Annotated in this window: 104 protein-coding genes and 2 pseudogenes; 17 read left to right on the top strand and 89 right to left on the bottom strand. The window is 72.4% G+C overall.

Going from position 1 to position 115,343, the window contains the following annotated elements:
* Positions 1 to 329 precede the first annotated feature (329 nt).
* The 6 genes from ACERM0_RS05785 to ACERM0_RS05760 all read right to left on the bottom strand — a co-directional run bounded on the left by ACERM0_RS05785 (position 330) and on the right by ACERM0_RS05760 (position 7,260).
* Positions 330 to 2,045, bottom strand: coding sequence for a sugar transferase (locus ACERM0_RS05785; protein ID WP_373677595.1), 1,716 nt, complete (start codon positions 2,043 to 2,045; stop codon positions 330 to 332).
* Positions 2,008 to 3,033: a glycosyltransferase family 2 protein gene (locus ACERM0_RS05780; protein ID WP_373677594.1), complete on the bottom strand. Its 1,026-nt coding sequence runs from the start codon at positions 3,031 to 3,033 to the stop codon at positions 2,008 to 2,010. The genes ACERM0_RS05785 and ACERM0_RS05780 overlap by 38 nt, the downstream gene beginning before the upstream one ends.
* Positions 3,030 to 4,148 carry a glycosyltransferase gene (locus tag ACERM0_RS05775; protein ID WP_373677593.1) on the bottom strand — a complete coding sequence of 373 codons (1,119 nt, stop codon included), beginning with the start codon at positions 4,146 to 4,148 and terminating at the stop codon, positions 3,030 to 3,032. Before ACERM0_RS05775 ends, ACERM0_RS05780 begins: the two co-directional genes overlap by 4 nt.
* 27 nt (positions 4,149 to 4,175) lie before the next feature.
* Positions 4,176 to 5,471 carry a nucleotide sugar dehydrogenase gene (locus ACERM0_RS05770; RefSeq protein ID WP_373677592.1) on the bottom strand — a complete coding sequence of 432 codons (1,296 nt, stop codon included), beginning with the start codon at positions 5,469 to 5,471 and terminating at the stop codon, positions 4,176 to 4,178.
* A 105-nt stretch (positions 5,472 to 5,576) separates the two neighbouring features.
* Positions 5,577 to 6,404, bottom strand: coding sequence for an ABC transporter ATP-binding protein (locus ACERM0_RS05765; RefSeq protein ID WP_373677591.1), 828 nt, complete (start codon positions 6,402 to 6,404; stop codon positions 5,577 to 5,579).
* Positions 6,397 to 7,260 (bottom strand): ABC transporter permease, encoded by an 864-nt coding sequence (locus ACERM0_RS05760; RefSeq protein WP_373677590.1) that lies wholly within the window; start codon positions 7,258 to 7,260, stop codon positions 6,397 to 6,399. Before ACERM0_RS05760 ends, ACERM0_RS05765 begins: the two co-directional genes overlap by 8 nt.
* A 185-nt stretch (positions 7,261 to 7,445) precedes the next feature.
* Between ACERM0_RS05760 and ACERM0_RS05755 the strand changes: the two genes are divergently transcribed.
* Positions 7,446 to 9,068, top strand: a complete 1,623-nt coding sequence (locus ACERM0_RS05755; RefSeq protein ID WP_373677589.1) for a hypothetical protein — start codon at positions 7,446 to 7,448, stop codon at positions 9,066 to 9,068.
* A gap of 195 nt (positions 9,069 to 9,263) precedes the next feature.
* Positions 9,264 to 12,599 (top strand): hypothetical protein, encoded by a 3,336-nt coding sequence (locus ACERM0_RS05750; protein WP_373677588.1) that lies wholly within the window; start codon positions 9,264 to 9,266, stop codon positions 12,597 to 12,599.
* Between the two features lie 48 nt (positions 12,600 to 12,647).
* Here ACERM0_RS05750 and ACERM0_RS05745 read toward each other — a convergent pair whose 3' ends face one another.
* On the bottom strand, positions 12,648 to 14,591 hold the full coding sequence (locus tag ACERM0_RS05745) for a glycosyltransferase (protein WP_373677587.1): 1,944 nt from the start codon (positions 14,589 to 14,591) through the stop codon (positions 12,648 to 12,650).
* 160 nt (positions 14,592 to 14,751) lie between these two features.
* Between ACERM0_RS05745 and ACERM0_RS05740 the strand changes: the two genes are divergently transcribed.
* The 4 genes from ACERM0_RS05740 (at position 14,752) to ACERM0_RS05725 (ending at position 21,802) form a co-directional block, all read left to right on the top strand.
* A complete protein-coding gene (locus ACERM0_RS05740) occupies positions 14,752 to 16,185 on the top strand; it encodes a hypothetical protein (protein ID WP_373677586.1) in 1,434 nt (477 codons plus the stop codon).
* A gap of 222 nt (positions 16,186 to 16,407) precedes the next feature.
* The gene (locus tag ACERM0_RS05735; protein ID WP_373677584.1) at positions 16,408 to 19,179 is read left to right on the top strand and encodes an S-layer homology domain-containing protein; all 2,772 of its coding nucleotides are present in this window, start codon (positions 16,408 to 16,410) and stop codon (positions 19,177 to 19,179) included.
* A gap of 106 nt (positions 19,180 to 19,285) precedes the next feature.
* Positions 19,286 to 20,689: an MBOAT family protein gene (locus tag ACERM0_RS05730; RefSeq protein WP_373677583.1), complete on the top strand. Its 1,404-nt coding sequence runs from the start codon at positions 19,286 to 19,288 to the stop codon at positions 20,687 to 20,689.
* Between the two features lie 24 nt (positions 20,690 to 20,713).
* On the top strand, positions 20,714 to 21,802 hold the full coding sequence (locus ACERM0_RS05725) for a hypothetical protein (RefSeq protein WP_373677582.1): 1,089 nt from the start codon (positions 20,714 to 20,716) through the stop codon (positions 21,800 to 21,802).
* Positions 21,803 to 21,809: 7 nt separating this feature from the next.
* Here the strand turns inward: ACERM0_RS05725 and ACERM0_RS05720 are convergent, their stop codons facing one another.
* The 5 genes from ACERM0_RS05720 to ACERM0_RS05700 form a co-directional block, all read right to left on the bottom strand.
* On the bottom strand, positions 21,810 to 23,588 hold the full coding sequence (locus tag ACERM0_RS05720; protein ID WP_373677581.1) for an SLC13 family permease: 1,779 nt from the start codon (positions 23,586 to 23,588) through the stop codon (positions 21,810 to 21,812).
* A complete protein-coding gene (gene cysN, locus ACERM0_RS05715; protein ID WP_373677580.1) occupies positions 23,585 to 25,507 on the bottom strand; it encodes a sulfate adenylyltransferase subunit CysN in 1,923 nt (640 codons plus the stop codon). Before cysN ends, ACERM0_RS05720 begins: the two co-directional genes overlap by 4 nt.
* On the bottom strand, positions 25,507 to 26,400 hold the full coding sequence (gene cysD, locus ACERM0_RS05710) for a sulfate adenylyltransferase subunit CysD (RefSeq protein ID WP_373677952.1): 894 nt from the start codon (positions 26,398 to 26,400) through the stop codon (positions 25,507 to 25,509). The genes cysN and cysD overlap by 1 nt, the downstream gene beginning before the upstream one ends.
* 196 nt (positions 26,401 to 26,596) lie before the next feature.
* Positions 26,597 to 27,649: a non-hydrolyzing UDP-N-acetylglucosamine 2-epimerase gene (gene wecB / locus ACERM0_RS05705; protein ID WP_373677579.1), complete on the bottom strand. Its 1,053-nt coding sequence runs from the start codon at positions 27,647 to 27,649 to the stop codon at positions 26,597 to 26,599.
* Between the two features lie 163 nt (positions 27,650 to 27,812).
* A complete protein-coding gene (locus ACERM0_RS05700; RefSeq protein WP_373677578.1) occupies positions 27,813 to 29,690 on the bottom strand; it encodes a heparinase II/III family protein in 1,878 nt (625 codons plus the stop codon).
* A gap of 359 nt (positions 29,691 to 30,049) precedes the next feature.
* Here ACERM0_RS05700 and ACERM0_RS05695 point away from each other — a divergent pair, with 359 nt between their 5' ends.
* The gene (locus ACERM0_RS05695) at positions 30,050 to 31,978 is read left to right on the top strand and encodes a glycosyltransferase family 4 protein (protein ID WP_373677577.1); all 1,929 of its coding nucleotides are present in this window, start codon (positions 30,050 to 30,052) and stop codon (positions 31,976 to 31,978) included.
* 119 nt (positions 31,979 to 32,097) lie between these two features.
* On the opposite strand, the gene ACERM0_RS05690 is transcribed toward ACERM0_RS05695, so the two are convergent.
* From ACERM0_RS05690 to ACERM0_RS05670, 5 genes are all read right to left on the bottom strand, one after another.
* A complete protein-coding gene (locus ACERM0_RS05690) occupies positions 32,098 to 33,351 on the bottom strand; it encodes an S-layer homology domain-containing protein (protein ID WP_373677576.1) in 1,254 nt (417 codons plus the stop codon).
* Positions 33,352 to 33,698: 347 nt separating this feature from the next.
* Positions 33,699 to 34,775, bottom strand: coding sequence for a UDP-N-acetylglucosamine 2-epimerase (locus tag ACERM0_RS05685; protein WP_373677575.1), 1,077 nt, complete (start codon positions 34,773 to 34,775; stop codon positions 33,699 to 33,701).
* A gap of 63 nt (positions 34,776 to 34,838) precedes the next feature.
* Positions 34,839 to 36,779, bottom strand: coding sequence for a S8 family serine peptidase (locus tag ACERM0_RS05680; protein WP_373677574.1), 1,941 nt, complete (start codon positions 36,777 to 36,779; stop codon positions 34,839 to 34,841).
* A 144-nt stretch (positions 36,780 to 36,923) separates the two neighbouring features.
* Positions 36,924 to 37,928: a glycosyltransferase family 2 protein gene (locus ACERM0_RS05675; RefSeq protein ID WP_373677573.1), complete on the bottom strand. Its 1,005-nt coding sequence runs from the start codon at positions 37,926 to 37,928 to the stop codon at positions 36,924 to 36,926.
* A 14-nt stretch (positions 37,929 to 37,942) separates the two neighbouring features.
* A complete protein-coding gene (locus tag ACERM0_RS05670) occupies positions 37,943 to 39,271 on the bottom strand; it encodes a UDP-glucose/GDP-mannose dehydrogenase family protein (RefSeq protein WP_373677572.1) in 1,329 nt (442 codons plus the stop codon).
* A gap of 221 nt (positions 39,272 to 39,492) precedes the next feature.
* Here ACERM0_RS05670 and ACERM0_RS05665 point away from each other — a divergent pair, with 221 nt between their 5' ends.
* The gene (locus tag ACERM0_RS05665; protein WP_373677571.1) at positions 39,493 to 40,389 is read left to right on the top strand and encodes a hypothetical protein; all 897 of its coding nucleotides are present in this window, start codon (positions 39,493 to 39,495) and stop codon (positions 40,387 to 40,389) included.
* A gap of 420 nt (positions 40,390 to 40,809) precedes the next feature.
* On the opposite strand, the gene ACERM0_RS05660 is transcribed toward ACERM0_RS05665, so the two are convergent.
* The 4 genes from ACERM0_RS05660 to ACERM0_RS05645 form a co-directional block, all read right to left on the bottom strand.
* A complete protein-coding gene (locus ACERM0_RS05660; protein ID WP_373677570.1) occupies positions 40,810 to 43,116 on the bottom strand; it encodes an S-layer homology domain-containing protein in 2,307 nt (768 codons plus the stop codon).
* 194 nt (positions 43,117 to 43,310) lie between these two features.
* Positions 43,311 to 44,987: an S-layer homology domain-containing protein gene (locus ACERM0_RS05655; RefSeq protein ID WP_373677569.1), complete on the bottom strand. Its 1,677-nt coding sequence runs from the start codon at positions 44,985 to 44,987 to the stop codon at positions 43,311 to 43,313.
* 374 nt (positions 44,988 to 45,361) lie between these two features.
* Positions 45,362 to 45,925 carry a hypothetical protein gene (locus ACERM0_RS05650; RefSeq protein WP_373677568.1) on the bottom strand — a complete coding sequence of 188 codons (564 nt, stop codon included), beginning with the start codon at positions 45,923 to 45,925 and terminating at the stop codon, positions 45,362 to 45,364.
* A 37-nt stretch (positions 45,926 to 45,962) separates the two neighbouring features.
* The gene (locus ACERM0_RS05645) at positions 45,963 to 47,630 is read right to left on the bottom strand and encodes a hypothetical protein (protein WP_373677567.1); all 1,668 of its coding nucleotides are present in this window, start codon (positions 47,628 to 47,630) and stop codon (positions 45,963 to 45,965) included.
* Positions 47,631 to 47,760: 130 nt separating this feature from the next.
* On the opposite strand from ACERM0_RS05645, the gene ACERM0_RS05640 reads away from it, so the two are divergent.
* The 3 genes from ACERM0_RS05640 (at position 47,761) to ACERM0_RS05630 (ending at position 50,516) form a co-directional block, all read left to right on the top strand.
* Entirely contained in the window at positions 47,761 to 48,762 is a 1,002-nt protein-coding gene (locus tag ACERM0_RS05640) for a class I SAM-dependent methyltransferase (RefSeq protein WP_373677566.1), read from the top strand.
* A 184-nt stretch (positions 48,763 to 48,946) separates the two neighbouring features.
* Entirely contained in the window at positions 48,947 to 49,945 is a 999-nt protein-coding gene (locus ACERM0_RS05635; RefSeq protein ID WP_373677565.1) for a CAP domain-containing protein, read from the top strand.
* Between the two features lie 157 nt (positions 49,946 to 50,102).
* On the top strand, positions 50,103 to 50,516 hold the full coding sequence (locus ACERM0_RS05630; protein WP_373677563.1) for a GtrA family protein: 414 nt from the start codon (positions 50,103 to 50,105) through the stop codon (positions 50,514 to 50,516).
* On the opposite strand, the gene ACERM0_RS05625 is transcribed toward ACERM0_RS05630, so the two are convergent.
* From ACERM0_RS05625 to groES, 6 genes are all read right to left on the bottom strand, one after another.
* A complete protein-coding gene (locus tag ACERM0_RS05625; protein ID WP_373677562.1) occupies positions 50,491 to 51,378 on the bottom strand; it encodes a hypothetical protein in 888 nt (295 codons plus the stop codon). The two genes, ACERM0_RS05630 and ACERM0_RS05625, sit on opposite strands and share 26 nt — an antisense overlap.
* 52 nt (positions 51,379 to 51,430) lie before the next feature.
* The gene (locus ACERM0_RS05620) at positions 51,431 to 51,838 is read right to left on the bottom strand and encodes a GtrA family protein (RefSeq protein WP_373677561.1); all 408 of its coding nucleotides are present in this window, start codon (positions 51,836 to 51,838) and stop codon (positions 51,431 to 51,433) included.
* Complete coding sequence (locus ACERM0_RS05615; protein WP_373677560.1) at positions 51,835 to 52,815, bottom strand: glycosyltransferase family 2 protein; 981 nt, start codon at positions 52,813 to 52,815, stop codon at positions 51,835 to 51,837. Before ACERM0_RS05615 ends, ACERM0_RS05620 begins: the two co-directional genes overlap by 4 nt.
* A complete protein-coding gene (locus ACERM0_RS05610; RefSeq protein ID WP_373677558.1) occupies positions 52,812 to 54,452 on the bottom strand; it encodes a hypothetical protein in 1,641 nt (546 codons plus the stop codon). The genes ACERM0_RS05615 and ACERM0_RS05610 overlap by 4 nt, the downstream gene beginning before the upstream one ends.
* A 235-nt stretch (positions 54,453 to 54,687) precedes the next feature.
* Positions 54,688 to 56,319, bottom strand: a complete 1,632-nt coding sequence (groL, locus tag ACERM0_RS05605; protein WP_373677556.1) for a chaperonin GroEL — start codon at positions 56,317 to 56,319, stop codon at positions 54,688 to 54,690.
* Between the two features lie 47 nt (positions 56,320 to 56,366).
* Complete coding sequence (groES, locus tag ACERM0_RS05600) at positions 56,367 to 56,675, bottom strand: co-chaperone GroES (protein ID WP_373677555.1); 309 nt, start codon at positions 56,673 to 56,675, stop codon at positions 56,367 to 56,369.
* Between the two features lie 740 nt (positions 56,676 to 57,415).
* On the opposite strand from groES, the gene ACERM0_RS05595 reads away from it, so the two are divergent.
* From ACERM0_RS05595 to ACERM0_RS05575, 5 genes are all read left to right on the top strand, one after another.
* Positions 57,416 to 58,927 (top strand): hypothetical protein, encoded by a 1,512-nt coding sequence (locus ACERM0_RS05595; RefSeq protein WP_373677554.1) that lies wholly within the window; start codon positions 57,416 to 57,418, stop codon positions 58,925 to 58,927.
* A gap of 211 nt (positions 58,928 to 59,138) precedes the next feature.
* Positions 59,139 to 59,663 carry a transcriptional regulator gene (locus ACERM0_RS05590; protein WP_373677951.1) on the top strand — a complete coding sequence of 175 codons (525 nt, stop codon included), beginning with the start codon at positions 59,139 to 59,141 and terminating at the stop codon, positions 59,661 to 59,663.
* A gap of 394 nt (positions 59,664 to 60,057) precedes the next feature.
* Positions 60,058 to 62,319 (top strand): hypothetical protein, encoded by a 2,262-nt coding sequence (locus ACERM0_RS05585; protein ID WP_373677553.1) that lies wholly within the window; start codon positions 60,058 to 60,060, stop codon positions 62,317 to 62,319.
* A 164-nt stretch (positions 62,320 to 62,483) separates the two neighbouring features.
* The gene (locus ACERM0_RS05580) at positions 62,484 to 63,365 is read left to right on the top strand and encodes a hypothetical protein (RefSeq protein ID WP_373677552.1); all 882 of its coding nucleotides are present in this window, start codon (positions 62,484 to 62,486) and stop codon (positions 63,363 to 63,365) included.
* A complete protein-coding gene (locus tag ACERM0_RS05575) occupies positions 63,362 to 63,889 on the top strand; it encodes a helix-turn-helix domain-containing protein (protein WP_373677551.1) in 528 nt (175 codons plus the stop codon). Before ACERM0_RS05580 ends, ACERM0_RS05575 begins: the two co-directional genes overlap by 4 nt.
* Positions 63,890 to 63,970: 81 nt before the next feature.
* Here ACERM0_RS05575 and ACERM0_RS05570 read toward each other — a convergent pair whose 3' ends face one another.
* The 24 genes from ACERM0_RS05570 to ACERM0_RS05455 form a co-directional block, all read right to left on the bottom strand.
* Positions 63,971 to 64,816, bottom strand: a complete 846-nt coding sequence (locus ACERM0_RS05570; protein ID WP_373677550.1) for a GNAT family N-acetyltransferase — start codon at positions 64,814 to 64,816, stop codon at positions 63,971 to 63,973.
* 49 nt (positions 64,817 to 64,865) lie between these two features.
* On the bottom strand, positions 64,866 to 65,873 hold the full coding sequence (tsaD, locus tag ACERM0_RS05565) for a tRNA (adenosine(37)-N6)-threonylcarbamoyltransferase complex transferase subunit TsaD (RefSeq protein ID WP_373677549.1): 1,008 nt from the start codon (positions 65,871 to 65,873) through the stop codon (positions 64,866 to 64,868).
* Positions 65,874 to 65,900: 27 nt separating this feature from the next.
* A complete protein-coding gene (rimI, locus tag ACERM0_RS05560) occupies positions 65,901 to 66,389 on the bottom strand; it encodes a ribosomal protein S18-alanine N-acetyltransferase (protein ID WP_373677548.1) in 489 nt (162 codons plus the stop codon).
* Positions 66,386 to 67,108, bottom strand: a complete 723-nt coding sequence (gene tsaB, locus ACERM0_RS05555; RefSeq protein WP_373677547.1) for a tRNA (adenosine(37)-N6)-threonylcarbamoyltransferase complex dimerization subunit type 1 TsaB — start codon at positions 67,106 to 67,108, stop codon at positions 66,386 to 66,388. Before tsaB ends, rimI begins: the two co-directional genes overlap by 4 nt.
* Positions 67,105 to 67,608 (bottom strand): tRNA (adenosine(37)-N6)-threonylcarbamoyltransferase complex ATPase subunit type 1 TsaE, encoded by a 504-nt coding sequence (gene tsaE, locus ACERM0_RS05550; RefSeq protein WP_373677546.1) that lies wholly within the window; start codon positions 67,606 to 67,608, stop codon positions 67,105 to 67,107. The genes tsaB and tsaE overlap by 4 nt, the downstream gene beginning before the upstream one ends.
* Positions 67,609 to 67,681: 73 nt before the next feature.
* Positions 67,682 to 68,332, bottom strand: coding sequence for a uracil-DNA glycosylase family protein (locus ACERM0_RS05545; protein ID WP_373677545.1), 651 nt, complete (start codon positions 68,330 to 68,332; stop codon positions 67,682 to 67,684).
* Positions 68,333 to 68,483: 151 nt separating this feature from the next.
* The gene (locus tag ACERM0_RS05540) at positions 68,484 to 69,485 is read right to left on the bottom strand and encodes a P1 family peptidase (protein ID WP_373677544.1); all 1,002 of its coding nucleotides are present in this window, start codon (positions 69,483 to 69,485) and stop codon (positions 68,484 to 68,486) included.
* 85 nt (positions 69,486 to 69,570) lie between these two features.
* On the bottom strand, positions 69,571 to 70,689 hold the full coding sequence (gene alr / locus ACERM0_RS05535; protein ID WP_373677543.1) for an alanine racemase: 1,119 nt from the start codon (positions 70,687 to 70,689) through the stop codon (positions 69,571 to 69,573).
* Positions 70,686 to 72,296, bottom strand: coding sequence for an NAD(P)H-hydrate dehydratase (locus ACERM0_RS05530; RefSeq protein WP_373677542.1), 1,611 nt, complete (start codon positions 72,294 to 72,296; stop codon positions 70,686 to 70,688). Before ACERM0_RS05530 ends, alr begins: the two co-directional genes overlap by 4 nt.
* Positions 72,293 to 74,128 (bottom strand): glutamine--fructose-6-phosphate transaminase (isomerizing), encoded by a 1,836-nt coding sequence (glmS, locus tag ACERM0_RS05525; RefSeq protein ID WP_373677541.1) that lies wholly within the window; start codon positions 74,126 to 74,128, stop codon positions 72,293 to 72,295. The genes ACERM0_RS05530 and glmS overlap by 4 nt, the downstream gene beginning before the upstream one ends.
* 153 nt (positions 74,129 to 74,281) lie before the next feature.
* Entirely contained in the window at positions 74,282 to 75,232 is a 951-nt protein-coding gene (locus tag ACERM0_RS05520) for a phosphotriesterase (RefSeq protein ID WP_373677540.1), read from the bottom strand.
* Entirely contained in the window at positions 75,229 to 76,167 is a 939-nt protein-coding gene (locus ACERM0_RS05515) for a shikimate dehydrogenase (RefSeq protein WP_373677539.1), read from the bottom strand. Before ACERM0_RS05515 ends, ACERM0_RS05520 begins: the two co-directional genes overlap by 4 nt.
* A 5-nt stretch (positions 76,168 to 76,172) precedes the next feature.
* A complete protein-coding gene (locus ACERM0_RS05510; protein WP_373677538.1) occupies positions 76,173 to 77,117 on the bottom strand; it encodes an NAD(P)-dependent oxidoreductase in 945 nt (314 codons plus the stop codon).
* Positions 77,114 to 78,571 carry a UTRA domain-containing protein gene (locus tag ACERM0_RS05505; protein ID WP_373677537.1) on the bottom strand — a complete coding sequence of 486 codons (1,458 nt, stop codon included), beginning with the start codon at positions 78,569 to 78,571 and terminating at the stop codon, positions 77,114 to 77,116. Before ACERM0_RS05505 ends, ACERM0_RS05510 begins: the two co-directional genes overlap by 4 nt.
* Before the next feature lie 29 nt (positions 78,572 to 78,600).
* Positions 78,601 to 78,981, bottom strand: coding sequence for a cupin domain-containing protein (locus tag ACERM0_RS05500; RefSeq protein WP_373677536.1), 381 nt, complete (start codon positions 78,979 to 78,981; stop codon positions 78,601 to 78,603).
* Complete coding sequence (locus ACERM0_RS05495; RefSeq protein ID WP_373677950.1) at positions 78,978 to 79,865, bottom strand: sugar phosphate isomerase/epimerase family protein; 888 nt, start codon at positions 79,863 to 79,865, stop codon at positions 78,978 to 78,980. The genes ACERM0_RS05500 and ACERM0_RS05495 overlap by 4 nt, the downstream gene beginning before the upstream one ends.
* On the bottom strand, positions 79,865 to 81,379 hold the full coding sequence (locus tag ACERM0_RS05490; protein WP_373677535.1) for an FGGY-family carbohydrate kinase: 1,515 nt from the start codon (positions 81,377 to 81,379) through the stop codon (positions 79,865 to 79,867). The genes ACERM0_RS05495 and ACERM0_RS05490 overlap by 1 nt, the downstream gene beginning before the upstream one ends.
* A 13-nt stretch (positions 81,380 to 81,392) precedes the next feature.
* Positions 81,393 to 81,959, bottom strand: coding sequence for a glucose-6-phosphate isomerase family protein (locus tag ACERM0_RS05485; RefSeq protein ID WP_373677534.1), 567 nt, complete (start codon positions 81,957 to 81,959; stop codon positions 81,393 to 81,395).
* The gene (locus ACERM0_RS05480) at positions 81,956 to 82,918 is read right to left on the bottom strand and encodes an alcohol dehydrogenase catalytic domain-containing protein (protein ID WP_373677533.1); all 963 of its coding nucleotides are present in this window, start codon (positions 82,916 to 82,918) and stop codon (positions 81,956 to 81,958) included. Before ACERM0_RS05480 ends, ACERM0_RS05485 begins: the two co-directional genes overlap by 4 nt.
* Positions 82,915 to 83,940, bottom strand: coding sequence for a Gfo/Idh/MocA family oxidoreductase (locus tag ACERM0_RS05475; protein ID WP_373677532.1), 1,026 nt, complete (start codon positions 83,938 to 83,940; stop codon positions 82,915 to 82,917). The genes ACERM0_RS05480 and ACERM0_RS05475 overlap by 4 nt, the downstream gene beginning before the upstream one ends.
* Positions 83,941 to 83,958: 18 nt before the next feature.
* A complete protein-coding gene (locus tag ACERM0_RS05470) occupies positions 83,959 to 84,888 on the bottom strand; it encodes an ABC transporter permease (RefSeq protein WP_373677949.1) in 930 nt (309 codons plus the stop codon).
* Positions 84,889 to 84,991: 103 nt separating this feature from the next.
* Positions 84,992 to 86,476: a sugar ABC transporter ATP-binding protein gene (locus tag ACERM0_RS05465; protein ID WP_373677531.1), complete on the bottom strand. Its 1,485-nt coding sequence runs from the start codon at positions 86,474 to 86,476 to the stop codon at positions 84,992 to 84,994.
* Between the two features lie 15 nt (positions 86,477 to 86,491).
* Positions 86,492 to 87,706 (bottom strand): sugar ABC transporter substrate-binding protein, encoded by a 1,215-nt coding sequence (locus tag ACERM0_RS05460; RefSeq protein WP_373677530.1) that lies wholly within the window; start codon positions 87,704 to 87,706, stop codon positions 86,492 to 86,494.
* A 67-nt stretch (positions 87,707 to 87,773) separates the two neighbouring features.
* Entirely contained in the window at positions 87,774 to 88,532 is a 759-nt protein-coding gene (locus ACERM0_RS05455; RefSeq protein ID WP_373677529.1) for an SDR family NAD(P)-dependent oxidoreductase, read from the bottom strand.
* Positions 88,533 to 88,678: 146 nt separating this feature from the next.
* Here ACERM0_RS05455 and ACERM0_RS05450 point away from each other — a divergent pair, with 146 nt between their 5' ends.
* Positions 88,679 to 89,758 carry a polysaccharide pyruvyl transferase family protein gene (locus tag ACERM0_RS05450; RefSeq protein ID WP_373677528.1) on the top strand — a complete coding sequence of 360 codons (1,080 nt, stop codon included), beginning with the start codon at positions 88,679 to 88,681 and terminating at the stop codon, positions 89,756 to 89,758.
* A gap of 34 nt (positions 89,759 to 89,792) precedes the next feature.
* On the opposite strand, the gene ACERM0_RS05445 is transcribed toward ACERM0_RS05450, so the two are convergent.
* From ACERM0_RS05445 to rpsJ, 38 genes and pseudogenes are all read right to left on the bottom strand, one after another.
* Positions 89,793 to 90,854 carry an LLM class flavin-dependent oxidoreductase gene (locus ACERM0_RS05445; RefSeq protein ID WP_373677527.1) on the bottom strand — a complete coding sequence of 354 codons (1,062 nt, stop codon included), beginning with the start codon at positions 90,852 to 90,854 and terminating at the stop codon, positions 89,793 to 89,795.
* 92 nt (positions 90,855 to 90,946) lie between these two features.
* Positions 90,947 to 91,726 (bottom strand): hypothetical protein, encoded by a 780-nt coding sequence (locus ACERM0_RS05440; protein WP_373677526.1) that lies wholly within the window; start codon positions 91,724 to 91,726, stop codon positions 90,947 to 90,949.
* 167 nt (positions 91,727 to 91,893) lie between these two features.
* A complete protein-coding gene (glmM, locus tag ACERM0_RS05435; RefSeq protein WP_373677525.1) occupies positions 91,894 to 93,234 on the bottom strand; it encodes a phosphoglucosamine mutase in 1,341 nt (446 codons plus the stop codon).
* Between the two features lie 175 nt (positions 93,235 to 93,409).
* Positions 93,410 to 93,778: pseudogene (rpsI, locus tag ACERM0_RS05430) on the bottom strand (30S ribosomal protein S9); the annotation flags it as partial.
* 35 nt (positions 93,779 to 93,813) lie between these two features.
* Positions 93,814 to 94,248 carry a 50S ribosomal protein L13 gene (rplM, locus tag ACERM0_RS05425; RefSeq protein WP_373677948.1) on the bottom strand — a complete coding sequence of 145 codons (435 nt, stop codon included), beginning with the start codon at positions 94,246 to 94,248 and terminating at the stop codon, positions 93,814 to 93,816.
* A gap of 305 nt (positions 94,249 to 94,553) precedes the next feature.
* Complete coding sequence (locus tag ACERM0_RS05420) at positions 94,554 to 96,239, bottom strand: S-layer homology domain-containing protein (protein ID WP_373677524.1); 1,686 nt, start codon at positions 96,237 to 96,239, stop codon at positions 94,554 to 94,556.
* A gap of 221 nt (positions 96,240 to 96,460) precedes the next feature.
* Positions 96,461 to 97,264 carry a tRNA pseudouridine(38-40) synthase TruA gene (gene truA / locus ACERM0_RS05415; RefSeq protein WP_373677523.1) on the bottom strand — a complete coding sequence of 268 codons (804 nt, stop codon included), beginning with the start codon at positions 97,262 to 97,264 and terminating at the stop codon, positions 96,461 to 96,463.
* 33 nt (positions 97,265 to 97,297) lie between these two features.
* Complete coding sequence (rplQ, locus tag ACERM0_RS05410) at positions 97,298 to 97,930, bottom strand: 50S ribosomal protein L17 (RefSeq protein WP_373677521.1); 633 nt, start codon at positions 97,928 to 97,930, stop codon at positions 97,298 to 97,300.
* 102 nt (positions 97,931 to 98,032) lie between these two features.
* Positions 98,033 to 99,073 (bottom strand): DNA-directed RNA polymerase subunit alpha, encoded by a 1,041-nt coding sequence (locus ACERM0_RS05405; RefSeq protein WP_373677520.1) that lies wholly within the window; start codon positions 99,071 to 99,073, stop codon positions 98,033 to 98,035.
* A 246-nt stretch (positions 99,074 to 99,319) separates the two neighbouring features.
* A complete protein-coding gene (gene rpsD / locus ACERM0_RS05400) occupies positions 99,320 to 99,925 on the bottom strand; it encodes a 30S ribosomal protein S4 (RefSeq protein ID WP_373677519.1) in 606 nt (201 codons plus the stop codon).
* Positions 99,926 to 100,045: 120 nt separating this feature from the next.
* On the bottom strand, positions 100,046 to 100,438 hold the full coding sequence (rpsK, locus tag ACERM0_RS05395; protein WP_373677518.1) for a 30S ribosomal protein S11: 393 nt from the start codon (positions 100,436 to 100,438) through the stop codon (positions 100,046 to 100,048).
* A gap of 23 nt (positions 100,439 to 100,461) precedes the next feature.
* Positions 100,462 to 100,845 (bottom strand): 30S ribosomal protein S13, encoded by a 384-nt coding sequence (rpsM, locus tag ACERM0_RS05390; RefSeq protein WP_373677517.1) that lies wholly within the window; start codon positions 100,843 to 100,845, stop codon positions 100,462 to 100,464.
* A 17-nt stretch (positions 100,846 to 100,862) separates the two neighbouring features.
* The gene (gene rpmJ, locus ACERM0_RS05385) at positions 100,863 to 100,976 is read right to left on the bottom strand and encodes a 50S ribosomal protein L36 (RefSeq protein ID WP_130648581.1); all 114 of its coding nucleotides are present in this window, start codon (positions 100,974 to 100,976) and stop codon (positions 100,863 to 100,865) included.
* Between the two features lie 260 nt (positions 100,977 to 101,236).
* The gene (infA, locus tag ACERM0_RS05380; protein WP_373677516.1) at positions 101,237 to 101,458 is read right to left on the bottom strand and encodes a translation initiation factor IF-1; all 222 of its coding nucleotides are present in this window, start codon (positions 101,456 to 101,458) and stop codon (positions 101,237 to 101,239) included.
* Between the two features lie 262 nt (positions 101,459 to 101,720).
* Positions 101,721 to 102,524: a type I methionyl aminopeptidase gene (gene map / locus ACERM0_RS05375; RefSeq protein ID WP_373677515.1), complete on the bottom strand. Its 804-nt coding sequence runs from the start codon at positions 102,522 to 102,524 to the stop codon at positions 101,721 to 101,723.
* A gap of 60 nt (positions 102,525 to 102,584) precedes the next feature.
* Positions 102,585 to 103,235 carry an adenylate kinase gene (locus ACERM0_RS05370; RefSeq protein ID WP_373677514.1) on the bottom strand — a complete coding sequence of 217 codons (651 nt, stop codon included), beginning with the start codon at positions 103,233 to 103,235 and terminating at the stop codon, positions 102,585 to 102,587.
* A gap of 82 nt (positions 103,236 to 103,317) precedes the next feature.
* The gene (gene secY / locus ACERM0_RS05365) at positions 103,318 to 104,616 is read right to left on the bottom strand and encodes a preprotein translocase subunit SecY (RefSeq protein ID WP_373677513.1); all 1,299 of its coding nucleotides are present in this window, start codon (positions 104,614 to 104,616) and stop codon (positions 103,318 to 103,320) included.
* Between the two features lie 237 nt (positions 104,617 to 104,853).
* Positions 104,854 to 105,294 carry a 50S ribosomal protein L15 gene (gene rplO, locus ACERM0_RS05360; RefSeq protein ID WP_373677512.1) on the bottom strand — a complete coding sequence of 147 codons (441 nt, stop codon included), beginning with the start codon at positions 105,292 to 105,294 and terminating at the stop codon, positions 104,854 to 104,856.
* A gap of 1 nt (position 105,295) precedes the next feature.
* Positions 105,296 to 105,520 (bottom strand): 50S ribosomal protein L30, encoded by a 225-nt coding sequence (gene rpmD / locus ACERM0_RS05355; protein ID WP_373677511.1) that lies wholly within the window; start codon positions 105,518 to 105,520, stop codon positions 105,296 to 105,298.
* Positions 105,520 to 106,119: a 30S ribosomal protein S5 gene (gene rpsE / locus ACERM0_RS05350; protein ID WP_373677510.1), complete on the bottom strand. Its 600-nt coding sequence runs from the start codon at positions 106,117 to 106,119 to the stop codon at positions 105,520 to 105,522. The genes rpmD and rpsE overlap by 1 nt, the downstream gene beginning before the upstream one ends.
* A 42-nt stretch (positions 106,120 to 106,161) precedes the next feature.
* A complete protein-coding gene (rplR, locus tag ACERM0_RS05345) occupies positions 106,162 to 106,521 on the bottom strand; it encodes a 50S ribosomal protein L18 (protein ID WP_373677509.1) in 360 nt (119 codons plus the stop codon).
* A 166-nt stretch (positions 106,522 to 106,687) separates the two neighbouring features.
* Entirely contained in the window at positions 106,688 to 107,230 is a 543-nt protein-coding gene (gene rplF / locus ACERM0_RS05340) for a 50S ribosomal protein L6 (RefSeq protein ID WP_373677508.1), read from the bottom strand.
* An 8-nt stretch (positions 107,231 to 107,238) separates the two neighbouring features.
* Positions 107,239 to 107,637, bottom strand: a complete 399-nt coding sequence (gene rpsH / locus ACERM0_RS05335) for a 30S ribosomal protein S8 (RefSeq protein ID WP_373677507.1) — start codon at positions 107,635 to 107,637, stop codon at positions 107,239 to 107,241.
* A gap of 173 nt (positions 107,638 to 107,810) precedes the next feature.
* Positions 107,811 to 107,996: a type Z 30S ribosomal protein S14 gene (locus ACERM0_RS05330; protein ID WP_373677506.1), complete on the bottom strand. Its 186-nt coding sequence runs from the start codon at positions 107,994 to 107,996 to the stop codon at positions 107,811 to 107,813.
* Between the two features lie 9 nt (positions 107,997 to 108,005).
* The gene (gene rplE / locus ACERM0_RS05325) at positions 108,006 to 108,605 is read right to left on the bottom strand and encodes a 50S ribosomal protein L5 (protein ID WP_373677505.1); all 600 of its coding nucleotides are present in this window, start codon (positions 108,603 to 108,605) and stop codon (positions 108,006 to 108,008) included.
* Positions 108,606 to 108,736: 131 nt separating this feature from the next.
* Positions 108,737 to 109,066 (bottom strand): 50S ribosomal protein L24, encoded by a 330-nt coding sequence (gene rplX / locus ACERM0_RS05320; RefSeq protein WP_373677504.1) that lies wholly within the window; start codon positions 109,064 to 109,066, stop codon positions 108,737 to 108,739.
* Positions 109,067 to 109,069: 3 nt separating this feature from the next.
* The gene (gene rplN / locus ACERM0_RS05315; protein WP_373677503.1) at positions 109,070 to 109,438 is read right to left on the bottom strand and encodes a 50S ribosomal protein L14; all 369 of its coding nucleotides are present in this window, start codon (positions 109,436 to 109,438) and stop codon (positions 109,070 to 109,072) included.
* An 87-nt stretch (positions 109,439 to 109,525) separates the two neighbouring features.
* Positions 109,526 to 109,795 (bottom strand): 30S ribosomal protein S17, encoded by a 270-nt coding sequence (rpsQ, locus tag ACERM0_RS05310; protein ID WP_373677502.1) that lies wholly within the window; start codon positions 109,793 to 109,795, stop codon positions 109,526 to 109,528.
* Between the two features lie 5 nt (positions 109,796 to 109,800).
* Positions 109,801 to 110,016, bottom strand: coding sequence for a 50S ribosomal protein L29 (gene rpmC, locus ACERM0_RS05305; RefSeq protein WP_373677501.1), 216 nt, complete (start codon positions 110,014 to 110,016; stop codon positions 109,801 to 109,803).
* Entirely contained in the window at positions 110,013 to 110,435 is a 423-nt protein-coding gene (gene rplP, locus ACERM0_RS05300; RefSeq protein ID WP_373677499.1) for a 50S ribosomal protein L16, read from the bottom strand. Before rplP ends, rpmC begins: the two co-directional genes overlap by 4 nt.
* Positions 110,436 to 110,545: 110 nt before the next feature.
* A pseudogene (gene rpsC / locus ACERM0_RS05295) lies at positions 110,546 to 111,595 on the bottom strand (30S ribosomal protein S3); the annotation flags it as partial.
* Position 111,596: 1 nt separating this feature from the next.
* Entirely contained in the window at positions 111,597 to 111,947 is a 351-nt protein-coding gene (gene rplV / locus ACERM0_RS05290) for a 50S ribosomal protein L22 (protein ID WP_373677498.1), read from the bottom strand.
* Positions 111,948 to 112,011: 64 nt separating this feature from the next.
* Positions 112,012 to 112,299 (bottom strand): 30S ribosomal protein S19, encoded by a 288-nt coding sequence (rpsS, locus tag ACERM0_RS05285; protein ID WP_373677497.1) that lies wholly within the window; start codon positions 112,297 to 112,299, stop codon positions 112,012 to 112,014.
* Positions 112,300 to 112,302: 3 nt separating this feature from the next.
* Complete coding sequence (rplB, locus tag ACERM0_RS05280; protein WP_373677496.1) at positions 112,303 to 113,136, bottom strand: 50S ribosomal protein L2; 834 nt, start codon at positions 113,134 to 113,136, stop codon at positions 112,303 to 112,305.
* Positions 113,137 to 113,169: 33 nt separating this feature from the next.
* The gene (rplW, locus tag ACERM0_RS05275; protein ID WP_373677495.1) at positions 113,170 to 113,460 is read right to left on the bottom strand and encodes a 50S ribosomal protein L23; all 291 of its coding nucleotides are present in this window, start codon (positions 113,458 to 113,460) and stop codon (positions 113,170 to 113,172) included.
* Positions 113,457 to 114,113 (bottom strand): 50S ribosomal protein L4, encoded by a 657-nt coding sequence (gene rplD, locus ACERM0_RS05270; RefSeq protein WP_373677494.1) that lies wholly within the window; start codon positions 114,111 to 114,113, stop codon positions 113,457 to 113,459. The genes rplW and rplD overlap by 4 nt, the downstream gene beginning before the upstream one ends.
* Positions 114,113 to 114,763, bottom strand: a complete 651-nt coding sequence (rplC, locus tag ACERM0_RS05265; RefSeq protein ID WP_373677493.1) for a 50S ribosomal protein L3 — start codon at positions 114,761 to 114,763, stop codon at positions 114,113 to 114,115. Before rplC ends, rplD begins: the two co-directional genes overlap by 1 nt.
* 129 nt (positions 114,764 to 114,892) lie before the next feature.
* On the bottom strand, positions 114,893 to 115,204 hold the full coding sequence (rpsJ, locus tag ACERM0_RS05260) for a 30S ribosomal protein S10 (RefSeq protein WP_130648556.1): 312 nt from the start codon (positions 115,202 to 115,204) through the stop codon (positions 114,893 to 114,895).
* Between the last annotated feature and the right edge of the window lie 139 nt (positions 115,205 to 115,343).

Here is a 115,343-nt window from a genome sequence, read left to right as displayed (position 1 = left end):
CGAACTCCCCGTTCTCCCGCAGCAGCTCGCCGACGTGCCGGAGGAACGCCATGTGCGCCTCCACGTCCTCGGGCGCTCACTGGTCCATCGGTGGCACGGGGCGGTGCGGCTCCGGGCCGCCGCGGTAGTGCTTGAGCAGCAGGTACTTCGGCATCGTCGCCTCCTCGTGTCGCGGACCTCGTCGCGAGGCCCGTCACCCGGAGAGCGGAGCGTGCCGCGCCGTCTCGACATCCCGCCGCCCCGCACGTGCGCGGATTACCCGGCCCACTCGGCAGGGCCGCAGGGGCAGCTCAGCGGCAGGGTTCAGCGGCCGAGCTCAGCGGCAGGGCTCAGAGGCGTCGGGCGAGGACGACCCAGACGGTGCGCAGCAGGATCTCGACGTCGGCGACGGGCGACCAGTTCACGAGGTACTGCAGGTCGTAGCCGAGCTTGTACTCCGGATCGGTGTGGTAGCGCCCGTGGATCTGCGCGAGCCCGGTCAGGCCAGGCGGCAGCGCGTGCCGGCGCGCGTAGCCGGGGATGGCGGTCTCGAACTGCGCGGTGAGCTCGGGGCGCTCCGGGCGCGGCCCGACCAGCGACATCTCGCCGCGCAGGACGTTCCACAGCTGTGGGAGCTCGTCCATCCGGGTCGCGCGCACCCACCGGCACGCCGGGATGATCCGCGGGTCGTCACGCTCGGCGAGGCGGGCCCCGCGGCCGTCGGACTCCGCGTCGGTGGACATCGTCCGGAACTTCACCATCCGGAACCGCCGGCCGGCCGCGCCCACGCGTTCCTGCCAGAACAGCAGCGGCCGGCCGGCGACGACCAGCTGATGGAGGGCGATCGCGCCGGTCAGCAGCAGCAGGACCGGCGCGCTGACCGCGAGCACCGTGAGGTCGAACAGGCGCTTGAAGTGGGCGCGCGAGCGCGGCATCGTCTGCGGTCGCAGCAGCACGAACGGCAGGCCCCCGATTTCCCGCAGGCGCTCGAGCCCGAACATGGTCTCGCGGCCGGTCACCCGTAGCAGCATCGTGACGCCGGCATTGTCGAGCCGTTCGACCGCGTGCGGGTACAGGTCGTCGAGCCAGCGGCTGGTGACGACGACCACGTCGGTGACGTCGGTGCGCCGCACGGCCGGCAGGATCTGGCCGGGCTCGGACACCTCGACGACGATCTGGCTGCGGCGAGGGTCGATGGCGACGTGGCGGCGGGCGATCTCCAGGTCCGCGTCGTCGCCGGCGAGCAGCACCTTCGGCGGGCCCTCGCGGCGCGTGCGCACGACCTGCACCCACCACCGGTTGGCGGCCACACCGACCGCACCGGCGACGATGAGGAAGATCAGGTTGGGGACCGGGAACGGCAGCACGCGGGCGGTCGTCACCCACTCGAGCTCGCGGGCGAAACCGGTCAGGACCAGATCCGCCAGGGCGACCAGCCCGCCGGCCGCCAGCGTCTGACGGGCCGCGCGCGGCAGCGTGGGTGGCGCACCCAGCCGGGGCTCGCGTTCGTAGAGGCCGCCGAAGTACAGGCTGGCGACGAAGATGATCGTCACGATCGTGAACGACGTCAGGTACAGCCACATCGGGTAGGTCGGCCACGGGCGGCCCTCGAACGTGAACCGCACGAGCATGGCGAGCACGGCCAGCCCGTACAGCATCAGCGCGTCCAGCAGCATGACCAGCCGGAAGCCCATCGCGTTCAGGCGGGCCAGCAGCGGCGCGTCCTCGTCGAGGTCGGTCGCCAGCGGGCCGAACCGCGACTCGATCGGTCCCGTGTCCAGCGGGTCGCGGGACGGGGCGGCCGCCGAGCCACGGGTGAGGGGCTCGGACGCCTCGGTCACGGGTGAGGGCGCCGCGTCCTGCGGCGGGGGTACCTCGACGGGACCGCGCGCGGGCACCGGCACCTCGGCATGGCCGCCCCCGGCCGGCGGCTCCGTGGCGGTGTCGGTGGAACCCGGCGACGGCGACGCGGACCCGGTGCGGGCGGCGTCCGGGTCCGGTGCATCCGGGTTCGCGGGCTCGCCGGGCTCAGCGATCGGCGTCCCCCGCTCTGGAACGTTCGACATGGGTCATCCGTGGTGGCCCCAGCAGGAAGCCTATCCCCCAGGCCAGGTGCATCGTCCCGAGTGCGAGCACGACGCCGGGCAGCAGGCGCAGCGTCGGCACGGCCGGGGCGGCGGCCACGATCAGCGCGGCGAGGTAGGTCGCCACCGCCAGGCCGAGCACGATCCACAGGCCCGTGGCGGCCGACAGCAGCGCCGCACCGGCCAGCCCGAGCACCAGCGTCGGCGCCGCCAACTGCCGCGCGCTGAGCGAGCCCTGATGGGTGCGGCCGGTCAGGCGGCGCCAGCGTCCGTACTGCAGGTACTGCGAGGCCAGCCCACCGACGGTGCCACGCGGCTGGTAGTCGACCGCCAGCTTCGGGTCGAACCAGACCGTGTGACCAGCGGCCCGCAGCCGCACGTTGAGCTCGGCGTCCTGGTTGCGGGTGAAGCGCGGGTCGAACCCGCCGACCTCGTCCAGCGCCGCACGCCGGAAGACGCCGAGGTAGACGGTGTCGGCCGGGCCCTCGCGGCCACCGACGCGGTACGTCGCACCGCCGGCGCCGGCGGGCGACGCCATCGCGACCGCGACGGCGCGGGCGAAGCCGCGCTCGGCCACCGGCACCTGCTTGCCGCCGACGTTGGCGGCGCCGGTACGGCGCAGCGTCTCCACGGCCCGGGCGACGTAGCCCACCGGCAGCTCGGCGTGCGCGTCGAGCCGAACCACCACCTCGCCGTGGCTGGCCGCGATCGCGGCGTTGAGCCCGTCGGGCGTGCGACCGGACGGGTTGTCGACGACGCGGACACGTGGGTCGCCGCCGGCGGCCTCCCCGACCGCCCGGGCCGTGCCGGGATCGCCGGCGGCCACGACCACCTCGTCGACGAGGTCCTGCGCCAGCGCCGATCTGACGGCCTTGCCGACCACCTGCTCGGCGTGCAGGGCCGGGATCACCACGGCGACACCGGCACCCTCGGGCAGGGGCGGCAGGCTGCTGTTCGCCGGCGCGCTCATGCCGCCGCTCCCGTGCCCGCCCAACGCTGGAGTTCGGCGACGAAGCGCGGGCCGACCGCGTTCCAGCTGTGGTGGGCCGCCACGTAGGCGCGCCCGGCCGCACCGAGCGCGGCGCAGCGGGCCCGGTCGGCGGCCAGTTCGCGCACGGCGGCCAGCACGGCCTCGACGTCCCCGAACGGCACCACGAGCCCGCCCCCCGACGCCTCCACCAGCTCGGCCGCCGCCGGCAGCGGCGTCGTCACCGCCGGCACGCCGACGCTCAGGTACTCGACCACCTTGGTGGGCATCGACCCGCGGTAGTTGGGGACGTCGTGCAGCAGGCTGAGACCCGCGACGGACCCGCGCACGACGGCCAGTGCCCGGTCGTTGGGCAGGTAGCCGTGCCACACGAGGTCACCGCGGTCGGTCGCGCTGCGCAGCAGCGGTTCCACGTCCCGGTCGGCCTGTCCGACGACCTCGAGCCGCGGACCGGCCTCGGCCCGCAGCCGCTCGCCCAGTGCCAGCAACTCGTGGGCGCCGCGGAAGCGGGACACCCGGCCGACATAGACCACCCGGTCGGCGCTGCCGGCCGGCGGCGGCTCGGCCTGGGGCAGCCACGGCACGTTGGGCACCACCGGATGGGGACGGGAGAAGCGCTGCCGGTAGGCGTGCTCGGCCAGCAGCAGGTGCAGCCGGCGCTCCGCCCACCGTTCCAGCAGGTGTCCGAGGCGCGCGACGGCCGGACGCGCGGGGGCGGGCACCCAGGGCCGGTCCGGGAGACTGCCGACGAGGTCCTCGTGCACGTCCAGCACGACCGGCGGCAGCCGCCGCAGCCGCCCCACGACCCCCAGCACGAGCTCCGGGTCGTGCAGCACGACCACGTCGAAGCATCCCCGACCGGCCGCCCTCACCAGCCGCCGGGCCGCCAGGAGCGACGCCAGCCGCCGGCGGCCCACCGAGCGCGGCAGGTCGATCGTCCGCACGCCCGGCAGGACCGCGGCCGGGTCGGTGCCGGTGGCCGACCACGGCGCGGCGTAGGTCACCTCCGCGCCCGCGCCCACCAGCGAACGGATCTGCCGATGGTGGATGCGGGCATCCAGCGGGGTGTGGACGGTGGTGACGACCAGGACGCGCACGCGAAGGAGTCGCAGGACGTCGTGGCCCTAGAGGGCGACGACGTTGTCCGCGTCGATGCCGCGGCGGCGGTAGATGCCACGGGTGTCGAACACGAGGTCCACCTGCTTGGCGACGCGCTCGTAGTCGACGTCGTCGTGGTCGGTCAGCACCACGGCGAGGTCCCAGCCGGTGAGGTCGGCATCGTTCTCCAGCGCTTCGAAGCCGTGGCGCGCGAGCCGGTCGGTCGGCACGTGGACGTCCAGGACGCCGACGGTCGCGCCGTGGCGTTCCAGCAGCTTGAGTACGTCCATCGACGGGGATTCGCGGTCGTCGCCGATGTTCTTCTTGTAGGCGGCGCCGAGCCCCACGATGCGGCTGGACGAGATCGCCTTGCCGCGGGCGTTGAGCAGCTCGGTGATGCGCCGCACCACGTAGTCGGGCATGTGGAGGTTGACGTCCTCGGCGAGGTCGATGAACCGCGTCGCGACGCGCAGTTCACGGGCCCGCCAGGCCAGGAACTGCGGGTCGAGCGGGATGCAGTGCCCGCCGACGCCCGGACCGGGGTAGAACGCCTGGAAGCCGAACGGCTTGGTCGCCGCGGCGTCGACGACCTCCCAGATGTCGATGTCGAACACGTCGGCGACCTGCGCCAACTCGTTGATCATGGCGATGTTGACGGCCCGGTAGGTGTTCTCCAGCAGCTTCGTCAGCTCGGCGGCCCGGGCCGACGTGACGACGTGGACGTTCTCCACGAGTCGCCGGTAGGCGGCCGCGGCGACCTCGCCCGAGGCCGGGGTGACCCCGCCGACCACCTTCGGGATCTGGTGGGTGTGCAGGACGTTGCCCGGGTCGACGCGCTCCGGCGAGAACGCGACGAAGCCGTCCTCGTCCAGCGTCAGGCCGGCCTTCTCGATCGCCGGCAGCAGGTAGTCCTCGGTCGTGCCCGGGTAGGTGGTGGACTCGAGCGACACCAGCATGCCCGGCCGGGCTACGCGGGCGACCGTCTCCGCCGCGGCCTCGATGAACGACATGTCGGGCTGGCGGTTGCGACCCAGCGGGGACGGCACGGCGATGAAGATGGCGTCGGCGTCGGACAGGTCGGCCTCGGTGGCGGTGAAGCGGGCACCACCGGCCAGCGCGTCGCGAAGCTCCTGGTCGCTGACGTCCTCGACGTGGCTGGTGCCGCCGTTGAGGGCGTCGACCTTCGCCTCGGACACGTCGAAGCCGACGACGTCGAGTCCACGGCTGGCGGCGGTCACGGCCAGGGGCAGGCCGACGTAACCCAGGCCGATGACGCCGGCGGTCCAGCGCTCGTCACGGAAGAAGGTGGCACGGTCGGACATCAGCACGTCTTTGTGATCGCGAAAGGGCGGTGTTCAGGGGCCGGCTCGCGCGAGTGCACGGCGCCGAACCGGTGACCGTCGGGGGATGCTATCGCGCACCCCGGTTCAGGAAGCGGCGCCGGGTCCCTCGCTCTTGCCGCCCTCCTTGATGGCCTTGAGGTATTTCTTGTAGGACTTGACGACCTCGACGGGCGTGCCGTCCTCGCGGACGAGCCCCTTGTGCAACCAGATGGCCCGAGTGCACAGATCGCGGATGCTGCCGAGGCTGTGGCTGACGATGAAGACGGTGCCGGCCTGGTCGCGCAACCGGTCGATGCGCTTCTTGGAGCGCTCCTTGAACTCCTCGTCACCGACCGACAGGGCCTCGTCGACGAGCAGGATCTCCGGCTCCACCATCGTGGCGATCGCGAAGTGCAGGCGCGCCCGCATGCCGGAGGAGTAGGTCCGGATCGGCAGGTCGATGAAGTCGTCCAGGCCCGTGAACTCGATGGTGTCGTCGACCCGGGCCGCGATCTCCTCGCGGCTCAGCCCGAGGGCCAGCCCACCCAGCACGATGTTGCGCCGGCCGGAGGAGTTCTTGCTGAGCGCGGCCGACACGCCGAGCAGGTTGGGCTGCGAGCTGGCGTACACCTCCCCCTTGGACGCCGGCAGCAGACCGGCGATCGCCTGCATCAACGTCGACTTGCCCGACCCGTTGTGGCCGAGCACGCCGATCGCCTCGCCGGAGCGGGCCTCGAGGTCCACACCCCGCACGGCGTGGATCTCCCGGTACGAGGGGCGCTTGAGGCCGCCGGCGAGGAAGTCCTTCATCCGCGGGCGGCGGTCCTCGTAGACGCGGTAGGTCACGTGCAGGTCGCGGGTGAGGACCGTGAGGTGGCCCTCCTCCTCCTGCGCGGTCACCGGTGGCGGTGCGGAGACCTCGGTGTCAGCCACGGCCGTAGTCCTTCTCCCCGGCCCGGAACAGCAGCAGCCCGACCACCAGCAGTCCGACCGCCCAGATCCCCGCCGAGGCCCACAGCAGCGGCAGGTTGCTGATCGGCTGGCTGCTCATGAAGGCGTCGCGCCAGATGCTCAGCAGTGCGTAGAACGGGTTGGCGATGAACGCCCACTGCACCCAGGCGCGTTCGAAGGCGCCGTGGAAACGGCTGTCGACCACGTACAGGACGCCGGACATGTAGAACACGAGCCGGAACACGAAGGGCAGCAGGTTCTGGGTGTCGCGGAAGACGTGCGTGGCCCGCGCGGTCACGAACGCGCCGCCGAGGCAGAACAGGCAGCCGAGCACGAAGGCGGCCGGCGCGAGCAGCCAGCTCACCGACAGACCCTCGCCGGTCAGCAACATCACCGCGATCATCACCAGCACGCCCGGCAGGAACGCCAGGGTCTCCTTGATCACCGTGGAGATCGGCAGCAGGGCCCGCGGGAACTGCAGCGAGCGGATCAGCCCCTCGTTGCCGGTGATGGCCGTGGCGCCGCCGGTGATGGCCTTGCTCGACCAGTGGAAGACGAACACGCCCACGGCGAGGTAGCCGACGAAGTTCTCCACCCCGCGGTCGACCTGCAGGATGAGCCCGAAGATCAGGTAGTAGATGGAGATCTGCAGGATCGGGTTCAGCAGGTGCCACAGGGCGCCCAGCGTCGTGTCCATATGCTGCGCGCGCAACTCGCCGACCGCGGTCTCGCGGGCGAACTCGCGCCGGGCCCACACCTGTGCGAGGTACTCGCGCAGTGGCGGCGTGCCCCCGAGCCGGGTGAGGCCGGGCGGCGGCGAGGGAGAGGTGATCGACACGTGAGCAGGGTCCTCGGACGGGCGGAACCGGCTGGCCGGTCCCCCAGGTGCTGCGCGGCGGCGTCGGCGGGTCGGCGGCGCGAGACCCGGCCGGCGCGCGAGCGGAGCGAGTCTAACGGTACGTCCTCCGGGCCGAACCGGACCATGCCCGGCCCCGCGTCGGTGCCGCCGCCGTCGACATGGCCGTGAACGAGCCCGCGGACACCCCGGACGGCAGCCCGCGTGCCGACCGAAGCGCCGCCGAGCTCGAGGCGGCGCGGCTGCGCTACGAGCTGTCCCGGCTGCGCGACCGGCGCCCGGTCCGTGCCGCCCTGGCCCTAACCTCGTGGCGGCGCGACGGCGCGGCCGCGGCCTGGCAGACGCTGCGGGGCCGCCCGCCGCGCTGGGACGCGGCCGGCCCGGACGACGTTCCGGCCCGGCCCCGCTATCCGCACCTGCGGGTGGCGCACCTGTCGCCGGACCCGGTCTCGGCCGGCGTCGCGCCCTCGCTGCGGATCCGCCCCGGCGACGTGCGGGCCGTGCGGCGCGACCGGGTCGACCTGCTGCTCGTCGACGACGCCGGCTGGGAGGCCGGCGCCCTGGCCGAGGCGGTGGCCGCGGCTCGCGACGTCGGCGCGGCCGTGGTGGCCGTCGGCGGTCCGGCCGCGGCGGCGCTGGCCGCGGCGGGCGTGCGGCCGACGCTGCGCGTCGCGCTCGCCGGGCCGGACCTGGGGGGCGACCCGGGGGAAGAACCACCCCGGGTCGCTCCCCACATCGAGGCCGAGAGCGGAGTCGCCGAGCGGGCGGCCCTGCGGTGGCTGCCGGCGGTCGACCCGCGCGTCGACGCACCGGTCGGGTGCGACCCGCGTGTCGTCGACGGACGCGGCCTCCACCTGGCGGCGGTCCTGCGCCATGCCGCCCGGGGCGAGGTGCCGATCCTGCCCGCCGACGCGGTCCTGCGCGAGGCGCTGGGTCCGGTGGCCGACGACGTCCTGGTCGAGAGCGCAACCGGTGACACCGCCGCGGCGGTCGACGCCCGAGTGGCGGCGCTGCGTGAGGACGGTGACGCCCTGGCGGCGCTGTCGGTCCGGCTGCGGCGTCACGTGCTGCGTACCCACGGCCGGGCCGCCCGCCTCGACGAGGTGGTGGAGGCGCTGGGCCTCGACGTGCCGCCGCGACGGCGCGTGTCCCTCCTGTTGGCTACCCGCCGGCCCGAGCTGTTGCACCAGGTCACCGCCGACCTGGCCCGTCAGACGCAGGAGGACCTCGAGCTGGTGCTGGCCGTCCACGGCGACGAGCCGGTCCCCGACCGCCTGGCGCTGACACCTGCCGCGGTCGTGCAGGTCGGTGCCGAACGTCCGCTGGGCGCCGTGCTCAATGCGGCGCTGGACGCCTCGACGGGCGGGCTGGTCGCCAAGATCGACGACGACGACCGCTACGGCCGCCACCACCTCGACGACCTCGTGCTCGCACTCGACTACAGCGGCGCCGAGGTGGTCGGCAAACGCCGGCACGCGGTCCACGACGTCGCCGCCGGGACGCTGCGCGTGCAGAGCGGCCAGCACGAGGAGCGCTGGGAGGACCACCTGCCGGGCGCGACGATGCTGGTGCGCGGCGAGGTGCTGCGCGCGCTGCGGTGGCGACTCGTGCCCAACGCGGTCGACACGGAACTCGTCCGTGCCGTCCACCTCGCCGGTGGCGCGTGCTACTCGACCCACCGGTTCGGGTTCGTGCGCACCCGCCACGGCGACCACACCTTCGCCGGCGACGCGTCCCTGGGTGGCGCGGCGCTCTCGCCGGCCGACCTCGCGGCCTACCTCGACGTCTGAACGGGCCCTCCGGCTGGTGGTCACGTGACCGCGTGACCGTGTGCCGGTCGGGCCTCGAAGCGCGCCGGGACGCACGCCCACGGAGCTGCCGTGGGCGGGCCGCGGAACGGGCGTGTCGCGCCATTCGGACGGGGCGGCTTCGTTTAGCATCGCCGCCCGGAACCGCCGCCACCCCTCGCCGCGAAAGCCGCCTGCATGCGCCACTACGACGTGCTCATGGTCACCGACTGCCGACTGCCCGGCGGGACGTCCGCCAGCGTCGCGGAGGAGATCACCGCGCAGGCCGCCGGCGGGTACCGGACCGGCCTGGTGCACGTCGACTCGTCGCTGGTCGCCCTGCCGACGTCGTTCGAGCCCCGGATCCAGCGTTGCCTGGAGGACGGGCGCGCCGAGCTCGTCCTGGGCACCCAGCCCGTGCAGGCCGACCTGGTGGTGCTGCGCCATCCGACCGTCGCCGCGGAGGTCGGCGAGCAGCAGCCGACCGTCCAGACCCAACAGGCCCTGTTGGTCGCCAACCAGGCGCCCGGTGACGTCGACGGGCCGGTCGTGCACTACGACCCGGGCGTGGTCGACACGCGGGTGGCGGAGTGGCTCGGCGTGCGCCCGACGTGGACGCCGATCGGGCCGCTGGTGCGGCAGAACCTGCAGCGCCTGGCCCCGGAGGTGGCGCTGACCGAGGACGACTGGGTCAACGTCATCGACGTCGACCGTTGGCACATCGCCCGGCCCGGGCCGCTGCACCGCATCCCCGTCATCGGCCGCCACAGCCGCAACGCCGCGGGCAAGTGGCCGGCCACCGCCGAGACGCTCCTGGCCGTGTACCCGGACACCGACGACCTCGAGGTGCACGTGCTCGGCGGCGCCGACACACCGCGGGCGCTGCTCGGCGGGCGACTGCCCCAGAACTGGGTCGTGCACGAGTTCGGGGCCATCAGCCCACAGCGGTTCCTCGGCGGCCTGGACGTCTACGTCTACTACCACCACCCCGCGCTGGTGGAGGCGTTCGGGCGCACCATCCTGGAGGCGATGGCCAGCGGCCTGCCGCCGGTGCTGCCCGAGCACTTCCGTGACCTGTTCGGCGACGCGTGCACCTATGCGCCGGTGTCGGGGGCGGTCACGGCCGTGCGCGAGCTCACCGCCGATGCCGACCGCTACCGCGAGCGCTCGGCCGCCGCCACCGCGTGGGTCCGCGATCACAGCGGGCACGAGGTACACCAGCAGCGCCTCGGCCGGCTCGTCCAGCCCAGCGGTGGCACGGCACCCGCGACACGCGCCGCACACGCGGCACCCGCGGCGACCGACGCCACCACCGACGGCGATGCCGACACCGACACCGACGCGGACCGCTCCGCCGCCCAGGCCGCGACCACCTCGTCGCGGCGGCGCGTGCTGTTCGTGTCGTCCAACGGCGCCGGTGTCGGCCACCTGATGCGGCTGATGGCGATCGCACGGCGCATGCCCGACGACGTCGAGCCGATCTTCCTGACCCTCTCCCAGGCGGCCCAGGTCGTCGACGACCTCGGCCTGCTGGTGGAGTACCTGCCCTCGCGCGGCTACACGCGCGCGCCCTACGGCGCCTGGCACGAGAAGTTCCGTTCGCGCCTGGTGGAGTTGATCGACCGCTACGACGTCGAGGCCATGATCTTCGACGGCACGATGCCCTACTGGGGTTTCTTCGACGCCGGCGACGACCGGCCGGGCGTGCGGCTGTGGTGGTCGCGCCGGGCGATGTGGAAGGAAGGCACGACCAACGTCGTCATCGACCACTTCTCCGACCGCTTCGACCTCATCCTGGAACCGGGCGAGTTCGCGGACAACGACCGTGGCATCACCCGCCAACGCCGCGACGAGGCGACCGTGGTCGCCCCCATCACGTTCCTCGGAGCAGACGAGCTGCTGGACCGTGACACCGCCCGCAAGGAGTTGGGTCTCGACCCGGACCGCCCGAGCGTGCTGGTCAACCTCGGTGCCGGCAACATCAACGACACGGCGTCCCAGCTGGGCATGGTCATCGAGCGGCTGGGACGCGAACCGGAGCTGCAGGTCTGCGTGACGCGCTCGATCATCGCGTCGCAGGAGCGCCACCTGCCGGACAACGTCCAGAGCATCTCCGTCTACCCGCTGGCCCGGTACCTGGCGGCGTTCGACTTCGCGTTCGCGGCGTCCGGCTACAACAGCTACCACGAGTTGGTGCTGGCGGGCGTGCCGACCGCGTTCGTTCCCAACCTGGAGACCTCGGTCGACGACCAGGGCGCCCGCAGCGAGTTCGCCGAGCGCATCGGCGTCGGCCTGGACCTGCGCGAGGTGACGGCGGAGACGGTCGACGTCGCGGTGCGCAGGCTGTTGGACGCCGACCTGCGCCAGCGGATGCACGAGCGTGCGCTGGCCCGCCGCCCCGGTGACGGCGCGGCCGAGGCGGCCGAGGTGCTCGCCCGCGCGCTGGACGAGGTCCCCGGACGACGGCCGACGCCGAGGCAGCTGGCGGAGCGCCGCGAAGCGTTCGAGCAGACCGACGCGACCCCGCCGGCGGGCGCGCCACGCGCCACGTCGGTGGTGAGCCCGCAGACGGCCACCGCGACGCCCGCCACCGAGGAGGCCGACGACGAGACGGTGGCCGGCGCACCGGCCACCGGTCCGGTTCCCGCGCCGCCCGAGACCGGTCACACACACCCCGAGGCGCCTCGCGACGCCGCGCCCGCCACCGCGGACGCGTCGGCCGCACCGGACGCACCGGACGCACCGGCCACACCGGCCACGGCCGCGCCCGCCGCGTCGGCCGGATCAAGCGCGCCGGGCGCATCCACCGCGCCCGCGACGGCGCCGGCGAGCAGCCCGTCGACGCAGGTCGTCCCCACCTCGCCGCGCGCACTGGCCCCGGTGACCTCGCGCAAGCGCCCCGGCGGGGCGAAGAAGCTGCTGGCCGAACTGCGGGCCGATCCCAAGCGCTTCGCCGTGAGGGTCGCCAACGACCAGCGGGTGCGCTCGCTCGGGGGCAAGGCGTTCCACGCCCTGCCGGCCGCCGCCCGGAAGAAGGTCCGCAGGCGCCTGACGCGATGGGAGGTGGCGGCGGGCAAGACCGCCAAGGGAGCCGGCCGTCCCCGCTCGGTGCGCCTGCCCGTCCAGCCCGGCAACCTGCTGCCCGAACACGAGCACCGCGGGCTGCTGCCGATCGCGATCGTGCTGCCGACGGGTCTGACGCCGGAGCAACAAGCGCGCCTCGTCGACGTCGTCGGCCAGATGCAGCTGTCGCTGCGGACGTTCACGCCGCTGCTGGTGACGTCGTGCATCGACTTCCGACCGCTGCGCAACCTCGACTACCTCTTCGAGTACCAGCCGGACGCGGACCGCTACGCCCGCGTGCACGTCGACCAGACGTGGGAGGAAGCCCGCCGCCAGCGGCTGCACGACATCATGCACCGCTACCGGATCACGTCCGTGGTGACGCTGCCTCGACCGGCCGGCGGCACCGTCGAGGACGTCGAGCCGTTGGCTGCCGACCTGCGACTGGCCCTCGGCGCGCTGCAGGCCTGACCGCGCCACCGGCGGGCCGCACGGGACGTCAGCAGCCGGTCAGGCCGGTCAGGTCGCGTCGGGGTCGCTGGCGGCGAAGCCGACGTCGAGGCCGGGTCGCTGGTCGATCGCTTCGTCGAGGAAGGCGCGGTCGTCCAGCGTCCAGGCGTGCTCCTGGCCGTGCCGCTCGAGGATGACGTCGCGGCCGTGGGTGCGGTAGATCCGCCCGCCGTCGGCCAGGACGCGCTCGTAGAACGTGCTGTCCACGCGGCTGGGCAGTCGCAGGAATCGCGTCCGACGCAGCCGCTCGGCGGTGGCGAGGATCGTCGGCCCGCCGACGTGGTCGCGCTCCGCCTCGACCCCGCTGGTCGCGCGGCGGATCGTGACGTCGCGGGCGGCGAGGTACACGAACTCGATGCGCTTGCCGACGACGTCCGCGCCGCTGTAGCGCTGCGCCAGCACCAGGTCCGTGAGGTGATGCGGGCCGTAGTGGTCGTCGTCGTCCATCTTGGCGATCAGGTCGCCGCACGCCTCGTCGAGCCCCGCGTTCAGCACGTCGCCGAGCTGCTGCACCTCCGGGATCCGGATCACGGCGCTGCAGCGCGGGAACCGGTCGCAGATCTCCGTGTCGAACCCCTCGCCGTGGAGCGCGAGCACCACGTCCACGTCCGGCTGGGCCTGCCGCTGGATGCTGTCGGCGACGCGCGACAGGAACTCCGGACGGTGCGTGGCGACCAGCACCGTCGTCCGCGGCGCCCGTGGCAGGGGGATCCCGACCGCGGCGCAGACCTCGCGCAGTGCCACCTCGCGGTCGGCGTGCAGCAGCGCGTCGCGGCGACCGACGATCGAGTGCCGCTCGCGGTGGTCGTCGTCGATCAGGAAGCGGTGCGCCGCCGCGGCCTCCTCGCCCTGCGCGACCGCCGTGAGCCCCGGAAGCTGCAGCTCCGGGTCGGTGGCCACGACACCGACGCCGCATGCGCGGGCCGCCTGCCAGGTCCGCAGCCGCTCGGCCGGCTCCGCATGCAGCTCGGGCAGGTCCACCAGGACACTGACCCGCTGCAGCAGCTGGTGCAGGTGCTCGCTGGAGCGCACGACCCGGCGGCGTCCGGCCCATCCGTCGGGGCGTAGTCCCGGCGGGTGCAGCAGCAGGACCGGCGGGTCGATGGCGGCGAGCCGGTCCAACGCCTGCGCGTCGAGGGCCCGCGTGGCCAACGCTGCCACCGGATTGGGTGGTTGACGGCGCCAGCCCATGGGGTTGAGGCGGCTGGTGTCGACCGTGACCGGCAGCCCGTCGTGGCCCGGCAGCGCCTCGACGAGTTCGTGGTCGGCGCGGGCAACGTCGGGCTCCGGCCCGCCGCCGGGCAGGTGGATGCGCACGGTGGGGACACCGGCGTCACGGGCCGCGGCGAACACCGGGCCCAGCCCGTCCGGGGGCAGCAGCTTCCCGTCGTCGCCCGTCGACTCCACCAGCAGCAGGTCGACGGGCCGCTGTGCGAGCTGTTCGCGCCAGCCGTCGGTGTCGAGCGGCGTCAGCGACACCAGGCTGGCGAAGCGTGCGACGGCGCCGACGTGCAGCACGTGCAGGTGAGGGAACCGCACCGGTGGCGGCACGTGCACGTCGGGGTCGGGAAGGTCGGCGGCCTCGGTGACCCGACGCTCGACCTCGTCGGCGGGGTCGACCGGTGCCGGTGGCGTCGGCTCGGGCGGCGCGGCCCGTGGCGTGGCGGCGGCCCGCAACCTCGAGGCGAGCTCGCGCGGTGGCCGCCGACCGGCCGACGCCAGCTCGGTCGCCAGCCGGACCGCACGGCGGCGGCGCAGGCGGTCGCGTTCGAAACGGGCCACGTCGGCGCGGTAGCCGGCCTCCGCCAGGCGTCGTTCCAGGTCGGCGATCCGCTGGTCGGCTGCGCGAGCGGCGTCGACGAGCCGCTCCCGACGCTCGTCGTGTGGTTCCTCAGGGCTCGCCAGTCCGTCCAGCAACGGCCAGGCGCTGGCACGCTCGCGCGCGTCGGTCACGGCGGCTCCCCCGTCGGTGGTCGACCGGGCACGCTAGCCGCCGCAGCCGAGCCGGAGCACGGCCGTGCCGAGGGTTTGTCGTGCACCAACGGTCCTCCGCCGCGAGGCGCTAGCCTTCCGCGCCCAGCCAGCGCGCGTCCTCGCCTCCCGGGATCCCTCCGTGCACGCCCCCGCATCCCGCCGTGTCAGCGCACCGGCACCCCTCGTGCTCGGGCTGCTGCTGGCGGTGCTGGTGCTGACGAGGGTCACCGCCCTCGGGCGCTCGCTGTGGTGGGACGAGGCGTTCACGGCGAGCCGCTACGTCGCCGGCGGTCCCGCGACGTTCCTCGACCCCGAGGCCTACGTCGCCAACAACCACGTGCTGTTCTCCGCCGTGACCTGGGCGACGACGCGCGTCACGGGCACCTCGGAGCCGATGCTGCGCCTGTGGGCGGTCGTCCCGGCGCTCGTGGCGGTCGGATTGCTGCTCGGGCTGTTGTGGCGCCGGCTCGGACCGTGGACCGCGGTCGTCGTCGCCGCGCTGGTGACCGCCTCGCCGCTGCACTTGACGCTGTCGACCGAGGCGCGCGGCTACGGCCTGGTGCTCCTGGCCTCGACGACGATGTTGGTCATCGGGGTCGCCCGCGACCGCGCCCCGCGGTGGCGCGACGACCTGCTGCTGAGCCTGTCCGGCGTCGTGGCGATGCTGACCTTCCCGCCGACGGTGGCACTGTACCTCGCCCACGCCGGCACGTCGCTGGTTCGACGCCCGGTCGACCGTCTCCGCCTCGTCGTACTGACCGCGCTGGCCGGCGGGGTCACCCTGGCCGTCTACGCGCCGCTGCTCTCCGTGATGCTCGGTCGTGCCGACCGGGTCGGGAGCCGGTTCGCCGACCCGGTGCGCTGGTGGTCACCCGTCGTCGACCCGCTGCGGTTGACGGCCACCCCCGCCCTGGAGACGGCCATCGGGCTCCGCGGGGTCGCTGTCGTCGTGACGGTGGCGGTGGGTGTCGCCGGGCTCGCGGCCCTGCTCATCGGCGTCGATCGGGGGCTCGGCTGGCACCTGCTGGCGGCCCTTGGCGGCTCGGTCGCGCTGCTGGGGCTGGTGGGCTTCCACCTCGCCGACCGCTACGTCGGCTTCCTGCTCCCGCACGCGGTGACCGCGGTCGGCGTCGGTGTCGTGGCCGTGGTCGGTGGACTGCGGGCCCGCCCCGGCCACTGGCCCGGATGGCTCGCCGGGGGCCTGGCCGTGTTGCTGGTGACCGCGGCCCTGCCGGGGCTGTGGCGCGCCACGACCGTGCCCGTTCAGGCCTTCGCCGACGCGGTCCACCACCTCGATCGCGAGGCCCCCGGCATCGACGTCGTCACCGACCGTCTGCACCCGGGCTGGCGGTGGTACCTCGCGGACCGCGACGTCGAGGTGATCCGGCAACAGGAGCGCCTGGATGCCCGGCTGTGCGAGAAGTCCGCCCCCGTGGCCTTCCTGCCCGACCCCGACATGGGTCCGTTGACGGTCCCGACCTGCGTGGACGACGGCGCGCGACGCGCTTTCGAGCACCTGCGGCCGCCGGGTCACCTCGAGGTCTGGGTGCTGACCGACGCGACCGCTCCCTGATGGGTGCCGCGCCGGCGTGCGCCAAGACCTTCGCGGCGCACGCGGCAAGTGCGGAGAGCGAACTCGCACTGGGCCCCGGGAGCCGGTGGCCGACCGCATTCGTTGATCAGCTTCGGCGGCGCTGCTCGCGCGCCGGTTCGGGGGCGACAGAGCGCCGGGCCGGCTCGTGCCGTCGCCACCAGATACCCGGCGCCGTCGTCGCCGGCTCGTCGAAAGCACCCCGTGATCCGCCGCGCCTTCCTCCTGTTGCTGTCCGTCTCGATGCTGTCCGTGCCGCTGGCACCGGCCGCCGTGGCCCAGTCCGCGGACGCCACCGTGCCGTCGCCGTTCCCGGACACCGAGGGCAACGTCCACGAGCAGGCGATCATCGCGCTGGCACAGATCGGCGTCACGTCCGGCCGGCAGGACGGTTCCTACGGGTCCCGTGTCGCCGTCCGGCGCGACCAGATGGCGACGTTCCTGACGAACGCGCTGCGCTACCAGCCGACCGCGCATCCGTTCAGCGACGTACCGAGCCACCGTGACGCGGACTACCCGCACGGCGGCGCGGTCGGCGCGCTGGTGTACAACGACGTCACCCAGGGCTGCGACGTACGCGACCCGTCGCGGTTCTGTCCGGGCCGCAGCATCACCCGCGGGCAGTTCGCCACCATGCTGACGCGGGCGTTGGACCTTCCCGAGGGCCGCAACCCGCGCTTCACGGACGTGCCGAGCGACCACGCCCACTACGACGGCATCGCCAGCGTCGCGGCCGCCGGCATCACGACCGGGTGCACGCAGGTCCAGGGCGGCTTCTGCCCCGAGGATCCCGTACGTCGCGACCAGATGGCGACGTTCCTGATCGCGGCACTGGACCTCGAGGGACCCGTACCTTGCCCCATGGTCGACGGCACGGCGCAGTTCACGAACACCGAGCGGGTCGCGGCCCCGCTGGGATACCCCGTGACCGCCGGGCACTGGCACGACGGGCACCTGGTCGTGTTCCCCAACGACCTGGACACGCCCCGCGTCGCGCGCCTGTCGGGCCAGCCCGGCGCTTCGCCGGCGGTGGCGTCCTGGTTCGAGCAGCCGTCGGGCCGCCGCACGTGGGCGACCGCCGAGGCCAGCGGCCAGCTGTGGTACGGCGTGTGGGGCGCCGGTGGCAACAACCTGCACCGCGCCGGTACGCCTGCCGTCGGCACCCGCATCGACATCGGTACCGAGTTCTGGGACCTGGCCACCGACGACCAGCAGCGCCTCTACGCGGCCGGGCGAGCCTGGAATGTGAACGGCGCCCTGCACCTGCCGGGCGAGTCGGCCGAGACCGACGTCAGCGACCGGCACGTGCTGCACCGCGTACAGACCGAGGCGAACTCGATCGGCACACCGCAGAAGCTGCTCTTCCGCCTGCCGCCGTCCGCGTTCGACTTCCGCAAGGCCGACGCCAAGCAGGTGGCCTGGCACGACGGTGAGGTGTTCGTCGCGTTCGGCCCGGGCACCGATGCCGCCCGCGTGGTGCGCCTGCAGGCCGAGCAGCTGGTCGGCCAGCCCAGCAGCGTCGACCAGTTGCCCGTCGCCGAGGACCTCACGCCCGCGTCGGTCCAGGGCGCGCGTGACGTGTTCGCGCTGGAGGTGACCGACGACTGGATCGTCATCGGCACGATGGCCGGTGGCGAGGAGCACCCCGAGGCACGTCTGGTCGTGCTCGACCGCGACGACCCGACCGGGCCGCCGGTGATCGACCGGCCGCTGCGCCGCGACCTCGCCGACGACCAGAGTGGCGAGAGCCGCGTGGACGCCGTCGCCGTGTCGGGCGACACGATCGTCGCCGTCGGCTTCCCGTCGGGCATGGTGTACCGGGCGGAGCCGGCGACGGGCCTGGTGACGCCGACGCGGGCGCCCGAGGCGAACACCACCACTCGCGCGCTGCGGATCGTCGACGGGGACGTGGAGGGCATGTCGGGGCGCGGTGACTGGTGGCGCATGCCGTTGCCGGGCGCGGTACCCGCCCGGGCCGAGGTGTCCCGTCTCGAGGGGGCGGCGCCGATCGTCGGGGCGGGTGCGGTGCACAGCCTCGGCATCGACGACGGTCACGTCTACGTCGGCACGTCCAACCGCGTGTTCGCGCACCGTCACACGAACGGCACGACCCCCCCGGCGCCACGCGAGGGGGACGTCGCTGGTGAGGTGAAGGCGATCACGACCGACGGGCAGCGTGCCTATCTGGCGATCTACCCGTCCGCCGAGCTGTGGACCTGGACGCCGGGCAGCGGCGCGCCGCCGCAGAAGGTCGCTGCCTGGGACGGCAACTTCAACCGCCCGCGTGCGGTCACGATGTCGGACGCCGGTGACGGGCGCGTCTACGTCGTCGCGCGCGAGGACAGCCCCGAGGGGCGGCACCGCAGCCAGCTGGTCGTGATCGATCCGAACGCCCCGGAGGACCAGCGCCTCGTCGGCGAGTACGAGCTCCAGTCCCGCCGACCGAGCCACGGCTCCGGCCTGGAGGTCGAAGGCCTGTCGGTGGCGGCCGTGAACGGTCTCGCCGTGGTCGGCGAGGCGCGCGGCGAGGTCCGCGCCCTCGACCCCGACACCGGCGACGAGGTGTGGCCGGACCCGCGCGGCGCCGTGCGGCCCATCGGCAACCTGCCGATCCGCACGCTGGACGTCGTCGACGGCGTCGTCGTCGCCATCAACGAGCAGGGACGCTGGGCCGAACTCGACCCGAGGACCGGCCGGACCGTTGCCCAGAGCCGTCACAGCAGCCTGTCGGGCACCGAACTGGTGTGGGACTCGGTCAGCTTCGGGCCGGTGACGGTGGCCAAGCGTCCGCGCGGCCTGGTGGGGCTGGACCGTGCCGCGGACACCGTTGCCTCGGTGCGCACCCACCAGGTCGGGCGCACGTTCACGGCGGACACGGAGATCGTCGCGGACGCCAACTGCCGGATGCACTTCGCCGTCGGTCGGTTCCTCCAGACGCTCCCCTACGATCCGAAGACCCGCCTGCACGGTTCGTAGACGCGGCCGTGCCCGGTACCCGGGAGCGACCGACCAGCCGGGCTAGCATCCGGCGCCACGCCCGAAGGGCGCGCCGCCTGCCGCCCCCTCGCCCGTAGGCCGCGTCGTGGTCTTCAACAGCCTGCAGTACCTCGGCTTCCTCGCCGTCGTCGTCGGGTGGTACTGGACCCTCGGGCGCCGGCGACAGAACCTGCTGCTCCTGGTCGCCTCCTACGTGTTCTATGGCGCCTGGGACGCGCGATTCCTGCTGCTGATCGCCCTGTCCACGGTCGTGGACTTCGCCGTGGGGCGCGGCCTGGACGCGACGGACGCCCCGCGCCTTCGGCGCGCGTTGCTGATCGCCAGCGTCGGCACCAACCTCGGCATCCTCGGCTACTTCAAGTACGCCGACTTCTTCACCGCCTCGTTCGCGGCCCTGCTGGCGCGGGTGGGGCTGGACGTGCCGACCACGACGCTGGACATCGTGTTGCCGGTCGGCATCTCGTTCTACACCTTCCAGACGATGTCCTACACGATCGACGTCTACCGGCGCCGCTTACGGCCGACCACCTCGTTCCTCGACTTCGCGACCTACGTCGCGTTCTTCCCCCAGCTGGTCGCCGGGCCCATCGAGCGGGCCGGCAACCTGCTGCCGCAGTTCGCCGCCCGTCGCCGCTTCCCGGATGCGGAGCGACTGCGCTCGGCACTGGGACTCATCGGCCTCGGGCTGGTGTTGAAGGTCGTGGTCGCCGACGCCCTCGCACCGTACGTCGACGGCGCCTACGGATCCGCCGAGGAAGCCGGCGGCCTCCACCTGCTGCTGGCCACGTACGGCTTCGCCCTGCAGATCTACGCCGACTTCGCCGGCTACACGGCGATCGCGCGCGGCTCGTCGCGGCTGCTCGGGATCGAGCTCATGCGCAACTTCGAGCAGCCGTACCTGTCCCGCAACATCACCGACTTCTGGCGGAACTGGCACATCTCGCTCTCGAGCTGGCTGCGCGACTACCTCTACATCCCGCTGGGCGGCAACCGCGGCGGCAGCCTGCGCACCGCACGCAACCTCATGGTCACGATGCTGCTCGGCGGGCTGTGGCACGGCGCCTCGTGGAACTTCGTCATCTGGGGCGGCCTGCACGGCGCCTTCCTGGCCGCCCACCGTCGGATGCGCAGCCGCACCGTGCGACGCCGCCTGCACGTGCGGGACCTGCCGGCGATCGTGGTGACCTTCCACGCCGTCGCCCTCGCCTGGATCTTCTTCCGCGCGGAGACCTTGGCGGACGCCCATCAGGTGCTCGCGGCCATCGTCACCTGGCGTGCGGGCGAGGTGCCGGCCGATCTGTGGTTCGTCCTCGCCATGGCCGCTGCGCTCGTCCTCCTCGTCGACGTCGCGCAGCGCCTCACCCGGCTGCAGGCACCGTTTCGGACGTGGCGGGCGCCGACGGCCGGCCTCACCTATGCCGCAGCTGCGGTGCTGTTCGTCGTGTTCTCCGGCCAGGCCGTCCAGCCCTTCATCTACTTCCAGTTCTGACGATGGTGGCACCGTGATGCGCTCGTGACACAACTGCCGAAGGTCGATGACGGCCAGCGGGACCTGGATCGGACCGGGCCGGGAGACACCCTGGACGTGCGCGACGACCTGCCGCGCACCCATCGGCCGGGGCCGCGCCGACTGGCCGTGCTCCTGCTGGCCCTGCTCCTCGCGGCGTGCCTGGCCGAGTCGGCGGTCCGGCAGGCCGGTGACGCCGTCCCGACCCCGCCGACCTGGGGGACGACCTTCACGGACGCCAAGGTCCGACAGATGCAGGCACTGGGCGGCGTCGAGACGGTCGTGCTCGGCTCGTCGATCGCCAACGGCGGCCTGGCGCCGGAGGCCCTGCAGCGCGACGGTGACACCGGGCCGACCTACAACGCGGCCATCCCGGGCAGCGGGGTGACCACCTGGCGGCTCTGGTCCGAGCAGGTGGTCCTGCCGCTCCTGGAACCTCGACGAGCGGTGATCGGCGTGTCCGTCCGCGACTTCAACGACCACCAGACGGACGGCGGCTACGCCCGGTTGACCGAGTCCCCCGGCTACCAGCTCGCGACCGGGAGCGCGTCGACCGAGCGTCGGGTCGAGGCGTGGTTCGCCCAGCGATCGGACTTCGTTCGCAAGCGCTCCGCCCTGCGCGAACCGGCCAAGGTGCTCGCCTGGTCCCGCGGCGAGGAGGTCCAGGGCTGGACGCGGCCGGAACTGCTCGCCGACGGCCGGTACGACGGCTTCGACGACAACCGCTACAACGAGACCGAACGTCTCGACCGCAGCCTGCGCGAGGACGTCTTCGTGGACTACGCGCCGGGCCCGGTCAACGTCACCGAACTGACCGGACTCGTCCGTGCCGCGCAGGAGCGGGGGATCGAGGTGACCGTGGTGCGGATGCCCGCCATGGAGGAGCGCATGGTGACACGCGGACTGCTGCCGGAGACGGCCGTCGACGGGTTCGACCGCGCCCTGCGGGCGGTGACCGCGGACACCGGCGCCGCCTACGTCGACCTGTCCGACCTCAACGACGACGAGGCACTCTTCGCCGACTACTACCACCTGCGCGAGGCGGGCATCCGTGCGGTGAACCAGCGCGTCGCCCAGGCCCTGGCGGCCGGCTGACGAGGCGTCAGACCCAGACCAGCGGGACGACGACGAGGATGGTCGTCAGGCTGATCGCCGCCATCGGCAGACCCAGCCGCCAGTAGTCGCCGAAGCGGTAGCCACCCAGGCCGTACACGATCGTGTTGGTCTGGTAGCCGATCGGCGTGAGGAACGACGAGGAGGCCGCCAGCGCGACGCCGACGGCGAACCCCGTCGGGTCGGCGTCGACCCGGTGGGCGACGTCGATGGCGATCGGCAGCATCAGCGCGGCCGCCGCGACGTTGGTGAGCAGTTCGGTAAGCACCATGGTGCCCAGGGCCACCAGCGCCAGTGCGAGCACGATGGTGGTGCCGGCCGCGGCGACCTCGATCCCGTCGGCAAGCACGCCGGCCAGGCCGGACGCACTCATGGCGTTGCCCAGGCCGATGGCGGAGGCCACGATCAGCAGCACGTCGAGGTCCAGGGCGTCGACCGCCCGGCTGAAGCTGATCGCGCGCGTGACCCCCAGCACGGCGCAGGCCAGCAGGATGGCGGTGAGGATCGGCAGGGCCCCCGTCGCGGCCAGCAGCACCATGCCCGCGAACGTCCCCAGCGTCAGCCACCGGTAACGGCGGGACGACGGGCTCTCCGTGGGCGCGTCGTGCGGGATCACGAGCGCGAAGTCGCGATGGCCGTTCCAGCGTTCGGCGAATCCGGGGTCGGTCAGCAGCAGCAACGCGTCACCCGCGCGCAACTCCACCGTGCCGAGCTTGCCGTCGATGCGCTCGCTGGCACGGTGCAGGGCGATGACGGCGCCGCCGTAGCGGCCGCGGAACGACACCTGCTTGAGCGTGCTGCCGATCAGGCCGGAGGTGGAGCCGATGATCACCTCGGTGAGCCCGTGGCCGTTCCCGTCGAGCACGGCGGTCTGCGCCCGCTCCGCCTCGACCAGCCCGGGCCGGGCCAGCAGGTCGCGGACGGCGTCGATCGTGCCGACGAAGATCAGCTCGTCACCGCCGGCCAGCACCGTCTCGGGCGCGGCGGGGCGGCGGCCCTGCGGGGTCCGCGCGACCCCGGCGAGGAACGTCCCCGGCAGGTCGCGGAGGCCGCCGTCGGCGACCGTGCTGCCGTCCAGGGGGCCGCCCGGGAGGACCTGCAGGCGCAACGTGTAGTCGCGGTCGCGGGCGGCGATCTGCTCGTGCGGGGTGCGCCGGTCGGGCAGCAACCTCGGCGCCAGCAGCACCAGCGCGGTGCCGCCGACGATGGCCATGGGCAGTCCGGCGGGAGTCAGCTCGAAGAAGCTCAGACCCGACTCGCCCGCCGCGACCAGCATCCCGGAGATGACCAGGTTCGGTCCGGTGCCGATCAACGTCAGGACGCCGCCGAGGATGGCGGCGAACGACAGCGGCATCAGCAGCTTCGTGGCCGCGATGCCGTGCCGTTCGGCCCAGCCACGGATCACCGGCGCACCGGCCGCGACCAGCGGGGTGTTGTTCATGAACCCCGACAGGGCGATCACCGGCGGGACGAAACGGCGCAGCGCACCCGACGCCCCGCCGGCGCCGTCGCCGAGGAACCGGCCGATCACGCCGTCGATGCCGGCGTGGTCCCGGACCGCGCGGGTCAGGACGAACAGGCCGGCGATGCTCAGCGTGGCGGCGTTGGCGAAACCGAGGAACGCCTCCTCCGCGGGAAGGATCCCGACCAGCACGCAGGCGATCAGCGCACCGACCATCGCAGCGGCCGGCGAGATTAGCTCCCGGGCGAGCACGACCATCAGCACGACCAGGATCGTCGCCGCGGCCGCGGCCTGGAGGCCGATCACCGGACGTCGAGGAACCCGCGCTCGGTGAGCACGCTGACGATCGCCTCGACGCAGTCCTCGACGGTCCGCTCGGACGTGTCGAGGTGCACGTCCGGGTCGGCCGGGTGGTCGAAGCCGCTGGTCACGCCCGGGACGTGGGCGACCTCGCCGCGATCGGCCTTGGCGTACAGGCCGTTGGGGTCGCGGGCGCGCCGCGTCTGCTCGGGCGCGTCGAGGAACACCTCGACGAACCGGTCGGCGCCCAGCAGGTCGCGGACGCGCTGGCGCACCGACGCCTGCGGCGCCTGGACGGCGACCAGCGTGATGAGCCCGTGACGGCTGGCGATCGCGGCGATCTCCGCGGCCCGCCGCAGGTTCTCCGACCGGTCCTCGTTGGTGAAACCGAGGTCGCGGCTGATGCCCAGCCGCAGGTTCTCGCCGTCCAGGCGCAGCACCGACTTGCCGCGGTCGAACAGCCGCCGTTCCAGGGCCGCCGCGATCGTGGACTTGCCCGAACCCGTCATGCCGGTGAGCAGCACCGTGACCGGGCGCTGCCCCAAACGCGCTGCCCGCTCGTCGGAGCTGACGCCGGAGCGGTGGCGGGCCAGGCCCGAGGGCGGCGGCTTCTCCCAGCCGGAGGCGGCCGACTCGATCATGCCGGCAGCGACGGTGATGTTGGTCAGCCGGTCGACGAGGATGAACGAACCGGTGGTCCGGTTGGTCTGGTAGGGATCGAACAGCAACTCGCGGTCGGCGGACAGCGTGCAGCGAGCGACGTCGTTCAGACCCAGCCGGTCGGCCGGCTCGCGGGCCATCGAATTGACGTCGACCCGGTGGTGGATGGTCCGCAGCGACGCGTTGGAGGTGCCGTTGATGGAGAGCAGCACGTACTGGCGGCCCGGCAGCGCCTCCTCCTCGGCCATCCACACGAGCATGGCGTCGAGGTCGTGGGCACGGTCGAGCGGGTGGGCCGGGTCGACGAGCACGTCGCCGCGGGACACGTCGATCTCGTCGGTGAGCGTGACGGTGACGGCCTGGCCCGGCCCGGCTTCGTCGAGGTCGCCGTCGAAGGTGACGATCCGGTCGACCCGTGAACGCATCCCCGAGGGCAGCGCGAGGACCTCCTGGCCCGGTCGCAGCGTCCCCGACGCGATCGTGCCGGCGAAGCCACGGAAGTCGAGGTTGGGGCGCTGCACCAGCTGGACGGGCAGCCGCAGGCGCGTGTAGTCCTCGTCGGCCGCGACGTCGACGGTCTCCAGGTGCTCCATCAGCGGCACGCCGTCGAACCAGGCCATCGCCTCGGAGGGCTTGACGACGTTGTCGCCCTTCAGTGCCGACATGGGCAGGAAGTAGGGATCGGCCAGCCGGAGCTGGGTCGCGAACGCCTGGTAGTCCGCCTTGATCTCCTCGAAGCGCTGCTGGTCGTAGTCGACGAGGTCCATCTTGTTGACCGCGACGACGACGTGGCTGATGCCCAGCAGCGCGGCGATGTAGCTGTGCCGGCGGGTCTGGTCGAGCACGCCATGGCGGGCGTCGACGAGGATGATGGCGAGCTGGGCGGTCGACGCGCCGGTCACCATGTTGCGGGTGTACTGCACGTGGCCGGGCGTGTCGGCGATGATGAACTTGCGGCGGGCGGTGGAGAAGTAGCGGTAGGCGACGTCGATGGTGATGCCCTGCTCGCGCTCGGCCTTCAGGCCGTCCATCAACAGGGCGAGGTCGACCTGGTCACCGGTGGTGCCCGACGTCAGCGAGTCGGACTCCAACGCGGCGAGCTGGTCCTGGTAGATCATGTTGGAGTCGTGCAGCAACCGGCCGATCAGCGTCGACTTGCCGTCGTCCACGCTGCCGCAGGTCAGCAGCCGCAGCAGGTCCTTGCGCTCGTGCTCGGCGAGGTAGGCCTCGATGTCGGTCGCGATGAGATCGGACTGGTGTGCCATCAGAAGTACCCCTCGCGCTTCTTCTCCTCCATGGAGCCGGCCTGGTCGTAGTCGATCACGCGGCCTTCACGCTCCGAGCGCGTCGCCAGCAGCATCTCCTGGATGATGTCGGGCAGCGTGGTCGCCCGGGACTCCACGGCGCCGGACAACGGGTAGCAGCCCAGCGTGCGGAACCGGATCCAGCGCTCCTCCGGCTCCTCCCCCGGCTCGAACCGGAAGCGGTCGTCGTCGACCATGATGACCACGCCGTCGCGCTCCACGACCGGCCGCGGCGCCGAGTAGTACAGCGGCACGATCGGGATGTTCTCCAGGTAGATGTACTGCCAGATGTCGAGCTCGGTCCAGTTCGACAGCGGGAAGACGCGGATCGACTCGCCCGGGTTCACGCGGCCGTTGTAGAGGTTCCACAGCTCCGGACGCTGGTTCTTCGGGTCCCACCGGTGGTGCCGGTCGCGGAAGGAGAACACCCGCTCCTTGGCCCGCGACTTCTCCTCGTCACGGCGGGCGCCGCCGAAGATGCCGTCGAAGCGTCCGGTGGTCAGGGCCTGCTTGAGCGCCTGGGTCTTCATGATGTCGGTGTAGTTCCTGGACCCGTGGTCGAACGGGTTGATGCCCTGGGCCACGCCCTCCTGGTTGGTGTGGACGATCAGCTCGACGCCGAGCTCCCGGGCCGTCCGGTCCCGGAAGGCGATCATGTCGCGGAACTTCCAGGTGGTGTCCACGTGCAGCAGCGGGAAGGGCAGCCGCCCCGGGTGGAACGCCTTCCTCGCCAGGTGCAGCATCACCGACGAGTCCTTGCCGATGCTGTAGAGCATCACGGGCCGCTCGCACTGGGCGACCACCTCGCGCATGATGTGGATCGACTCGGCCTCGAGCTGACGCAGGTGCGTCATCGGGGCACCGGGCAGGTGCCGGTCGGCGACGGCAGCGGTCACGGCGGGCTCCAGAGGGTGTCGGGCACGGAGAACGATAGGGCAGCCCGGCGGACCGCCCCACTGCGGAGCGCACCGACCGTACGAGGCCGCGGCCCGGCCCGCGAACCCGGCCGGGCGAACTGCGCAAACCTCCGGGCCGGCGCGGCGGAGATGGTCAGAGATCGGCCAGCAGCACGTCCGCGATCCGCGCGCCGGCCTTCCCGTCCCAGTACGGGATCGCGGCGGGCTCGCGTTGGCCGGCCAGTGCCGTCGCGGCCGCCGCACGGATGGCCGCCGGGTCGGTGCCCGTGAGCTGGTTCGTCCCCAGCTCACAGGTCACCGGGCGCTCGGTGTTGTCGCGCACGGTGATGCACGGCACGCCGAGGACCGACGTCTCCTCCTGGACCCCACCGGAGTCGGTGAACACGATCTGCGCGCTGTCCATGGCGGCGACGAAGTCGAGGTAGCCGAGCGGCTCGGTCAGGACGACGTTCTCGGGCAGCGCGCCGACGCCGAGCAGCATCTTGCGGGTCCGGGGATGCACGGGGAAGAGGACGGTCATCCGCTCGGCCGCCGTCGCGATGGTGCCGAGCGTGTCGCCGAGCTGCTGGACGTCGTCGACGTTGGAGGGCCGGTGCATGGTGACCAGGGCATGGGTCTCCACGCCGAGACCGGACAGCAACTGGTCGCGACGGGCGCGCGCACGATCCAGGTTCCGCAACAGCGTGTCGACCATGACGTTGCCGACGAGGTGGATCCACTCCTGCGGCGCCCCCTCGGCCTCGAGGTTGCGGCAGGCGTCCTCGGAGGGAGCCAGCAGCCAGCGGGACACGCGGTCGGTCAGGACGCGGTTGACCTCCTCGGGCATGTCCCAGTCGCGCGAGCGCAGGCCGGCCTCCACGTGGGCCACCGGGATGCGCAGCTTCGTGGCCGCGATCGTGGCGGCCAGCGTCGAGTTGACGTCCCCGACGACCACGACGGCGTCGGGACGGCGCTCCTGGAGGTGGTTCTCGTAGGCGACCATCACGGCGGCCGTCTGCTCGCCGTGCGAGCCGGAACCGACGTGCAGGTTCACGTCCGGCTCGGGCAGGCCGAGTTCGACGAAGAAGGACTCGGACATCGCGCGGTCGTAGTGCTGGCCCGTGTGCACGAGCTCCACGTCGGCGCGCCCGACCAGCGCATCGATCACGGGCCCGACCTTCATGAAGTTGGGTCGGGCAGCGGCCACGACGCTGATGCGAGGAAGGCCCGCCGGCGCAGGATTGGAGAACACGAGGAACAGCCCCTGGTCGTGGAACGCGGGCGCAGGCTAGGCGACCGTCGACGACGGGGCGTCCAGGCGCCGCTGCGCGCCGCGGACGAGCTTCGCCGCGAGACCTGGTCGCGTCAGGTCACCGGCCCGGGGAGGTCTCCGAACCCGTCGCCTCGGACTCGGCGGTGACCGACAGGGGCCGGTCCGCGGGCCGTTCCAGGGAGACGGTCGTGCGTCGACCCTGTGCCACCCAGCGGAAGCGCGCCCGTCGTCCCGAGGGATCGGCCCGCCCGAAGACCCGGTCCACCTCCGGCGCAGCGTCGAAGTGGAACAACGTGGCGAACTGCGCGTGGGTGACGCCCGCCTGTTCGAAGGCGAACGTCGCGGCCGCGTGCAGTTCGCGTTCCTCCCTCGAGACCCAGCCCAGGAGTTCGGGGGACTCGACGCCCGACACCACGTCGGTCCTGCCGCACACGAGCAGTGGCGTCACGAGCACCACGTCGCCGGTCGCCAGTTTCATCCCGAAGCCGTCGCCGACGTCCTGGACCAGGGTCTCGGGTGCGACGAGGAAACGCTGGAGGAAGTCGTGCGCGCGTTTCTCGTTGTCCCACAGCCAGTCGTGGACGAGCAGCCATCGGCCCGGGTCGAGCACGAGGGTTCGTGCGTGACGGATGGAGCCGTGGCGGACGTGGCTGGACGTGAAGAGCAGGTCACCACACTCGCCCACGGACTCGATGGCGGACCCGAACGGTTTCACACCCTTGCGGGCGTGGTTCCTGCCGTCGATCTGGATGGTGTTGTGGGCCCGCGTCGACTCCACGTACACCCGCTTCGGGTCGTCGTACCAGAAGCCGTCGTCGTGCAGGGGCGTGCCGGGCGTGGTGCGTCCGACGTAGTCGTAGCGGCCCGCGTCCGCGAGGATCTCCGTGCCCCGATCGTGCCAGACGAAGGCGAGGTGGTCGGCGTGCTTGTGCGTACGTGAGTGGAAGGCGGCGTTCTGCGCGAGGTAGGCCTCGTCGCGCGACGCTCCGCCGGTGCTGCGGAAGAAGACGTAACCGGACCCGGGGAACGCCTTGGCGCGCTCGGCTGCCGGTTGGCCCTCGGTGCCCGACGAGAGCACGAAGCCGAGGAAGGGATCCGTGGCGCCGAGCCGCCGGAGGTGACTCGAGCCCATCAGGCGACGATCGGAATCACCGATCGGCACCAGGCGTCGGTCCGGGGCGATCATCCACGCCAGCGCGGCCTCGGCCCTGGCCCGCAGCGCCCGAGCGTCGTCGCCTTCCAGCAGGCCGGCCTCCATCAGCCCGGCCACGGTCTCCAACACCATCCGGTGATAGTCGGGCGAGTGTTCCCGGTGGACACCCTCCTCGGTGAACTGCGCACGCAGGAGCGCGGTGAGTCGTTCGCGTGCCTGCCGCTCGCCTGCTCGAGCGGCCTCGAGGTGCGGAAACCGTCGCGAGAGCGCGAGTTGACCGGTCGCCTGATAGAAACCGTGGTTCGAATGGGCGGCGAAATGACGGTCGTCCGCGAGGTACGACAGATGCGCGTGCACGGCCTGCAAAAGGCACTGCACGACGTCGTCGCCATAGGCCTCGTCGCGGGCGATCACGTCCAGTAGATAGCCCAGCCGATACGCCCGCAGTCCCGCCGCCATGTCGTACCAGGCGAAGTCGGAGACGTCGTCGCGACCGGCATGCCGCTGCGCCCAATCGCAGGCCACATGAACGGCGAAGTCCAGGAAACGCTTTTCGCCCGTTTCCTGGTAGGAGCCGAGCACCGGGCCGAGGAACTCCCAGTTGTGGAGATGGAATGCCCAGCTGCGATGCCCGTCGCACTGGCGCCAGTCGATGGGCGCCGTCACCGGCACTCGCGCGTGACCGGACCGTTGCCAACCGCGGGTCATCACCTCGAGCGCGGCCTCGACGGCCGCACCATCACCACGATCCGACGCGGTGAAGCCCTCGTATGCGAGGAGATCGAGCTTGCGCTGCTGGATCCGAAAGGCGCCTACCTGCACCGCGTACTCCCACGCACTCGGGCCGGAGTGTAGCCTCCGCCGCTGTTACGGAAACGAGCTTCGTCATGCCGCACGCCGCACGTATATCGGCGTTCCGCTCACGCGTGCGCCGCGCCCTTCGCGACCCCCGCCTCGTCGTCCGCTACGTCGTGACACGACTCCGACGTGCTCGGCGGGCAGCGAGCCTTTTTCGGAAACGACGGGCTCGCGCGCAGCGTCCCGGCGTCGCCTCGACGGTGCCTGGACATCAGCCTTCGACCAGCGACGAGCGCCGTTCACGGGACCCCGCCTTCGTCCAGGCTGCCACGCACCGTCGGGCCGGCTACGCCGCGTATCGGGCCAAACGCTACGAGGACGCCGTGTCCGCGTTCTCGCGGGTGACCGCGCTCTGGCCCGGGGACGCTGGCGGGTGGCTGTCCCTTGCCCGCGCCCACAACCGCTGCGGACGGAAGGACGACGCCGCGACCGCCGCGCTCCGGTCGTGGGGGCTCCAGCAGGACGCGGTCACGCTGGACCTGCTGTGTCTGGTCATGCTGCAGTCGCAGCGCCGCGACGAACTCCTGGCACTCCTCGAGGGTCTGGATCTGCCCAGCTGCGACACCGAACTGCTGCGCAGCGTGGCGAACGCCGCGGCGGCGTTGGACCACGACGAGTTGATCGCTCGCACGCTGGCCGAGCTCCGCACCCGCGGTCACGCCATGGCCGAGCTGGCAGAGCTCGAAGCCCGCGTCCTCTTCGCGGCCGGCGACGTCGAGGGCGCCGACGCCTGCATCGAACAGGCCGGCACCGGCCTGGACACCAGGATCCGCTTCTACTGCACGACCGGACGGGCCAAGCATGCGGGGAGCCTGGTCCCGGCCGGCTGCGCCGATCCTGCGTTGCTGCTGTTCGTGGGCCTGGCCCTGTCCCGCCAGGGGTGGCTGCGTGACGCGGTCGACGTGCTCGACCGCGCGCTGGTGGTGGATCCGGGCAACGCCGCCTGCGCACGCGCCCGCGAGCGGACGGCCGGTGAGCTGGCCGCGTTGGCGGGTTCGTTCGCGCGACCGAGGCTCGAGCGACGCACGGCCGCGACCGGCGGCGTGAAGGGACGGGTCCTCCACATCGTCGGGAAGTCCCTGCCGTACGCCCTCGCCGGCTACAGCGTCCGCACCCACAACATCGTTCGGGCCCAGCGGCGTGCGGGTCTGGATCCGGTCGCGGTCACGCAGTTCGGTTTCCCCGTCGAGGGCGCATCGGGCGACGTCGACACGATCGACGGCATCGCCTACCACCGGCTCACCGGTGACGGCACGCAGCCGCTGCATCCTGCCGAACGTCTCACCCGCACCCTGGAGTCCATCGTCCCCCTGGTGGAGTCGCTGCGACCATCGGTGCTCCACGCGGCGTCCGACTACCTCAACGCGACCGTCGCCCTGCAGCTCGGCGAGCTCTTCGACCTTCCCGTGGTGTACGAGGCGCGTGGCTTCTGGGAGGAGACCTGGCTCTCGAAGCAGCCGTTCCCCGACCAGGCCCAGGGGGCTGAGCGCTACCTCGAACGCCAGCGTGCCGAACGACGCTGCCTGCAGCAGGCACACGCCGTCGTCACCCTCGCCGAGGTGATGGCCGAGCATCTACGCGGCGTGGTGCCGCGCGACCGGATCCGTGTCGTACCGAACGCCGTGGACCCGGACGAGTTCACGCCCGAGCCGCCCTCACCCGCCCTCCGCGCGGGCCTGGGGCTGCCGCCCGACGCGGTCGTGGTCGGCTACGTCTCCAGCCTCGTCGGCTACGAGGGCGTCGACACCCTCATCGACGCGCTGATCGAACTCCGCCACCAGGGCGTGCCGGTCCGCGGTCTGATCGTCGGCGATGGCCAGGAGCGCGGCGAGTTGGCGAACCGGATCGCCGCCGCCGGGGCCGAGACGGACGTCGTCATGACCGGTCGGGTACCGCACGAGGCCGTCCGCGGTTACTACGACCTCATCGACGTCTTCGTGGTGCCGCGCCGGGACGACCGCGTGTGCCGGCTCGTGACCCCGCTCAAGCCGTTCGAGGCGATGGCGATGCAGAAGGCCGTCGTGGTGTCGGACCTGCCGGCGCTCCGCGAGACCGTCCCGGCGGAGATCGGTCGCCACTTCGAGGCGGAGAACCCCACCGATCTCGCGAAGGTGCTGGGGAGCCTCGTGGAGCAACCCGAGGAACGTCGGGAGATGGGCCTGGCCGGCCGGCGCTGGGTGGTCGAGAACCGGACCTGGGACCACATGGCGGAGCGCTACCTCGACCTGTACCGACATCTGGGCGCGGCGTAGCGCCAGCAGTCCCCGAGCTACGGCCGGCCCCGGACCTCGGGACCGCGAACGGGTCCGGGCCCCGCGCAGTTCGCGGGGCCCGGACGGGTGTGGTGCCGGGTCGCCCCGGCCACCGAGGTTCAGGCGGCCGGAAGCGGGCCGGGCGTCTCCGTGTCCTCGTCCACGTCGATGACGTTGTCGCCGTAGGGGTAGTCGAGGTCGAACCCGAAGCCCTCGGCGTCGACGAGCGTGGTGGCCGTCACGGTCACCGGGTAGTCGACGACGTCGTCGGGCTCGTCGAGCAGCACGATCGTCAGCAAGAGGCCGTCGTCGTCGAGCTCGCAGTAGGCGGCGAGGTTGCCCTCGTCCACCTCGCCGATGACGGTGATGTCGCCATCGTCGCCGAGCTCCACGCCCACGCACTGCACGGTGAAGGCGTCGTCACCGGCACCGAGCGTGAAGGCGGCACCCGTCTCCTCGTCCTCGTCGACGAAGACGCTGGCGACCTCGTCGCTCACCTCGATGTCCCACTCGTCGAGCAGCGACACGGTGCCCGTGTCACCGTCCGCGTCGTTCCAGTCCACCGCCACGAAGGCGTCGAGGAAGATCGGGCCGTCCGGGAACTGGTCGACGGCGTACGACACGCCGCGCATGATGAACGACGCCATCTGGTCGCGACGCACGAAGGCGCGCGGTCCGTATGTGCCGTTCGCACGGCCCGCGACGACGCGCACGTCCTCCGCGGCGAGTGCGTTGATCATGTTGCGGTGGTCGCCGTCGATGTTCCCGAGGTCGGGGAAGGCGTCGCCCTCGACACCCGGGGGAACATCGCCTTGCGCGTCACCGGTGACCATGTAGGCGATGGCACGCCCGATGAAGGTCGCCATCGCGTCACGCCGGACGGCGGAACGCGGGTAGTAGTTGCCATCGGTGCGGCCTTCGACCACGCCGATCGAACGCAGCTTCAGGATGTAGTCCGCGTGGACCTGACGGTCTCCCTGTGCTGCCACGTCGGGGAACTGGTCGATGTCCGGGTCGATCGGGATCTCGTCGTCGATGACGACTTCGATCGCCCGACCGATGAACGATGCCATCTGGTCGCGGCGCGTGCGGGCGCTGATGTCGTAGTCGTCACTCTGTGCCTTCCCGAGCGCGATGCCCCACTCGGCGGCGCAGAGGATGGCTTCCTCGTGGACGTTGTCGGCGTCGACGTCGTCGAATTCGTACGTGTAGTCGTCGAAGACGTCGGCACAGACGTTGTCGATCGATCGAGGTTGATTCGGGGCGTCCTGGGCGAACGACGCGCCAGCGGGCAGCAACGCCATGACCATGGCACCTGCTGCGGACAGGCTGATGGTCCGCCGGATGCCGAGCTTGGAGCGGGTGCTCTTCAAGCCTTGCCTCCTCAGTTTCGTCCTGGAGGACGTGGAGCCCCTCCACGTCCGAGTGCCCGTCTCCCACGCGGGCGGACCCATCCGGAGTCCTCTGAGGTACGAGTGCTGATCGCGACGTCGGCCGCGCACTCCCCCCGGGGCACTCGGCGCGGGACCCTAGACAGCCCGAGCCACGGATGCGACCAAGAGGCCCCTGCGGGACCACCAGCAAGGGACTCCTTCGGGCCGTTGCCCGACGGGCCAAGAACATCCGTACGAGCCATGGTGGGGGTAGCACCACCATGTCGCCGGTGAAAACGCCGGTTGACGAAGCGACGACGCGGCCCCGGGGACGTCCGGGCCGACGCTCACGGTTCCTGCAGCAACCGTTCGAGCACGATCTCCGACGGTCTGTGCTGCCCGGAGGCCGGCGGGACACGTCGTCGCTCCGGGTCCGCGAGGAACGACTCGATCACCCGGTCGTCGTACGAGCCGAGGACGACGTTGGTTCCGATGCCGTCGGCGCGCTCGGTGGCCGCACGCCACAGCAAGGTCGGGACACCGAGCAGGGCGCACTCCTCCTGGATCGAGCCACCGTCGGTGATCACGAACGGGGCGGCGCGGAGCATGGTGACGAACTCGCCGTGGCGCACCAACGGGACCAGTTCCACGCCCGCGTCGCGCAGGCGGCCGACGTGGCCACGCCGACGCAGTGTCTCGGCCGTCGGCCCGTGCACCACGAAGCGGACCGGCCGCGTCGCGGCGACGCGGCACACGACGTCGACGAACTGCTGCACCCGCTCGCGCCGGTTGAGGTTCTCCACCCGGTGCATCGTCACCACGACCGGTCCCGTCCCCGGCGCGCCGGCGGTGTCGCCGAGGTCGTGCGCGAGCGACTCCGCGACGGTGTTGCCGGGCAGCGGCACGATCTCGCCGCGCAGGCGCATCCGCCGCAGGTTGGCCACGGCCTCCTCGTCGGGCGCGAACAGCAGGCCGGACACCCGCATGACCAACACCCGGATCAGCTCCTCGGGAAACGGGTGCAGCAGGTGCCCGGAACGCAGGCCCGCCTCCAGGTGCGCCACCCGCAGGCCCGCCCGGCGCGCCATCAGCGCGGACAGCAACGTCGACGGGGTGTCGCCGTGGACGACGCACACGCCGCCACGGCCCCCGAACACCTCGGCGCGCAGGCGTCGGCGGTCGAGCAACCGCCACGCCAGACGTGCCGCCCACGCCGCCGCCTGCGGGATCGAGGTGATGTCGCGCCCCGCCGCCAGCAGGTGATCGGGCGCGCGCACGCCCAACTCCTCGCGCAGCCCCACGGACAGGGCGGCGTGCTGGCCGGAGTCGATGAGCCGGTACGGCACGCCGCGGGCGTCGAGGAGGCGCAGCAGCGGCGCGGTCTTGATGTACTGCGCCTTGGTGCCGAGGAAGACGTGGATCACGGGCCGGAGACCTTCGGGCGACGGTGGGCGCCGCACTCTACGACCACCCCGCCGGCCACCACCTCAGCGCGCAAGGGTCCCCTGCTGCACGGTGCGGTCGACCAGACGCACCAACATGCTCGCGGCCTGGTCGCGCCGCACGGGTCGGTTGGGCTGGAAGCTGCCGTCGGGACGTCCCGCGACCACACCCAGCGTGGCGGCCTTGCGCAGCAGCGACTCGTCACGGTGGCCGGCCGTGTCCGGGAAGGCCGGCACCGTCGAGCGCACCGGCGCCTGTGCCAGCCGCTCGGCGGTGCGTGCGGCGACCGCGGCGAACTCCGCCCGGGTGACCGTCGCCTTGGGGTCGAACCGGGTGCTGCTGCGGCCCGGCAGCAGACCGGCCGCGGCCATCGCCTCGATGTTGAGACGGTGGGGGTCGTCCGCAGCGACGTCGCGGAACCGCTGGTCGTCCGGGACCGGCAGCGGCTGGCTGCCCTCACGCAGCAGCCGCGCGAACAGCGTCGCGGTCTGCGCCCGGCTCAGCCCGGCCGAGGCCGCATAGTGGGTCGAGGTGCGGCCGAGCACGACGTCGCGGGCGACCAGGCACGCGACGGCGTCGTGGTGGGCGCTGCCGCGGGGCACGTCGCGGAAGCGCAGACGTGGCAGCGGCGGGCACGCGGACACCGGCGTCCCGAGCCGGTCGAGCAGCACCGGCGCCCGCACGATCCCGCCGGCCCGGGTCTCGGCCGCGCCACGGAGTGGCCGGACGCTGTCGCGCAGCGCGCGAGCGAGTTCGTCCGCGGACCGGTCACCGTGATGCTCCAGCGCCAGCGCCAGCACGCCGGTGGCGTACGCGGTCGCCTGGGACGTGCCGGACATCGCCGCCAGGCCGCCGCCCGGGGCGGTCGAGACGATGTTCGCCCCCGGGGCCGCCACGTCGACGCGCTCGCGGCTGCGGGCGCTGAACCGCGCGAGCTGCCCGGTGTGGGTCACGGCGGCCACGCTGACCACGTTGGGCAGCCGCCATGCCGCCGGGTAGGTGGGCAGCTCCTCGAGGCTGGTCGAGGTGTTGCCGGCCGCGGCGACCACGGGCAGGCCGGACTCGACCAGTGCCGTCCGCAGCGCCTCGGGGGCCGGCGCCTCGATCGTGAAGCTGGCGTTGATGACGTCGGCGCCGTTTGCGGACGCGTACTGGATCGCACGGACGGCGTCGGAGACCAGCCCGCTGCCACCCTCCATGAACTTCAGCACCATGACGGACGCGCGCGGAGCGGCGCCGGAGAACCCGGTCGTCGGGTCCGCTGCGGCCGCGATGATCCCGGCGACGTGGGTGCCGTGGGCATCGGCGGTGGCGCTACGGAACAGCTGCGTCCCGGGGCCGGAGGCGGTGAAATTCCACCCGTGCACGTCGTCGACGTAGCCGTTGCCGTCGGTGTCCCGGCCGTCGGCGCGCTCGTCCGGGTTGCGCCACAGACGCGGCTGCAGCAGCGGATGCGTTACGTCGACACCCGTGTCGACCACGGCGACGACGACCTGCCGTCCGCGGGCGTGGGGCCAGGCCAGCCGCGCGCCGATGTCCACCCCGGGCGTCCCCGGCGTGCCCGCGATGATCTGGCCCGTGTTGCGCAGTGCCCAGCCGACCTCGGACGTGTTCGCCGCGGTGCGGACGGCCGGCGCCGCGTGGTCGTCGGCCGCTGCCAGGCGCAGGACGCCGTCGCGTTCCACGGCCACGACGTCCGGCCGGGCACGCAGTTCGGCCGCCGCGGCTCGCGCCGACGGTTCGTCGGCGAACGTGAGCACCTGTACGCGCGAGGATTCGTCGGTCGCCGCGGCGGCGTCGACCGTCGCCAGCGCGGCGGCGGCCGCCTCGGCCTCGACGGGCGCGGCGTAGGTGACCAGCAGCCGTACCCCGGCATCCGGCTCGGCGGCGTTGGCTGGCGCGGGGCCGGCGAGGAGGCCGGCCACGACCGCGAGACACGTCAGGAGGGCGGCCAGGTGCGGCGCGAGGCGGTGCGTGTCGGCCATGCGGGTCACTTCCACGTAGCCGGCGGCAAGGACCGGCCCGAGCCCCCTCGGCGCGTCGTGCCACCGCGCGCATCATCGGCCAGCCGGCCGCGGATCTGATGGAAGCTCGACGTATCGGGCGTGGGGCGCTCGGCGCCGCCGGTGCTACTCGCGCGCGGCCGCCGCTTCCTCTCCGCCGGCCACCCTGCCTCCGGTCCCCGGTGCGTCCAGCGGATCGTCGACCGGGGGTTTGGTGACCCGCACCACCAGGTCCGCGAGCAGCCCGATGCTGATCACCTGGAAGGCGGCGAACAGGATGAGCAGCGTGTTCGTGGCGAGCCGTAGATCCTTGGTCGCGAAGTCGTAGAAGAGCTTGCCGATCCCGAACAGCAGCAACGACAGCCCGACCGGCATGAACACCCGCAGCGGCTCGTAGCCGAGGATCATCCGCACGACCTGCAACAGGTACTTGCGGGTGTCGCGGTACCAGTGGAACTTGGACTCGCCCTCGCGGGCGGCGTACGGGATCTCCACGTAGCCGACCGCCAGCCCGTCGGCGAGGAACGACATCGTCATGGTGGTGACGCACGAGAAGCCGTTGGGCAGCCGGTTGAGGTAGCGGATCGCCTTGTCGCGGCGGAAGGCGCGGAACCCGGAGTTGAGGTCCGGGATCTCCTCCTGGGTCAGGTACTGCGCCAGCCGGCGGATGGCCCACTTGGCCGGCACCCGCAGCGCCTTGTGGGTGCCCTCCTCGCTGGTGCGGGCGCCCACGACCTGGTCGTAGCCGTCGAGGGCCTTGACCAGTTGGGGGATCTCGTTGTTCGGATACGTCATGTCGACGTCCGTCCACACGACCACGTGGCCGCGTGCGGCGCGGGTCCCGGTGCGTCGCGCCCCGCCCGAGCCGAGGTTGCGGCGGTGCTCGATCAGCCGGACGCGGGCGTCCAGCGCCGAGGCGCTGCGCAGGATCTCGCGGGTGCCGTCCGACGAGCCGTCGTCGACGGCGACGACCTCCCACGTGTAGTCGGACGCCTCCATGGCCTCGCAGATGCGCGCGAGCTCCTCACGGACGTGGCCGACCTCGTTGAAGGTGGGCAGCACGATGGAGACGTCCGGTCGCGTGTCGCCGTCCGCGTCGGAGGGCGGGCGGGAGCCGGGGGCGGTGGACATGACGCGTTTCCTGACTAGGTGCGCAGGTGGCCACGGCCGATGCCGTGGTAGCGCAGCCCGGCGGCCGCCGCAGCAGCCGCGTCGAGGCAGTTGCGGCCGTCGACGAGGATGGGGTAGTCGAGTGCGGCCACGACTTCGGCGAGGTCCAGCTTGACGATCTCCGGCCAGTCGGTGGCCACGACTGCCGCATGCGCCCCAGTCACGGCCTCGATGGGGTCGGTGAAGGTCGCGACGTCGGGCAGTTGGGCCTGCACGCCGGGGATCGCGACGGGGTCGTAGACGCGCACCGTGGCGCCCTCGTCCATCAGTGTGCGGACCAGGTGCAGTCCGGGCGACTCGCGCAGGTCGTCGGTACCGGGCTTGAAGGCGGCGCCGAGGATCGTGATCGTCTTGCCGGACAGGTGCCACAACTCGTCGCGCAACTTGCGCAGCACGACGTCGCGCTGACCGGCGTTGATCCGGCCGACCTCCTCCAGGAGCCGGAAGTCGTAGCCGACGTTGCGGGCCAGGTGCAGGAACGCGTCGACGTCCTTGGGGAAGCACGAGCCGCCGTAGCCGAGCCCGGCCGACAGGAACGCGGGCCCGATGCGCGCGTCCATGCCCATGCCCTGCGCGACCACCTCGACGTCCGCGCCGACGAGGTCGCAGACGTTGGCGACCGCGTTGATGAAGGAGATGCGGGTGGCGAGGAAGGCGTTGGACGCGTGCTTGATGAGCTCGGCGGTGTTGACGTCGGTCTCCACGACCGGCGCGCCGGTGCGCTCGACCAGCGGGGCGTAGACCCGGCGCAGGGCGTCGCGGGCGAAGTCGGAGCTGGTGCCGTAGACGATCCGGTCGGGGTTGAGCGTGTCGTGCACGGCCACGCCCTCGCGGAGGAACTCCGGGTTGGAGGCGACGTGCACGTTGGTCAGGTCGGTGCCGCGGGCCTCCTGCTCGCGGCGGATGACCTGGGTCAGGCGCTGGCCGGTGTTGGCCGGGACGGTGGACTTCTCCACGAGGACGAGTTCGTGGTCCACGCTGGAGGCCACCTCGACCGCGACGCGCTCGACGAAACGCAGGTCGGGCCCGCCGCCAGGCAGCGGCGGGGTGCCGACGCAGACGAAGACCACCTCGGCGTCCGCGATCGCGTCGGCGAGTTCCGTGCTGAAGCGCAGCGCGCCGGAGGCGGTCACCTTCTCCAGCAGCTGCGGCAGGTCCGGCTCGTGGAACGGCACGCCGCCGGCGAGGAGGGTCTCGATCTTGGCGGCGTCGTCGTCGAGCCCGACGACCCGGTGGCCGAGGTCCGCGAGGCACGCCGCCGTCACGAGGCCGACGTGTCCCACGCCGATGACTGCAAGATCCACCAGGTACCCCCCGGACGCATGACGTGACCTCCACCGGGCGGTGGCGGACGACCGGAGTGTAACGACGGGCATCGTCGCCGCCGGGCGGACCGATAGCGTCGCGCAGCAACCGCCTCCCGACGACCGTCGCACCGCGAGGGCCGCCCATGCCGTCCGCCTCGTCATCCACCGATGAACCCGGCCCGTCCGGGACGTCGCGGCTGGCCCGGGTCGTGGCGCGGATGGGGGCCCTGCGCCAGCCGCCGCCGCGGGTGCGGGGTGTGCTGCTGCTCGTCGCCGTCAGCGTCTTCGCCGTCGGCATCGTCGTGTCGTTCCGTGAGCTGGACCTGCGCCCGGGCGAGCTCAACCTGGCGTGGCTGGCCCTGGTCGTGGTGGCGCTGACACCGCTGAACCTGCTCGTCAACGTGCTGGAGCTGCAGGTGATGGCGCGCTGCGTGAGCCGCGACGGCCGGCTCGGGTGGCGCTCGGCGACCCGTACGACCGTGCTGGCCACCGCCGCGAACGTGTTGCCGCTGCCGGGTGGGGCGCTGGTGCGCATCCACGCCCTCACGGGCCTGGGCGTGTCGGCCCGCCGCGCCACCGGGATCAACGTCGTCGGCGCAATGCTGTGGGTCGCCGCGGGTCTGCTGGTGGCGGGCCTGGCCGCGTTGCCGCAGGCACCGCTGCTCGGTGCCGGCGCGGTCGTCGCCGCGCTGGCGGGCGCCGGGGTGTCGTTGGCGCTGTCGCGCCCGCTCGTCGCCGAGCAGGGGCTACGTCCGCTGTTGGCTCTGATCGGCGTCGAGGTGGCCACCACGCTGGTGCACGGCGTGCGCCTCTTCGCCGTCCTGCAGGTCCTCGGCGTGACCGCCACCGTGCGGGACGGGCTGGTGCTCGGCGCGGCCGGGCCGCTGGCCGCGTCGGCCGGCGTGTTCCCGTCGGGGCTGGGGCTCGCCGAGCTGCTGACCGCGCTGATCGCACCGGTCGTGGACGTGCCGGCCGCGGCCGGGTTCGCCGCCACCGGGCTGGGGCGCATCCTCGGCCTGGCCGTGGCCCTCCCCCTGGCGCTGGCCTTCGGGGCCCGCGACCTGCTCCAGCGGGGGGCCACCGCACCCGTGCCACCCGGCGACACCCGACCGTAGATCCACAGGGCGCCCCGCGGACGCACAGCGGGTCGCGCCGGCGGGTCGCCGCTGGCCCACCTCGAAGTCGAGGCAGCGACGCACGGTCGAGCCGAGGCCGCACCAGTGCGTCAACAGCCCGACCATGCAACGACCGGCCGACCGTGCAGCCGCGGGTCGACGGAGCGTCGGCCGGGAGACGTGGCGGCGCAACGGTCGCGTTCGGCCGCCCGCGCCTGGCGGGCGGAGGCGACGGTTGCCGGGACCCGCGACGGAGGCCGGCCCACGCGACGAGATGATCCTGTCGCGCCAGCGCGCACCGGTCGCGCCTGCCTGCCTCGTCGTGGCACGCAGACGCGACGGTTGCCTCGAGGCGCGACGGTTGCTTCGACGCGCGATCGTTGCACCGAGGCGCGACGGGTGGCGTGCCGCGCGGCGGCGTCAGCCGGCCCGAACGACGCGGTGCAGGAACGAGGCCATCTGCCCGCGGGTGACGCTACGGGTCGGGCAGTAGCGCGTTCCGGCCGTGTCGCAGCCGGCGGTCACCCCACGCCGCTCGATCGCCGTGATCGCGCCGCGGTGCACGTCGCCGCGGGGCACGTCCGTGAAGGCGGTGCTGGTGTCACTGGTGTCCCAACCGGCTGCTCGCGCGAGGAACGACGCCATCTGGGCGCGGGTCACGTACCCGCGCGGGTCGAAGTCGCGACCGTTGCGCACGCCGGTGGTCACCCCGGCGGCGGCCAGCGCGTTGATCGCGGCGTAGTGCGGGTTGCTCTCGTCGACGTCGTCGAACCGGTCCTGGCTCGAGGGAGGGATCGCGAACGTGTTGACCAGCAGCGTCGCCATCTGGTCACGCCGCAGCGACTGCTGGGGGCCGAAGCGCGTGGCGTCCAGCCCGTTCGCCACGCCGGCGTGGTTCGCCCACACGATCGCGTACTCGTGCACGTGGCCGTCGTCGTCGTCGAACGGCCCGAACGACAGCGAGCGGATCTGCGAACTGCGCAGCGACGCACCGCCCGTGGTCTGCAGCTGCCGGCGGAACATCGCACCCGCCACGTACGTCGACGTGCCCGCGTAGTCGAACGAGACCGTCTCCCCGGCGCTCGTCCGCCCCCGGACCCGAAGCGTCGCCGGCGTGCCGCCGGTGGTGCGGTCGCGGATCTCCAGGTGCTCGACGGTGGTGATGGCACCGCCCGGCCAGCCGGCGGACAGCAGGTTCGCGACGTCGCGGTTGCGGACGTCGACCTGCCAGGAGCGGTTGGGGTTGCAGCTGGCGTGCCTCGGCGTGCTGGCACAGGGCGCTTCGTCCACGGACCACGGGTCGTCGACCGACTCCAGGTAGGCGTAGCGGGCCCGGTTCTGCTCCGTGTCGGGCATGTTGTAGGCCCAGGAGTCGAACAGCGACTCGCTGCGCCCGCCGTGGGACGAGGAGTAGTAGGTCTCCGCCAGTTCCGAGCGCTGCTGTCCCTGCCACTGGTAACGGTTGATCAGCACCCGGTGGCGGGTCTCGTCGACGGCCTGCCGCCAGGCGCCGACGGACTCGGGGCCAAAGCCCTCGTAGGCCTGGTGTGACGGCGACGCCAGGATGTCGCAGCGACAGGTGGGGCGATCGATGAGGGTCCGCAGCGCGTACGTCCGGCCCGTGACGGCCTGCGCCTGCAGGGCCGCCGCCGGCCACGACAGGATCGATTCCGCCAGGCCGTACAGGTACTGCTCGACGCTGGGCACGTTCTGCACGGTCGTCAGCGACTGGCCAGTTCCCGGCCGGATGATGTCGTGCGCGCCCCGTCGCAGACGCGTCTCCGGGCGGTAGCCGGGGGCGACGATCTCGCGGTTCCCGGCAGCGTCGGCGCCGTTGCCGAGCTGGACGCGCAGCACCGGCTGCGCGGTGGAGGCGATCGTCCGGAAGCCGGACTGCCCACACGCCCGGTCCTGCACCCGCTGGTTGCCGTTGGAGATCGGGCACACGTGCCAGGTCGCACCCGCCGGCTGGGAGACGTTGCCGGTCTGCCCGGAGTCGGCGTGGAACTGCAGCCGCTCACACTGGGCGTCGGGGGTGGGACCGCCGAGCGTGGGTGGGCAGGCGTCCCAGCGGATCGGTCCGGTCACCGCGCGAACCCAGGTGCTCGCCTGGTTCTGGCGCAGACCGACCCGGATCGGGCGCGTGCTCGACTCCTCCCGGCTCCCCGGCTCGAGGCCCGGGTAGTAGTGCGCGATGATGTCGTTCACGCCGTGGCCCGCGCGGGCCATGGCAGCGGAGCCGTACTGGCTCATGCCGACCCCGTGCCCCCAACCGGACCCGGCCACCCGGACCGCCGGATTCGGTTCGCCTGCGGCGCGGACCGACGAACGGATCGGGAAGCCTGCCGAGGTCGCCGCGATCGTCGCATGCGCCTCGTCCGCCTCGCTCGAGGCTTCCTCGCTGCCGGTGCCGTCTTCGGTCTCCGTGCCCTCGGCACCGTCGTCGGTCTCCTGGGGCACCTCGGTGGCATCGTCGCCGTGCGCCCCACCCGCGGAGTCGGAAACGCCCGCCTCGTCGTCCCTCGGCGCGGTCGTGGACGCGTCGTCGGCAGCCTCGCTGCCGCGGGCCCCGGGTTCGTCCGTGGCGTCGGCGGGTTCCACCGACGTCGCGTCCGTGGTGCGGGCGCCGTCCTCAGCGTTGGCTGCGGGATCGTCGGCGAGGGCCGCCGGCGTGGCCATCGGTGCCACGACGAGCACGGCGGTGAGAAGCGCTACGAGACGTTGCATGGCGAGGCGGCCCTCCCGTCGCGGGCGAACAGGGACGAGACTTCGACGCGGCCGGCGGATCGGCGAGGTCGACGCACGGTGGCCGGTCACCACGGACGCGGCGAGCCGACACCGCGAGGTGCCGAGCCCGACGACGGCAGTGGCGACCGGCCGAAGTCGGCCGCGACTGTGTCACGCCACATCCGTACGACGGCTCATTTGATGTCGAAGGCTCGCACCAACAACGTCGCCGACTGGTCGCGGCGCATCGTCCCGCGAGGCGCGTACCGCGTCGGGGTGCGCCCCTCGGTGATGCCGGCACGCTCGATCGCGCCGATGTTGTGGTAGTGCGGGTTGCTCTTCGGTACGTCGGTGAAGTTCATCGGCGCACGCGGCGCCAGGCCCTTCGCGTTCGCGATGAAGGTCGCCATCTGGTCGCGCTTGAGCGTGTGACGCGGCCGGAACGTCCCGTCGGGGAACCCATCGACGACGCCGCGGTCGGCCAGCGCCACGATCCACGGCGCGAGCCACGGCACGTCGTCGAGGTCGGAGAAGCGCCCCTGCCAGTTCTGGGCCGGCCGGAGCCCCATGCTGACGGCGACGGCGCGTGCCATGTCGCCGCGGTTCAGCGCCGCGTCGGGCTGGAAGGTGTTGTCCTGGTAGCCGAGCAGCACGTTCGCGTCGTGCACCTTCAGGACGTTGGCGCGGTGGACGTTGTCGCTCGTGACGTCCGGGAAGCGACTGGGTGCCGGCGCCGACGACGAGCTCGCTCCCGGCATCCCCGGGGCGCGCGCCGCCGCCTGCTGGCGGATCCAGCCCATCCGGTTGCTGATCAGCCCGGGGCAGGAGGTGTTGCCGACGTCGCGGTGCCCCGTGACGGTGCGCACCGCGACACCGTTGCGGGTCCGGGTCGTGCTGCCGTTCGGGTTGAAGCCGTGGATCTTCGCCTTCCAGGCGATGGCGTTGACCATCGTCTCGTAGGCGGCCTGCGGTGCGTCGACGCTGACGTAGTTGCCCATCACGGAGATCCCGAAGGAGCCCGTGTTGTACCCGGAGGCGTGCGCGCCGACGACCCCGCGCTCCACGCCCCCCTGCCGACCCTCGTAGAGGTTGCCGAACCGGTCGACCAGCATGTTGTAACCGATGTCCGACCACCGGTTGTTGTCCATGTGCCAGTTCTGGATGCCACGGACGATGCCGGCCGCCTGCGCCTGCGTGTAGTTGTTGCTGCCGGCGGTGTGGTGGACGACGACGAGGTCGACGTTGCTGCTGACCGACGGTGAGCCGCTGTAGGGACGCGCGCCCCACTGCGAACGCGTGATCACCCGCGGCGCGTTCGACGCCTCGGCGACCGGGCCTTCCACCGTGACGGCCTTGCGACTGACCGGACCGCCAGAGAGGCCCTCGGTGTCCATGACCGACGCGCCGACCTCGACGTCACCGCCGGCGGCCTGCAGTTCGTCGGCCGGCACCTCGACCTGGAAGCGGGTCGACTCACCCACGAAAGCCGGCTCGGTCCACTGGCGCGACTGGTCGTTGGCGGCTTCCTCGCTGTCGGGGTCGGGGCCCTCGTCGGGCTCCACGCGCTCGAGGTCGTACCACTCGCTCCACGTGCCGTCGTCACCCGCGGTGCGGACGCGCACCGTGTCGACACCGTCGGGCAGGCGGAAGCCCACCATGGTGAACGGGATCGGGGCGGCGATCGGCTCGGAGGTGTGGGCCTCGGGCTCCTCGGCGCCGCCGCTGCTGAGTACCAGTGCATCGGCGCTGACACGGACGGCGATGTCCTCGCGCACCACCTCGGGGATCGAGACGAACTCGAGCTGCGAGGCCGGCGGCGCGATCGCCAGGACGAGGGCGACCAGGAGCGCACGGACGAACAGAGATCGCACGGGTTTCCTCCACGTGCCGGCCCCAGGAGCCGGCGGTTCGGGTGCTTCCGGCGGGGTGCTGATCGGCGACGGGAAGAAACCGCGACGCTGCACGACCCTCCCCTGGTGATCGGCACGTCCCGGCCGGCCTGTACCTCTGGCCGTGGCCTCAAGAACGGTGGCCAGACATCAGGGGTTCCGAAGGGCCGGCTTCACCGGCAAATCCGCCGAAAACCGCCGAAAACGCCCAGAATTGACTGCGCGTCCTGCGCACACACGGAGCGGCTCGTGGTTGGCCGACCGCGGCGCGCCAGAATCGCGCCGTCGAAGCGCACGGCGAGCACACCCCACGACGGGGAACGCATCCTGCAGCCCACCGGGGAACTCGGGCGCGATCAGTCCAGCTGCGGCTGGCCGAACTCGGCCGATTCGAGCACGGAGCGGAACGTGTCGACGTTGTCGAGGAAGACCTCGGGCGCGTCGTCGTCGCCCGGGCCAGGCACCGGCTGACTGAGCACCACGATGGCGCGCGAGGGGATCAGCGTCACCATCTCGCGCGTCGGCACGCCGTTGGTCACGTAGCTGAACACGATCTGGGTCGCGGGCACCTCGTCGTCGAGCGTCACACGGGTGTCCGACTCCAGCGTCGCATCCTGCTCCTCGACGAACCGTCGCCAGTCGTCGGGGCTCTGACCCGGGTCATAGGTGAAGGCCATGGACACGACGCCCTCCTCCGGGGCGACGAACTCCTCGTCCTCGCCGGGCCGCAGGTTCGCGTTGGCCATCGACAGGTGCGTGTCCGCGCGTTCGTAGACGTACCAGCCGTCGGGCACGTCCAGGCTCACGTTGCGCCACTCCACCGACGACGGTTGCAGGTCCTCACCGCCGCAACCGACCACCACGAAGGCGAGCGCGGCGACGAGGGCGGGAACGATCCGACGACGGCGCAGTCGGGACACACGGGCTCCAGCGGCAGACGAGCGGCGGGAGGCGAGCTTACGACTCGTCGTCGCGGGCCTGGAGATCGTCGATGAGCACGGCCAGCTGCGCCGTGGTCCGAAGCGGGTCGTCCTCGTCGTCGTCCGCCGCAGGCGCGACCGGCCGCAGACGCGTGGTGACGTCCGGTGCCTCGGTGGGCGTGGGTGCCGGCTCGGGCTCCGGGGCGGGTTCGGGATCCGGGTCGGGCGCGGGGGCGACCGGCTCGGGCGCGGGGATGGTCACGGCCGGGTCGCGGAAGTCGCGGATGGGATGGTCCACCGGGACCGCCCCGTCGAGCAGAGTGACCCCGCTGGGTGGCAGCTCGGCGGGAGGCCGGCGCGCCGGGGTCTCCGCGGTCGGTTCGTCGGCCGGACGGCGCCCCAGGGCCGTGTCGGGCTCCGGCGACGCCGTCTCGGGCTCCGGCTGTGACGCGGGCATGCGAAAGGGCTCGGGCGCCGGCTGCGCCGGGGACACCCGGGACGCTGCGGGCGTCGGGACCCCCTCCGGCTCCGGCTCGGCCGCAGCCACCGGGACCGTCTCCGGTTCTGGGGACGCGTCCGAGACTGGCTCGGCCGCCGACACCGGGATCGCCTCGGGTTCGGGGGACACGGCGGGCTCCCCGGTCGCCTCGGGTTCCGGCCGTGCCGGTGGGCCCGCCACGTCCGGTCCGGCGTCCTCGGACGGCGTCGCACCCTCGGGTTGCGGCACCGGCAGCGGCGGCTCGGGCTCCGGCACGACGGGCCGCGGCTCGGGCTCGAGTGGGCGCTCGGGATCGGGGTGGACCGGTTCGGTGTCGGGGTCCGGGATCACGGGCTCGGCGGGGTCGGGAATCGGCAGCGGCTCGGTCGCCGTCGGCGGCTGGAACCGGTCGTCGAGCAGCACCACCTGGGCATCCAGACCGACGCTCTCGAGCGCGTCGAGGCCGGCGAGCAGGTCCACCCGCGAGGTGACGTTGCGTTCGCCGAGCAGCAGGACGTGGTCGAGCGCGGTCGCCGCGGCCACGGAGGCACGCGACGCGGCGGTGGGCAGCGCGACCAGCAGAACGTCGAGGTCGCGCGGCAACCGGGCCGGCAACTCGGGCAGGGCGGCCAGCGCACCCGCCAGGTCGCGGCCCGGACCGAGCCGGGCCAGCGGCACGCCGTCCGCCTCGAAGTCGACGACCTGGACCAGGCGGTGCTCGCCGCGGAGGACCTCGTGGAGACCGGGCCGGTCCTCGCGGCCGGCCGCGAGGTCCAGGCGCAGCACGCTCACGCCGAAGTCGGCCAGTGCGATCGCCAGTGCGTCCGTCAGCGCCGACGCACGGCGGCCGTCGCGCCCGACGGCGGCGATCCCGAGGATCAGCTTGCCGTCGTCTTCGCGGGCGTCCAGCACGGCCGCGGCCAGGGGGCGGGCCGCGGCGACGTTCAGTTCGGTGGGCACCACCGCCACCAGTTCCCCACCGGCCGCGCGTACGTGCCGGGGACCTCGGAGCGTGAGGTCGGCGGTGTCGACCGCGATCCCCACCGCGAGGCCCAGCAGCAGCGCGGCCAGCGCCACCGCGGCGCCGACGATCGGGGTGGGCGGCACCAGACCGGGGAACAGCCAGGCGGCGAGGATGCCGAGGAGGCACACCACCAGCACGGTGAGGCGGACGCTGCCGCCCCGGCGTTCCAGGATGTCGAGGCCCTCCATGAGCCACAGGGGCATCGACCTACGGCGGTCGGGAACGAGGGTCGCACGGCTGGTCATCGTGGGCCGAGCGTAGCGCCGGCGCACGGCCGAGCCCGGGAGGCGGCGCTAGCGTCAGGCGTCCGCCGCCGACGCTCGAGGAGACCCGGTGACCGCACCCGACCGCCGTGCCCTGACGCGCAGCCTCGCCGTGTCCGCCGGCGCCGCCGTGGTCGGCGCCGGCCTGGTCGGCGCGCTGGGTCGCGATCCCGCGCAGGCGGCGCTCGGCGGGCTGCTGGGGGGCAACCTCGCCCTCGCGGTGGAGACCCGGCTGCGGCTGGCGGCGCTCGGGCGCGGACAGCACCGCACGCGTGCGGAGTTGCGCGGAGCGCTGCAGGCCACGGCGGAGCGCATCGACGCGTCGCTGGCGGCCGCGTTGCCGCAGCCCGCCACGGCGCCGGAGGCGTCGGAGCCGCCGGCGTCCCGGGCGGACCTCGAGGCCGCCCGCAAGCAGGCGCGCAAGGACACCGACGTCGCCCGCCGCCAGACCGAGGCGGCCACGCAGTTGGCGCTGCTGTTGCGGCCGTCGTTGCCGATCCCCGCGACCGGCGGCTGGGCGTTGTCGGCCGACGCGGCGGCGCTGGTGGTCGGCCTCGTGCTGGCGACACGGCCGGCGCGGATCGTCGAGTGCGGCAGCGGGACCTCCAGCCTGTGGCTCGGCTACGCATTGCGGCGGGCGGGCACGGGCACCATGGTCGCCCTCGACCACGACGAGCGGTTCGCGGCACAGACCCGCGAACACGTGCGGCGCCACGGCCTGGACGACGTCGTCGAGGTGCGTCACGCGCCGCTCGTCGAGCAGGCCTTCGGACCGCACACGCAGCCGTGGTACGACCCGTCGGCCTGGGCGGACCTCACGGACGTCGACCTGCTGCTGGTCGACGGGCCTCCGCGGCGGGTCGCGCCGATGGCACGGGTGCCGGCGCTCTATGCGTTCCACGACCGTCTGCGCGGAGGCGCCACCGTGATCCTCGACGACGCCAAGCGCCCCGAGGAACGTCGGGCCGTCGAGGACTGGGAGCGACTGACCGGCCTGACGGCCGAGCGCCGCGACGACCTGGAGAAGGGTGCGGCCCTGCTCCGGGTGCCGAACCGGCCGCCCACGGCCTGAAACGCGCGCTGCTCGACGACAGGGAAGCAGGAGTGAGCGCTGAACGCTCACCTCACGCTGTGGGGTGAAGTAGTCACGGGCGGTGACCGATCGACCCAGGAAGCCACGAAACGCTGCCGAGGTCGTTCTGTTGCCGTCGACACCCGTGCCTGCCGTCCGTCCAGCGCCGCGTGCGCGAGGCTCCGTGCCGCGTCGAAGCCGCCTCGACCGCCTCACCGTCGTCCTGCTCGCGGCGCTCGTGGGCAGCCTGCTCGCCGCGCCAGCCGCACACGCCGTCGACCGGCCCGACCTCGCCGGCCAGTTCGTCGACTCCGTGAACGCCGAGCGGGTCCAGCGTGGCCTGCCCCGACTGCACCTCGCGGACGACCTCGCCGCGGTCGCGCGTCGCCACAGCGTGCGGATGGCCGACGCCCAGCACCTGCACCACAACCCCAAGCTCACCACGGACGTGAAGAACTGGCAGCGCGTCTCGGAGAACGTCGGCCGCGGCCGGAGCGTCTCCTCGCTGCACCGCCTGTTCATGGAGTCCGACGGGCACCGTCGCAACATCCTCGACGCCAACGTGACGCAGGTCGGCGTCGGCGTCGAGGTCCGCGACGGCACCGTGTGGGTCACCAAGGTGTTCCGCCGGCCGACCAACTCCGCGTCGACCGCCAGCGTCGGCGGGTTCCGCGACGTGAAGAGCGGCAACCCGCACCGCCGCAACATCGACCGCCTGACACGGGCGGGCGTGACCATCGGCTGCTCCTCGGACCGCTACTGCCCCACGACCTCGGTCAACCGCGGTCAGATGGCGACCTTCATCGGCCGGGCGACCGGCACCCTGCCGACGGAGGGCGGGCCCTACACCGACGTGCCCACGTCCGGGCACCCACACGCCGGCAACGTCAACGGCACGAGCGCGGCGAAGATCACGTTCGGCTGCGCGAAGACGCGCTACTGCCCGGAGCAGGCCCTGACCCGGACGGAGATGGCGGCCTTCCTCGGCCGCGCGCTGGGCCTCTCGCCCAAGCCACTGCGCGACTTCTCCGACGTCGATCGCAACGACCCGCACGCCGGCTACATCCAGGCCCTGGCCGACATCGGGGTCACCGAGGGCTGCGCCAAGGGCCGCTACTGCCCCGACGACGCCGTGAGCCGCCAACAGATGGCGAGCTTCCTCGTGCGCGCCTTCGAGCTCTGAACGACCCTCCCAGGCCCGCGCCCACCCCCGAGCGCGCGGTCTCGTCGAGCGGCCGCCCGATGGGCGGCCGCTCGTCGTACGCTGCCGCCGCCGTCGACGGCACGGGTGGCGCACGGCCGGCCGCGCTGTCCGGGCCCGTCGTGATCGTCGAGGTGTCATGTCCAGCGCCCAGCTCCGCGCCGCACGGCCCACGGGTCTGCGCGACCTGCGCCGGCTCGTGCGCTACGGGCTCGCGGGCGGGACGGCGGCCGCCACCCACTTCGGCCTGCTCGCGCTGCTCGTCGAGGTGGCGGGGCGGCAACCGGTGACGGCGTCCGCGGTCGGATTCCTGGGCGGGCTGGTGGTGTCCTACCTGCTGCAGCGACGGTTCGTGTTCGCGACCGGCCACGCGCACGGTCACACGCTGCCGCGGTTCCTGACCGTGGTGGGGCTCGGTCTGCTGCTCAACACGCTCGTCCTGTTCGTGGGCACCGGGGTGCTCGAGCTGCACTACGCCTGGGTGCAACCGGCCGCGTTCGCGTTGGTGCCGCTCAACAACTACCTGCTCAACAGCCTCTGGACGTTCCGCTGACGTCGTGGTCGAGCGTCGCGGCGGCCTCCGGCCGCCCGAGCCGGTGTGCGATCGCCGTCGCCGCGACCTCGGCCGCGACGGCGGGCGGCGGCACGATCCGTCGCCACGCCTCGCGCGCGGCTGCCTCGGCGTCCGGGTCGCCGCCGAGGTCCGCCCGGGCCAGCTGGACGGCCCACGCGATCACGGGCGGCGCGAGCGCGGCCGCCGCCTCGAGGAGGCGTGCGTCCCCGCGAGCGACGCCGCCGAACAACAGGCCCTTGGCGGCGTGGAAGCGGCTGCCGTGACGCGCGTCGGCCGGCTGCACGGGACCGCCCGTTCGCTCGTCCCAGACCGGCAGGCCGCCGGTCGGCAGCGGGTCGCCGCCCAGCGCGGCGACCTCGACGCGGACCCAGGCCAGGCGCAGCCGCTGCCGTGCGGCCCGCGGTCCGTCGTGACCGTCACGCCCGTCGGCGGCCAGCGCACCCACGGCCTGCTCGGCGGCGGCCAGGCGACGCCGGGCGCCAGCGAGGTCACCGTGGCCGACCGCGTCGGCGGCCAGGGACACACGCAGCATGGCCGCGTCGACGGCGTCCTCGGCCTGCAGCAACGCCGGCCACTCCACGGCCTCGGCGGCCGCGTGCAACCCCAGCTCGCGCAGGACCCGGCCGCGTTCGGCCGCGATCCAGGGCTGCAACTCGGGCAGGTGGACCCGGCCCCACTGCTCCCAGGCGAGATCCCCGCGGCCGAGCCGCGACCAGACCAGCCCGTGCCAGACGGGCAGCGCCGCCTCGTGCCGTAGCCCGACGGGCGCGGCCGGATCGAGGTCGACGTCCGGCGGCAGGAGCGCGGCGAGCGCGTCGTCCGGAGGGATGGGAGGCGTCACGGGCGAAGCGTACGTGCCGACGCGCGTCGTCGGACCGCGCGGCCGGTGCGTGTCAGCGGAACGTCCAAAGGCTGTTCAGCAGGTAGTTGCTGATCGGGATGGCGACCAACGCGACCAGCTGCACGAGCGCGTAATGGCCCTGCGCCCAGGCCGTCCCGGCCGCCATGATGCCGGCGTTGAGGAGCAACCCGACGCCGGTGACCGCGAGGAAGCGGGGCAACGCGACCCGCGTCGCGGTCGTCGACGCGAAGACCCAGCGCTTCTGCAGCGTGTAGGACACGGCCACGCTGCACAGGAAGCCGACGGTGGAGGCGGCCACGGGTACCACCCCGACCACCTCGACGAGGACGAACAGCACGCCGAGGTGGGTGGCGGCACTCGCGGCGCCGGCCACGCCGTAGCGCACCAGACGCCGAAGCTCGCCCAGCCGGTGGACGACCCCTCGTGGACCGGCGCTCACGACGTGCCGTCGTGCGGGCCGGGCGACGGAGCGTCGTCCGCGTGCACGCGCTCGGCGACGAGGTAGCGCGGCCGCCCCTTCACCTCGTCGTGGATGCGGGCCAGGTAGCTGCCGATGATGCCGAGCCCCATCAGCACGAACGTGCCCTGCACGAGCAGGACCAGCAGCAGGGTCGTGAAGCCGGGCACGGTGTCACCCATCGCCCAGCGCACGAGCGTCTGGATGCCGAGCAGGAGGGCGAAGACCGCGAAGACGACGGCCGCCACGGTCACGAGGTGCAGCGGCGCGGCCGTGAAGGAGGTCAACCCGTCCAGCGCGAGGCGCAGCAGCGACCGGGTGCTCCACCGCGACGTGCGCTCGCCGACGTCACCGACGTCGAATTCCAGGCGTGTCCGCCGGAACCCGATCCAGGTGCTGGTGCCGCGGAAGAACAACACCCGCTCCGGCAGGGAGCAAAGCGCGTCGACCGCCGGCCGGGACAGCAACCGGAAGTCGGAGGCGTTCTGCAGGTCCACGCCCGTGGCGCGCGAGAACAGCCGGTTGAAGCCGCGGGCCGTCACCTGGTGCAGCACTGATTGGCCGGTGCGGGTGCGCTTGACGGCCTCGACGACGTCGGCGCCCGCACGCCACTGGGCGACCATCTGCGGCAGCAGGTCGGGTGGGTGCTGCAGGTCGGCGTCCATGACGACGACGGCTTGCCCGGTCGCCGACTCGAGGCCGGCGATCATCGCGGCTTCCTTGCCGAAGTTCCGCGACAGCCGCAGGCCGTGGACCCGTGGGTCCTGTGCGGCGAGGTCGGTGATGTGCTGCCAGGAGTCGTCCCGCGAGCCGTCGTCGACCAGCAGTACCTCGAAGTCGATGCCGTGCTCGTCGAGGACGGCGGCGACCTGCTTGGCGAAGGCCGCGACGCCGTCGCCCTCGTCGTGGACGGGGCTGACGACGCTGAGCGTCGGTCGCTGACGAGGATCCGGGCTCATGCGTCCGCCTCGCAGAAGGGACGGCCCCACTGTGCCTGGGCACCGTTGCGGACGGCATGACGAAGCCGCTGGTGGTGGCGTTCGTTGCCGTTGACCTCGAAGAACTCCTCGAGCAGGGCGCACCGACGCGCGTCACCCTCGGGCGTGGGCACGAAGGCGAGCATCTCCAGCGCGATGCGGTCGTGCAACGGCGGCTCCGCGGACGTGCGCTCGGCACGGGCGAAGGTCTGGTTGGCAGACACCGTGACGAGACAGACCACCGTAAGCACGGCCGTGCCGGCGGCGACGACAGCGCGGCGGCGAGGCCCGCGATCCCGGCCGGCCAGGGCGAGCAGCCCGGCGACCAACACCATGGCCACGCCCGCGAGCAGCAGGTTGGACTCGCGCCAGCCGTGGCCGAGCGGCCAGCCGTCGAGTGCCCGCTGCTGCACCTCGCGGCTGAGGGCGGTGAGCAACGCCGCGGACAGCGTCGTCACGGCGCCGGTCGCCGCGACCGCCAGCAGTGCCCGACCGCCGACGACCGGCGCCGCGCTCGCCCGGCGTGCCATGACGACCGCGAGCGCGACGATGACGGCCCACACCAGCAGGTCGGCGGCCCGGCTGGTGAGGAACCAGTTCCCGGGGGTGCGTCCGACGGCCACGTCCCAGGCCGACCACGGCAGCCAGGAACCGAGGCGGTTGACCAGCACGCCGGGGACGTCGCTGCTGAGGTGGACCTCCGACTGCGCGTAGCACGTCGTGACGCTGCAGCGCTGGGCGATGTACAGGCGCAGCGGCACGAACACGGCCAGGAAACCGGCCATGCCGGCGCCCAGCTGCCGACCCGCGGCGCTGGCGACGAGGTCGCGGACGGACAGACGCAGCGTCAGCAGCCCGCGGCCGGCCACGGCCAGCACGGCCACCGGCGCGACGAGGTAGGCCAGCTCGTTGAACGACGCCATCGCTGCACCGAGCAGGAACGCGCCGACGACGGCGCCGGTCCCGAGCCGCCGCCGTTCGAAGGGGCCGTGCCGCACGGCGACGAGCGCGACGCCGACGACCACGGCCGCCGTGGAGAAGTACATGTCCGTGAACAGCACCACGGTCGACTGCGAACCGGCGGCGATCAACAGGCCGGCGGCGGCGAGCGGGACGAGGTGGGCGACGGCCGACGGGGGTGCGGCCCGCAACGGCGTTCGCGAGGCGACGGCGGCGGCCAGCAGCGTGCTCAGCACGACCAGCGCGACCATCGACACCGAACCGAGCAGTCGCGACGTGACGTTCGCGGGCAGGGCGAGCAGAAAACTCAGCTCGAAGGTGAGCAGGTCCTGGCTGCGCTCGAGAATCCGTCCCAGCGGCCGGAAGTTGCCGTGGTTGTTGAGGTAGGTCGGCACGCCACGCGCCGTGTCGACGAGCAGCCCCCAGGGCCGACCGTGGTACTCGCCCCCGAAGGCATAGATGTTGAACCGCTTGTCGGCCCGGAAGGCGATACCGAGCAGCGGCAGGGTCGTCAGCAGCGGCAGCACCGCGGCGCGTACGAGCGTGGCCGTCCACGCGGCGCCATGGCCCGACGGCTCGGGGGCCGACGGCTCGGCGTCGGCCCGATCGATCAGCGCGGCCGACGACTCGCCGGCGCCGCGCACACTGCGTTCATCCACCGGTACACGATCCCCCGCTGCGTGGCACGCGCGAAGGGCATCACAGCGGTTCCGTTCGCGACCGTCGTCACCCCGGGCGGGAGAACGGGGTGCGACGGGCATCGAGGACCGCGGTGGCTGCCACGCGCGTCGCGGAGGATACCCGCGGTCGACCGACGGGCGCTGCCGCCACGGGAAAGGCCCCGCCGTGTGGCGGGGCCTTCCCGGTGCGACGTGCTCGCCGCGGGGGCGTGGATCAGAAGTCCATGCCGCCCATGCCGTGGTCGTGGCCACCGGCGGCCGCCTCGTCCTTGGGCTCGGGCTTGTCGGCCACGAGCGCCTCGGTGGTGAGGAGCAGACCGGCGATCGACGCGGCGTTCTGCAGCGCCGAACGGGTGACCTTGGCCGGGTCGATGACGCCGGCCTTGACCAGGTCCTCGTACTCGCCGGTGAGGGCGTTGAGGCCCGAGCCGGGCTCCATGCCGCGGACCTTCTCGACGACGACGGAGCCCTCGAGGCCCGCGTTCGACGCGATCCAGTACAGCGGGGCGGACAGGGCCTGGCGGATGATGCGGGCACCCGTGGCCTCGTCGCTGTCGAGCTCGAGCTTGTCGAGACCGGCCTCGGCCTGCAGCAGCGCGGTGCCACCGCCGGCGACGATGCCCTCCTCGACGGCCGCACGCGTCGCGGACAGAGCGTCCTCGATGCGGTGCTTGACCTCCTTGAGCTCGGTCTCGGTCGCAGCGCCGACCTTCACGACCGCGACGCCGCCGGAGAGCTTCGCGAGGCGCTCCTGGAGCTTCTCGCGGTCCCAGTCGGAGTCGGTCTTCTCGATCTCGGCCTTGATCTGGTTGATCCGGCCGGTGATGTCGTCCTGCGAACCGGCGCCCTCGACGATGGTGGTCTCGTCCTTGGTGATGACCACCTTGCGGGCACGGCCGAGCAGGTCGACGGTGGTGTTCTCGAGCTTGAGACCCACCTCCTCGGAGATGACCTGGCCGCCGGTCAGGATCGCGATGTCCTGCAGCATGGCCTTGCGGCGCTCACCGAAGCCCGGCGCCTTGACGGCGGCCGACTGGAAGGTGCCGCGGATCTTGTTGACGACCAGCGTCGCCAGGGCCTCGCCCTCGAGGTCCTCGGCGATGATGACCAGCGGACGGCCACCCTGCATGACCTTCTCCAGCACCGGGAGCAGGTCCTGCACGGCCGAGATCTTGGAGTTCGCGATGAGGATGTAGGGGTCCTCGAACACGACCTCCATGCGCTCGGGGTCGGTGACCATGTAGGGCGAGATGTAGCCCTTGTCGAACTGCATGCCCTCGACGAAGTCGAGTTCCATGCCGAAGGTCTGCGACTCCTCGACGGTGATCACACCGTCCTTGCCGACCTTGTCCATGGCGTCGGCCAGGATGCGGCCGATGGTCGGCTCGTTGTTGGCCGAGATGGCCGCGACCTGGGCGATCTCGTCCTGGGTCTCGATCTCGCGAGCCTGGTTCGCGATCTCCTCGACGACGCGCTCGACGGCCTTGTCGATGCCGCGCTTGAGCTGCATCGGGTTGGCGCCGGCGGCGACGTTGCGCAGACCTTCCTTCACGATGGCCTGGGCGAGCACGGTGGCGGTGGTGGTGCCGTCACCCGCGACGTCGTTGGTCTTGGTCGCGACTTCCTTGGCCAGCTGGGCGCCCATGTTCTCGTAGGCGTCCTCGAGCTCGACCTCACGAGCGACGGTCACGCCGTCCTTCGTGATCGTGGGAGCGCCCCACTTCTTGTCGATGACGACGTTGCGGCCCTTGGGGCCCAGCGTCACCTTGACGGCATCCGCGAGCTTGTTGACGCCCTTCTCCAGGCGCCGGCGCGCGTCCTCGCTGAAGCTGAGGATCTTCGCCATGCGGTGTCCTCCTAAAAAGGTGGTGTGTCGGGTCCGGTCGGGGCTTGTCAGCCGACGACGGCGAGGATGTCGCGGGCCGACAGGATCAGGTACTCCTGGCCCTCGACCTTGACCTCGGTGCCGCCGTACTTGCTGAACAGCACGGTGTCGCCCGCGGCGACGTCCAGCGGGATGACCTCGCCGGTGGTCTCCGAGCGCTTGCCCGGGCCCACGGCGACGACGGTGCCCTGCTGCGGCTTCTCCTTCGCGGTGTCCGGGATCACCAGACCACTGGCAGTGGTCTGCTCGTTCTCGTCGATGGTGACGATGACCCGGTCATCGAGAGGCTTGATCTTGACCTCGGTGGCGGTGGCCAATGTGCCCTCCCTAGGTCTGTCTTCGGCGGGGTGACGCGAGTCGCGACCCCGTGACGGACGGAAATGTGGGCGCGCTGGAACAGCGCGGGTCCCGGATCCGGGTTCGGTGGCCCGAGGGGCCGGTCCCGAACACCAGCGCGTCAGGTGCGCTGGCACTCCCGGATTCCGAGTGCCAGCGCGGACGCTAGCACTCGCCCTCGAGGAGTGCAAGAGCTGCCCGGCGCACCGACCGCGACGTTGAGGGGCGGGGACTCAACCCCCGCTCCGCCGGCCCGGCCCACCTCGACCGTGCTCCGACCGCCCGCGAGGCATGCGCCGGTCGGCCGCCCGTTCGGCGACAGCTCGCGCAGCCAGAGCGCTCCGTGATCGATCGATTACGAGGCGTTATCGGACTAGGTCGCAAGCCCTCCGAAGGGGCTACCCGCTCTGGCCGACCCGGCCGCCAAGACGGCCGAACGTCAGGGACATTCGCAATCGGCCGCATGGCCGCGAGCCGCTTGAGTGCTCGGTACGCCGCCTAATCCATGGGAGAACGCGGCGTCGGACACCGAACCGCGGTGACCGTACGGGGACGCAGGGACCTCTGGACCAACAAGCGGTCGCCGGAGCCGGCAGTGGGCGCGTACAGGGCGCCGGCTGCCGTCCTCGGGTCCAGAGCGAGCGAGTGGCGAGACCGACCCCGGAACCGACCAGCGCGTCGGCTCCCCGGGAGTCGACGCCGACGCTCGAGAGGTTCTGGCATGACGCACATTCGACGGAGGCACGCCGCCTCCCTCGTCGCGTTGCTGGCGCTGGTGATGGCGGCTTTCGCGCCCGCCCTCGTACCAGCGGCAGCACACGCGGACGACCACGGCACGGAGAGGGACGCGCCCGCCGCCGACGGCGGCACCATCGCGTGGACCGGCAACGGCAGCGACAACCTGCCGTGTCCCGACGGTATCCACTGGGTCTTCACGGCCGGATCCGTGGACAGCGCGCAGTTGACGTTCAACGGGACGACCTACCAGCCGACCAAGCACGTCGGCGCGGTGCACTTCTCGACCCCCGGCGCGAGCTCGGCAGCGGACATCGACGCTTCGGTCTCCTACACCGGCGACACGGGCTCCGGCAACGCCGTGCTGACGATCAGCAACTGCGAGGGGACCGGCGACGACGAGGGCGACGACAACGGCGACGACAACGGCGACGACAACGGCGACGACAAGGGCGACGACAAGGGCGACGACCCGGGTGACGACGAGAAGCCCGCGCCGCTGCGCCTGACCTTCATGCAGGAGTGCCCTGAGGACGTCGAGGAGCGCGACGGCAAGGTCCGCTGGCGCGTCAGCAACCCGAACGACGTCGAGGTGACCTTCACGTACGAGGTGGTCGGCACCGCCATCACCGGCGAGGGCACCGTCGCTGCCGCCTCGACGACCGAGTTCTTCACGGCCTTCGGGAAGCAGACCGTCCGGTTGAAGGTCGACGGCGAACAGGTCGACGTGAAGGCCGGCGGCGACACGTACCGCGACGACTGTGACGTGACGGGCGACGAGCCCGGCGACGACAACGGCGACCAGCCCGGCGACGACGACGGCGACCAGCCCGGCGACGACGACGGCGACCAGCCCGGCGACGACGACGGCGACCAGCCCGGCGACGACAACGGTGACCAGCCCGGCGACGACGACGGCGACCAGCCCGGCGACGACGACGGCGACGAGGGCCCTGAGGCCGGCGTCGACCTCGAGGTGAGCGTGGTCTGCCCGGAGGGTGCCGCCGGCTTCGTGGTGACCGCCCAGGGACGCCACCTCGACACGACCGCCGCGCAGCTGCACGTCGCCCACAGCGGCGCCGCCGCTCCGTTCTGGTCGACCGACGTCGAGCTCGGCGAGGCCGTGCCGTTCGCCTGGCCCCGCGCGGACGACCTGGACCTGCCCACGTTCGTGGTGTGGGTGACGGTCGACGACGTCCGCAGCAACCTGGTCACGCTGGACGTCGACGAGGTCCTCGCGCTCTGCGACGAGGTCCTCGACGAGGTCGTCGACGAGGACGATGACACGAACCGACCCGGCACCGACGCTCCCGACGAGCGTGAGCCGGAGACGGCACTCCCGGTGGTCGTCGACCGCCGGCCGACGCCGACGGTCGCCGTGCCGACGCGCACCGCGGCCGGCCAGCTGCCGCGTACGGGTCTGCCACTGGGCGGCCTCCTCGCGGCCGGGCTCTTCGGCCTGCTGACCGGTGCGGGCCTGCTGTACCGGCGCAGCTGACAGGTCCCCGCTGGTGGCGGAACCGTACGGCTCCGCCACCGGCGGCACCCGTTCCGCTCGTTCTCACGCATGCCGGCCACGGAACGGCTTGACTTCGAGCGACCACCGACCGGGAGACCCCGTGAGCGACACCGTCGTGGACGCCGGCGACGTCGACGTCGCCGTGCGGCTCGCCCTCGGAGCGGATGTCGGCCTCGCCCCCTCCGAGGTCGTGTCCTCGACGGCCCGACCCACGGGCAATCTCGTCGGTGAGCGGCTTCGCGACATCCGTCGGCAGCAGGGGTTGTCCCTCGCCGAAGTGGAGGAACGCAGCGCCGGCCACTGGAAGGCCGTCGTGGTCGGGGCGTACGAACGCGGTGACCGTGCCGTCACGATCTCGCGCCTCGCGGGCCTGGCCGCCTTCTACGGCGTGCCGCTGTCCAGTCTGTTGCCCGAGCCGCACGGCGCGACCCATGCTCCGCCGCCTTCAGGTCACGAGGCCGACGCACGGGGCTCCGGTCGGGTGACCCTCGACCTGCGACGGCTCGACGACGACGCCCACGAGGCGCTCGACCCGATCGCCCTGCAGGCGGTCGCCCGGTTCGCCGAGCACATCCGCCTCCAACGTGGCGACCACAACGGACGGGTCCTCACCGTCCGCGCCGACGACCTGCGCACCATCGCGGTCGCGGTCGGCCACGACCCGGAGGCGCTCCTGTCGGCGCTCCGCGAGCAGGGCGCCATCGTCACCGACTGAACCCGAACCGCGCTCCAGACATCGGAGCCGCCGACGGCTGCAACGCTGCGTCACCGGCCGTGAACGCTGCGTAGAGGCCGTTCGGCCGCGAGACGGGCAGACATCGCGCGACCAGGGGCCTGCACGGGCGAGAACGCCCCATTCGCCGTAACCGGACGCGCAGAACTCGCTCGCCAGCGTGACGGTCAGGGCAAGATCAACAGCGCTGCAACAACCACGCAGCGAGCGGTCACGTCGTGACCGTCTGGGGCGCATTGACCTTTGGACTGCAACGGTCGCCCGGGCGAAGCCTGCCCGAGTCCAGAGCGAGCTAGTGGCGAGACCGACCCGGGACCGACGAAGGCGTCGGCCCCCTCCCGCGGGGTCGGCGCACGAGCTCAAAGGTTCTGGACCCATGAGGGGACGATCGATACGGCGAACATTGCGTCTCGCCGCCTGCCTGGTGCTCGTGCTGAGCATCCTCCTGCCCATGTCGTCGCTGGCGGCCCTCGCGGACGAGGGCGGCGCAGAGACGGGGGCCGACCAACCGACCGAGACCGAGACCGAACCCGCCGACGCGGCGCTCGCGGCACCCGCAGCCGAGGAGACCAGCGCCGACGACGGCGGCGACACCGCGGCCGACGACGCGACGACCGAGACGTCGGCCGGCCACACCGACGGCGAGACGTCGGACGGCGACGCCGACGCGGACGGCCAGCTGTCGGACGGCGACACCGTGGCCGACGAGGCCACCGAGGAGGCCGAGGAGACCGCCGGTGACGAGCCGGCTGCCTTCACCGCGACCTCCACGACCACGTTCCCGGCCACGACCATCGAACTGCCGGGCTACGACGGCAACTGCCCGCAGGACGCGCCGGAGATCAGCCCGAACACCAGCTCCGTGGTGATCGACGGCGTCACGATCAAGATCGCCTACTCCGGGCCGACCGTCTCCTTCACCGACGTGAACGGCGACCCGATCAGCGTCGAGTTCTGCATCAAGGCGGGTGACAGCCACTCCGGCAAGGTCACCGGCACGCAGGGCACGATCGGCTGGACCGTCGGCAACGGCAACACGCCCGCGTTCAGCCACATCCGCATCTACCACGTCGTGCGCACGCCACCGAAGGTCGCACCCGCGGCTTCGCTGAAGGGCAAGTGCCTGACGGCCGACGGTGACCACCAGTACGACACCCGCGTGACCGCCACCCTCGACAACACCGCCTCCACCGACGGCACCACCGCCGGCGCCGGCTCGGTCGAGTTCCAGGTGGTCCGTCTCGGTGACGGCGGCGAGACCATCCTGCACACCAAGACCGTCGCCGCGGGCGCCAGCGCGTCGTGGACCGGTTACGTGCCCAATGGCGAGACCTGGAGCCTGCAGGTCCGCGTCAGCGGTCAGACGCTCGCCTCCGGCGAGTTCACCGCCGACTGCGCACCTGTCCCCGCGGTCGTCGAACCGGCGGCCTCGCTCGAGGGCGAGTGCCTCACGGCCGACGGCGACCAGCAGTACGACACCCGCGTGACCGCCACCTTCGACAACAGCGACTCCACCGACGGCACCATCGAGTCGGGGGCCGTCGTCTTCACCGTCGTGCGCATCACCGAGGGCGGCGAGACCGTCCTGGACACGACCGAGGTCGCGGCCGGGCAGACGGACTCGTGGACGGGCTACGTGCCCAACGGTGAGACCTGGAACCTGCAAATCCGGGCCAAGGGCCAGACGCTCGCCTCCGGCGAGTTCACGGCCAGCTGCGAGCCGACCGTTCCCGCGGTGGTCGAGCCCGCGGCCTCGCTCGAGGGCGAGTGCGTCACGGTCGACGACGAGCCGACCGGCGCGTTCCGCGTCCGCGTGCACCTGGACAACAGCGCTTCCTCCGACGGCACGGACGGGTCCTCCGGCACCGTGCGGTTCCGCGTCCAGTACGGCGACGGCCTCGAGGAGGTCGACGTCCCGGCCGGCGGCGCCGACGAGGTGGTCGTCGCGCTCGCGGCCGGAAGCTCGGCCACGGTGACGGTCTCCGTAGGCGACGAGGTGCTCGCCACGGGTGAGTTCGAGGCCGACTGTCTGCCCGACCCGGACCCCGACCCGGACCCCGATCCTGACCCGGACCCCGATCCGGACCCGGACCCGGAGCCCGTGTCGTTCGTGGCCGTCGGTTCGGCGGCGTGCGTCGACCTCACGGAGTACCTGCAGATCGTGATCTCCGACCTGCAGGGCGCCGAGGAGGGCACGGTCGTCCTGACCAACGGTGCCGGCGGTGAGATGAGCCACGCCATCGGTGCCGGCACGACGCTGCTGCCCTGGCCGGTCGGTGACGACCAGCTGTTCTGGTCCGAGGTCACCGCGACGGTGCGCTTCGGTGACGTCGAGCAGGTGCTGACCTTCGACGTCGAGGACGTCCCGGACGAGTGCGACGACGTCCTGCCCGAGCCGCCGGTCGAGGAGCCGGAGCCCGAACCGGAGCCCGAGCCCGAACCGGAGCCCGAGCCCGAACCCACCCCGTCCACGCCGACCGCGCCGCGTCCGGACGACGACGATGACGACGAGGAGGTGCTCGGCGTGTCGCACGACCTGCCGCGCACCGGCACCTCGCTGCTCGCGTTGTTCGCCGCCGGTCTGGCCGCGCTCGGACTGGGGTCCCGGCTGACGCGTCGTCGCGACGCCGACGCCTGACCGCACGACCCGCGGGTGGGGACCCCGGGGCGATCACGCCCCGGGGTCCGCGCCCCGGCACGTCGACGTGTCCGTCGCCACCGCGAGGTGGCCGTCCGGAGCACCTGCTCGTGGCCGCGTTCACATCCCGATCCGCGTCACTGCGCCGCGTCACCCTCCTGACGGTGGGTCTCTCGGCGCTCCTGGTGGCTCCCGCGGCCGCCGACGCACCACGCGAGGCGACGGCGTCCGTCGTGGCCTCCTCCGCGGCCGACCACGGCGACACGACGCCCGGCGGTGAGGTCGTCGACGAGGGGCTGGTCGACGACCGGCTCGTCGGCGACCTGACCGGCGAGGCGGGGGCCGGTGACCCCATGGCCCACGATGCCGCGCCAACCGACGCTCCGCCGGGCGCGGTGACCGACCTGCCGGCGCCCGGGGTCCCCGAAGGCCCGGCACCGTCGGCCGACGAACCGGCCGACGAGCCGGCCGACGAGGCGGCCGACGAGCCGGGGGGCGGTCCGTCCGGCCGGTCGTCCGCCGGGTCCTGCCACGCGCTGACCCGGCTCACGCCCGACGCCGTGGAGGGTGACCCGTTCGCCGTCAGCATCACGGCGCAGACACGCGACGCCGGCGTGCCCGGCTGGGTGGCCGTGCAGTGGGAGGTCGATCCGGCGGTCCAGGCCGCCCGGGTGTTGCTGACCCACCGCGACGGCAACGTCGCAGAGGCGACCGACCCCTATCGCGGCTTCGCCACCGACGTGCTCGAACTGACGCTGTGCGGTGCTCGGCCCGCGTCGCCGAACGACGACCACGCCGGCGGTGAGACCGACCTGCCGGCCGCCGACCCGACGGCGTCGCCGGACGCGCCCGCCGTCGGTGCCGAGGGCAACTCGCGCGACGGTGCACCGACCCTGCCGGCGACCGGCCCGGCCGAGCGGCCGCGCTGGCTGGCGGGCACGGGCCTGCTGACGCTTGCCGGTGGCCTGGGACTGCTGCGCGCCGCAAGCCCGGCTCGACGTGCACGCCGAGGTCTTCGTCGACGCGCTGGAGGGAGTGCGGCATGAGCGACACCTCGACCCCTGCGGCACGACTCGGCTGCCGGCTGCGCGACATCCGCCGCCAACAGGGCCTGTCGCTCGCGGACGTCGAAGTCCGTAGTGACGGCGTGTGGAAGGCCGTCGCCGTCGGCGCGTACGAACGCGGGCAACGCAATCTGACGATCGCCCGGCTGGCGCAACTCGCGCACTTCTACGGCGTCCCCCTGCAGGACCTCCTCACCCCGGTGCACCGGCCGGAGCCCGTCGAGCATGCCGCGGGGGCGTCGGTCCGGCGCCATGTCCTCGACCTGCGCCGCCTCGAGGACGGCGAGGGCACGCCCGCACCGGTGCGCGCCACGGCGCGGTTCGCCGCCGACGTCCGGCGTCGCCGCGGCGACCACAACGGCACCCTGCTGACCGTGCGGCGCGACGACCTGCACACGGTCGCCGTCGCGAGCGGTCACGAGCCGCTACAGCTGCTCGACAGCCTGCGCAACCACGGCGCCGTGCTGCCCGACCCGGCGGCTGCCGCGGAGGAGCGCACCGCCTGACACCCTGGCCCACGCCGGGCCCGTCGGCACGTTCGCCCCCCCGGGCTCACGTGACCGCCGACCGTGTCGCGGACGTGGGCCTCAGGAGCGCACGGCCAACCGCCAGGCCTCGCGGTCGACGAAACCGGCGGCGAGGTAGGCGGCGTGCGCCGCCGGGTTGTCGGCACGGACGTGCAGCGTGATCCGCCGACCGCGTGGCCCCTCGGCCAGGGCGGCACGGACGGCGGCGGCCACCGCGGCGCGCCCCAGCCCCTGGCCCCGCGCCTCCGGCGCGGCCACGATGCCGGCCAGCTGGACTCCCCAGCGGCGCGACGACACCGACCGCTCCAGCTTGAACACCGGCTTGCCGACGGGGCCGACGCAGTACGCCAGCCCCTGCCGCACGCTGCCCTCCAGACGCTGCCGGTAACCACGCCAGCCCAGCCGGCCGGGATCCGGACCGAAGTGGTCGTCGACGTGCAGCTGCACGGCCAGATCGGCCAGGACGTCCAGATCCGCGGCCTCGGCCCGCCGCAGGCCCGGGTCGGGCAGCTCGGTGGGACCGGGAACCCGGTCCACGTCGACGACGAAGAACCGTTGGTCGTGCACGATCAGCGCCGGGTCGGGCGGGGTGTGGTGCAGCACGGCGTCGCCGGTGGCGCGGTCGCCGACCAGCAGCCGCCAGCGGCGGGCCGGACTGCCGGCCTCCTCGATGACGCTCGCGTCGCCGCAGGGCACGACGAGGCGGTTGGGGAACACGACCGCGGCCGCCCACCGGTGGTCGTCGGACGCCAGCCGCAGCGACGCGACGCCCTGGGCCTCGATGACCGAGAGCGCGAACATGTGACGGGTGGCACCGCCGACCTCGCAGGGCCACTGTTCGAGCCGGGACACGATCGTCTCCAGCTCACCCGCCCCGGCGCGCCGCCACCGCAACCGCCGCAGCATCACTGGCTCCCCCGTCGCAGGTGCGGCCGCCCGGACCGCGGGTCGTGCATCATCCGGCCAGCGGCAGGTTGGGGTCGACGCCGAGCTCGAGGTCGGCGACGACGCCGGCGGCCAGCTGGTTGGCACCGGACGCGGCCACCATGGCCCCGTTGTCCGTACACAGCGGGATCGAGGGCACCAGCAGGCCCAGCCCGGCCTCCTCGCAGGCCTGCTGGAAGCGGGCCCGGAGGCGGCTGTTGGCGGCCACGCCGCCGGCCAGCACGACACGTTCGAGGCCCTGGTCGCGGGCGGCTCGCAGGGTCTTCTTCACCTGCACGTCGACGATCGCCTCCTGGAACGAGGCGGCGACGTCGGCCAGGTCGGGTTCCTGCCCGGCGGCCTCGAGCTTGCGCAGGTAGCGGATCACGGCCGTCTTGAGCCCCGACAACGACAGGTCGTAGGTGTCGTCGTGCAGCATCGCCCGCGGGAAGGCGATCGCCTGGGCGTCACCCTGCCGCGCCAGCCGGTCGATCTCCGGCCCACCTGGGTAGCCCAGACCGATGAACCGGGCGATCTTGTCGAAGGCCTCCCCGGCGGCGTCGTCGATGGTGGAACCGAGCTGCCGGAACCGGCCGTCCTCGCCCATCGCCACGATCGAGGTGTGGCCGCCGGACACGACCAGCGCCGCCAGCGGCGGTTCGAGTTCACCGTGCTCGAGCTGTGCCACCTCGACGTGGGCGCGCAGGTGGTTGACACCGACCAGCGGCTTGTCGTGGGCGAGCGCCAGACCCTTCGCGGCGGACACCCCGACGAGCAGCGCGCCGATCAGCCCGGGCCCCGCCGTGACGGCGATGGCGTCCACGTCGGAGAGGCGACAGCCCGCCTCCACGAGCGCATGGTCGATGGTCGGCAGCAGCGCCTCGAGGTGGGCGCGAGCGGCGACCTCGGGCACCACCCCACCGAACGGCGCATGCAGGTCGACCTGGGAGGCGATGACGTTGGCGCGCAGGGTGAAGCGGTCCTCGACGATGCCGACGGCGGTCTCGTCACAGGACGTCTCGATCCCCAGTACCAACACGTCAGTCCGTCCTCGTTCGCCGGCTCGTCACCGCTGCGCACCGCCGGCCGAGGCGTGCTGCCACATCAGCAGCGCGTCCTCGCCGTCGGGGTAATAGCGCGGACGCTGCCCCTCGACGGTGAAACCCAGTCGACGGTACAGCGCGATGGCCGGCACGTTGGAACGCCGCACCTCCAGGGTGACCCCGGCCGCGCCGGCGGCACGTTCCTGCACGATCAGCTCCTCGAGCAGCCGCCGACCGATCCCCCGGCCGCGCACGGCCGGTGCCACCGCGACGTCCAGGACGTGCACGTCGTCGAGCTGGCGCAGGCCCGCCACGAAGCCGACCACCTCGCCGCCGTCGGTGCGTGCGAGCAGGCAGCGACGGTCACCACGGGTGAGGTCGGCCGCCAGCTGCCGACGGGTGGACTCGGCCAGGCCGGGCAGGGTGCGGAGTTCGTGCAGGTCTGCCGGGCCGGCCGGCTCCACGTGCACCTCGACACGGCCGGTGCCGACGTCGGGCGCCGGCGGACTCACGACGCCTCGCCACCGCGGAGGCGGCCGCGCGTCTCCCAACCGATCTTCGCGTCGGCCTGACGCAGGTAGATCGGCAGCAGGTCCGTGGGCCGCGTGGTCTCCTCGCGCTCGAAGCGCGGGACCGCCAGCTCCGCGAGGTGCGCGGCGTCGGGGCTGGCGTCGAACAGGTCGGACGCGTCCACGCCGACGCGTCGCAGGTCGTCGCGGGCCCGGGCGAGCCCGTCGCCGATGACGAGGCAGTCCTCGCCGGCCGCCTCCAGCTCGGCCGCGAGCTGCGGCGGCGTGCCGACGCGCAGCTCGGTCTGGCGCTGCACCCCGCCGGGCACGGCGCGGTAGAGCGCCCAGAACAGCTCGCCACGGCGGGCGTCGATCACGGCGCAGATCAGCCGGCGGACGTGGCGGGCCTGGAAGGCGATCACGTCCAGCCCGGACAGGCCGACCACGGGCAGGTCGCGGGCGGCCGCGAACGCCTGCGCGGTCGCGATGCCGACACGCAGGCCGGTGTACAGCCCCGGGCCGAGGCCGACGGCGACCCCCGTCACGCGCTCGACGTCGACGCCGGCCTGCGTCAGGCAGAACCGGATGGCCGGCGCCAGGAACTCGCCGTGACGCCGCGCGACGCCCAGCGAGGCCGACGCGACCACGCCGTCGTTGCCGACCAGCGCCACGGAGGACTGGCCGGTCGAGGTCTCCAGACCAAGGACGAGCACGTCGGTCACCCTTCCACGCGCCAGGCGGCGCACGCGTCGGCGAGGTCCTCGAGCCGCCGCTGCCAGTGCGGCCCGGTCGGGCGCAGGCGCACGAGCCGGTCGCCGTCGAGGTCCTCGTCGTCGGCCAGCGTGAGCTCGACGTCCAGCCGGTCGTCGGGCAGCAGGGACGCCACGGCGTCACCCCACTCCACGAACGTGACCACGTCCGGCGCCAGCACCTCGTCGCCGAGGTCCAGGACGTCCTGCAGGCGGTCGAGCCGGTAGACGTCGCAGTGCACGATCGGTACGTCGGCCTCGGGATAGGTGCGCACCAGGGTGAACGTCGGCGACGTCACGCGGTCGTGGACGCCGAGCGCCCGGGCGGCCCCCTGGACGAAGCACGTCTTGCCGGCGCCCAGTTCGCCGCTGAGGGCGACGACGTCACCGGGCGCGAGCATCGGCGCCAGCGCGGCCGCGAGCTCGCGGGTCTGTTCCGGCGCCTTGGAGCGCAGCGTCAGCACGGGCAGCACGGCGGCGGTTCTCGTCAGGTCGGGGTCGACGGGCGGGGCGGCCGCCGGCGTCGTCGACGAGACGCGTGGGCCGCTAGGAGCCGACGGCCGTCCGGGACCGCAGCTCGGCCAGGGTCTGCGCGCCGGTCGGCAACCGCCCGTCGAGCACCGCCTTGGCGGCGGTGAGGTCGCGGCGGAGCGTCACCGCGGCTTGCGGCACGCCCCGGACCGCGTCGGCGGGGTGGTACGTCGGGATCAGCGTGATCCCCTGGATGTCCAGACGGTAGCCGGCCACGCGCTCGATGGAGACGGGACGGCGCAGCAGCACGCTGGCGGCGAACGAGCCCAGCGCCACGATGACCTCCGGGCGGACGAGCCGGAGCTGGGTGCGGAAGTGCTGGGAGCAGGCCTCGACCTCGCTGGCGGTGGCGGGCCGGTCGTCGCCCGGGCGGCACTTCACGAGCGTGGTCAGGTAGACGTCCTGCTTGTCCAGGCCGGCAACCTGCAACGCCTGGTCGAGCACGTTGCCGGTCCCGCCGGCGAACGGGCGGCCCTGGAGGTCCTCGTGCCGACGCGGTTTGGAGCCGACGACCATCAGCCGGGCGTCGAAGGGGCCCTCGCCGACCACCGGCGTCGTCCGGCCGCTGTACAGCTCGCAGGCCGTGCAGGCACGAACTGCTCGCTCGAGTTCCCGCTTGAGGCGGGCCGGTGACACGGCCGCCGGCGTCATCAGATCGCTGGCCACGCTCATCCCTCCCCACACCGGAAGGGGTGAGCCACCGACCGGTGCACCGTGTGCGACACGCTAGCGGGCGAGGCGCAGATGCGACGGAACGGAACGATGAGCGCGCAGTCGTCTCACCGAACGCTCACTCCTGCAAGCGTTCGATGCCGCGTCAGTGGCCGTCGGCGAGACCCGGAAGGCCACGACGGCCGGCCGCCAGGAGCGGACCGCGGCGCACCGCCTCGGCGACCGCCTCGGCGGCGAGGTGGGCGACCAGGTCGACGCTGGCGGTGACCTCGCCGGTGGCGAGGCAGAACAGCGCGTCGCCGTCCGACTCCGTGTGGGCCGGCCGCAGGGCACGGGCCAGCCCGGAGTGGCCGAGGTCGGCGACCCGGTGGGCGTCGCGCTTGGTCAGGCGGGCGTCGGTGACGACGCAGCCGAGCACCGTGTTGCCGCTGGGGCCGCCGGCCTGGCCGGCGCCGGTGGGGACGCCCTCCGGGCCGTCGTCGCCGCCGGGCGGTTCGTCGTCACGCGCGCCCAATAGCCGCCCGTCGGTCGGCCAGCGCGGGGCGTCGGCGGGCACCCGCGCCCGGGCGATCCAGCGACCGTCGTCGCCGACCACCTCGCCGACGGCGTTGTTGGCCACCAGGGCCCCGACCGTCACGCCGGCGGCCGACCGCACCGCGACGCCCTGCCCGCCGCGCCAGGCGTGCTCGAGCCCGGCGACCTTCGCGACCGTGCACCCCGCCCCGACGCCCACGCCACCCTCCGGCGGGTCGTCGGTCACCGCGGCCGCGCAGGCGGCGTAGCCCTGGTCCGGCCCCGGCCGCGCGGAGCGGACCATAACCGACTCGTCCAGCACGATCGCGGCCCCGACGATCGGCACCACGACGCCGGTACGCAGCCGGTAGCCGATGTCGCGCTCCTCGAGCCAGCGCATCACGCCGTCGGCGCTGGCCAGCCCGAACGCCGACCCGCCGCTGAGCACGACCCCGTGGCAGACGGTCACCTTGCCCGACGGTCCGAGCGCGGCGGCCTCACGGGTGCCGGGCGCCGCTCCGCGGACCGCCAGCGCACCGATCGTGCCCGCCGGCGGCAGCACGACCGTGCAGCCCGACACGCCGTCGGGTGAGGTCCACGTGCCGACACGGACGCCCGCCACACCCAGCGCCATGCGCCACTCCTCGTCGTCCGCTCGATACGTGCATCCTGGCGCGCACGACCACCGGGTCCGGATGCACGAACGCGCGCCGACGACGCTAGCGCTGGCCTGCCGGTGTGCGCGGCAGCCGTGCCGTGAGCTGGGTCACGATCTCGTAGGTGATCGTGTCCGCGTGGGCCGCCCACTCCTCGACGCGGACCCGTTGGTCGCCCTGCCGGCCGAGCAGCACCACCTCGTCGCCCACCTCGACCGGGTCGTCACCGCACCAGACCAGGATCTGGTCCATGCAGACCGTGCCGGCGAAGGGGCGGCGACGGCCGTGGATCAGCGCCTCGCCGAAGTTGGTCAGCGCTCGCGGCACGCCGTCGGCATACCCGAGCGGCAGCGTGGCGAGCCAACCGTCGGCCGGCGCGGACCACCGGTGCCCGTAGGACACCGAGGTACCCGCCGTCACCCGCTTGGCGAACGACACCTCGGTGACCAGCCGCAGGGCGGGGCGCAACCCGAACGCGGCCGCGTCGACGTCCTGGGCCGGCGAGAGTCCGTAGAGCGCGATGCCGGGGCGCACCAGGTCGTAGCGGGCGTCGGCGTGCAGCAGCGTGCCGGCGCTGTTGGCGGTGTGCCGCCACTTCGGCGCCGGCAGGCCCGCCCGGGCCGCACGGGCGAGGAACCGGTCGAAGCCCGCCAGCTGCTGCCGGGTCGTGTCCTGATCGGGCTCGTCGGCGCGGGCGAGGTGGGTGAAGACCCCCTCGACGCGCACCCCCTCGGCCGCGACGGCCTGGCGCAGCACGGCGTCCCAGTCGGGCTCGGGCACGCCAACCCGGCCCATGCCGGTGTCGACCTTGAGATGGACGGCGACCGGCTCGCCGCGCTCGCGCCCGAGCGCGTCCAGGGCCGCCAGCAGCGGCGGCCGGTAGACGGTCGGCGTCAGCGCCTGCGCGACCATCGTGGCGGCGGCCGCCACGGGCGGTTCGGCGAGCACCAGCACGGGCGCGTCGACCCCGGCCGCCCGCAGGGCCAGGCCCTCCTCGACCAGCGCGACCGCGAGCCAGGTCGCGCCCCCGGCCAGCGCCGCGCGGGCCACCTCCACCGCCCCGTGGCCGTAGCCGTCGGCCTTGACCACGGCGCACACCTCGGCGCCAGACAGTTCGCGCAGCCGGGCCGCGTTGTGGCAGATGGCGGCCGCGTCCACCTCGATGCGGGTCGGCCGGATCATGCGCGTGCCTGCCGTGGACGATGACCGGCCAGTTCGCCGAGCACGCCCGGCAGGGCGGCCAGCAGGTCGACGGCGGTCGCACGGGCGTCACACGCCTGCCCGGCCCGGACGCCGGCGGCGGCGTGCCACCAGACCGCCCGCGCGACCTGGCGTGCCACCTCGTCGTCGTCGGTGCTCGCCACGGCGGCGCCGACGACGCCGGCGAGCACGTCGCCGGTCCCGCCACTGCCCAGCGCCGGCCCGCCGTTGGGGGCGACCCAGACCGGCCCGTCGGGGGCGGCCACGATCGTGCCGGGGCCCTTGGCGACCAGCACGGCGCCGTAACGGGCGGCCAGGTCGGGGACTCGTACGACGCGCTGCCGCCAGGCGTCGTCGCCGTCCTCGCCGCCGCCGATGCGGGCGAGCTCGCGCTGGTGCGGCGTGAGCACCAGCGCGCCGGCGTGGTCGGCCAGCGTGTCGGGGTCGTCGCGGTGGACGTTCAGGGCGTCCGCGTCCAGCACGAGGCGGCGGGCGTGGCGACGCAGGTGCGCGACCACCGCGGCGGCACCCGGGCCGTGGCCGAGGCCGGGGCCGGCCACGACCGCATCGAACGTCGCCAGGTCCGGCAGGGCGTCGACCGCGTCGGGCGACAGCGCGCCGTCGTCGCCGGCGGGCAGGCCGTGGACCATCGCCGACGGGTGGTGGACCGCCACCTCGGCACGCACCGGCTCGGGTACGGCGACCGTCACCAGCCCGGCACCGGCCGCCAGCGCGCCGGCGCTGCACAGCGCGGCCGCCCCGGACGTGCCGACGGCGCCGGCGACGACCAGCACCACGCCGCGCTGGCGCTTGTCGGCCGCCGCGCCCAGCGCGACCGGCGCCGCACCACGGGCGGTGAGGGCCGACCAGCTGCCCGCGGGCGGGGCGTAGCACGGGCCGAGCCCGCCGATCGTGACGGTGCCGGCGTGTGCCGCCCCCGGGTGCAGCAGCAGGCCGCGCTTGAGCCCGCCGAACGTGACGGTGAGGTCGGCGACGACAGCGCCCTCCGACGCCCAACCGTCGTCGCTGCCGACGCCGGAGGGCACGTCACAGGCGACCACCGGCAGGCCCTCCTCGCGGGCGCGCAACAGCGCCGAGCACGCCTGACCGACCGCACCGCGCGGTGCGCCGGAGACGCCGGTGCCCAGCAGCGCGTCGACCGCGACGTCCGCCCATGCCAGGGCCCCGTCCAGTTCGGCCAGCTCCCACGACACGCGCCCGCCCGCGACCAACCACCGGTCGCGCATGTCGGCCGCCTCGTCGGACACCTCGGCGTCCGGGCCGTGGGTCGCGACCACCCAGGCCTGCGCCCCAGCGGCGGTCAGCCGACGCGCCGCCACCCACCCGTCACCGCCGTTGTTGCCGCGACCGACCAGGATGGCGACCCGCAGCCCGTAGCCGTGCCCGGCCAGCCGCAGCACACCGCGGGCCAGGTGCCCTCCGGCGCGCTCCATCAGCCCGTGCCAGGTGTCACCCGCCGCGACCGCGGCCTGGTCCCCCGCCCGCGCGGCCGCGGCGTCCAGCAGCGGCACGGCGTCCGCCGCGTCCTGGACGACGGCCGCGACCCCGCTGAGCGGGGGCAGGCTCACTCGACGGTCACCGTCTTGGCGAGGTTGCGGGGCTGGTCGACGTCCTCACCGCGCAGGGTGGCGATGTGGTAGGCGAACAGCTGTAGCGGCACGACCGACAGGATCGGGCCGGCCAGCTCGTGCGGCGCCTCCGGCAGCGTCAGCACGTGGTCGGCGTTGGCCTTCAGGTCGGCGGTCGAGCCCTCGGTGCCGATGGCCAGCACCGCCGCGCCGCGCGCGCGGACCTCCTGGATGTTGGACACCATCTTGCCGAACACGTGCCCGGCCGGTGCCAGCGCCACGACCAGCGAGCCCTCCTCGATGAGCGCGATGGGGCCGTGCTTCATCTCACCGGCGGCGAACGCCTCGGCGTGGAGGTAGCTGATCTCCTTGAGCTTGAGGGCGCCCTCGTAGGCGATCGGCAGCCCGACGTGACGGCCGATGAACATCGTGTAGTTGACGCCCTGGTACTGCTCGGCGAGCTCGCGGATCTGGCCGTCGAGTTCCAGCACCTGCTCGAGCGCCGGCGGGACCTGTTGCAGGCGCGAGAGGATGTCCTCGATCTCCGAGGCATACATGCGGCCGCGCTGCTGGGCGAGGTAGAGGGCCAGCAGCAGCCCCCCGATGATCTGGGTGGTGAACGCCTTGGTCGAGGCGACGGCCACCTCCAGGCCGGCGTGGGTGTACAGCACCCCGTCGGCCTCGCGGGCCAACGTGGAGCCGACGATGTTGCACAGCGCGATGACCGGTGCGCGCTGGTCCTTGGCGTGGGTGGCCGCGGCGATGGTGTCGGTGGTCTCGCCCGACTGCGAGATCGCGATCACCAGCGTGTGCGGGTCGAGGATCGGGTCGCGGTAGCGGAACTCGCTGGCCTCCTCGACCTCGACGGGAATGCCGGCCCAGTGCTCGATGGCGTACTTGGTCACCATGCCGGCGTAGCGGGACGTGCCGCAGGCGAGCACGAAGACCTTGTCGACGCGGCCGAACTCGCGCTCGTCGGTCTTGAGCTCGTCGAGGTGCAGGCGCCCCTCGTCGAAGCGGCCGAGCAGGGTGTCGGCGACCGCCTTGGGCTGCTCGTGGATCTCCTTGAGCATGAAGGTGTCGTAGCCCTGCTTCTCCGCCGCGCTCAGGTCCCAGTCGACCGTGTAGCGGTGCGGTTCGGCCGGCTTGCCCTGCAGGTCCACGACGTCGACGCCGTCGGGCGTGATGCGGGCGATCTGGCCGTCGAGGAGGGCCGCCACGTCCTTGGTGTGCTCGATCAGGGCGGCGACGTCGGAGGCGCAGTAGCCGACCCCGTCGGCATGGGCGACGATCAGCGGCGCCTCGTACTTGGCGACCACGATCGTGTCCGGGTCGTCGACCGCGACGAAGCACAGCGAGTAGGCGCCCTCGAGCCGGGCGACGGTACGGCGCACGGCCTCGAACAGGTCGGGCGTCTCCATCACCTCGAGCTCGGCCTCGACGAGGTGGGCGGCCACCTCGGTGTCGGTGTCGGAGAGGAACGTGGCGCCGTCGAGTTCGGCCTTCAGCACCTGGAAGTTCTCCAGGATGCCGTTGTGCACGACCGCGACCCGGCCACGCGGGCCGAGGTGCGGGTGGGCGTTGCCGTCGGTCGGGGCGCCGTGCGTGGCCCAGCGGGTGTGGCCGATGCCGACACGGCCGGCGGCGGGCTCGTCCCGCAGCGCGCTCTTGAGGTTGTCGAGCTTGCCGGCCCGCTTGACGACCTGCAGCTGGTCACCGTCGCGGACGACGACGCCGGCGCTGTCGTAGCCGCGGTACTCGAGCCGCGTCAGCCCGGCGACGATGCCGTCGACGGCGTCGTCACGTCCCGTGATGCCGATGATGCCGCACACTGCAGGGGCTCCTTCTCTGGTCCCGGACGTGGTCCCGGACTCCTCGACGCACCGGGCCGCCCGGAGGTTGCCCGGAGGGTAGCCGTCGCGGGTTCCCGTCCCGGGGGAGCCTGCCCGACCGCGCAGCCGGAACCTGCCGGACCCTGCCCGCCGCTAGCCGCGCCGAGGTACGGCGAAGACGCGCGCCGGATTCTCCACCAGCAACTGCTCGACCACCCGCTCACCACAGCGGACGGCGATGCGCGGCACGAACCGGCGGCCGAGGTAGGCCATGCCCGGCAGGCCTCCGCATGCCTCGAACGACGACCTTCGCGCGACGTCGCCCCCGAGCAGGAGCCCGTGGCCGCCGCCGCCCTCGACCACGACGGCGAGACAGTCCAGCAGCACGGAGTCGGGCCAGTACTTCGTGCGACCGGCACCGTCGTAGCCGAGCGTGACACCAGAGGCGATCAGTTCCAGGTGCAGACCCGGGTCGGGATTACGGTCGGCGTGTGCCAGCACGATGCGCCGGCGGTCCGCGCCGGCCCGCTCGAGGGCGTCCGCGGCTTCCCAGGCCGCCGTCCCGAGCTCCAGGTGGCACACGACGGCCACGCCGGTGCGCGCCTGCGCGACGCCGGCGGCTTCGAGCACGGCCGCCTCGAAGGCCCCGATCCGCCAGTAGTCCGTGCCCACCTTGATCACGCCGGCGCGGACGGTCGTGCCCACCGGGCCGTCGGCGAACGGGTCGACGAGCAGGCCCGCGGTGATCTCCGCCTCGAACACCTCGCTCAGGCGGGCCACGTCCCAGCGGCGGACCGGGTGGTCGTCGGGATAGTGCCCTTCGCGGTGCACGCCGGTGGCCGCGACGACGTGGACGCCCGTGCGGCGCGAGATCTCGGCGAGCCCGGTGGGGTCGCGACCCAGCCCGATCGGCGTGAGATCGACCAGCGCGTCGAAGCCGCTGTCGCGCAGGCGCGCGGTCTCCTCCGCGGACACGTCGACGTCGTCGAGTTCGTCGCCCGGCAGCAGCGGGGTCACCTGCAGCAGGTGTTCGTGGTAGTCCGTGCGTCCCAGGGACCTCGCCGGCAGGTCGCCGAGCACGGTGCGGACGACGCGGTCGGTCACGAGCGGACCACCGCCGCCTCGTCGGAGAGCCGCGCGAGGGTCGCGGCGTCGAGGTCGAGCCCGAACACGTCGGCGACCACGGCCGACCAGCCGTACACGAAGTAGCGCCAGCCGTCCTCGACCGTGAGGTTGCGGCCCTGCTGCTGGGCACGGGCCTGATGGAGGAAGTCGAGGTCGCCCCGGTAGTTGAGCTCCCACACCAGCCCGTCGCGGGGGAAGACGGCGGCGTCGCTGATCGGCGACCCCGGGCGGTCCTTGCCCATGCCGGTCGCGTTCACGACCAGGGACCCGTCGGGCAACTCGGCGCACAGGTCGTCGTCGACCTCGACGTCGGAGTTGGCGACCAGGTCCACACGGTCGAGGACGTCGAGCTGCGTCAGCACGCGACGGCACTCCTCGAGGCGCGCTTCGCCGCGGTTGACCAGGACGACACGGTCCGGGCGTCCGCAGGCGGGCGCCCCCGTCAGCAGGTGGACCGTGATCGCCAGTCCGGCGCCGCCGGCCCCGAGGCACAGCACGTGACCGCCGGTGCGCTCGAAATGACCGGCCGGGACGAAGTCCGCGAGCGACTGCCCCGACGTGATCGGGTCCTTGGCCGAGCCACGCAGCCGCCCGTCGCTCGACGCGATGCAGGACACTTCGCCGAGCAGCTCGGCGTACGGGTCGAGCTCGTCGAACAGGTCGCGGCACGCCTCGAGCAGACGCACCTTGTGCGTCGTGACCAGCGCCCCGCGGTAGCCGGGGTCCTGCGCCATCCGGCCGACCACCTCGCGGTAGGCCGCCGAGTCCACGTCGACGTCGAGGTCGATCGGGTCGAACACCACCTCGCCCAGCCCGAGAACGTCGGCCCATCGCGGGAACACCCGGTTGATCGACGACCGCGTGGCGGTCACGCCGACGAAACCGAAGGTCTGGCGACGGTCCGACTGCGACATGGTGCTCACTCCTCGGCTCGGGGCGGCGGGACGGGATGGCGCGGGGGGCGTCCCTCGACGAGCACCCGCAGGCACTCGTCGGCGGCCGCCGCACCCATGCGGTCGATCGCCTGCACGGTCTGCCCGGCCACGTGCGGCGTGACGGTCACGTTGGGGGCGTCGAAGAGGGGGCTGCTGGCGCCGTGCTCGTCGGCGAGGACGTCCGCGGCGAACCCGGCGAGCCGGCCGTCGCGGAGCGCGGTCGCGACCGCCGCCTCGTCCACCAGGCCGCCACGGGCGGTGTTCACCAACACGGCGCCGGGCCGCATCCGGCCGAGCAGCGCCGTGTCGACCAGTGGACGGTCCCCGGCCGGTGCGTGCAGGCTCAGCACGTCGCAGCTGGCCGCCAGCGTGTCGAGGTCCACCAGGTCGACGTCGGCGTCGGTCACCCAGGGGTCGTGCGCGGCGACCTCGGCGCCGAAGGCGGCGACCAGCCGCCCGACGGCCCGCCCGATGGCGCCGTACCCGACGATCCCGACCCGGCAGTCGGCCAGCTCGCGGCCGCGGCGCGGCGCCCAGTCGCCGGCCCGAACCGCCCGGTCGCCCGCCACGACGTGGCGGAGTGCGCCGAGCAGCAGAGCAAGGGTGTGCTCGGCGACCGCCCGGGTGTTCGCTCCTGGCGTGTTGGTGACGAGGACGCCACGGGCCGCGGCCTCGGCGCGGTCGACGCTGTCGACGCCGACGCCGTAGCGGGCGACCAGCCGCAGCCGTGGGGCGGCCCGCAGGTGCTCGCCTCGGATCGGGCCGGTCCCGGCGATCCAGCCGTCGGCGTCCGCGAGTTGTGGCCCGCACCTGGCGAGATCGTGGTCGGACGGGATCCGGCGCACCTCGACACCGGCCTCGCGCAGGCGCGCCTCCGGGTCCGCGCAACCTGACCCGAACGACCGCGACGAGACCACGACCACGGTCATCCCAGGGCCTCGTCGACCCGGGCCCGCACGGTCGTCGCCCGGCGTCGCAGCTGGGCGGCGTCACCCTCGACGACGGCGGGCACCGGGCACAGCGAGGAGCCGAGGTTCAACGCGAACGCGCCGGCGGCGAGGAACTCGGCCAGGTTCGTCTCGTCGACGCCGCCCGAGGGCATCAACGGGACCTTCGGCATCGGTGCGGCGAGCGCCCGCAGGTAGCCGGGCCCGCCCGCGGATGCGGGGAACACCTTGACCGGCGACCCCCGGGTGAGGCGGTAGGCCTCCAGCACCTCCGACGGGGTGTAGCCGGCCAGCACGACCGGCACGCCGAGGTCCACGCTGACCAGTTCCCGCAGCCGTGCCGGCGAAACGAGGAACTGCGCTCCCGCCTCGACCGCGCGGCGGGCGTCCTCCAGCGTCAGCACGGAGCCGGCCCCGATCAGGGCGTCCGGCACGCCGGCCCGAGCCTGTTCGATGGCCTGGAGCGCGTTGGTGCCCGTGAGCGTGAACTCGACGATCGACACCCCACCGTCAAGGAGCCCGCCGGCCACCGCCGCCCCGTCCCCGTACGACGGCGCGCGCACGACGGCGATGACGCGTTCGCGCTCGAGGTGCTGCCGGAAGCCGTCGCGGACGTCGGTCTCGGCCGTGGCCGGGATGGGCGGTGTCGCCGCGGCGATGACCGTCTGCTGGACCGGCTGGGCCGCCTTGCCGTCGACGATCTCGACCTCGAACCGGGTCCGGTCGGCCCGGTGCCAGGCGGCGAACCACTCCAGCGGCTGCCCGTCCTCGGAGCGGCTCGCCGATCGGAGCAGCAGCACCGGGGCGCCGGGCGGGATCCCGAGGTGTTCGGCGGCGTCCTCCTCGGCGGGCACCGCCTCGATGGAGCGGCGTCCCGAGTGGACGCGCAAGCCGTAGGCCTCCTCGAGGTGGGCGTAGAGCGAGCGGTCGGTGAGATCGTGCGCCTCCAGACCCGGGCAGCGCTCGACGGGGATGTACGTCGTGACGTAGAGCAACCGCCGGCCGTCGACCGAGCGCACGCGATCGATGCGCACGGCGCTGTCGACGCCCAGGAACTCGCGCACTTCGAGCGGCACCGGTGCGATCCCCTGGCGCACGACCTCGGTGGTCACCTCCAGTCCCATCCGGGTCAGGTCCTCGTAGAACCCCGCCGCCTGCTGGACGAAGCGTTCGGACACCTTGCTCTCCACGACGAAGCTGCCGCGGCCACGCTCGGTGTGGATGAAGCCGGCGCGGGCCAGGTTCTGCAGCGTCTGGCGCACGACGGACCGGGACACGTCGTAGCGCTCGCAGATCTCGTTCTCGGACGGCAGCAGGTCACCGGGGGCGTACACCCCGCCCTGGATGTCGGTGCGCAGGATCTGCTCGAGTTGGTGGTAGAGCGGCGTCGGGGAGGTCCGGTCGATCGTGCCGCCGTCGGCAACCGTGTCGGTCATCGGCAGGGTCCTTGGTGTCGAGGCGGGCGTCACGTCGCGTCCGGCACGATCGCAACGGCCAGGAGGGTGTCCTCCTCGACGTCGTGCCAGTCGTGGAGGGCGCCGGGGTGGAAGACGTAGGTCTCGGGGCCGCGGTAGGCCAGCGACTCGCCGCCCGGCAGCCCGAGCCGGCCGGCACCACGCACGACGTGGCAGAAGGCGAGCTTCGGGCTGGCGTGCATGACGAAGGAGCCGCCGGCGGCGATCTCTACCAGCTGCAGCTCGATGTCGCCGCGCCGCTCAATCTCGTGCAGGCGCACCCCGTTCAACGTTTCGCCGTTCCAGTCGGGCATCGGCGCGAACGCGGGCGCCTCGTCGACGACGACGCGGACGCCGCCGTCCGGCGTGGCGTCGAAGCGGGTGGTCCTCATTCGGCACCCCCGACCACGTCGGCCGTCAGGTGGCGCGTCAGGTAGTCGTGGGCGTGGCCGGCCAGTTCGTGCGAGTCCGTCCACAGGTCCCGCCAGACACCGAGCGCGGCCGCGAAGGCGGGCGAGACGACGGCGGACGAGAAACTCTCGAAGACGATCGGACCGCGGTAGTCGCTCTCGCCGAGGGCCGCGAACACTGGTTCCCACACGATGGACCCGGTGCCGAGGTGTCCACGGTGGCTCTCGCCGACGTGCACGTACCCCAGCCGGCCCGCCGTGGCCGCGGTGTGGACAGCCCGGACGATGGCACGTTCCTCGATGTTGGCGTGGTAGGTGTCGAGGTGGACCACGAGGTTGTCCGCACCGATCTCGTCGATGAGCGCCAGCGCCTGGTCGACGGTGTTGAGCACGTTGGACTCGTAGCGGTTGACCGGTTCGAGCCCGATCGTCACGCCGCTCGTCGCGGCCTCGGACGCCAGCTCGCGCAGGACGCGAACGGCGTTGGCTCGGCCCCGCGTGGTAGCCGGTCGGGTGTACTTGCCCATCGCGCTGTAGATCGGTCCGCCGAGGTAGTCGGCCCCCAGGCGGGAAGTGACCTCCAGCGCGTCGATAAGCAGACGCGCGCCCCGCTCGACCGTGCCCGCGTCGGTGGACGAGATGTCGGTGTCGAAGTCGAGCCCGAGCGAGCAGCTGGCCGTGATCCCCGCCGCGCCCAGCGACGCGCGGGTCGCAACGGGGTCGACCTCGGCGGGTTCCAGCAGCGGGACCTCGAGCAGGTCGTAGCCGACGGCCGCAGTGCTGCGGCAGGCGGCGTCGATGCTGGCCGAGTCGGCGGCGGCGGTCCACACCAGGGCGTGGACGCCGAGCAGGTTCGTGATGGGCATCACGTGGTCTCCGCGAGTCGGTCGAACACGGGGCCGAGGGACTCGGCCATCACGCGGTAGGCGGGCTGGAGCGCCACGTAGCGGGCGTGACGGTGGGGGTCCGGCCCGACCGCGTCGCCTGTCGCCTGCCAGCGCTCGATCGTGGCCTGCGCGTCCGTCACGTGGCCCGTGGCGATCGCGGCGATCAGCGCGTCGCCGAGCACACCGCACTCCTGCACGAGGGTCGGGATCCAGTCGATGCCGAGCACGTCGGCCTTGATCTGGTTCCAGAGGACACTGGCGGCGCCGCCGCCGAGGGCGCGGGCCTCGGTGACCCGCTGCCCCCCGGCCTGGTCGGCCAGGCGCACCCACTCGGCGTACTCGAACGCGATGCCCTCGAGCAGAGCCCGGTACAGGTGTGCCGTGCTGTGGCGGCTGGTCAGCCCCACCCAGCTGCCGCGAGCGTGCGGCGCCGGTGGCAGTACCCGGCCCTGCAGGTGGGGGAACCACAGCAGCCCCTCGGCGCCGACGGCCACGTCCGCGGCCGCCTCGTCGAGCTTGCGGTAGGCCTCCGGATCGCCAGCGAGGTGCGTGGCGATCTCGTCCCGGAACCAGCGCAGGGCCAGCCCGCCGCCGTTGATGAACGCGAGGTTGACGAACGTGCCGGGTACCACCCCGCGCGTCGCCATCATGGTGTGGGCGGCATGGTCGGGGTGGAAGCCGTCGACCCCGATCGCCAGGACGCTCGCGGTGCCGGCGAGGTCGAACGCCCGTCCAGGTCCCACGACGCCGGCACCGAGTGCCGCGGCGGCGGTGTCCCCGGCGCCGGCGGCGACCGGTGTGCCCGGGGCCAGACCGGTGGCCGCGGCCGCGTCCGGGGTCAGCTCGCCGACCACGGCCGTCGGTTCGACGATCCGCGGGAGGACCTCGGGGTCGACGCCGAAGAGCTCGAGCAGCTCGTCGGACCACGTGCCGGCCGCGGTGTCGGCGAGGTTGGAGAAGTGGAGGTAGGTGTGGTCGACGAACGCGTCGTCGACCGACAGCCCGCATGCGCGGGCCGCGACGAACGAGCCGATGGGCAGGAACCGGCGGATGCGGCGGTAGACGTCGGGTCGCTCCTCGCGCCACCACAGCAGCTTGGGGCCGTGGCAGTAGGTCGGCGGGCAGCCGGCCAGCGCGACCACCCGGTCGGCGTGTTCCGACATCCGCTGGATGTAGGGCTCGCACCGGGTGTCCAGCCACGAGTCGTAGTGTGTGGCTGGGCGGAAGCCGGCGTCCGCGGTGCCGATACCCGACATCTGCCCGGAGAAGGCGATGGCGGCCACGTCGTCCGCCCGTCCCGAGGCAGCGACGGCCTCGTGCACCACACGATGGGCAGAGGCCTCGATGCGCAGCGGGTCCTGCTCGACCCATCCCGCACGGGGACGCTCGAGCGGCACCTCCTCGAACGCCTCGCCGAGCAGGCGGCCCTCCTCGTCCACCACGGCCGCCTTGCTGCCCATGGTGCCGAGGTCGCAGCCGACGAAGACGACCACGTCCCCCGCCTCCCTAACGCGTGCGGTAACGCGGGTTGGCGACGACCTCGGGACGGCCGTCGTCACCGCGTACGACGATCTGCGGGAATCCCTGCTCCTCGATGGTCTTGTAGTCGTAGCCGGCGTCACCGATGTAGGTCGCCAGGAACACCAGCGGCTCGTCGCCGACGTTCACGCTGCGGTGGGCCCAGCCACCCGGGATGTAGTTGATGCTGCCCGGACGCAGCGGCTCCTCCCGATGCTCGCCGTCCTCACGGGCCAGCAGCAGCAGCCCCTCGCCGGCCAGTCCGACGTAGATCTCGGACCGAGTCCACGTCGCGTGGAAGTGGCCCTTGGTCATGTGGTACTCGCGTCCGACCGTGCCCGGCTCGATCACCGTCGTCGACGAGGCGATCTCGTCGTTGGTCGCCGGCACCGGGATGGCCGAGACGCGGTAGATCAACCGGTCCTCCATCCCGTCCCCGTCGAGGTAGTAGCCCTTCATGTCGGCGAGACGCCGTTCGGCGAGGTCGCGCTCGGGCTGCAGCGCGCCGGTGCGCAGGTCGGCCCAGGTCGTGAAGGGGTCCTGGTTGGGGATCATCGGTCGTCTCCTGCGAGGTCGATGACGGTGCGGAGGTGCTGCCGCTCCGCAGGGGTCGTGACGGCGGTCACGGCGCCGTCGAGGTCGGTGCGAACGACGGGAAACCGGTCGAGCGGGACCGAGCCACCGGACACGAGGGCGATGGCCTCGCGGTAGTCGCGCAGGCCCGAACCGGTGCTGCCGACGAGGTCGAGGTGGCGGTAGTGCACCACGTTGGCGTCGACGTCGGCGCCGCCGGGAGTGCCGGCGAAGGCGTGGACCACACCGCCCTCGGCGACGTGCTCCAGAGCCCATCGCAGCGGCTCGGCCCCGGGGGCGGTGACCACGATCGCCGAGACCGGCTCGCCCAGTACGGCGGCAGGGTCCTCGTCGGGTCCGAGGACGGCGTCAGCGCCGAGCCCAGCCGCCAGCCGCCGGCGCCCGGGGCTGCGTTGGCACACGGCCGTGCGATGGCCAGCGGCTTGCAGGACCCAGGTGGTCAGGATGCCCATGGCGCCACCGCCGACGACCACGGCCGGGCCGGTCACCGAGCCCAGCCGGTGGTGGGCGTGCACGCAGCAGGCCAGCGGTTCGAGTAGCGGCGCGAGTTCGAGCGGCACGCCGTCCAGCGGTACGGCATGGTCGCGCGGCACCACCAGCCGGCCGGCCAGTCCGCCGTCACGGTCGATCCCCAGCGACCACTTCCAGGGGCACCGGTTGGTCTGCCCGTGCAGGCACCACGGACACTGTCCACAACCGACGTCGGGGTGGACCCCCACGGCGGTGCCGTCGGCGAGCCTGCCGGCGACCTCGTGGCCGGGCGTGCGGCCCGGCGGCAAGCCGCAACGGACGAGCTTGCGATCGGTGTTGCACACGGCGGCGACGGCGACGTCCACGAGGACCTCGCCTTCGGCGGGCACGGGCGGCTCGACCACCTCGATGGTCGCCGCGCCCGGCCCCACGATCCGCAGTGCCCTCACGCCGGGAGCACCTCCGCCAGCGCCACGGGTTGTCCGGTCGCCATCGAGCGGTTGGCCGCGGCCACCGTGGCGAGCGCCCGCACGCCGTCGGACGCACCGGTGAGCGGTGCCTCCTCGCCCCGGGCGACGGCCACGAAGTGACGGTCCTCCTCGCGGTAGGCGTCGGCGAAGAGCGTCCGCCACGACCGCACTGGGTCCACCTCGCCTCCCCCAGCGCGGACCAGCAGCGGCCCGCTGGTCGGCCCGCCGACCAGCACGGTGCCCTCGGTGCCGTACACCTCGACGCGGGCGTCGTAGCCGTAGTCGGCGGGGCACGCACCGTCGAACTGGCCCATGGCACCGTCCGACAACTCCAGGGTCGCCACGAGGGTGTCGACGAAGCCGGGGTACCGCTCGGCGAGGTCGGGCCGCTTGGCCGCACGCCCGACGGCGAACACGCGCGTCGGTTCCTGCCCGGACAGCCAGCGGATGGTGTCGATGTCGTGCGAGTTCACCTCGGCGACCAGCCCGCCGGAGACGCTGGTGTCCCAAGCCCACTCGGGCGGCAGTCCCGGCCCACGGCCGGTGGAGCGCACCAGCACCGGCTTCCCGATGTCCCCGGCGGCTATCCGCTCGGCGGCGCGTCGGAACCCGGCGTCGAACCGGCGCATGAACGCCATCAGGAAGACCGCGCTGGACTGCTCGGCCGCGTCGGCCATGGCGTGGGCCTCGTCGAGGGTGGTGGCCATGGGCTTCTCGCACAGCACGTGCTTGCCCGCCTTCAGGGCCGCGACCGCCGTGTCGGCATGGGTGAACGTCGGGGCGCCGATGACTACCGCGTCGACCCGGTCGTCGGTCACGGCCTCGGACGGGTCGGCGAAGGCCCGGTCCACGCCGAGTTCGTGTGCGGCGGCCTCCCGAGCCTGTCGATCGGGGTCGGCCACGCCAATCAGCGTCGCCCCGGGGACCCCAGCAGCGAAGTTGCGTCCGTGCACCATGCCGGCGCGTCCGGCGCCGACGAGCACGACTCGAAGTGCGGTCATCCGATGTCTCCCTGGCGGCTAGGCCGCGGCCGCGGCGCGTCGACGCCACTGGTCGATGGCGACCACCACGACGATGATCAGACCCGTCACGACGCGCTGCCAGAAGTCGGACACGCCGAGGATGTTCAGGCCGTTGGCGAGCACCGCGATGATGAAGATGCCCACGACCGTGCCGCTGACTCGCCCCTCACCACCGAAGAGCGCCGTGCCACCGATCACGACCGCCGCGATGGTGTCGAGCTCCATCAGGTTGGCCATCAGGGCGTTGGCGGAGTTGAGGCGACCGGCGAGCAGCATCCCGCCGATCGCGGCGAGGGTTCCCGAGATCACGTAGACCAGCAGCTTCGTCCGGTCCACGTTGACGCCGGACACGTGCGCGGCTTCGCGATTGCCACCCACGGCGACGATCGAACGTCCGAGCGTGGTCCTGTTCAGCACGAACCACCCGAAAGCGCAGCAGGCGGCGGCCACGATGATGATCATCGGCAGCCGGCCAAGGCTGCCCGCACCGAGCGTGGAGATCAGCGGCGGCATCCGACGGCCCTCGACGGCCTGGCTGAAGTCGGGCACGGGCAACCCACCGGTGAACAGCAGCGCCACGCCGCGGACGGCCGTGAGCGTGCCGAGCGTCGCGATGATGTCGGGCACCTTCCACTTGGTGATCGCGAGGCCGTTCAACATGCCCACGAGAAAACCGGACAGCAGCCCCAGCCCGATCGCGGCCGCGGACGGCATACCGGCATGCGCATAGGCGATGCCCATGACGCTGCCGGCCAGGGCCGCCGTTGCCGCAACGGACAGGTCGATGCCTGCGGAGATGATCACGAGCGTCTGACCGACAGCCAGCACGAGCACCACCGAGTACTGGCGCAGGATGTTGATCAGGTTGTTGAGGGTGAGAAAGCTCGGAGACGCGAGCGAGAAGATGATGATGAGAACGGCGAGCATCACCAACGCGCCGCCGAGTCCACCGGCGCCGACGGTCGCTCGGCGCACCACACCTCCGGCCCGCCCCAGCCGGCCCCCCGCGGTGGTGGTGCCAGACACCTGCTCAGACATGGACGCCTCCCGCGCTCGTCATGATCTGGTCCTCACTGCTCGTCGGCGGCAGTTCTGCGCTGATGCGTCCATCGGCCATGACCAGCACGCGATCCCCCAGAGCCTTTGCCTCTCGTAGCTCGGAGGTGATGTACAGGATCGCCACGCCGTCATCGGCCAGTTCGCGCACGAGGCGGAAGACCTCTTCCTTGGCCCCGACGTCGACACCGCGCACGGGATCGTCGAGGATCAGGAAGCGGGCTTCGCAGCACAACCAGCGCGCCAGCAACACCTTCTGCTGGTTGCCGCCGGAGAGGTTCGCCACCGGCTGGTCCACCGACGGCGTGCGGATGTTGAGCGCTTCGACGTAACGCTCCCCGAGCCGGCGCTCCTCGGCGCGGTCGTGCAGTGGGCCTCGACCGAGCCGACGCAACGACGCCAGCACGATGTTCTGCGCGACCGTCATACGGGGGACCAACCCGGCGGCGCGGTCCTCGCCGACATACCCGACGCCGGCGGCGATGGCGTCCTGCGGCGAGCGGAGTCGGACCTCGCGCCCGAACAGCTCCAGCTTGCCCTCCGTGGCGGGTTCGATGCCGAACAGGGTGTTCGCCAGACGGCTCCGACCGGCGCCCACGAGCCCGAAGACCGTGACCACCTCGCCCGCCCGCAGCTCGAGATCGAATGCTCGCAGCCGCGGTGGGCGGCCGACGCCGCGGGCTCGGAGCACCACCTCGGCGTCGGTCGCGGTTCGACCTGCAGGTGGTTCGTCGAGGGTCACGCTCTGACCGACCATGCGTCGCGCCAACTGTCCCTCGTCGACGCCGGCGACCTCGAGGTCTCCGACCCGCATGCCGTCGCGCAACACCGTCACGCGGTCACAGATCTCCAGGACCTCGGGCAACCGATGCGAGACGTAGATGACGGCGACCCCGTCGCCCGTGAGATCACGGATGACCTGGAACAGCCGACGCGACTCGCGATCCGACAGGGCCGAGGTCGGCTCGTCGAGCAGCAGGATGCGGACATCCGTCGACAGGGCCTTGGCGATCTCCACCAGCTGCCGCTCCGCCATCCCCAACGTCGAGGTGCGGGTGATGGGGTCGAGGTCGAGACCCACCCGCTGCAGGTACGGCCGGGCCTCCTCCTGGGTTCGGCCGAGATCGACCAGGCCACCACGACGCGCCCACCGGCCGAGCAGCACGTTCTCGCCGATGGACATCGACGGCACCAGCGACAGTTCCTGGTAGACGATGCCGATGCCGCGGGCGCGGGCCTCGCCCGGCGAACCGAACCCGACCGGCTCGCCGGTCAGGAGCATGCGCCCCGCGTCCGGCATCTCAGCTCCCGCGATGATCTTCATGAGCGTGGACTTGCCGGCCCCGTTCTGGCCGAGCAGCCCGTGGACCTCACCGGCGTCGACGGTCAGGTCGACGCCGGTGAGCGCCTGCACACCCGGATAGGACTTGCTCACCTCGCGAAGCTCGAGCAGTGGCACGACCGTCCCCCGTCCTCAACGCTGGCAGTTGGCGACGATCTCGTCCCAATCGATCTCCGGCAGCGCAGGGTCGGGGTAGAAGTCGTCGGCGTTCCCGGCATAAACGGTGCGCGGACGGATGTCCTGGAATTGCGGCACCTCGATGCCGCAGGCGAGCTGGACCCCGAACGCGGTGCCGAACCAGCCCCACTCCGCGAACCCGTGGTGGGTCTCGGCGACGATCCGCCCCTCGCGGATAGCGTCCACCGACTCCGGCGTGACGTCGTTGGTGAAGATCGCGACAGAGCCTTCTTCGTGGGGGGTTTCACCGCCGCTGTCGTCCAAGCGGTTGGCGCGTTCAGCGGCGGCAGCCGCGCCGAGCCCCATCTCGTTGGACGCCGCCCAGATGAAGTCGAGCTCCTCCTCACCGAAACGGCTCAGGAACGTCTCCGCGGCAGATGTTCCCTGCTCGCGGTTCCAGTCCGCCGCGATCGGCTCGGCGACGATCTCGATGCCGTCGACCTCCCCGATGGCCGCGTCGAAACCGTCGAGGCGGGCTTGCGAGAAGAAGGTGCCGGCGATGCCCTCGATGATCGCACCGGACGCCTCGACCTGGCTCAGGTCCGCGTCCTCGTAGACCGATCGCCACCACTCGAGATCGAGATAGCCGTCCTCCGGCAGGTCGACCTGTTCGCCTTCCCCGAGCACGCCGGGCCCGCCGAAGTAGTCGAGGACGGCATAGCCGGACACCTCCGCGGCGTCGCTGTTGTTGAACCCGACGTACGACGCGATGTCCACGCCCTCGAGCTCCTCGAGGAGGTTGACCATGATCACGGGGATGCCGGCGGCGTTCGCCTGCTGGATCGCCGGCAGGATCGCCTCGGTGTCCGCGGGCGAGATGGCGATCACGTCCACGCCGACGCTGATGAAGTCTTCGACGATGGCGAGTTGATCGGCGAAGTCCGTGTGCGTCGCCGGCGACCGGGTCTCGATCTGCACGTCGATCCCGTGCTGCCCGGCCTCCTCGGCCGCCTGCTCGAAGAAGCTGGTCGCCGTCTGGAAGACCCCCGTGACGTCGGGGGGCGTCCAACCGATCCGGATGGTGCCCTCGATGCCGCCGGCCGCCTCGCCGTCGGTCGCCCCGCCTTCGGTGTCGGCACCCTCCCCGGCCGGGTCGGCACCCGCGTCCTCGGTCGCGCCCGGATCGGTCGTGTCACCGCCGTTGCCGCAGGCGGTGAGTGCCAGTGCCATGGCGAGACCGCCTCCGGCGGCTCGCGTCCTCCACGTTCTCATGATGCGTCTCCCATCGCTGCGGTGGTCATCGGGCCGTGTAACCGCCGTCGATCACCAACTCGGAACCCGTCAGGAACCCGACCTCTCCCCCGACGGTGAAGGCGATCGCAGCGGCGATCTCCTCGACCCGACCGAGCCGTTTCGCCGGCCGGGAAGCTGCGAGCGTGCGGGCGTGCGCCGCCGGGTCCGGCGCCGCGTCGATGGCCTCGCGGACCAGCGGCGTCTCCGTCGTCCCCGGGCAGACCGAGACCGCGCGGATGCCCTGGTCGGCGTGGTCGATGGCCAGGCTGCGGGTGAGCATGACCATGCCGGCCTTGGACACGTTGTAGGCCACCTGACCCGGCACGGCGACGAGGCCTGCCTCGCTGGCGACGTTGACGATCGTGCCGCCGCCACCGCGCGCCATGACCGGGATGGCCTCACGGGCCAACTGGAAGGCTGCACGCAGGTTGATGCCGAGCACGCGGTCCCAGGTGGCGTCGTCGGTTTCGACGGCGGTGGCCAGGGTGTGCACGCCGGCGTTGTTGACCAGGGCGTCGAGGCGACCGAACCGCTCGACCGTCGCTGCGACGAGTCGCGTGGCCGCATCGGACGCGGCGAGGTCGACCCTCGCCACGTGACCTCGATCCCGCAGGACGGCGGCGATCTCGTCGGCGCGCCGGTCGTCCTGGCCGGTGGCGACCACGGACCAACCATCGGCATGGAGTCGTTCCGCCGTGGCGCGGCCGATGCCGCTCGTCGCGCCGGTCACCAGCGCGACGCGCCGTGCGTCCTCTCCCGCCATCCCTACTCCCGCCAGGATGTACGTACAAGATGCAAACAGATACGTACAAGTGCGTCAAGCGGCTGACTGGACATCACCGTCAACCGGTGACGAACCGCGCGTTAGCCTCGGTGGGAAAAACGCGCAGGGAACGGAATGGACGCCGGATGAACGTGCTGGTGGCGGGCTGGATCGGCTCCACCAACCTGGGTGACGAGTTGGTGTTCCTCGGGTTGCGCCAGCTGCTGGCGCCCTACGGGGTCCGGATCGGCGCCATCTCCATCGATCCAGCGGCGACCCGGGACGTCCACGGCGTCGGTGCGGTCGGCCACCTCGACGTCCCCACGCTGCTGCGAGCCGTCGCCGAGGCCGACGCGCTGGTCTTCGGCGGCGGCGGGTTGCTGCAGGACGACTCCAGCGCCCTGAACCTCCCCTACCACCTGTCGCGGGTCGGGCTCGCCCGCCTGCGGCGCACGCCGTTCGCCGCTGTGGGGCTGGGGGTCGGTGGCCTGTCGACGGGCCTCGGACGCGGGCTGGTGGGGGCGGTCATGCAGAACGCCGTCGGCATCGCCGTCCGCGACCGTGACAGCCGGCGGCTGCTGGACGAGGTGGGCGTCCCCGGCGCCGTCGTGTCCGCCGACCTGGCCTTCGCGGTCGAGCCGCCCGCGGTGACGGCCGGCGCCCGCGACCGTCTGGCCGTGTGCCTGCGGCCCTGGAGCACCGAGCACTCGCGGCTGCCCGCCGCGGCGCAGGGCGACCGGACCTCGCCCGAGCACCTCGACGCGCTCGCCGCCGCGTTGGACGAGGTCGCCCACCGGACCGGGCTGGCGGTCGAGTTCGTCGCCCTGCAGGCCGACCGCGACGACGAGGTCCACGCCCGCGTGGCCGAGCGGATGCGCACGCCGTCCACCCGCGTGACGCCCAGTCTGGCCGAGCTGCTGCCGACCATCGCGCGGTCCCGTGCCGTCGTCGCGATGCGCTACCACGGCGGGGTGGCCGCGACGCTGGCCGGCGTACCGTCCGTGCTGATCGGCTACGCCCCGAAGGTCGAGGCCCTGGCCGATGAACTCGAGAGCGGCGGCTACGCCCTGGGCTGGGATCCCGACGACCTGCGCCGGGTGCCCGACGGACTCGAGCAGGTGCTGGCCAACGGGGCGGCCGTGGCCGCGGCGCGCCAGGACCTGCGCATCCGGCAGGGCGGCAACCGCGAGGTCCTGGAACGTCTGCTGACCGCGGCTGCCCGCTGACCCGCCGAACTCGGCGGGCGCCCGGGTTCGGCCGTCAGGCGGTCCCGAAGGTCTCCAGGATGGCCCACAGGTTCTCGGCCAGCCGCTGGGGCGGGACCTTGTACCAGGCGCCGCCGAGGATCAGGTGGTCGACGTGCCGTTCGATGGCCGCCAGCCGGTCGCGGACCTCGTCGGGGGTGCCGGCGACGGCGTAGCGCTCGACCGCCTCGTCGGGAACCGCGGCCACCAGCGCGTCGAGGTCCTGCCCGGTGTCCTTCCAGACCTGCCGCAGCCGGTCGGTCAGGGCCTCGTCGCCGTACGAGGCGAACACGCCCTGGTAGTTGGGCGTGGTGCCGTAGAAGGCGATCTGCTGCTTGGCCTCGCGCACGGCGACGTCGCGGTCGTCGGCGATGCACAGGATCACGCCCTGGCTGATCGTGAACTCGTCGCGGTCCCGGCCGGCCTCGGCCAGTGCGGCGTCCACCCGGGGCAGGACGTCGTCGGTGAGGTAGCGCTCCGAGGTGAAGGGGTGGCCGAGCAGGCCGTCGGCGTGGGTCGCGGCGGCCTTCGTCATCAGCGGGCCGACCGCGGCCACGTACACGCGAGGCAACCGGCGGTCCGCTGCCCGGCCCCGCCCGCCCAGGCCCGGGCGCAGGACGCGGTAGATCTCGCCGTCGAAGGTGACGTCCTCGCCGCGCTCCATCCGCCAGGCGGTCTGCATGGCCTGCACGTACTCGGCCATCCGCTTCGCGGGCCGGTCGAAGTCGGCCGAGAACCGCTCCTCGATGATGCGCCTCACCTGGCTGCCGAGGCCCACGACGAAGCGGTCACCGGTCAGCTCGTTGAGGTCCCACGCCTCCATCGCGGTGACCACCGGCGAGCGCGGGAACGCCAGCGTGATGTTGGTGCCGATGTCGATGCGCTCGGTGGCCTGCGCGAGCACGGCGGCCTGGATCGTGGCGTTCTGGGTCGTCTCCGACACCCAGGCGGCGTCGAAGCCCTTGGCCTCCACCTGCCGCGCCAGCTCCGGCAGGAACGCGTAGGGCCCGCCCAGTGCCACGCCCTTGGTCGCCATGTCCGTCCCCTTCGCCGCTGGCGTCGACCACGTCCGGCGCACGGTAGTCGGCCTGCCGATGGGGACGTGAGGCGACGCGGGCGGAGCGGGACGCCCGACCGGCGTCCCGGCCGAGTGGTGACGGCCTCGTGGCGTCAGCCGGGCAGCGGCCCGGCGACCCGGTAGTCGATCTCCACCTCGATGCGGCCGTCGTCGAGTTCCACCTCGACCTCGACCCGGCGATCGCCGGCGACGAGGGTGAAGGAGAACTCGTCGCGCTCCTCCTCGCGCTCGGTGACCTCCCAGCCGGGTGGTGCCTCGATGCTCGTGAGCGTCAGCGCGTCGCCGCTCGCGTCGAAGACGAAACTGCCACCGTCAGGCAGGTCGTAGGCGCCGGGATCGGCGTTGCGCCGGTCGTAGTACACGTCGATCTCGAGGCGTCCGTCGTCGACCTCGACCTCGAAGTCCCAGCCCTCGTCGCCGCGGCGGAAGTCGACCTCGACCTCGTCGTCGCCCTCCTCGTCGACGGTGGCGTCCCAGCCCTCGCTCGGGGACACGTCGACCAGCACCAGGGCGCCGTCGCGCACGTCCCACGTGACCGTCCCGGCGTCGCCGACCGGCCACGTCCCGGGCACCGCCTGCGTCGTGTCGACCAGGTCCGCTGCCGCCTCGTCCTCATCGGCACCGGTGCCGGCGTCGGGGTCGCCCGCCGCGTCGTCGGCGGGGTCGTCGGCGGCATCGTCGTCGGCGGTGTCGTCGCCCGCGGCCGTGTCGGACGGATCCTCTTCGTCGGCCGGCTCGCCGGACGTGTCCCCGGTCTGCGGGGCCGCGTCCTCACCGAGGTCGACCGAGTCCACACCGCCCTCGTCCCCGGAGCAGCCGAGGAGGACGGCGGCGGCGACGCTCATCGCGAGCAGACGGCGGGGTGGTCGCATGGTCGAAGCACTCACGGTCGCGGGACGGCTGACCGCCGCGACGATACGGACCCCACCGGGTGGCGCGCCTGTCCGGAGGGCCTGGCTGAGGGATCTCTCATCCCGGATTCAGCCGGCCCTTCGCCGAGACGAACTTTCGGAGGCGGAACCGGGCACGCCGGACGCGCTCAGACGGTGAGGTGGTCGCGCACCGCGTCGGCGATCCGGTCCACGGCCAGCTGGGCGTCGTCGTGGGTCTCGGCCTCGGCCATGACCCGGACCAGCGCCTCCGTGCCCGACGGGCGCAGCAGCACGCGGCCACCGTCACCCAGACGCTCCTCCTCGGCGCGCACGACCTTCCAGATCGCGTCCGTGTCGGCCAGGCGGGACTTGTCCACGCCCTTGACGTTGACGAGCACCTGCGGCAGGCGCGACATCACGGTCGACAGCTCGCGCAGCGACGCGCCGGTCGAGCGCACCACCGACAGCAGGCGGATGGCCGACAGGATGCCGTCACCGGTGGTGGCGTGGTCGAGGTCGATGAGGTGGCCCGACTGCTCGCCGCCGAGGTTGAGATCCTGCTCGAGCATCGCCTCGAGCACGTAGCGGTCGCCGACCTTGGTCTCCACCACGTCGATGTGCAGCTCGGACATCGCCCGCTTGAAGCCGAGGTTGGTCATGACGGTGGTCGCGACGGCGTCCTGCTTGAGCACGCCGCGGTGCTTGGCGTCGCGGGCGAGGATGGCGAGGATCACATCGCCGTCGACCTCGGACCCCTCGTGGGTGGCCGCGATCAGCCGATCGGCGTCGCCGTCGTGGCTGATGCCCGCATCGGCGTTGTGGGCCACCACCGCCGCGGCGATCACGTCGGGGTACGTCGAGCCGCAGCCGTCGTTGATGTTCGCACCGTCGGGCTTGCAGTGGATGGTGACGACGTCGGCGCCGAGCTGCCGGTAGACCTGGGGCCCGACGTTGGAGGCGGCACCGTTGGCGCCGTCCACGACGATGCGCAGCCCGGTGAGGTCCACGTCGGCGATGGAGGCGAGGTACTCCACGTAGCGGGCCACGGCGGCGTGGTCGCGCAGGCGCCGCCCGATGGCGGTCGACAGCGGCCGGTCGCCGCCGTCGCGGGCGATCAGCTGCTCGAGGCGGTCCTCCTCGGCGTCGGTGAGCTTGTGGCCACCGGGACCGAAGAACTTGATGCCGTTGTCGCCGACGGGATTGTGGGAGGCGCTGATCATGGCGCCGGCGGCGGCGGCCGAGTTCGCGGTCAGGTGCGCGACGGCCGGCGTGGGCAGCACGCCGACGGACACGGCGTCGCCACCGGCGGAGGTGATCCCGGCGATCAGGGCGGATTCCAGCATCTCGCCCGACCAGCGCGGGTCGCGCCCGATCAGGATCGAGGGCCGCTTCGCGCCCTCCTCGCGCAGGACCGTGACCAGGGCACGCCCGAGGGCGAGCGCGAGTTCGGGCGTCAGGTCGGCGTTGGCCTTCCCGCGCACGCCGTCGGTGCCGAAGATCGAGCCCACGTTGTCGCGTCTCCTCGCGCTCAGGATGGCGCGGCAGCCTAGGAGCGTCTGCGGGGCCACACAGCCACCGGCCGGTGCCCGTCCGTCCCCGCGCCCGTCGGGAACCAAATCGATTCCGCGCCAGGAACGTCGATGCCGCCCACGTGGGGCGGCATCGACCTGGTGTATGGGCCGGTCAGCGCTTGGAGAACTGCGGCGCGCGACGGGCCTTCTTGAGCCCGTACTTCTTGCGCTCGACCTTGCGAGCGTCACGGGTGAGCAGGCCCGCCTGCTTGAGCGGGGTACGCCACTCCGGGCTGTCCTCGGCCAGGGCGCGGGCGATCGCCAGGCGCAGCGCGCCGGCCTGCCCGGTCGTGCCACCGCCGTGGATGCGGGCCTTGACGTCCCACTGTCCGGCCTGCTCGAGCACCGCGAAGGGCTCGAGCACGGCGGCCCGGAGCTTCTCCGTGGTGAAGTAGTCCTCGAGCGGGCGGCCGTTCAGCGTGAACTGCCCGGAACCGCGGGTGACGCGGGCGCGGGCGACGGCCGACTTGCGACGTCCGGTGAAGATCTTGGTGTCCGCCATGATGCAGTCGGTCCTCAGACGTGGTCGGGCAGCGGCTTGGGCTGCTGAGCGGCGTGCGGGTGGTCGGCACCGGCGTAGACCTTGAGCTTGCGGCCCATGGCGTTGCCGAGCTTGTTCTTGGGCAGCATGCCCTTCACGGCCTTCTCGACGACGTCGGTCGGCTTCTTCTCCAGCATCGTGGCGAAGGGCACCGAGCGCAGACCGCCGGGGTAGCCGGAGTGGGCGTGGTAGACCTTCTGCTCGGCCTTCGTGCCCGACAGGACGACCTTGTCCGCGTTGATCACGATGACGTGGTCACCCATGTCCAGGTGCGGGGTGTAGGTCGGCTTGTGCTTGCCGCGCAGGACGGTGGCGACGCGGGTCGCGAGCCGGCCGAGGGTCTGCCCCTCGGCGTCGACCACGTACCAGTCGCGCGTGATGTCCTTGGCGCTGGGCGAGTAGGTGCGCATGTCGTCCTCGGTGGCCACGGGTTGCTCGTCGCGAGGCGAGAAGCGGTGGGTCGGTGCGTGGCGGTTGCTCGGTCGGTGCTGCTCGTGCTGCGGGCGACGACGCCGCCCACACGACGCGGTGGTCGGGTCGTCGAAGGTGGTCCGGCTGCCCTCGTCGTCCGACGGGAGGCGCTGGGCCGCCGAGGCTCGGGCCGAACCGACGGGCCGGGTTCCGGCGCGCGAGCACGAACGTGCGGTCCACAGGGGACCGCGGCGGGCAAGAGTACCCCCGACCCCGTGGACCGGTCAACCGGCCCCGTAGCGGGTCAACGGCGCGGGAGCAACGACCGCACCCCGTTGTGCTCGCCGATGCGGGTGGGCGTGTCGAACCGGTTGGCGTCGCGGACCGCGCGGAGGTCGACGCCGCCGGTGTGGTCGTGCACGTAGGCGTGCGCGACCTCGTGGAACTCGCCGTCGGCGACCACCACGTCGGTGTCGCCGAGGCTGAGGCCGACGTCGAGCCGCTCGTAGTGCGTGCCGAGCGAGACCAGGCTGCTGCCCGGCCACAGCTCCAAGCCGGTCTGTGCGAAGGCCAGGGTCGCGTCGACCAGCAGCGCGTCACCGTCGGCGAGGTGCACCCCCACGACACCGTCGCCGGCGTTGGCCTGGAGCATCACGAGGAAGGCGCCGCGGTCGAGGCTGATCGCCGTGCCGCGGTTGAAGACGAAGCTCTGGTGGACGCCGACCGCGCCGCCGTCGGGCACGTCCAGCCCGACCCCGTCGGGACCGGCCTGGTCCCGGTTGCGCGTGTGGATCGCCAGGTGCGCGAGGTCCAGTTCGGTCGACGCACCTCGCACGGTGAACGAGCCGTACATCGGCGTGTAGCCGTAGGTCTCGTCCTCGGCGTCGCCGACGACGGCCAGGTGGAGGCCCGAGGGGATCACGACGTCCTCGTCGTAGAACCTGCTCACCTCGTCCGTGCTGTTGTTGACGACCTGCAGCACCGGATACGCGTCCGAGTGGCGCGCGGCGGCGTGGTCGACAGCGGCCTGGATCGTGCAGAACGCCCGCCGGGACGTCCCGTCGGCGCGGTGGCCGACGCAGTCGACGTTGTCGACCCACAGCGGCACGACCAGATCCGGTGGCACGCCCAACGACTCGTCGACGACGACGTCCTGCAGCCGCATCTGGAACGCCGCCATCTGCCCGCGCGTGACGTCCGCTCCGGGGTCGAACCGGCCGCCGCTGCGCCCGGCCGCGACGCCCAGCTCGCACAGCAGGTGGACGTTGTCGCGATGGGCAGCGGCGATCGCCGCGTCATCCGTGAACCGGCACGCGCCCCGTTCGAGGGTCGCGCCCTTGACCCGTGCCACGCCTTGCGCCACCCGCGCCAGGAAGGACCCCATCTGGGCGCGCGTCACGCGGTCGTTGGGCCGGAACCGACCATCGGTCCCGCCGGCGACGACCGACGTGCCGAACAGGCTGCGCACCTGCGGCGAGGCCAGGACCGCGATCTCCTGGGCTCCGGCCGCCGTGGCGGGAACGTCCGGGAACGGCGACTCGCCGTCCCACCGCGGCAACACCACGTTGTGGTCGAGCAGGCGGTACAGGAACTGCGCCATCTGGCGGCGGGTCACGGTGTCGCCCGGCGCGAACGTCGTGCGCGTGCGGCCCTGCGTGACGCCGTACCAGGCCAGGCAGTCGACCTCGCGGACGAACGCCGAGCCGGCCAGGTCGCGGAACCCCGCGGCGGGCACCCGACCGGCGGGGCAGGCCGCGTCCAGCGTCCGCAGCGCCGGCGCGGACGTCGCCGCGGTCGCTTCCCCGCCACCGGTCGCCCGTGCGGCGCCGGCCCCTTCCGAGGCGGTGTCAGCTCCGGCTTCGGCGCGGGTGGTGAGCGTTCCGGGCTCCAGCCGGGGCGTCACGAGTTCGTCCGCCGACGCCGATGCCAGCCCGGCCAGCACCATGCTGGCGGTCAGCGCGCCGACCAGACCCGCTCGCAGCCGATGCACCGCTCGCACCCTGAGACCCATCCACCTGCCCCTGCCCCGCTGTCCGACGGCCCGCGCCCGGGACGCCGCACGTCCCGCGGGACGCGGTGGACAGTGGACCGTACGGCGACCGCCGCCGCCACCGGTTTGCCGCTGGCACGGTGGAGAACGCACGGCTGCCGCCGAGGTGCGACCGGGGCATCGGACGCCCACTTTGCCCCTCACCGACGAGCGGTCAGCCCTCAGAGCCCCGTGTGGACCGTCGCCGGCGGGGCGCTGGGCCATCGGCGGCCGTAGCCGACACCTTCCAGCACCAGGCCGTCCGGCGGCGCCACGCGACCGGCCCGCTGACGGTCAGCGGACGCCAGGACCTCGGCGATCCAGGCCGGGTCGCGGCGGCCCCGTCCCACCTCGACGAGACTGCCGACCAGGGCACGCACCTGGTTGTGGCAGAACGCGTTGCCGACCAACCGGAAGTGCAGCAGGCCGTCCTCCGCACGCCGGATCGTGCACGTGTCCAACCGGCGGACCGAGGTGCGGCCCGGGACCTTCCTGCAGAACGCGGCGAAGTCGTGCTCGCCGACGACGTGGCGGGCAGCCGCGCGCATGGCTGTCAGCGACAGTGGCTCGCGCACGTGCCAGCAGGCGTGGCGCAGCAGCGGCGAGAGCGCCGGCGTGTCGGCCACCCGGTAGCGGTAGCGGCGCCAGGTGGCGGAGAAGCGGGCGTCGAAGGCGTCGGGTACCGCTCGCGCCTGCCAGATCGTGATGGCCGCACCGACGAGGCGGTCGAGACGGTCACGGAACGCCTCGAGGTCCTGCAGGGCACGCCGGGTGCGCTCCAGCGTCGGATCGGCGTCGAAATGGACGACCTGCGCCAGCGCGTGGACCCCTCGGTCCGTGCGCCCGGCGCAGGTCGTCTCGATCGGCTGCCCGAGGATCCGTGCGGCCGCACCTTCGAGCGTGCCCTGCACGGTGGTCTGGTCGGGCTGGCGGGCGAACCCGGCGAACGGTGCGCCGTCGTAGGCGAGGTCGAGCCGCAGCCTCACGCTCGGGCGCGCACCGTCCGACACGGGTGCGTCCTACTTTTCCTCGTCGTCGTCGGTCTCGGCGTCCTCCGGCGAGTCCACCGACTCCGGCGAGTCCACCGACTCCGGCGAGTCCACCGACTCCGGGGACTCGGGCGACTCGGGCGATTCCGGGGACGCCTCCTCGACGCCCTCGTCCTCGGCCGCGAGGTCGTAGTCGAGGACGGCGGTCCCGGCCGCGGCCTCGGCGGTGCGGCGGCGACGGCGGCCGAACAGGCCACGCGAGCGGCTGACCTTGGCCTCCTCGATGACGTCCTCGCCGGACTGCTGGCCCAGCTCGACCAGCTCGACCAGCGCCATGGGGGCGTTGTCGCCCTTGCGCGGACCGAGCTTCAGCAGGCGGGTGTAGCCGCCGTTGCGGTCGGCGAACCGCGGTGCGACCTCCTCGAAGAGGTAGGCCACGACGTCGCGGTCGTTGAGCTTGGCCAGCACTTGGCGGCGGGCGTGCAGGTCGCCCTGCTTCGCCTTGGTGATCAGGCGCTCGGCGTACGGACGCAGCGCACGGGCCTTGGCCTCGGTCGTCTTGATGCGACCGTGACGGAACAGGTCCTTGGCCAGGTTGGCCAACAGGTGCCGCTGGTGCGCCGGGCTACCACCGAGCCGGGGGCCACGCTTCGGGGTCGGCATGATGTGCTCTCTTTCAACTCTTCTCGTGGGGGCGCGGACGGCGCTCCCACCACGCCTGGTGGCGTGGGGGACGACGACGCGCGCCCTCCCCCACGGGGCCGGTCACTCGCGCAGTGCGACGCCCAGCTCGGCCAGCTTGTCCTTGACCTCGTCCACGGACTTGGAGCCGAAGTTGCGGATCTCGAGCAGGTCCTGCTCGGTCTTCTCCATCAGCTCGCCGACCGTGGCGACGCCCTCACGCTTGAGGCAGTTGTAGGACCGCACCGACAGGTCGAGGTCCTCGATCGCCATCTGCTTGATCGGGTCGGACCCGATCGAGGCCAGCGCCTCCTCCGGGGAGACCACGATGCCGCCGGGGCCGGAGGTCTCGAAGCCCGCGAACTGCTCGAAGAGGCCCTTGAGGGTCTCACCGGCCGACGACAGCGCCTGCGCCGGCGTGAGCGACCCGTCGGTCTCCACGTCGAGGACGAGCTTGTCGTAGTTGGTCATCTGCTCGACGCGGGTGGACTCCACCCGGTACGCGACGCGCCGGATCGGGCTGAACACCGAGTCGATCGCGATGACGCCGATCGGGTCGTTGGACCGCTTGTTGGCGTCGGCGGTGCGGTAGCCGCGACCCCGCTCGACGGTCAGGTACATCTCGAGGTGACCGTTGGCGTTCAGGGTGGCGATGTGCAGGTCCTCGTTGACGACCTCGACCTGCGAGGGCGCGAAGATGTTCTCCGCGGTCAGGACACCCGGGCCGTCACCGCCGAGGAAGATCTCCACCGGCTCGTCGGAGTCCGAGCGGACCACGAGGTCCTTGATGTTGAGGATGATGTCGGTCACGTCCTCCTTGACGCCCTCGATGGCCGAGAACTCGTGGAGGACCGAGCCGCCCTCGGGGCCGGCGGCCTGGGCGGAGGTGAACCGGATGCGGGTGACCGCGGCGCCGGGCACCGAGCTCAGCAGGGTGCGACGCAGCGAGTTGCCGATGGTGTAGCCGAAGCCCGGCTCGAGCGGGTCGATCGTGAACCGCGAGCGGGTGCCCTCCTCGACGGGCTGTTCCTCGAGGCGTGGGCGGTAGGCGATGAACGGCGAGCCCGAGGCGGTCTCGCCAAGACTCATCACGCCGTCCTCGTCGTAGAAACCGAAGTCCGACACAGGTGCTCCTCTGATCCTTCTGCGCCCCGTACACGAGGCGGCTGTTCGGCGGGGACGTCCCCCCGCCACGCACCGCCCTCGATCCCGGGGCCATCGGCGGTGCGTTCGTCGGACCGCGGGCCGGTGATCCCGGGCCGGTCCGCGGGTCGCCGCACGGGTCGTGGCGGCGACGGTGTTGTGGACGCGCGTGGGCGGCGCGACCGCTTCCCGCCGGGTGGGACGGGACGGTCGCGCCGCCGGACACGCCTACTTCGAGTAGAGCTCGACGATGGCCTGCTCGTTCACCGGGGCGTCGATCTGGGCACGCACCGGGACGTCGACCACGTGGATCTTGAACTGGTTCGGGTCGGACTGCAGCCAGCCCGGCACCTCGCGCGAACCGAAGACCTCCAGCGAACCGATGACCGCCTGGGACTCGCGGGCACGCTGCCGGATCTCGATCACGTCGCCCGGCTTGACCCGGTACGACGGGATGTTGGTCGCACGGTTGTTGACCATCACGTGCTTGTGGCTGGCCAGCTGGCGCGACTCCGCGCGGGTACGGCCGAAACCGCCGCGGTAGAGCACGTTGTCGAGGCGCAGCTCGAGCAGGATCAGCAGGTTCTCGCCGGTCAGGCCCTCCTTGCGGGTGGCCTCCTCGTAGTAGCGACGGAACTGCTTCTCCAGCACGCCGTAGTAGTAGCGGGCCTTCTGCTTCTCGCGCATCTGGAGCAGGTACTCCGACTCCTTGATGCGGCCGCGGCCGTGCTCACCCGGCGGGTAGGGGCGCTTCTCGAAGTTCTTGTCGTTGCCCTTGAGGTCGACGCCGAGGCGGCGTGACTTCTTCGTCATCGGGCCGGTGTAACGAGCCATCTTGTCGTGTTCCTTCTTTCCTCGGTCACCCCGAGCACGTCTCGAGGTGCCACGGGAGCGCGCCGGGCCGGCCCGAGGGCCGGCGCGACGACACGCGCTCCTCGCCGCGTCCGACGGGTGTCAGGTGCGGCGGCGCTTCGGGGGGCGGCAGCCGTTGTGCGGCACGGGGGTGATGTCCTTGATGGACAGCACCTCGATGCCGGCGGCGGCCAGGGTCCGGATCGCGGTCTCACGACCGGCGCCCGGGCCCTTGCAGAGCACGTCGACCTTGCGCACGCCGTTGTCGATGGCCGCCTTGGTGGCGGACTCGGCGGCGACCTGGGCGGCGAACGGCGTGGACTTGCGCGAGCCCTTGAAGCCCGCGTTGCCACCCGTCGACCACGCCAGCACGTTGCCCTGCTGGTCGGTGAAGGTGATGATCGTGTTGTTGAAGGTCGCCTTGATGTGGCACTGGGCGTGCATCACGTTCTTGCGCTCGCGCCGGCGACCGCGCTGCTTCTTCTGTGCTGCCATGTTCAGCTACCTCGGTCGCTGGATCAGTGCTTGCGCGTCGGCTTGCGGATGCCGCCGACGGTGCGCTTCGGGCCCTTGCGGCTGCGCGCGTTGGTGTGCGTGCGCTGACCGCGGACCGGCAGGCCCAGGCGGTGCCGGATGCCCTGGTAGGACCCGATCTCGATCTTGCGCTTGATGTTGTTCGCGACCTCGCGTCGCAGGTCACCCTCGACGCGGTACTCGTTCTCGATGTGGGCGCGCAGGCGGCCCACCTCGTCGTCGGTCAGGTCACGGACACGGGTGTCCGGGTCGATCTCGGCCGCGGCCAGGGTGGCCTGGGCGCGGGACTTGCCGACCCCGTAGATGTAGGTGAGGGCGATGACCACGCGCTTCTCGCGCGGGACGTCGACGCCAGCGATACGTGCCATGTTCGATCAGCCTCCCGTCAGCCCTGGCGCTGCTTGTGGCGCGGGTTCTCGCAGATCACACGCACGCTGCCGCGACGACGGATGATCTTGCACTTGTCGCACTGCTTCTTCACGGAAGGATGGACCTTCACGTTGCTCTCCTTCGGCTGGTCCGACGACCCGGCTGGTCGTCGGCGGCGCGGGGCCTGCCTGCCTCGCACCGGGGCCGCGTCCGGACCCGGTGCGGGTGGACGCTCGTCGTCGCCTGTGCACGGACCCCATGGGGCCGTGGTCGGCGACGGCCGGCCGATCTGTGGCGCACACCCGGGACCGGGCGGCACGTTGTCACTCGACCGGGGCGGTGGTCACGTCGTGGCAGCGACGCGCGCCCTGCGTGGCCGAGCGTGGTGTCTCACTTGTAGCGGTAGGTGATCCGCCCGCGGGACAGGTCGTAGGGAGAGAGCTCCACGACCACCTTGTCGCCCGGCAGGATCCGGATGTAGTGCATCCGCATCTTGCCGCTGATGTGGGCGAGCACGCTGTGGCCGTTCTCCAGCTCCACACGGAACTGCGTGTTCGGGAGGGCCTCCGTGACGGTGCCCTCCACCTGGATGGACTCTTCCTTCTCTGCCACGCCGTCTCCGGGTCGGTTCGTGGTGGTGCCCGGACCGCCAGGCGGCGGATCCGGTGGTCGCCCGCGCACCGCGAGCACGGGCAGGCCCGTGGATCGAGGAGGCGGAAGGTCCGAGCGCGTGGCGGTTCGAGGTCTCGAGTTGCCGGCACGCCGGACGGAACGAATCGTTGCCCCACAGTAGAGGCACGCCCTGCGCAGGCAGGACGAGGGCACAGGGTACCCAGGCGGTCCGGTGTGGGGCAACTGGACGCTGGCGCCGGTGCTACCAGGTCGGGATCGCGGCTTCCAGCAGGTTCGACGGCTCGTCGCTGCGCGCCGTCAGCACGACCGGGCCGTCGGCCGTCACCGCGATCGTGTGCTCCCAGTGCGCCGACACCGCACCGTCGGCCGTGACGACCGTCCACCCGTCGTCGAGGGTCTCGGTCTCCTCGGTGCCCAGGTTGAACATCGGCTCGACGGCGATCACCCACCCACGGGTCAGCTTCATCCCGCGGCCGGGCTGGCCGTAGTTGGGCACCGACGGGTCCTCGTGCAGCGCCCGCCCGATGCCGTGGCCGACGTACTCGCGCACGACCCCGTAGCCGTGCTCGTCGGCGACCGCCTCGATCGCGGCGCCCACGTCTCCCAACCGGTTGCCGTCACGCACCTGGCCCAGTCCGCGCCACAGGGCGTTGCGGGTTTCGCGGACCAGCGCCGCCACCGCCGGGTCGACCGCCTGCTCGCCCCCGACGATCAGCGTCGTGGCCGAGTCGCCGTGGAAGCCGTCCACGATCGCGCCGGCGTCGATCGAGATGACGTCGCCCTCCTCGAGGACCACGTCCTTCGACGGGATGCCGTGGACGATCTCGTGGTTCTTCGACGTGCAGAGGGTGGCGGGGAAACCGCGGTAGCCCTTGAACGAGGGCACCGCACCCTCGGCGGTCACGATCTTCTCCGCGATGCGGTCGAGATCCAGCGTCGTCATGCCCGGTTCGAGCGCCGCCATGAGCTCCTCGTGGACCTTGGCCACCACGGCCCCGGCCCGCGCCATCCGGGCGATCTCGTCCCTCGACTTCTTGATGATCATGTTCGATCCCGCCCGCCAGCCCCGGTCGTCTTGCTCGCTGACGCTCGCTCGTTGCCTCGCCTAGGCGAAGTCCCGGAGGATGGCGTCCATGCGGGCGGCGACGTCGTCAACGGTGCCGACCGCCTCCACGTCACGCAGCAGGCCGCGGCCCCAGTAGAACTCCTCGAGCGGCTCGGTCGAGCGCCGGTACACCTCGAGGCGGTTGAGCACCACGTCCTCGGCGTCGTCGGGCCGCTGCACGAGCTGACCGCCGCACCGGTCGCACACCCCGTCGACCGCCGGCGGGTCGTAGACCATGTGCTTCACGGCCCCGCAGTTGCTGCAGGTACGCCGGCCCGTGAGCCGCTGCACGATCTCCTTGGTGTCCACGAGCATCCGCAGCACGGCGTCCAGCGGCTGCTCGCGCTCGATCAGCAGCTGCTCGAGCGCCTCGGCCTGCGGGACCGTGCGCGGGAAGCCGTCGAACAGGAAGCCGTCCTTCGCGTCGGGCTCCGCGAGCCGGTCGCCGACCATGCCGAGGATCACGTCGTCGGGCACCAGCTCGCCGGCGTCCATGAAACCCTTCGCCTGCTGCCCGAGCGGCGTCCCCTCGCGCACGTTCGCACGCAGGATGTCTCCCGTGGAGATGTGCGGGATGTCGAAGGCCTGCGCGATGCGGCCGGCCTGCGTCCCCTTCCCGGCGCCCGGGGGTCCCAACAGGATCACGCGCACGTGGTCGTCCTCTCGTGGATGCGTCGCCACCGCGGGGCGTCGACGTCCGCGGCGGACCGGGTCGATCCGCCGGCGTGGCGGGTCAGCGCAGGAAGCCCTCGTAGTTGCGCTGCATGAGCTGGCTCTCGATCTGCTGCATCGTCTGCAGGGCGACGCCCACCATGATCAGCAGGCTGACGCCACCGAGCGGGAACGCGGTCACGTTGCCGACCGCCAGCAGGATGAACGGCAGCACCGCCACGACCGCGAGGTAGAGCGAGCCCGGCAGCGTGATCCGGGTCAGGACGCGGTCGAGGTACTCGGCCGTCTGACGGCCCGGACGGATGCCCGGGATGAACCCGCCGTAGCGCTTCATGTTGTCCGCGACCTCGACCGGGTTGAAGGCGATCGCGGTGTAGAAGTAGGCGAAGAAGATCGTCAGCGCGGCGAAGGTCAGGATGTAGAACCAGTTGCTGGCGTCCGCCAGGTAGGTCTCCGTCCAGACCCGCATCCGCTCGCTGCCGGAGATGTTGGCGATCAGGCCCGGCAGGTACATCAGCGACGAGGCGAAGATGACCGGGATGACGCCGGACTGGTTGACCTTCAGCGGGATGTAGGTGGACTGGCCGCCGTAGCTGCGCCGGCCGACCTGACGGCGGGCGTACTGCACGGGGATGCGGCGCTGGCCCATCTCCATGAACACCACGGCCACGGTCAGGAAGATGCCCATCAGCAGCACGCCGGCCACCCACTCCCAGCCCTGGAAGGGGGACTCGAGCTGCTTCTCCGCCTGCAGCGCGTACAGCTGCGAGGGGAACTGGCTGATGATGGACACGTAGATCAGCAGCGACATGCCGTTGCCGACACCGCGCTGGGTGATGAGCTCACCGAGCCACATGATCAGGCCCGTGCCGGCGGTCAACGTCAGGACCATCAGCACGATCGTGCCGGTCCCCGCCTGCGGCATCACGTCGACGCCGAACGCCACCCCGTTGCGGGCCAACGTCACCAGCGTGGTCGACTGCAGCAGCGCCAGGCCGATGGTGATGTAGCGCGTGTACTGCGTGATCTTCTTGCGGCCCTGCTCGCCCTCGCGCTGCAGCGCTTCGAGCTTGGGGATCACGACGGCCAGCAACTGCATGATGATGCTGGCGGTGATGTAGGGCATGATGCCGAGCGCGAACACCGCCATCTGCTGCAGGGCGCCGCCGGCGAACAGGTTGATGATGCCGACGATGCCACCGGCGCCGGCGCCCGCGACGGCGTCGCGGAGCAGGTCGACCTCGACACCCGGCACCGGGATCCAGCCCCCGAGGCGGTAGATGGCGATGATCCCCAGCGTGAACAGCAGCTTGCGCCGCAGGTCGGGGATCTTGAAGGCGTTGACGAACGCTCGGAGCATGGGGTCCTCGGGGCTATTTCACGGCCCGGGGCACTAGGCCTGCTCGCGACGTCGGCGTCGCTCCCCCGGGCGCCACGCGACGGACACGGTCGCGGGCCATGATGCTATCGGTTCGAACGGACACCGCCCTTCGTGAAAAGCCGCCGGTGGCCGCGAGGCGCGCGAGTGGCATCGAGCCGACCCGGGCGCACCCGCCGCCGCCGGCGGCCGTGACGCTCACGAAGGGCGTGGGGCGTGTCAGTCGCGGACGGTCCCGCCGGCCGCGGTGATCTTCTCACGCGCGGTGGCGGTCAGCGCGTCGACGTCGACGGTGAGCGCCTTGGACAGCTCACCGTGACCGAGCACCTTGACCGGACGCTTCTTCTTGACCAGGCCCTTGGCGGTCAGTGTCGCCACCGTGACCTCGTCGCCGGCCTCGAAGGCCTCCTCGAGTCGCGAGACGTTGATGACCGCGTAGTCGATCTTGTTCGGGTTGTTGAAGCCGGGCTGCTTGGGCTGGCGACGGATGAGGGGCATCTGGCCGCCCTCGAACCCGGCCGGCACGGTGCCGCGCGCGCCCGTGCCCTTGGTGCCACGACCGGCGGTCTTGCCGCCACGGCCACGGTCACCACGGGCGACCCGCTTCTTGTCGGTCTTCGCGCCCTCGGCGGGCTTCAGGTGGTGAAGCTTGATGGTCATCTCAGGCCTCCACTTCAGGCCGCGTGTTCGGCTTCGCCGCGTCCACGACTTCCCACTCGACGAGGTGCGGGACCTTGCGGAGCATCCCACGGATCTCCGGGCGGTCCGGCTGCTCGACGGTGTGACGGATGCGCTTGAGGCCCAGGGACCGCACGGTGTCGCGCTGGTCCTGGGTGCGGCCGATGACCGACCGCGTCTGGGTGATGCGCAGCAGCTTGTCAGCCATCACTTCCCACCCTGTCGCATCGTCTCCAGCATCTTCTTGGGGGCCACGTCCTCGACCGCCTTGTCCCGGAGGGTGGCGATCTCGTGGGCGGAGCGCTGGCTCTTCAGCCCGGCCACCGTCGCGTGCACGACGTTGATCGGGTTGGCGGTGCCCAGCGACTTCGCGAGCAGGTCGTGGATACCGGCGGCCTCGATGACGGCGCGGACCGGACCACCGGCGATGACCCCGGTACCCGGGGCGGCCGGCTTGAGCATGACCTGACCGGCGCCGGCGCGACCCACGACGGGGTGCACGATGGTGTTGCCGACCATCGGGACCTTGAAGAAGTTCTTCTTGGCCTCTTCGACGCCCTTCTGGATGGCCGACTGCACTTCCTTGGCCTTGCCGTGGCCGATGCCCACCATGCCCTTGCCGTCACCGACGACGACGAGCGCGGTGAACTGGAAGCGGCGACCACCCTTCACGACCTTGGCGACGCGGTTGATCGCGACGACGCGCTCGTCGTACTGCTCGCGCTCCTGCTCGCGACCCCGCCCGCGACGGTCGTCCCGGCCGCGACCGCGACCCGGACCCCCGCCTCCACGGTTGTTGGCTGCCATGGGTTACTCCTTTGTGCCCCGGCAAGTGCCGGGGAGACCTCTCTAGAACTCGAGCCCCGCCTCGCGCGCGCCCTCGGCGAGGGCCGCGACCCGGCCGGCGTAGCGGTTGCCGCCGCGGTCGAAGACGCAGGTCGAGATGCCGGCGTCCTTGGCGCGCTGGCCGACGAGGGTGCCGACCTGCTTGGCGACGCCGACCTTGCCGTCGTCGCCCTTGGCCACCCCGGTCTCCAGCGAGGACGCCGCGGCCACCGTGTGGCCGCTCACGTCGTCGATGAGCTGGGCGTAGATGTGGGTGTTGCTGCGGTACACGGACAGGCGCGGCTTGACGGCCGTGCCACGCACGTGCTTGCGGATGCGCTTCTGCCGCCGCTGGCGGGCGAGGCGCTTCTTGCTCGCGTCCATGAAGGTCTTCTCCTCCTCGTGCAGCCGCCCGGACCGGGTGCGGTCGAGAGGGCGGCCACGAGCCCGTCGCGAGGGGCCTCGCTCGGGGCGGCGGCACCGCGGCTGGGAAGCCCGCGGCACCGCTGGCGGTTGGTTGTCGTTGCGGTACGCCGGGTGGGCGGCAGGCCTAGCGGCCCGCGGCCTTGCCGGCCTTGCGGCGGATGCGCTCGCCCTCGTACTTGATGCCCTTGCCCTTGTAGGGCTCCGGCGGACGCACCTTGCGGATGTTGGCGGCGACCTGGCCGACGAGCACCTTGTCGATGCCGCTGACCTCGATCCGCGTCGGGGCCGGCACGTTGAGGGTGATGCCGTCGGGCGCCTCGATCAGTACCGGGTGGCTGTAGCCGACCTGCAGTTCGACGTCCGAGCCCTTGGCGGCAGCGCGGTACCCGACGCCGACCAGCTCGAGCGCCTTGCGGTAGCCGTCGGTGACGCCGACGATCATGTTGCTGATCAGGGTGCGCACCAGGCCGTGACGCGACCGCTCGGTCCGCGTCTCGCCGTTGCGGGTGACCACGACGGCGCCGTCCTCGTCACGCGACAGGGTGACGCCCTCGGGCATGGTGCGGGTCAACTCGCCCTTGGGCCCCTTCACGGTGACCGTCAGGCCATCGATCGTGACGTCGACGCCGTCCGGCACGGGAACCGGGAGCTTGCCAATGCGGGACATGGTTTCTCCTACCAGACGTAGGCGACGACTTCGCCGCCGCGGCCTTCCTGGCGCGCGGTGCGGTCGGTCATCAGGCCGGCGTTGGTGGACAGGATCGCGACGCCGAGGCCACCCAGCACGCGGGGGATCTCGTCCTTCTTCACGTAGACGCGCAGGCCCGGCTTGGAGATGCGGCGCAGACCGGTGATCACGCGCTCGCGGTTGGGGCCGTACTTCATCCGGATGGTCAGGTTCGGCTGCGGCGTGGCGTCGTCGACCGACCAGCCGGTGATGTAGCCCTCCTGCTCGAGGATCCGGGCGATGTTCACCTTGATCTTCGAGGACGGCATGGTGGTCGTGTCGTGGTATGCGATCGACGCGTTCCGGACACGCGTCAGCATGTCCGCCACGGGGTCGGTCATCGTCATGTTCGGTGCTCCTCGGGGTTCCCGGGACGCATCCCGGCACTTCCCGTGTCAGTCACCCGCGCAGCGGGTGATGTCCTTGACCTGGCTCTTGCATTTGCCCTTGCCCTTGGCCCTTGACCTTGGCCCTTGACCTTGGGGGGGCCTGCGGGGGGGCGCAGCCCCACCCGCATCCGTTACCAGGAGGCCTTCTTGATGCCCGGCAGCTCGCCGGCGTGTGCCATCTCGCGGAAGCAGACCCGGCACAGCTTGAAGCGCTTGAACACGGCGCGCGGACGACCACACCGGTCGCAGCGCGTGTAGTTCTGCACGCCGTACTTCATGCCGCGGCGCTGCTGGGCGATCTTTGACTTCTTCGCCACGTCTCTTCCTTAACCTTGGGTGTCGCGGACGAACGGGAAGCCGTAGGCGTCCAGGAACGCGCGGGCATGCTCGTCGTCGTCCGCGGTGGTGACGATGGTGATGTCCATGCCACGCACGGCGTCGATCTGGTCGTAGTCGATCTCCGGGAACACCAGCTGCTCGGTGAGCCCGAACGTGTAGTTGCCGTTGCCGTCGAAGGAGGTCGCCTTCAGGCCACGGAAGTCACGGATGCGGGGGAAGGCGACCGACAGCAGCCGGTCGAAGAACTCCCACGCCCGGTCGCCGCGCAGCGTCACCTTCGCGCCGATCGGCATGCCCTCGCGCAGCTTGAACCCGGCGATGGACTTGCGGGCCCGGTTCACGCGCGGCTTCTGGCCGGTGATCGTCTGCAGGTCGCGGATCGCGCCCTCGAGCGCGCGCGAGTCGTTGACCGCCTCGCCGAGACCGACGTTGACGACGATCTTCTCGAGCTTGGGGATGCGCATCGCGTTGACGCCGAGCTGCTCGAGCAGCTGCGGGCGAACCTCGTCCAGGTAGCGCTGCTTTAGGCGCGGCACGACCCGGTCGGTGCCGCCCGTCGGGGCGGTGGTGGTCTCGGTGTCGCTCATGGGAAGCGTCTTCCTCGTTCGTCGCGGCCGACTCGGCCGCACCGCTCGCGTCGGGCGGTGTGGCGCCGATCCCGCTGCCTGTCACAGGCCGGGCCGGCTCGCGGTGTGGGGTCGTTGGTGTCGGCGGCGGCTCAGAAGGTGCTGTCGCACTTCTTGCAGACGCGGACCTTGCTGCGACGGTCGCCCTCGTTCTCGTAGCGGTAGCCGACGCGGGTCGGGGCATCGCACGAGGGGCAGATCGGCATCAGGTTGGAGATGTGGATCGGGGCCTCGGTCTCGATGATGCCGCCCTCCTGGGCGCCACCACGCTGGGCCTGGATCCGCTCGTGCTTCTTGACGTAGTTGCGACCCTCGACCAGCACGCGGTCGCGGTCGGTGAACACCTTGATGACGCGGCCGGAGCGGCCCGCGTCCTTGCCGGCGATCACCTGGACCTGGTCGTCCTTGCGAATGCGACGCATGGTCTACAGCACCTCCGGCGCGAGCGAGATGATCCGCATGAACTTGTTGTCGCGCAGCTCGCGAGCGACGGGCCCGAAGATGCGGGTCCCGCGCGGGCTGCCGTCCGGGCGGATGATCACGCACGCGTTGTCGTCGAACTTGACGTAGGAACCGTCCGGCCGCCGGCGCTCCTTGGCGGTGCGCACGACCACGCAGCGGACGACCTCGCCCTTCTTGACGTTGGACTGGGGGATCGCGTTCTTGACGGTGCCGACGAACACGTCACCGACGGACGCGTAGCGCCGTCCGGACCCGCCGAGCACCCGGATGCACAGCACTTCGCGTGCCCCCGAGTTGTCCGCGACCTTCAGCCGCGATTCCTGCTGGATCATCGTTGATCGTCTCTCTGCTTCGTTCGTCGGGGCGCGGTGCCTCGTGGCGTGTCACACGCCGGCCGGGGCACCCGTCCGGACGGGTGATTACTTCGCGCGCTCGACGATTTCGGCCAGGCGCCAGCGCTTGAGCTTCGACAGCGGACGGGTCTCGACGATGCGGACCGTGTCGCCGACGTTGGCGTCGTTGGTCTCGTCGTGGACGTGGTACTTCTTCGACGACTTCATCGTCTTGCCGTACAGCGGGTGGGTCGTCCGCCGGTCGACGCGCACGACGATGGTCTTGTCCTGCACGTCGGACACGACGACGCCCTGGCGCTCCTTGCGGGTGGTGCTGCGCTCGGTGGTCTCTGCCATGGGTATCAGGCCTCGGTGTCACGTGCGGCGGCGATCTCGCGCTCCCGCATCACGGTCAGGATGCGCGCGATCTCGCGCTTGACGGTCTTGATTCGACGGGGGTCGTCGAGCTGCCCGGTCACGACCTGGAAGCGGAGGTTGAACAGCTCCTCCTTGCTCTCGGTCAGCGCCTGACGCAGCTCGTCGTCGGGAAGCTCACGCAGCTCGGTCGCGGTGCTCACTCGCCGCCCTCCTCGCGCTTGACGAACTTGGTCTTGACGGGGAGCTTGTGCGACGCCTTGCGCATGGCCTCGCGGGCCAGCTCCTCGGGGACGCCGGACAGCTCGAACATGATCCGGCCGGGCTTGACCGCCGCGACCCAGTGGTCCGGCGAGCCCTTGCCGGAACCCATCCGGGTCTCCAGCGGCTTCTTGGTGATGGAACGGTCCGGGAAGATCGTGATGCGCACCTTCCCGCCACGCTTGATGGCACGCGTGATGGAGATACGGGCGGCCTCGATCTGCCGTGCGGTGATCCAGCCCGGCGTGGTCGCCATCAGGCCGTAGTCACCCACGTAGACCTGGGTGTGGCCCTTGGACAGGCCCTTCAGCGGGCGCGGCCGGTGCTGCTTGCGGTGCTTGACGCGCTTGGGAGCGAGCATCAGCTCTCCCCTTCCTCGGCGTCGCCCTCCGTGCCGGCAGCGGGGGCGTCCCCGGACTGCTCGACGTCGGTGACGGCGGTGGACGGCTTGTCGGTGTCGGCCTCGGCGTTCGCGCCCTCGGGCGAGCCGGCCGGGACGGCGTCGGTCGGCGCCGACTCCTCGCCCGGCGTCACGTCGGCCTCGGTCACGGCGCTGACGTCCATCGGGCCCGACTGCGGCGGCAGGGACTCGGTGGTGGCCTGCTCGACGTCGGTCTTGGGGGTCTGGCCCGGCTCGGTCACCGAGGTGGGCACCGTGTGGCCGGGGCCACCCGGCGTCGCCGGCGAGCCGGCGGTGTCCGAGGTGTCGGCTGGGGCGGCCTCGGCAGGGGCGGTCTTGGCGGGCTGCTGCCGCGAGCCGACGCCGGTGACCTTCTTGGCCACGCTGGCGGCCTTGCGGGCCGACTTGCGGCGCGGACGGTCGTCGACCGGGCGGCCCTCGGCCAGCGCCTTGGCACGGTCCATCGCGCGCTGGGCCTCGGCCTCCTCGCCGGTGCCGATCTGCTCACCGGTGTAGACCCACACCTTGACGCCGATGCGGCCGTAGGTGGTCCGGGCCTCGTCGAAGCCGTAGTCGACCTTGGCGCGCAGCGTGTGCAGCGGGACGCGACCCTCGCGGTACCACTCGGTCCGGCTCATCTCCGCACCGCCGAGGCGGCCCGAGACCTGGATCCGGATGCCCTTGGCGCCGGCCTTCATGGCCGACTGCACCGCGCGGCGCATGGCGCGACGGAACGAGACCCGGCCACGCAGCTGCTCGGCGACGTTGAACGCCACGACCTGCGCGTCGAGCTCGGGGTTCTTGATCTCGATGATGTTGAGCTTGACCTTCTTCGAGGTCAGCTTCTCGAGATCCGCCCGGATCGCGTCGGCCTCGGCACCACGGCGACCGATGACGATGCCGGGACGCGCCGCCTGGACGCTGACCTCGACGTTGTCACGGGTGCGGGTGATGTCGATGCGGCTGATGCCGGCGTGACGCACGCGCTGACGCACGTACTTGCGCACGCGGTCGTCCTCGTGGAGGTACGCGGCGTATTCCTTCTTGTCCGCGATCCACTTGGACTTCCAGTCCGTGGTGACGCCGAGACGGAAGCCGTACGGGTTGACCTTCTGACCCATGTCAGTTCTCCTCCGCGGGCGAGACCACCACGGTGATGTGGCTCGTCCGCTTGCGGATGCGGTAGGCGCGACCGAGGGCGCGCGGCTGGTAGCGCTTGAGGGTGGGGCCCTCGTCGGCGTAGGCGGTGTGGACGATCAGCTCGTCGGGGTCGAGCCCGTCGTTGTTCTCCGCGTTCGCGATCGCCGAGTTCAGGACCTTGAGCAGCGGCGCGGCAGCGGCCTTCTTGTCCGTGAAGGACAGGATGCGCTGCGCCTCGGCCACCGACTGCCCCACGATGAGCGGGGTCAGCTGGCGGACCTTGTACGGCGAGACGCGCACGTACTTCGCGGTCGCCTTGACCTTGGTGATCATGTGCAAGTCCTTCTCGCGCCCCTGTGGAGGCGAATCCTTCTCGCGCCCCGAGGGGGCGACTTCCCTATCGGCGCTTCTTCTGGGCCTGCTTCTCGCCAGCCCCGCCCCACTTGATGGCGCGGGTGGGAGCGAACTCGCCCAGCTTGTGGCCGACCATGGACTCGGAGATGAAGACCGGCACGTGCTTGCGACCGTCGTGGACCGCGATCGTGTGACCGACCATCTCCGGGAAGATCGTCGATCGCCGCGACCAGGTCTTGATGACGCGCTTCTCGCCGGCCTCGTTCTGTGCGTCCACCTTCTTCATGAGGTGGTCGTCGACGAACGGACCCTTCTTCAGGCTGCGGGGCATGTGTCAGCGCCTCCGGTTCTTGCCGCGACGGCGGATGATGTACTGGTCGGAGGCCTTCTTGCCCCGACGGGTGCGGCGCTCGGGGTTGCCCCACGGGTCGACCGGGTGGCGGCCGCCGGAGGACTTGCCCTCACCACCGCCGAGCGGGTGGTCGACCGGGTTCATGGCGACACCGCGGGTCTGCGGACGCTGGCCGCGCCAGCGGGTCGCACCGGCCTTGCCGTGGTTGAGGAGCTCGTGCTCCTCGTTGCCGACGGCGCCGATGGTGGCGCGGCAGCGGTTCTCGACCAGGCGGATCTCACCGGAGGGCAGCCGCAGCGCGGCCATCTTGCCTTCCTTGGCGAGCAGCTGGATCGAGGTGCCGGCCGAGCGGCCCAGCTTGGCGCCACCGCCCGGCCGCAGTTCCACGGCGTGGACGGTGGTACCGACCGGGATGTTCACCAGCGGCAGGGCGTTGCCGACCTTGATGTCGGCGCCGGGGCCCGACTCCACGACCGCGCCGACGACGAGGTTCTTCGGCGCCAGGATGTAGCGCTTCTCGCCGTCGTGGTAGTGCAGCAGCGCGATCCGCGCCGAGCGGTTGGGGTCGTACTCGACCGCCGCGACCGTGGCGGGCACGCCGTCCTTGTTGCGACGGAAGTCGATGACGCGGTACTTGCGCTTGTGCCCACCGCCGCGGTGGCGGCTGGTGATACGGCCGTGGGTGTTGCGACCGGCCTTCTTGGACAGGGGCGCCAGCAGCGAGCGCTCGGGCGTCGACTTCGTGACGGTGCCGAAGTCGTTGACCGAAGCGCCACGCCGCCCGGGCGACGTCGGCTTGAACTTGCGAATGGCCATGGTGGGAACCTCTGGGAGGTCGCTCGGGCGGGCTTAGAGCCCGGCCTCGAAGAGTTCGATCTCGTCACCCGGCGCCAGGGTCACGATGGCGCGCTTGGTGTCGGGACGCTTGCCGACGATCCACCCGCGGCGCTTGCGCTTCCCGGGCCGGTTCATCGTGTTCACGCTGACGACCTTGACGTCGAAGATCTTCTCGATCGCCTGCTTGATCTCGGTCTTGTTGCTGCGCGGGTCCACGATGAACGTGTACTTGTTCTCGTCGAGCAGCCCGTAGGTCTTCTCGGAGATCACCGGGCGCCGGATGATGTCGCGGGGGTCCTTCACTGGGAGACCTCCTCGGTGTCCTGGCTCGCGAGGCGACCGGTGCCGATCAGGGCGATGGCGGCCTCGTCGAACACCACGACGTCACTGTCGAGCACGTCGTAGGTGTTGAGCTGGTCGACGGTCAGGGTGTGCACCCGCGGCAGGTTGCGCAGTGAGAGCAGCGTCTCCTGGTGACGGTCGGCGAGCACGACCAGGACCTTGCCCTCGGCCAGGCCGAGTGCCGCCAGGGCGGCGACCGCGTCCTTGGTCTTCGGGGTGGCGAACTGCAGGCCGCGGACGACGTTGACCAGCCCGTTGTTGGCGCGGTCGGTCAGCGCGGAGCGCAGCGCGGAGCGCTTCACCTTCTTGTTGACCCGCACCGACCAGTCGCTGGGGGTGCGGCCGTGGGCGACGCCACCGCCGACCCACTGCGGGGCGCGGATCGAGCCCTGGCGGGCGCGACCGGTGCCCTTCTGGCGCCACGGCTTGGCGCCACCGCCGGCGACCTCGCCGCGGGTCTTGGTCTTGTGGGTCCCCTGGCGGGCGGCGGCGAGCTGCGCGGTCACGACCTGGTGCATCACGTGCACCTTGACCTCGCCCTCGAACCACGCCGCGGGCAGGTCGATCGTGTCGACCGTCGTGCCCTGCAGGTCCTTCACGTCTACCTGGGTCATCAGGCTTCACCGCCCTTCCGGGCCTTGACCGCCGACTTGAGGAACACCACGCCGCCGTCCGCGCCGGGCAGGGCGCCCTTGACGAGGATGAGGTTGTGCTCGGTGTCGACGTCAACGACCTCGAGGTTCTGCACGGTGACGCGCTCGCCACCCATGCGACCCGCCATGCGCTGGCCCTTGAAGGTGCGCCCCGGGGTGGAGGCGTTGCCGACCGAGCCGGGGTGACGGTTCTTCTTCTTGACACCGTGGCCGTCGCCCATGCCGCGGAAGTTGTGCCGCTTCATGACGCCGGCGTGGCCCTTGCCCTTGCTGGTGCCGGTGACGTCGATGACGTCACCCTTGGCGAACGTCTCCACGGAGACGTTGCTTCCCACCTCGGGCAGCTCGTCGCCGTTGTCGAGGCGCAACTCGGCCAGCACGCGAGCGCTGTCGACGTTGGCCTTGGCGAGGTGTCCCGCCAGCGGCTTGGTGGTGTGCTTGCGCGTGCCGTAGGCGAGCTGGACCGCGACGTAGCCGTCGGTCTCGGTCGTCTTGACCTGGGTCACGGTGTTGGGCTCGGCCTGGACCACGGTGACGGGGACGATGCGGTTGTCCTCGTCGAAGACCTGGGTCATGCCGAGCTTGGTCCCCAAGATGCCCTTGGAAGCCATCGGTGGCGTCTCCTACCAGTTGGCCGTCATGCGGCCTCGTGCGAGCTGTGGTGGTGTGGGCGTCGCGGCGAGGTCCGTAGCGGACGGCGGGTGTTCGTGCGGGGAGGTTCCCCTGCTCCGACCGGTCGGTCAGAGCTTGATCTCGATGTCCACGCCGGCCGGCAGCGAGAGACCCATCAGCTTGTCGATGGTCTTCTGCGTCGGCTGGTGGATGTCGATGAGGCGCTTGTGGGTGCGCATCTCGAAGTGCTCGCGCGAGTCCTTGTACTTGTGCGGCGAGCGGATGACGGCCCACACGTTGCGCTCGGTCGGCAACGGGACCGGCCCGGTGACGTGCGCCCCGGTCGCCTCGACCGTGTCCACGATCTCGCGCGCGGAACGGTCCAGGACCTCGTGGTCGTACGCCTTGAGGCGAATCCGAATCTTCTGATCAGCAGCCATGTCTCGTCTTCTTCGTCTCCACCTGCGAGCGCTGAGCCGTGAGATGCCCAGCGACCCCGGTGGTTCGGCTGGCGTTTGTCAAGCGTTGCGACGTTCTCGTGCCGGGCCCCTCGGAGAGCGCCGAGGGGCCCCGCACGGG

The sequence above is a fragment of the Egicoccus sp. AB-alg2 genome (assembly GCF_041821065.1).
Lineage (GTDB): Bacteria > Actinomycetota > Nitriliruptoria > Nitriliruptorales > Nitriliruptoraceae > Egicoccus.
Note: the sequence above shows the minus strand (reverse complement) of the source record. Positions and strands in the feature narration are given on the sequence as shown.

What these genes read in the sequence shown, in the direction of transcription:
- ACERM0_RS05785 (WP_373677595.1), bottom strand. Translation starts at nt 2,045, where the DNA reads ATGTCGAACGTTCCAGAGCGGGGGACGCCGATCGCTGAGCCCGGCGAG.
- ACERM0_RS05780 (WP_373677594.1), bottom strand. Translation starts at nt 3,033, where the DNA reads ATGAGCGCGCCGGCGAACAGCAGCCTGCCGCCCCTGCCCGAGGGTGCC.
- ACERM0_RS05770 (WP_373677592.1), bottom strand. Translation starts at nt 5,471, where the DNA reads ATGTCCGACCGTGCCACCTTCTTCCGTGACGAGCGCTGGACCGCCGGC.
- ACERM0_RS05750 (WP_373677588.1), top strand. Translation starts at nt 9,264, where the DNA reads ATGCGCCACTACGACGTGCTCATGGTCACCGACTGCCGACTGCCCGGC.
- cysN (WP_373677580.1), bottom strand. Translation starts at nt 25,507, where the DNA reads ATGGCACACCAGTCCGATCTCATCGCGACCGACATCGAGGCCTACCTC.
- cysD (WP_373677952.1), bottom strand. Translation starts at nt 26,400, where the DNA reads ATGACGCACCTGCGTCAGCTCGAGGCCGAGTCGATCCACATCATGCGC.
- ACERM0_RS05680 (WP_373677574.1), bottom strand. Translation starts at nt 36,779, where the DNA reads ATGGCCGACACGCACCGCCTCGCGCCGCACCTGGCCGCCCTCCTGACG.
- ACERM0_RS05675 (WP_373677573.1), bottom strand. Translation starts at nt 37,928, where the DNA reads ATGTCCACCGCCCCCGGCTCCCGCCCGCCCTCCGACGCGGACGGCGAC.
- ACERM0_RS05665 (WP_373677571.1), top strand. Translation starts at nt 39,493, where the DNA reads ATGGGGGCCCTGCGCCAGCCGCCGCCGCGGGTGCGGGGTGTGCTGCTG.
- ACERM0_RS05660 (WP_373677570.1), bottom strand. Translation starts at nt 43,116, where the DNA reads ATGCAACGTCTCGTAGCGCTTCTCACCGCCGTGCTCGTCGTGGCACCG.
- ACERM0_RS05645 (WP_373677567.1), bottom strand. Translation starts at nt 47,630, where the DNA reads ATGCCCCTGTGGCTCATGGAGGGCCTCGACATCCTGGAACGCCGGGGC.
- ACERM0_RS05630 (WP_373677563.1), top strand. Translation starts at nt 50,103, where the DNA reads ATGTCCAGCGCCCAGCTCCGCGCCGCACGGCCCACGGGTCTGCGCGAC.
- ACERM0_RS05615 (WP_373677560.1), bottom strand. Translation starts at nt 52,815, where the DNA reads ATGAGCCCGGATCCTCGTCAGCGACCGACGCTCAGCGTCGTCAGCCCC.
- groL (WP_373677556.1), bottom strand. Translation starts at nt 56,319, where the DNA reads ATGGCGAAGATCCTCAGCTTCAGCGAGGACGCGCGCCGGCGCCTGGAG.
- ACERM0_RS05595 (WP_373677554.1), top strand. Translation starts at nt 57,416, where the DNA reads ATGACGCACATTCGACGGAGGCACGCCGCCTCCCTCGTCGCGTTGCTG.
- ACERM0_RS05585 (WP_373677553.1), top strand. Translation starts at nt 60,058, where the DNA reads ATGAGGGGACGATCGATACGGCGAACATTGCGTCTCGCCGCCTGCCTG.
- ACERM0_RS05575 (WP_373677551.1), top strand. Translation starts at nt 63,362, where the DNA reads ATGAGCGACACCTCGACCCCTGCGGCACGACTCGGCTGCCGGCTGCGC.
- ACERM0_RS05570 (WP_373677550.1), bottom strand. Translation starts at nt 64,816, where the DNA reads ATGCTGCGGCGGTTGCGGTGGCGGCGCGCCGGGGCGGGTGAGCTGGAG.
- ACERM0_RS05540 (WP_373677544.1), bottom strand. Translation starts at nt 69,485, where the DNA reads ATGGCGCTGGGTGTGGCGGGCGTCCGTGTCGGCACGTGGACCTCACCC.
- alr (WP_373677543.1), bottom strand. Translation starts at nt 70,689, where the DNA reads ATGATCCGGCCGACCCGCATCGAGGTGGACGCGGCCGCCATCTGCCAC.
- ACERM0_RS05515 (WP_373677539.1), bottom strand. Translation starts at nt 76,167, where the DNA reads ATGTCGCAGTCGGACCGTCGCCAGACCTTCGGTTTCGTCGGCGTGACC.
- ACERM0_RS05510 (WP_373677538.1), bottom strand. Translation starts at nt 77,117, where the DNA reads ATGACCGTGGTCGTGGTCTCGTCGCGGTCGTTCGGGTCAGGTTGCGCG.
- ACERM0_RS05505 (WP_373677537.1), bottom strand. Translation starts at nt 78,571, where the DNA reads ATGACCGACACGGTTGCCGACGGCGGCACGATCGACCGGACCTCCCCG.
- ACERM0_RS05500 (WP_373677536.1), bottom strand. Translation starts at nt 78,981, where the DNA reads ATGAGGACCACCCGCTTCGACGCCACGCCGGACGGCGGCGTCCGCGTC.
- ACERM0_RS05495 (WP_373677950.1), bottom strand. Translation starts at nt 79,865, where the DNA reads ATGCCCATCACGAACCTGCTCGGCGTCCACGCCCTGGTGTGGACCGCC.
- ACERM0_RS05485 (WP_373677534.1), bottom strand. Translation starts at nt 81,959, where the DNA reads ATGATCCCCAACCAGGACCCCTTCACGACCTGGGCCGACCTGCGCACC.
- ACERM0_RS05475 (WP_373677532.1), bottom strand. Translation starts at nt 83,940, where the DNA reads ATGACCGCACTTCGAGTCGTGCTCGTCGGCGCCGGACGCGCCGGCATG.
- ACERM0_RS05470 (WP_373677949.1), bottom strand. Translation starts at nt 84,888, where the DNA reads ATGCTCGCCGTTCTCATCATCATCTTCTCGCTCGCGTCTCCGAGCTTT.
- ACERM0_RS05460 (WP_373677530.1), bottom strand. Translation starts at nt 87,706, where the DNA reads ATGGCACTGGCACTCACCGCCTGCGGCAACGGCGGTGACACGACCGAT.
- ACERM0_RS05455 (WP_373677529.1), bottom strand. Translation starts at nt 88,532, where the DNA reads ATGGCGGGAGAGGACGCACGGCGCGTCGCGCTGGTGACCGGCGCGACG.
- ACERM0_RS05450 (WP_373677528.1), top strand. Translation starts at nt 88,679, where the DNA reads ATGAACGTGCTGGTGGCGGGCTGGATCGGCTCCACCAACCTGGGTGAC.
- ACERM0_RS05440 (WP_373677526.1), bottom strand. Translation starts at nt 91,726, where the DNA reads ATGCGACCACCCCGCCGTCTGCTCGCGATGAGCGTCGCCGCCGCCGTC.
- rplM (WP_373677948.1), bottom strand. Translation starts at nt 94,248, where the DNA reads ATGCGCACCTACTCGCCCAGCGCCAAGGACATCACGCGCGACTGGTAC.
- rplQ (WP_373677521.1), bottom strand. Translation starts at nt 97,930, where the DNA reads ATGCCGACCCCGAAGCGTGGCCCCCGGCTCGGTGGTAGCCCGGCGCAC.
- rpsD (WP_373677519.1), bottom strand. Translation starts at nt 99,925, where the DNA reads ATGGCTCGTTACACCGGCCCGATGACGAAGAAGTCACGCCGCCTCGGC.
- rpsK (WP_373677518.1), bottom strand. Translation starts at nt 100,438, where the DNA reads ATGGCAGCACAGAAGAAGCAGCGCGGTCGCCGGCGCGAGCGCAAGAAC.
- rpsM (WP_373677517.1), bottom strand. Translation starts at nt 100,845, where the DNA reads ATGGCACGTATCGCTGGCGTCGACGTCCCGCGCGAGAAGCGCGTGGTC.
- map (WP_373677515.1), bottom strand. Translation starts at nt 102,524, where the DNA reads ATGATCATCAAGAAGTCGAGGGACGAGATCGCCCGGATGGCGCGGGCC.
- secY (WP_373677513.1), bottom strand. Translation starts at nt 104,616, where the DNA reads ATGCTCCGAGCGTTCGTCAACGCCTTCAAGATCCCCGACCTGCGGCGC.
- rplO (WP_373677512.1), bottom strand. Translation starts at nt 105,294, where the DNA reads ATGACCATCAAGCTTCACCACCTGAAGCCCGCCGAGGGCGCGAAGACC.
- rpmD (WP_373677511.1), bottom strand. Translation starts at nt 105,520, where the DNA reads ATGGCTGACAAGCTGCTGCGCATCACCCAGACGCGGTCGGTCATCGGC.
- rpsE (WP_373677510.1), bottom strand. Translation starts at nt 106,119, where the DNA reads ATGGCAGCCAACAACCGTGGAGGCGGGGGTCCGGGTCGCGGTCGCGGC.
- rplR (WP_373677509.1), bottom strand. Translation starts at nt 106,521, where the DNA reads ATGGACGCGAGCAAGAAGCGCCTCGCCCGCCAGCGGCGGCAGAAGCGC.
- rplF (WP_373677508.1), bottom strand. Translation starts at nt 107,230, where the DNA reads ATGTCCCGCATTGGCAAGCTCCCGGTTCCCGTGCCGGACGGCGTCGAC.
- rpsH (WP_373677507.1), bottom strand. Translation starts at nt 107,637, where the DNA reads ATGACGATGACCGACCCCGTGGCGGACATGCTGACGCGTGTCCGGAAC.
- rplE (WP_373677505.1), bottom strand. Translation starts at nt 108,605, where the DNA reads ATGAGCGACACCGAGACCACCACCGCCCCGACGGGCGGCACCGACCGG.
- rplX (WP_373677504.1), bottom strand. Translation starts at nt 109,066, where the DNA reads ATGCGTCGCATTCGCAAGGACGACCAGGTCCAGGTGATCGCCGGCAAG.
- rplN (WP_373677503.1), bottom strand. Translation starts at nt 109,438, where the DNA reads ATGATCCAGCAGGAATCGCGGCTGAAGGTCGCGGACAACTCGGGGGCA.
- rpsQ (WP_373677502.1), bottom strand. Translation starts at nt 109,795, where the DNA reads ATGGCAGAGACCACCGAGCGCAGCACCACCCGCAAGGAGCGCCAGGGC.
- rplP (WP_373677499.1), bottom strand. Translation starts at nt 110,435, where the DNA reads ATGCTCGCTCCCAAGCGCGTCAAGCACCGCAAGCAGCACCGGCCGCGC.
- rplV (WP_373677498.1), bottom strand. Translation starts at nt 111,947, where the DNA reads ATGATCACCAAGGTCAAGGCGACCGCGAAGTACGTGCGCGTCTCGCCG.
- rpsS (WP_373677497.1), bottom strand. Translation starts at nt 112,299, where the DNA reads ATGCCCCGCAGCCTGAAGAAGGGTCCGTTCGTCGACGACCACCTCATG.
- rplB (WP_373677496.1), bottom strand. Translation starts at nt 113,136, where the DNA reads ATGGCCATTCGCAAGTTCAAGCCGACGTCGCCCGGGCGGCGTGGCGCT.
- rplD (WP_373677494.1), bottom strand. Translation starts at nt 114,113, where the DNA reads ATGACCCAGGTAGACGTGAAGGACCTGCAGGGCACGACGGTCGACACG.
- rplC (WP_373677493.1), bottom strand. Translation starts at nt 114,763, where the DNA reads ATGGCTTCCAAGGGCATCTTGGGGACCAAGCTCGGCATGACCCAGGTC.
- rpsJ (WP_130648556.1), bottom strand. Translation starts at nt 115,204, where the DNA reads ATGGCTGCTGATCAGAAGATTCGGATTCGCCTCAAGGCGTACGACCAC.